Raw genomic sequence first — 115343 nt, forward strand, 5'->3', positions numbered from 1 at the left:
ATGTGAGAAGTATTGATTGTAATACCACGCTCACGCTCTTCAGGAGCATTATCGATTTGTGCGAAATCTTTAACTTCACCACCGTGTACTTTAGTTAATACTGCAGAGATAGCAGCTGTTAAAGTTGTTTTACCGTGATCGACGTGACCGATAGTACCAACGTTAACATGCGGTTTTAAACGTTCAAATTTTGCTTTAGCCATTTTTCAATTACCTTAAAGTTTATTAAAAGCGCAGCCAAGATGACCGAGCTAGACTTTCACTAACTATAAGTGAGTGTCTTACGAGATTCCAAGAGATTCTGTTATTGCCGCAACTACATTCTTAGGAGCTTCACTGTATTGTAAAAATTCCATCGAATAAGAGGCGCGGCCCTGTGTTGCACTGCGTAATGCAGTAGCATAACCAAACATTTCAGACAGTGGTACTATTGCATTCACTATCTTAGAGCCAGCAGGACCTTCGTCCATGCCATCGATCATACCGCGACGACGATTTAAATCGCCAACGACATCACCCATGTTTTCTTCTGGCGTAGTTACTTCTACTTTCATCATAGGTTCTAGAAGTGTCGGCGTAGCTTTTAACGCCCCTTCTCTAAAGCCCATTGAAGCAGCAACTTTAAACGCCATTTCATTAGAGTCAACGTCATGAAAAGAACCGTCATAAAGTGTTACTTTAACATCAAGCATTGGATAACCGGCTAATACACCGCTATCCATTTGCTCAAAACAGCCTTTTTCAATGGCAGGTATATATTCTTTAGGAACAGTACCGCCAACAATTTCGTTAACAAATTCGAAACCACCACCTTCTGGTAAGGGTTCCATTTTCAACCAAACGTGACCAAATTGGCCTTTACCACCTGATTGTCGAATAAATTTACCTTCTACTTCAACCGTAGAACGAATAGTTTCACGATAAGCAACTTGTGGCTTACCGACATTACATTCGACGCCAAACTCACGTTTCATGCGCTCGACAATAATGTCTAAGTGTAGCTCACCCATACCGGAAATGATCGTTTGACCCGTTTCATCATCAGTAGCGACCTTAAACGAAGGATCTTCAGCTGATAATTTACTTAAGGCTAGGGCTAACTTGTCTTGAGAAGCAATGGTTTTTGGCTCAACGGCTATTGAAATTACCGGATCAGGGAATTCCATTTTCTCAAGTGTTATTACGTGATTGGCATCACACAGTGTTTCACCCGTAGTAACATCTTTTAAACCGATGGCTGCTGCAATATCACCAGCACGAACTTCTTTAATTTCTTGACGGTCATTAGCATGCATTTGCACTAGACGACCGAGACGTTCTTTCTTGCCTTTAATCGGATTAAAGACACTATCGCCTGTTTTTACTACTCCGGAATAGACGCGGAAGAAGGTTAACGTACCGACAAAAGGGTCAGTGGCAATTTTAAAGGCTAACGCGGAAAATGGTGCACTATCATCTGCGGCACGCGTTGCAGGTGTTTCATTTTTGTCATCACTAATACCCGTAATAGCAGCAACTTCCGTTGGTGAGGGTAAATAATCAATAACCGCATCTAAAACAGCTTGTACGCCTTTGTTTTTAAAAGCAGAGCCACAAGTACAAAGAATGATTTCATTATTAAGGGTACGTTGTCGAAGTGCTGACTTGATTTCGTCTTCTGTCAAATCGCCATCTTCAAGGTATTTATCCATTAGCTCGTCTGACACTTCAGCCGCTTCCGATATCATATTCTCACGCCATTCATCGGCAAGGTCTTGCATATCGGTAGGTATTGCTGAATAAGTAAAAGTCATCCCGTGATCGTCTTCACTCCAGTTGATCACTTTCATTTTAACAAGGTCTATAACACCTTTAAAATCTTCTTCTGAACCAATAGGTAACTGAATAGGAACTGCATTTGCTTTTAGACGTGCTTTTAGCTGACCAACAACAGAAAGAAAGTCTGCGCCAGTGCGGTCCATTTTGTTAACAAAAACAATGCGTGGAACGGCATACTTTTCCATTTGACGCCAAACAGTTTCTGTTTGCGGTTGAACACCTGAAGAGGCACATAAAACTAATACAGCACCATCGAGGACACGCAAAGAGCGTTCAACTTCAATGGTAAAATCAACGTGACCAGGAGTATCGATAATATTAATACGGTGGTCAACAAATTGACCGTCCATGCCTTTCCAGAAACAAGTTGTCGCGGCTGAGGTAATGGTAATACCACGCTCTTGCTCTTGTTCCATCCAGTCCATGGTTGCAGCGCCATCGTGCACTTCACCAATTCTGTGAGAAAGACCCGTGTAAAACAAAACACGTTCTGTGGTTGTCGTTTTGCCAGCATCTACGTGCGCACAGATACCAATGTTACGGTAGCGCTCAATAGGGGTGATACGTGCCAAAATGAAATCCTCTAATTCTTAGTCACTAATAATTAGTACTATTAAATAAATATTCGCGTAAGCGGTGAGTATTTGTTTAATACTACTGTTTAATACTTTTTGAACTGCGCAAAGCATCAGTCCGTAAAAGTTAGTATGGCTAGCAAGAGAAACTCTTGCTAGCCATGTATTTACCCTAAGCATACGCAAAGGGTAAATCATACATCCATTCAAAACTGCTAGCTTACCAGCGGTAGTGAGCGAACGCTTTGTTAGCATCAGCCATACGGTGAACGTCTTCACGTTTCTTAACCGCTGAACCTTTGCTGTCAGACGCATCTAACATTTCGTTAGCTAGGCGCTGAGCCATTGATTTTTCACCACGTTTACGAGCTGCTTCAACTAACCAACGCATGGCTAGAGCATTACGACGAACTGGACGAACTTCAACTGGTACTTGATAAGTAGAACCACCAACACGACGAGATTTAACTTCGACAGATGGGCGGATATTATCTAAAGCAGTTTCGAAAAGCTCTAAGTGAGTTTTCTCGCTGTTTTTTTCAGTTAAAATGTCTAATGCACCGTAAACAATTTTTTCTGCAGTAGATTTTTTACCATCAACCATAAGGATGTTGATGAATTTTGCTAAAAGTTCATTATGGAACTTAGGATCTGGCAATATTTTACGTTGCCCTACGACGCGTCTTCTTGGCATCTTAATTCTCCGTAGTATTCAGGATTAATCCAAAATATATAAATTTAAAAATTTCTTATTTGGCCTTACTTAACGTTTTTTTCTCTTCCTATCTATAAGGAGTTAGAGAGGAAAACTTAAGATTTAGGTCGTTTAGCACCGTATTTAGAACGGCCTTGTCTTCTGTCGCTTACACCTGAACAATCAAGCGCGCCACGAACGGTGTGATAACGCACACCCGGTAAATCTTTTACACGGCCACCGCGTATTAAAATAACGCTATGCTCTTGTAAATTATGTCCTTCACCACCGATGTATGAAGTTACTTCGAAGCCGTTAGTTAAACGAACACGAGCAACTTTACGAAGTGCTGAGTTAGGTTTTTTCGGTGTAGTTGTATACACACGAGTACATACGCCACGACGTTGTGGACAAGCTTGTAACGCTGGAACGTTACTTTTAGTTACTTGTCTTACACGTGGTTTACGTACTAATTGGTTAATAGTTGCCATTAAATAGCTCCCGATTAGTTAAACTTGTGTAAATTCCAATCAATGAGAAATTTACACCCTTATAAACGTGAAAATCCGCGACCTTAAATGCTATACATAAACAGTACAGGATATAGGGTCGCGGAATTCTATAGGTCAAGCTATGGCCTGTCAAGTAGCACAGGCCATTAACGCTATATTTTTTACTTAATCACTAGCATTTAGTGCGTCAGTTAATGCTTGTGCTGCATCGTCAGCTGAAACAGCGACTTCTTCAACAGCAGGCATTTTTGCTTGTAGTTTACGTTTAGCACGTTCCTGATGGTACGAATAACCTGTACCCGCTGGGATCAAACGACCAACGATAACGTTTTCTTTCAAGCCACGTAACTTATCTTTCTTACCTGCAACAGCAGCTTCAGTAAGTACACGTGTTGTTTCTTGGAAAGATGCCGCTGAAATAAACGATTCAGTTGCTAATGATGCTTTAGTAATACCCATCATTTGCATTTCGTATTCAGCAGGTTGCTTACCAGCAGATTCAAGCTCGCGGTTTGAAATATTAACACGCGCTACTTCTACTTGTTCGCCTTTCAAGAAATCACTATCACCCGCGTCTAAGATTTCACACTTGCGAATCATTTGACGGACGATAACTTCGATGTGCTTGTCGTTAATTTTTACACCTTGTAAACGATATACTTCTTGTACTTCGTTAACAATGTAATTAGCAACAGGTGCAACACCACGTAAACGCAAGATATCATGCGGAGACTCAGGACCATCGGCAATAACTTCACCTTTGATTACTGGCTCACCCTCATAGATATTCAAAAGACGCGTTTTAGGGATCATCTCTTCGTATACTTCACCGCTAGGTTGAGTGATTAATAAGCGCACTTTACCTTTGGTTTCTTTACCGAAAGCAACAACACCTGTTTTCTCAGCAAGAATTGCAGGAAGTTTAGGCTTACGTGCTTCAAATAAATCAGCAACACGTGGAAGACCACCGGTTATATCACGAGTTTTAGAACTTGCTTGTGGTATACGAGCAAGTGCATCACCAATGTTTACATCCGCGCCATCTTCTAGGTTAACAATTGCATTACCCGGTAAGTAGTAAAGTGCTGGGATTTCAGTCCCGGCAATCATAACTTCTTCACCGTTAGCATCAACAAGTTTCAATGCTGGGCGCATTTCTTTACCCGTTGCATTACGTTGACCTGCGTCAGTAACAATAATACTTGAAAGACCAGTCAGATCATCAGTTTGACGAACCATAGTCACGCCATCAGAAAGATCAACGAACTGAACTTTACCTGCTACTTCCGTAATAATAGGGTGAGTATGCGGGTCCCAGTTAGCGATGATTTCACCGGCAACAATTGAACCACCATCTTTCTTAGAAAGCACAGTACCGTAAGGCACTTTATAACGTTCTTTCTCACGACCTAGCTCATCAATTACCGTCATTTCAGATGAACGTGAGGTAATAACAAGATGATCTTCAGAGTTAGTTACAAACTTAGCATTTTGAAGTTTCAAAGTACCTGTGTTTTTAACTTGTACGTTGTTTTCAGCAGAAGCACGCGATGCGGCACCACCGATGTGGAACGTACGCATGGTAAGCTGTGTACCAGGTTCACCGATTGATTGTGCTGCAACAACACCAATAGCTTCACCTTGGTTGATCATATGGCCACGAGCCAAATCACGACCGTAACAATGAGCACAAATACCAAAATCGGTTTTACAGGTAATAATTGAACGTACTTTCATTTGATCAATTGAGTTTTCTTCAATGAAATCACATAAAGCTTCGTCAATTAGCGTGTTACGAGGTAATAAAACTTCGTCAGTACCCGGCTTGATAACATCTTCAGCAACAACACGACCAAGAACACGTTCTCTTAATGGTTCAACAACATCGCCACCTTCGATTAGTGGTGTCATTTGTAGACCGTCGAAAGTACCACAATCATGTTCAGTCACAACCAAATCTTGTGCAACATCAACTAAACGACGAGTTAAGTAACCCGAGTTAGCTGTTTTAAGTGCAGTATCGGCAAGACCTTTACGCGCACCGTGAGTTGAGATGAAGTATTCAGATACGTTCAAACCTTCACGGAAGTTAGCTTTGATTGGCGTTTCGATGATAGAACCATCTGGTTTAGCCATCAAGCCACGCATACCCGCTAACTGACGGATCTGAGCAGCACTACCACGAGCACCCGAGTCAGCCATCATGTAGATAGAGTTAAATGAATCTTGTTCTTCTGGCACGCCGTCACGGTTAATAACAGTTTCTTTTGATAAATTGTCCATCATCGCTTTAGAGATTTTCTCGTTGGCAGATGACCAAATATCAATAACTTTGTTATATTTTTCGCCCTGAGTAACTAAACCTTGCTCGAATTGAGTTTGGATTTCAGCAACTTCTTCTTCCGACTCTTCGATAATAGTGTATTTAGCCGCAGGAATAACCATATCATCAATACCAACAGAACAACCCGCGATCATCGCGTAATGGAAACCTGTGTACATGATTTGGTCAGCAAAAATAACCGTTTCTTTCAAACCTAAGTTACGGTAAGCGTGGTTAATTAATTTCGAAATTGGTTTTTTGCCAAGCGGTTGATCGATTAGATCGTAAGGCATACCTTTTGGACAAACCTGCCACATAATGGCTCGACCTACCGTGGTATCACGTAAAGTCGTTTTAGGAACAGTAAAGTTACCTTCTTCGTCTTTAAAGTATTCTGTGATACGAATTTTTACACGGGCGTGAAGTTCTGCAACACCTGTGCGGTAAGCTTTTTCAGCTTCTTTAGTGTCAGCAAAAACCATGCCTTCACCTAAACCATTAACACGGTCACGTGTTAAGTAGTACAAGCCTAAAACAACATCTTGTGATGGTACAATAATCGGCTCACCGTTTGCTGGTGATAACACGTTATTGGTAGACATCATTAAGGTACGAGCTTCCATTTGCGCTTCGATAGTTAACGGTACGTGTACCGCCATTTGGTCACCATCGAAATCGGCGTTGTATGCCGCACAAACTAGAGGATGCAAGTGAATTGCTTTACCTTCAATTAGAACAGGTTCAAACGCTTGGATACCTAGTCTGTGAAGTGTTGGTGCACGGTTAAGCATAACTGGATGTTCACGAATAACTTCGTCAAGTACATCCCAAACTTCAGCGCCTTCACGTTCAACTAATTTTTTAGCCGCTTTAATCGTAGTCGCTAAACCACGAGCTTCTAATTTACCGTAAATAAATGGTTTGAATAATTCAAGTGCCATTTTTTTCGGTAAACCACACTGGTGTAAACGCAGTGTAGGACCAACAGTAATTACAGAACGACCAGAGTAATCAACACGTTTACCCAATAGATTCTGACGGAAACGACCTTGCTTACCTTTAATCATATCGGCAAGAGATTTAAGAGGACGTTTGTTAGAACCGGTAATTGCGCGACCACGACGACCGTTATCAAGAAGTGCATCAACAGATTCTTGTAACATACGTTTTTCGTTACGTACGATAATATCTGGAGCAACTAAGTCAAGAAGACGTTTTAAACGGTTGTTACGGTTAATAACACGACGGTATAAATCGTTCAAATCAGACGTAGCAAAACGGCCACCATCCAAAGGTACTAACGGACGTAAATCCGGCGGTAAAATGGGTAGTACGTTCATAATCATCCACTCAGGCTTATTACCTGAAGCGGCGAATGCTTCCATTAATTTTAAACGCTTAGTGACTTTTTTACGCTTAGTTTCACTACCAATTTCAGGAAGCTCTTCACGCATTTGCGCTACTTCGCCTTCTAAATCGATTTGTTGTAGTAAAGCTAAAACAGCTTCAGCACCCATTAATGCGTCAAATTCATCACCATGCTCTTCTAAAGCATCAAGATATTCTTCTTCAGTTAGAATTTGGCTTTTTTCTAATGTTGTCATACCAGGTTCAGTAACAACATAAGATTCAAAATAGAGAACACGTTCGATATCACGAAGTGTCATATCAAGTAATAAACCAATACGCGAAGGTAATGATTTTAAGAACCAGATATGTGCAACTGGGCTTGCTAATTCGATATGACCCATACGGTCACGACGAACTTTTGTTAATGTAACTTCAACGCCACATTTTTCACAAATAACACCACGATGCTTTAAACGCTTGTATTTGCCACAAAGACATTCGTAATCTTTTACTGGACCAAAAATACGCGCACAAAATAGACCGTCACGTTCTGGTTTGAACGTACGGTAGTTAATCGTTTCAGGTTTTTTTACTTCACCAAATGACCAAGAACGAATCTGATCTGGTGAGGCTAGTCCGATACGTATACCATCGAACTCTTCTGTTTGATTTTGTTGCTTAAGAAACTTAAGTAAATCTTTCACACTTCTTCTCCTGTCGGAGTTAAACCTTAAAGAGAAAGCAGTTGCCTGCTTTCTCCGTGTACTGACTCATCAATTTGATAGTCAGCATGCAGCTTTGGAAGCTAGTCCTGATCTAATTCGATGTTAATACCTAACGAACGAATTTCTTTCAACAATACGTTGAATGATTCAGGAATGCCTGGCTCCATTCTGTGATCACCGTCTACTAAGTTTTTATACATCTTAGTACGACCGTTAACATCATCAGATTTAACCGTTAACATTTCTTGTAGCGTATAAGCAGCACCGTATGCTTCTAGTGCCCATACTTCCATCTCACCGAAACGTTGACCACCAAATTGCGCTTTACCGCCAAGAGGTTGTTGCGTTACTAATGAGTAAGAGCCAGTAGAACGTGCATGCATTTTGTCATCAACCAAATGGTTAAGTTTTAACATATACATGTAGCCAACCGTTACAGGACGTTCAAATTCACGACCAGTACGACCGTCAGTTAAGATAAACTGACCGCTTTCAGGCATATCAGCAAGTCTAAACATCTCTTTGATTTCTTTCTCTGCTGCACCATCAAATGCTGGAGTAGCAATAGGAAGACCGGCACGTAAGTTATTAGCTAAACGCATCACTTCATCATCAGAGAAGCTCGCGATGTCAACAACTTGACGAGATTCACCAACATTGTAAACTTCTTGAATGAAGTTACGTAGTTTATGAATTTCTTGTTGCGCTTCCAACATACGGTTGATTTTTTCGCCAATACCACGACACGCCATACCTAGATGAGTTTCTAAGATCTGACCAATGTTCATTCGTGATGGTACACCTAACGGGTTAAGTACCACATCAACAGGAACACCATATTGATCGTAAGGCATATCTTCTACTGGAACGACGTTTGAAATAACACCTTTGTTACCATGACGACCGGCCATTTTATCACCCGGTTGGATGTGGCGTTTTATCGCTAAGTAAACTTTGATAATTTTAAGAACACCTGGAGCTAAATCAGCACCTTGCGTGATCTTACGACGTTTAATTTCAAACTTCTTATCGAAATCAGCTTTAATATTGTCGTATTGCTCAGCAATTTGTTCAAGCTCAGATTGTTGACCTTCGTCAGACAAGTTTTGAACTAACCAATTTGCACGAGACATACTATTAATGTCTGATTCGTTTAAGCCAGCAGATAAAAGAAGGTTTTTAGCACGAGCATAAATACCATCTTCTAAGATGCTAAATTCATCGCCTAAATCTTTCTTAACTTCTTTAAGTTGTAATTCTTCAATTTCAACAGCGCGCTTATCTTTTTCTACACCGTCACGGGTGAAGATTTGAACGTCGATGATAGTACCTTTAACTGAATTAGGTACACGTAAAGAGCTGTCTTTAACGTCAGCTGCTTTCTCACCGAAAATAGCACGTAATAGTTTTTCTTCTGGTGTTAATTGTGTTTCACCTTTAGGAGTAACTTTACCCACTAAGATGTCGCCACCATTAACTTCAGCACCGATGTAAACAACACCCGCTTCATCTAATTTAGATAAAGCTGATTCACCAACATTAGGAATATCAGAAGTAATTTCTTCACTACCTAATTTAGTGTCTCGTGCTATACAGGTTAATTCTTGAATATGAACAGTAGTGAAACGATCTTCTGTAGCAACACGTTCAGATAACAACATTGAATCTTCGAAGTTGTAACCATTCCAAGGCATAAACGCTATACGCATGTTTTGACCTAGGGCTAATTCACCCATGTCCGTTGAAGGACCATCAGCTAAAACATCACCACGTGTAACAGGTTCACCCATACGACACTGTGGACGTTGGTTGATACATGTATTTTGGTTTGAACGCGTATATTTAGTTAAGTTATAAATATCAATACCGGCTTCACCAGCATGCATTTCGTCTTCATTAACTTTAACAACAATACGAGAAGCGTCAACATAGCTGACTACACCACCACGTTTTGCAACAGCAGTTACACCTGAATCAACAGCTACAACTTTTTCCATACCTGTACCGACTAACGGCTTATCAACGATAAGAGTTGGTACGGCTTGACGTTGCATGTTTGAACCCATCAGGGCTCTGTTAGCATCATCGTGCTCAAGGAACGGAATTAAACTTGCTGCAACTGAAATAATCTGCTGTGGCGAAACATCCATGTATTGGACTTGTTCTGCCGAGATTAATGTAAATTCGTTTTTGTGACGACATTGTACTAAGCCGTCTACTAACTTACCTTCACTATCAACCGGAGCTGTAGTTTGGGCAATAACGAAGTTACCTTCTTCAATTGCTGATAAATAATCAATATCATCAGTGACTAAACCATCAACTACTTTACGATATGGAGTTTCTAAGAAACCGTAATCGTTAGTACGTGCATAACACGACAGTGAGTTAATCAAACCAATGTTTGGACCTTCCGGCGTTTCGATAGGACATACACGACCATAATGGGTCGGATGTACATCTCGAACTTCAAAACCAGCACGTTCACGCGTCAAACCACCTGGGCCTAATGCGGAGATACGACGTTTATGCGTCACTTCTGATAACGGGTTGTTTTGATCCATAAACTGTGACAATTGTGAAGAACCGAAAAATTCTTTCACAGCCGCAGAGATAGGCTTAGCGTTGATTAGGTCTTGTGGCATGATAGCGTCTAAGTCACCAAGACTTAAACGTTCACGTACAGCACGTTCAACACGTACTAGACCAACACGGAATTGGTTTTCTGCCATTTCGCCAACAGAGCGAATACGACGGTTACCTAAGTGATCGATATCATCAGTCTCGCCTTTACCGTCACGAATGGCGATTAAGGTTCTCATTACTGAAATAATGTCATCGTTAGATAAAATGCCACTTCCAACATCGTCTGAATTGCCAACACGACGGTTGAACTTCATTCGACCAACGGTTGATAAATCATAGCGTTCTGGAGCAAAAAACAAGTTAGTAAATAACGTTTCTGCTGCATCTTTTGTTGGTGGCTCGCCTGGGCGCATCATGCGGTATATTTCAACTAAAGCTTCTAGCTTGTTTGAAGTACCATCAACACGAATAGTGTCAGACATGTATGAACCAACATCGAATTCATTCATATATAAAGTAGAAAGAACTTTATGGCCAGCTTGGCTTAGCTCTGCTAATAACTCTAATGTTATTTCAGCATTGGCTTCAGCAATAACTTCACCAGTAGACTCATCGATGTAAGCTTTAGATAAAACTTTACCTACGATGTACTCAGCTGGGACTTCTAGCTTTTCAAGATTTTCTTTCGACAATGAACGAATATGACGTGCAGTAATGCGACGACCTTGTTCTACTAATACATCACCATTTTTCAAACAAATGTCAAACGTTGCCGTTTCACCGCGTAAGCGCTCAGGGATTAAATCCATGATCAACTTATCGCCTTTGATTGAAAAGTCAGTGGTGTCATAGAACATGTCTAGAATTTCTTCAGTAGAATACTCTAAGGCACGTAAAATGATTGACGCCGGTAATTTACGACGACGGTCAATACGTACAAATAAATTATCTTTAGGATCAAACTCAAAATCTAACCAAGAACCACGGTAAGGAATAACGCGTGCGTTATATAATACTTTACCAGATGAGTGTGTTTTACCTTTATCATGATCGAAAAACACACCTGGAGAACGATGTAATTGCGAAACAATAACACGCTCAGTACCATTAATAACAAACGTACCGTTGTCTGTCATTAATGGGATTTCACCCATGTATACTTCTTGTTCTTTGATATCTTTAACTGTGCCTGCTGGCGCTTCTTTATCGTAAACTACTAAACGTAATTTAACGCGAAGCGGCGCAGAATAGGTTACACCGCGGATTTGACATTCTTTGACATCAAATAACGGTTCGCCAAGTCTGTAGCTCACATATTGTAACTCTGAGCTACCAGAGTAAGCTTTAATTGGGAAAATAGAATGAAACGCAGCCTCTAGGCCTGTTTCACCTGTTGGATCAATATCAATAAACTTACGGAAAGATTCGAGTTGGATTGATAACAAGAATGGATAATCCATTACTTGTATGCTTTTACCAAAGTCCTTGCGAATACGTTTCTTTTCGGAGTAAGAGTAAACCATGGGGTTCCTCAGCTTGCTGGTTATGGCCGATCTGCCTTTAAAATACCAATTGGACTAGACAACTTCAGTATAGCTTCATACTTTGTGTTAGCTAATCCAATTGGTATCAGACAGGATATTGCAATGATACTTAATACATTTAGTACCAATTATGCACTTTTTGGTTTAAAAAAAACCACTTTCTTTAGCGCAAAAAGGCCGGTGACTTTAAAGTCACCAGCCATTGCCTTTTCAGGCAAATAATCTGTTTAAAAACAGATTATTTGATCTCAACAGAAGCGCCAGCTTCTTCAAGAAGAGTCTTAAGAGCTTCAGCTTCAGCTTTGTCAACGCCTTCTTTAACAACGCCAAGAGCTTCAACTAAGTCTTTAGCTTCTTTAAGGCCTAAACCTGTAGCGCCACGAACTGCTTTGATTACTGCAACTTTCTTCTCACCGAAGCTAGTCATAACAACGTTGAATTCGCTTTGCTCTTCAACAGCTTCAGCTGGTCCAGCAGCGGCAACAGCAGCTGATGCAGATACGCCAAATTTTTCTTCCATTGCTTCGATTAAAGCAACAACGTCCATTACTGACATGTCAGCAACTGCGTTTAGGATATCGTCTTTAGAAATAGACATTTTAAATTTCCTGTTTTTTAATAAACAGCCTTTGGCTGTTTGAAATAACTATAAATACAAAAAGTGCGAATTGTGCTCTGCCTATGTTTAAGTAATAGCAGAGGTAAACAATTATTAAGCGGCTTCTTGTTCTTTCTGATCGCGTACTGCAGCAATCGTGCGGACTAATTTGCCTGCAGATGCTTCTTTCATTGCGCTCATTAAACGTGCAATCGCTTCGTCGTAAGTAGGTAGCTTAGCTAACACATTTACGTCTACTGAATTACCTTCAAATGCAGCTGCTTTTAAATCAAAGGCTTCGTTAGATTTAGCGAAGGCTGTGAATAAACGTGCAGCGGCACCTGGGTGATCAGATGAAAAAGCAATTAATGAAGGTCCTTTGAATACGTCAGAAACACATTCAAATTGAGTACCTTTTACTGCACGACGTGCTAATGTGTTACGGACAACTTTCATCCATACACCACTTTCACGTGCTTGCTTACGCAATGCAGTAATTGCTTCCACTCCAACACCACGGGCATCCGCGATTACAACTGAGTGAGCGCCACTAGCAGCTTCTTGAACTTCAGCAACAATTGCCTTTTTGTCATCAAGATTGATAGCCATTGGCTTTAACTCCTGGTTCACCGGTTAAATAAACCGGTATTTACTATCCCTAGTTTATATTCTTTTAAAGAAAGTAAACTAGGCCGTTACGGCGAGGACCAGAATTAGGAAATACTGGGTAATCACCATCTACGTAGGAAAAATTAAGTCTATTAAAGTAAATAATTACCTCATAAACTCCTACGGTCTTTGACGGGGTTGTTTAAACTTCTAAAAGAATAAAACAACACCTACCAAAATTTTTAAGGGCGAAATTATAGTCTATAATTTAACCCTTGTAAAGTGCAAAAAATGTGACTTTACTTAGAAACTGCTGTCAAACTAGCTTGGTTTACCGATACACCGGCGCCCATAGTAGTTGAGATAGAAAGTTTCTTAATGTACTGACCTTTAGCATTTGCTGGTTTAGCTTTCTTTAAAGCTTCCAATAAAAACTCTAGGTTTTCTTGTAATTTAGCATCGTCGAAATCAGCCTTACCAATAGTAGTATGGATGATACCGTTTTTATCATTGCGGTAACGGATCTGGCCCGATTTTGCATTGTTAATAGCGGTTACAACGTCTGGTGTTACAGTACCAACTTTAGGGTTAGGCATTAAACCACGTGGGCCTAAAATCTGACCAAGTTGACCAACAACACGCATAGCATCTGGAGAAGCGATTACAACATCAAAGTTCATCTCGCCTTTTTTAACTAATTCAGCTAAATCTTCCATACCTACGATGTCAGCACCAGCTTCTTTCGCTTTCTCAGCATTTGCGCCCTGTGTAAATACAGCAACACGAACATCACGGCCAGTACCATTTGGTAATACAGCTGCGCCACGTACGTTTTGGTCTGATTTACGAGCATCGATGCCAAGATTTACAGCAACATCTACACTTTCACGGAAGTTTGCAGTAGCAAGTTCTTTTAATAAAGAAATGGCTTCAGCAATATCATAATCTTTTAATACGTCTACTTTTTCACGGATTAGACGAGCGCGTTTCGTTAATTTAGTCATTGATTAGTCCTCTACCACTAAACCCATTGAACGAGCAGAACCCGCAATGGTACGCACTGCAGCTTCCATAGAACCAGCAGTTAAGTCAGCTTCTTTTGTCTTAACAATTTCTTCAAGTTGAGCTGTAGTAACAGTACCCACTTTGTCAGTGTTAGGACGGCCAGAACCGCTTTTGATGCCAGCTGCTTTTTTCAATAAGTAAGAAGCAGGTGGTGTTTTTGTTTCAAATGTAAAAGAACGATCGCTGTATACAGTAATAACTACTGGTACTGGAGCGCCTTTTTCTAAAGATTCTGTTTTTGCGTTGAACGCCTTACAAAATTCCATGATATTCACACCGTGTTGACCTAAAGCAGGACCAACTGGCGGTGACGGGTTTGCTGCACCAGCAGCAACTTGTAGCTTGATTAGAGCTTGGACTTTCTTAGCCATTTTTCAATACCTTTAGTTTGGGTGTTAACGCTAAAATTTAATTCAGCTCCCCGTTGTTCGATTATCCTTACTTTTTCCTAAACGACGAAGTCACTTAAAAAAAATAGGCAGCGGATTATATATTAAAAAAGCCCTTTTACACAAGACTTTAATGAAATTCTTATTTATATGGCTTCAGGGGTAGTTGAACGGATTATATTGATATAACAAAAAAGGCTAGAGATTCACATCTCTAGCCTTTTCGAATTATTATTTATTACTGAGTGGTTAGCCTTTTTCGACTTGTCCGAACTCTAAATCTACTGGTGTTGAACGACCAAAGATTAATACCGATACTTTAATACGGTTTTTATCGTAATCTAATTCTTCAACAACACCGTTAAAGTCAGCAAATGGGCCATCAATAACACGAACCACTTCGCCGGGCTCAAACAATGTTTTAGGACGAGGCTTGTCGGTATCTTCTAGTCTTTGTAAAATACGGTCAGCTTCTTTTTGTGAAATAGGTGCTGGGCGATCACTGGTACCACCGATAAAACCTAAAACACGTGGCACACTTTTAACTAAATGCCAGGCTTCAACATCCATTTCCATTTGTACTAATACATAGCCAGGGAAAAACTTACGTGAACTCTTACGCTTTTGACCAGCACGCATTTCAACGACTTCTTCGGTAGGCACAAGAATTTGACCAAACTTTTCATGCAATCCTTGAATTTCGATATGCTCAACCAATGTTTTTTGCACGCGTCCTTCGTAGCCAGAAAAAGCTTGTACAACATACCAACGTAATTTCGGGTTTGTGTTAATTGCTTTTTCTTCGTTTTGTTCATTCTCTTCAGGAGATAAAATTTCTTCAGTCATGATTACACCTTCAAACCTGTAATAAAGCCAACTACCCAAAATAGTGTAGAATCAAGTCCCCACATCACTAAAGACATAATAAAAGTAGCGAACAATACGATACCTGTAGTTTGTATCGCTTCTTGGCGTGTTGGCCAAACAACTTTACGAATTTCAGTACGTGATTCTTTCGCAAATGCAACGGCGTTGTGACCTTTAACAGTTTGCATGGCGATTACACCAGCAATAACGATACCGACAACGGCACCTATCGCACGGTATAAAACGGATTCATCACCGTAAAAATAATTGGCGAAAACGACTCCGGCTAAAAGTAGGATAACAATTATCCATTTTAGCGAATCAAGAGATCCGTTTGGCTGGCTTTCTGTACTTGCATTCATAATATTGACCTGTAAATATTTGCCTATGGCATGTTAACTTCATCACTGAAGTTACTTCAAAAGTATTAAAAAATACTTTATAAAATATGGCAGGGGTAGAGAGATTCGAACTCCCAACCGTCGGTTTTGGAGACCGCTGTTCTACCAATTGGAACTATACCCCTAGTTTACTTTCCATCTAAGATGAAGAGTTACACTTCTCTGGTGAATCTTAGTTTGTTTGGGAATTTAAAGAGACTCAAGAAGTGAGGCGCCATTATACTAATGATATTACTTTTCTCAAGTGATATTTTCTTTTGTCTGCTGTTTGTTGGCTTCAAGGTTCTTTTTCTTATTATCTAGGTGAAGCACTAGTAAATTTCAGCCGATGCACGTTAATATATTACCCATTAATAAGTAGATATAAGGTCTAACAATGAAAGCAAGTGTAAAATGGATGGGTGAAGAATTATTTATGGGTACTTCGCAAAGTGGTCATACGATTGTTTTGGACGCTAACGCCGGTGCATCTGCCCCTAGCCCGCTAGAGAATGTATTGATTTCATTGGGGGCTTGTTCCTCAGTAGATGTTGTCAGTATTCTTGATAAATCTAGGCAAAACGTAAGTGGTTGTAAAGTGGATATTGAAGCTAAGCGTGTAGACTCAGTGCCAAAACTGTTTTCTGATATTCATCTGCACTTTGTGATAACAGGTCAGGAAGTTTCAGCAAAACATGTCGAGCGCGCCGTTAAGCTTTCTGCTGACAAATACTGCTCAGTGGCATTAATGTTAAATAAAACTGTAAAAATCACCCATGACTTTGAAATAGTAGAAGAGTAAATGCATGATGTGCTGTAATTTACGTTACAGCACAATTTACTACAAATCAGTCATCCAATCTAATTGCTTATTGGCGCGATGCTTTTTCTCCATTAAATCTCTGATCAATGGTGTTAACAGTAATTCCATGGCAAGCCCCATTTTCCCACCCGGCACAACTAAGGTGTTGATCCGTGACATAAAGGCACCGTCAATCATCGATAAATAGTAAGGGAAGTCAACACCCGTCGCTTCGCGAAAGCGTATCACCACAAAACTCTCATCAAGACTTGGTATCGCTTTAGCACTAAAAGGGTTCGAGGTATCTACTGTCGGTACGCGCTGGAAGTTGATATGTGTCTTTGAAAACTGTGGCGTTATGTAAGAGATATAGTCTTCCATACTGCGCACTATGCTTGCTGTTACCGCTTCTCGGCTATGCCCACGTTGATTAGTATCGCGTATTATTTTCTGTATCCACTCTAAGTTAACTATTGGTACCATACCAATTAACAAGTCGACATGTTTTGCTACGTCATTTTTTTCAGTGACCACGCCGCCATGTAACCCTTCATAGAAGAGTAAGTCAGTGCCATCACCGAGTTTTTCCCAGGGTGTAAACGTACCCGGCATTTGGTTGTAGGGAACGGCTTCATCAAATGTGTGTAGGTATCGACGCATCTGGCCTTTACCCGTTTCAGAATAAGTGCTGAAAAGTTTTTCTAAGGCGTCGAAATCGTTAGCTTCATCACCAAAATAACTAATGTTTCTTCTGTCTTCTCTCGCCTTACGCTTTTCGAGGTCCATTTCTTGTCGAGAGTACCGATGAAAACTATCTCCTTCAACCGTAGCTGGAGTGATACCCAATGAACGAAATATATGTGCAAACGACTCTATCGTTGTCGATGTACCTGCTCCTGATGATCCGGTTACAGCAATGATAGGATTACGTGATGACATAATTGATTCTCTTAAGAGTGGGGGTAAATGTTATACGGAGAATTTGAAGGTTGGTCAAGTTTACACTAGGGTTGATTATCATTATTTTTAAAAACAAAAACGGAGCCGAAGCTCCGTTTTTAATTTTAAAGCAAATTTAGCTAGGCTAAATTAAGCTTCTGCTGACTCTTCAACTTCTTCTGCAACAACATCTGATGCAGGACGGTCTACTAATTCAACATAAGCCATAGGCGCTTTATCACCAGTACGGAAACCACATTTTAAAATGCGAGTATATCCACCTGGACGTTCTTGGTAACGTGCACCAAGTTCGTTAAATAAAATACCTACTACTTCTTTATCTTGTGTACGAGCAAACGCTAAACGGCGATTTGCAACACTGTCGGTCTTGGCCAATGTAATCAGTGGCTCTACAACGCGACGTAGTTCTTTAGCTTTAGCTACAGTCGTTTTAATAACGCCGTGCTTAACTAGTGAACTTGCCATATTACGGAACATCGCTTGACGATGACTGCTATTACGGTTTAACTGGCGACCGCTTTGACGATGGCGCATAAGTTAATCCTTCTCTCAAACTATTAAAAAACGATAAACGAATTAGTCGTTATCAGCGATGCTTTCAGGCGGCCAATTTTCAAGGCGCATACCTAAAGATAAACCACGAGACGCCAAAACGTCTTTGATTTCTGTTAAAGACTTCTTACCTAAATTAGGTGTTTTAAGAAGCTCAACTTCTGCACGCTGTACTAAATCGCCAATGTATTGAATTGCTTCTGCTTTTAAGCAGTTTGCTGAACGAACTGTTAATTCAAGATCATCAACTGGACGAAGCAAAATAGGGTCAAATAAAGGTTTCTCTTCTTTTGGCTCTACTTCTTTAATATCACGCAATTCTACAAACGCATCTAGCTGTTCAGCTAAAATTGTTGAAGCACGACGAATAGCTTCTTCTGGATCCAATGTACCATTGGTTTCCATATCAAGTACAAGTTTGTCTAAATCAGTACGCTGTTCTACTCGGGCAGAGTCAACATCGTAGGCAATTCTTACAACTGGACTGAACGAAGCATCAACTAACAAACGTCCGATTGCACGATCTTCATCCTCGGCATCGCGTCTAACTGAAGCAGGAACATAACCACGTCCCATTTCAATTTTGATGCGCATGCTGATAGAACCTTCACCTGTTAAATTACAGATTACATGATTAGGATTTGCGATTGTTACATCTCCGTCATGTTGGATATCAGCTGCCGTTACAGGGCCTTCACCGGATTTAGTTAAAGTAATAACAGCTTCGTTTTTACCTTCTAAACTTATAGCTAATCCCTTAAGGTTCAACAATATTTCGATGATGTCTTCTTGCACACCCTCTTTACTACTGTATTCGTGTAGAACGCCGTCAATCTCAACTTCAGTTACAGCACAACCTGGCATTGAAGATAGAAGAATGCGACGTAAAGCATTACCTAAAGTATGACCAAAACCACGCTCTAATGGCTCTAAAGTTACCTTAGCACGAGTCGCGCTAATGGTTTCAATACCAACCAATCGCGGTCTAAGGAATTCGGTTACAGAACCCTGCATATATTTCCTCTCTTAAGTGCTACTTTACTTAGAGTAAAGTTCAACAATTAACTGTTCATTAATTTCGGCAGACAAGTCAGAACGATCAGGAACACGTTTGAAAACGCCTTCAAGTTTCTTGTTATCTACTTCAACCCAGACTGGCTTCTCACGTTGCTCAGCTAATTCTAAAGCAGCGATGATACGCGCTTGAGTTTTAGATTTCTCACGAATAGAAACTGCATCTTCAGCTTTAACATTGAAAGATGGAATATTAACAACTACGCCGTTTACTACGATAGCTTTATGGCTAACTAGTTGACGAGCTTCAGCACGAGTGCTTGCATAGCCCATACGGTATACTACGTTATCAAGACGAATCTCTAAAAGTTGTAACAAGTTTTCACCTGTATTACCTTTCAAACGAGCCGCTTCTTTGTAGTAATTACGGAATTGCTTTTCTAGTACGCCATAAATACGACGAACTTTTTGTTTTTCACGAAGTTGAATACCGTAATCAGACAAACGACCGCGACGTGCGCCGTGCTGACCTGGTATTGTTTCGATTTTACATTTAGTGTCAATTGCTCTAACACCGCTTTTAAGGAACAAATCTGTTCCTTCGCGACGACTAAGCTTTAACTTAGGACCTAAATATCTAGCCATTTTCTTTCTCCAACTATCCTAAAAAAAGTACGATTAAACGCGACGTTTCTTAGGAGGACGACAACCATTATGAGGAATAGGCGTAACGTCAGTAATGTTGGTGATTTTAAAACCAGCAGCATTTAGGGCACGGATTGCAGACTCACGTCCTGGTCCAGGGCCTTTAACGAAAACTTCAATATTCTTCAAACCAAACTCTTTTGCAGCGGCGCCAGCGCGGTCTGCAGCTACCTGAGCAGCAAATGGGGTAGATTTACGTGAACCACGGAAACCTGAACCACCTGCAGTTGCCCAAGATAAAGCATTACCTTGACGATCTGTAAGAGTTACGATTGTGTTGTTGAAAGAGGCGTGGATATGAGCCATGCCATCAGCAACTTGTTTTTTAACGCGTTTACGCGTACGTACAGGTGTTTTAGCCATTGTCTAGTTCCTCTTACTTCTTAATTGGCTTACGAGGACCTTTACGGGTGCGCGCATTAGTTTTAGTGCGTTGACCACGTAATGGAAGACTGCGACGATGGCGTATGCCACGGTAACAACCTAAATCCATAAGACGTTTAATATTCATTGAAACTTCACGGCGTAAATCACCTTCTACGGTGTATTTATCCACTTCAGCACGTAGCAAATCTATTTTTGCTTCGTCTAATTCACTGATCTTCGTTGATTCTGCGATACCTGCTGCTGCACAAATTGCTTTTGCGCGAGTCGCTCCGATACCGAAAATCGCAGTAATGGCGATTACTGCATGCTTACGATCAGGGATGTTAATGCCAGCGATACGGGCCACTAACACATCTCCTATTTAAGGTTAAAATTATCAGGTTGGAAAGCCCGTTAGGATACCCAACCCGTCTTCTTTTCTGCAAATCGAAGCGGCATTATACAGAAATCTCTGCACAATGCTACTTCTAAAAGATATTGCTGTCAGCTTAGATGAATCTAAGCTTAACCTTGTCTTTGTTTGTGCTTTGGTTCTACACAAAGAATGCGTACTACGCCTTTGCGTTTAACCACTTTACAATTACGACAAATCTTTTTTACGGATGCACGTACTTTCATTTTATACTCCGTTTACCTATTGAGTTAAGTCTAACGACCTAACCTTTTAAGTTAGCTTTCTTAAGCACATTGTCATATTGATGAGACATCATATGCGTTTGTACTTGTGCCATAAAGTCCATAATAACCACTACTATAATTAGTAATGATGTACCACCGAAGTAGAACTGAACGTCCCATGCGATGATCATGAACTGAGGTACCAAACAGATAAAGGTAATATACAACGCACCCGCTAAGGTTAAGCGTGTCATCACTTTATCTATATATTTAGACGTTTGCTCACCAGGACGAATCCCAGGAATAAACGCACCTGATTTTTTTAGGTTATCTGCTGTTTCACGCGGATTGAAAACAAGAGCCGTGTAGAAGAAACAGAAAAATATTATCGCTGCGGCAAGTAACATAACGTACAACGGCTGACCTGGAGAAATAGCAATAGATACTTCTTGTAGAAAGTCAGCAACTGCACCTTCACCTTGTCCAAACCAACTCGCTAGAGTGCCGGGGAACAAGATAATACTTGATGCAAAGATAGGTGGTATAACACCAGCCATATTAACTTTAAGCGGTAAATGCGTGCTTTGCGCGGCGAAAACCTTACGGCCTTGCTGACGCTTAGCGTAGTTAACAACAATACGTCGTTGACCACGTTCTACAAATACTACAAAAAAGGTTACAGCGAATACTATGACACACATCAGCAATAATACTAATAAGTGCAATTCACCTTGACGCGCCATCTCTGCTGTTTGTGCAACAGCTGAAGGCATGCCAGCAACAATACCTGCAAATATTAAGATAGATATACCGTTACCAATACCACGTTCAGTAATTTGTTCACCTAACCACATTAAAAACATGGTACCGGTTACTAAACTTACTACAGCGGCAAAGTAGAAACCAAAACCTGCGTCCATTACTAGACCCGGCATCATTCCTGGTAAACTTCTTGCAATTGCAATTGATTGTACTGTCGCTAGAACTAACGTGCCGTAGCGGGTGTATTGACTGATCTTACGACGTCCAGCTTCACCTTCTTTTTTCAGCTCTGCCATTGCGGGATGAACCACAGTAAGCAATTGCATGATAATTGAAGCTGAGATGTACGGCATAATACCAAGTGCCAATACAGAGGCTCGCTCAAGTGCACCACCAGAGAACATGTTAAACATTTCTACGATGGTGCCCTTTTGTTGTTCAAACAACTGAGCTAATACAGCGGCGTCAATACCAGGGATTGGCACAAATGATCCTAAACGGAACACAATTAGTGCGCCGAGAACAAACCATAATCTTTGCTTGAGCTCAGACATTCCGCCTGCGCCTTTACTACCTTTTGAAGGAGCCATTCCTGGTGTAGCCATGCTGTACTATTCCTCGATTTTTCCGCCAGCAGCTTCAATAGCTGCACGTGCGCCTTTAGTAACACCTAAACCACGAACCGTTATTGGACGGTTAATATCACCAGACAACATAATTTTTGCTGTTTTGATGTTACGTGTAATTAGGTTTGCATCTTTAAGAGCAAAGATATCGACAACATCACCTGTGATGTTGTTTAGTTCATGTAAACGTACTTCAGCGCGAACTAAAGATTTACGTGACGTGAAACCAAACTTAGGTAAACGTTGTTTCAATGGCATTTGACCACCTTCGAAACCTGGACGTACACTACCGCCAGAACGAGACTTCTGACCTTTGTGGCCACGTCCGCCTGTTTTACCAATGCCAGAACCAATACCACGCCCACAGCGCTTCTTAGCTTTCTTTGCACCTGGTGCAGGAGATAAAGTATTTAAATGCATAATTAATCCTCCACCTTAACCATATAAGATACTGTGTTAATCATACCGCGTACAGATGGAGTGTCTTCTAACTCTACTGTATGACGGATACGACGTAATCCAAGACCTCTTAATGTAGCTCTATGCTTCGGTAAACGACCGATAGAACTTTTCATTTGAGTTACTTTTACTGTTTTAGCCATGCTCAATTACCCCAGTATGTCTGCAACGGTTTTGCCACGCTTAGCTGCAACACCTGCCGGCGATTTCATATTCGCAAGAGCTGAAACAGTAGCACGAACTACGTTGATCGGGTTAGTAGAACCGTATGCTTTTGACAATACGTTCTGAACACCTGCAACTTCTAGTACTGCACGCATCGCGCCACCGGCGATGATACCTGTACCTTCAGAGGCTGGTTGCATGTAAACTTTAGAACCAGAATGCTTGCCAATAATGACATGCTGAAGAGTAGTACCCTTCAAATCTACGGTTACTATGTTACGGCGTGCTTTTTCCATTGCTTTCTGGATTGCAGCAGGCACTTCACGTGCTTTACCGTATCCAAAACCAACGCGTCCAGCACCATCACCAACTACTGTAAGTGCAGTGAAACTGAATATGCGACCACCTTTAACCACTTTTGAAACGCGGTTAACGGCAATTAGCTTTTCAGCCATATCACTTTGTTGTGAGTTTTCTTGATTATGATTAGCCATTATCAACTCCTAGAACTGCAGACCAGCTTCACGAGCTGCTTCTGCTAACGCTTTTACGCGACCATGATAACGGAAACCAGAGCGATCAAAAGCAATGCTAGTGATCCCTTTAGCTACTGCACGTTCAGCAATTGCTGTACCGACTGCAGTTGCTGCGGCAACGTTACCTGTTTTATCTAACTGAGCACTGATTTCTTTGTCTAAAGTAGACGCAGATGCGATAACTTCAGAACCCGTTGGAGCGATCAATTGCGCGTAAATATGGCGAGGAGTACGAAATACAACTAAACGATTCGCACCCAACTCGCTAATTTTTGCACGAGCGCGTTTAGCGCGGCGCAAACGAGATGTTTTCTTATCCATAGTATTATCCTACTTCTTCTTAGCTTCTTTACGGCGAACATGCTCGTCACTATAACGTATACCTTTACCTTTATAAGGCTCTGGCTTACGGTAAGAACGAATGTCTGCAGCAACTTGACCAACCAACTGTTTATCAGCACCTTTCAGTATGACTTCAGTTTGACTAGGAGTTTCAACAGTAATCCCATCAGGGATTGCGTGGTTAACTGGGTGTGATAAACCTAAAGATAAGTTTAAAGACTTACCATCAGCTTTTGCACGATAACCAACACCGTTTAATAACAATGTTTTTACATAACCTGTACTTACACCTTCAACCATATTCTGGATTAAAGCACGTGTAGTACCGGCTTGAGCCCAAGCGCCTTTAACATCGGCAACGATATTAGTAATGATGCTATTTTCTTCTTGAGAAATAACAACGTCACTATGGATCGTGCGAGATAATTCGCCCATTGGACCTTTAACTATAATGTCTTGACCTGATAACGTAACAGTAACGCCAGCAGGAACAACGACAGGTGCTTTTGCAACACGAGACATATATTTCTCCTTACGCTACGAAACCGATGATTTCACCGCCGATACCCGCAGAGCGAGCAGCGCGATCAGTCATCAGACCTTTAGAAGTAGATACGATCGCAATACCCATACCTGCAAGAACTTTAGGAAGTTCATCACAGCTTTTGTATATACGAAGACCAGGACGTGAAACACGCTTGATCGTTTCAATTACTTCTTTACCTTCAAAATATTTCAAAGTTACAGATAACTCAGGCTTAACTTCGCCTGATACTGAAAACTCTGATACATAACCTTCTTCTTTAAGCAAGTTTGCGATAGCAACTTTAACTTTAGAAGATGGCATTGTAACTGCAACTTTTGCTGCAGATTGACCGTTGCGAATGCGTGTAAACATATCCGCGATAGGATCAGTCATCATAACAATTTACTCCCGTGAATTACCAACTAGCTTTCTTAAGACCTGGAACTTCACCACGCATCATTGCTTCACGCAATTTGATTCGGCTTAAACCGAATTTACGTAAGAAACCATGAGGACGACCAGTAATGTTACAACGGTTACGTTGACGACTACTTGATGAATCACGAGGTAAACTTTGAAGTTTCAATACAGCATCCCAACGATCTTCTTCAGAAGAATTATCGTTAGAGATGATTGCTTTTAATGCACTACGCTTTTCAGCGTACTGTGCTACTAATTTGGTTCTTTTAGCTTCACGAGCTTTCATTGACGTTTTAGCCATAACTCTACACCTTGTTCTTAAACGGGAAGCTAAAGGCAGACAACAATGCGTGTCCTTCTTCATTATTCTTCGCGCTAGTAGTGATAGTAATATCCATCCCACGAATTTTATCGATTTTATCGTAATCGATTTCAGGGAAGATTATTTGCTCACGTACGCCCATGCTGTAGTTACCACGGCCATCGAATGACTTAGGGTTTAAGCCACGGAAATCGCGGATACGAGGAATAGAGATCGAAATTAAACGCTCTAAAAATTCCCACATACGTTCGCCACGTAGAGTTACTTTTGTACCAATAGGATAACCTTCACGAATCTTAAAGCCCGCAACAGATTTGCGTGCTACAGTCGTAACTGGTTTTTGACCTGAGATTGCAGTAAGATCATTTGTGGCATGGTCTAATACTTTTTTATCAGCAATAGCTTCACCAACACCCATGTTAAGGGTGATCTTTTCAATCCGAGGGACTTGCATGACACTTTTGTATTCGAACTTCTTCTGAAGGTCGTTTACAACAGTATCTTTGTAAAAATCATGCAGTTTCGCCATCGTTTACTCCAATAATTAAACTAGTTCGTTGTTAGATTTGAAGAAACGAACTTTTTTGCCGTCTTCAATTCTAAAGCCTACACGATCTGCTTTACCCGTTTTAGGGTTAACAATCGCTACGTTTGAAACTTGTAAAGAAGCTTCTTTTTCAATAATTCCACCAGGCTGCTGTAACTGAGGTACAGGCTTAGTGTGTTTCTTGATCAAGTTTATGCCTTCTACAAATACTTTGCCGTCATCAACAAGAACTTTAGTGACTTTACCAGTCTTACCCTTGTCTTTGCCAGCTAGTACAATAACTTCATCATCACGACGAATCTTAGATGCCATTATCGTGACTCCTTATAGTACTTCAGGTGCAAGTGAAACGATTTTCATGAACTTTTCATTACGAAGTTCACGCGTCACTGGACCGAAAATACGAGTACCAATTGGTTGTAAGTTAGCATTTAACATTACAGCCGCGTTTTCATCAAAACGGATGGTTGAACCATCTGAACGACGAACACCTTTCTTAGTGCGCACAACTACCGCAGTCAGAACATCACCTTTTTTAACTTTGCCGCGAGGATTTGATTCCTTCACTGCAATTTTAATGATATCACCGATACGCGCGTAGCGACGGTGCGAACCACCAAGAACCTTTATACACTGTACACGTCGAGCGCCGCTGTTATCAGCTACGTTCAGTTGTGATTGCATTTGGATCATTGAGTTTTACTCCGCTATTTATCTAAACAAACTTAGATATAATTTAAGGCCAGAAATTTGACCCGTCACTGCCTTCTACTGCCCCCATAAAAACGTCAGACGAATTCGGAGGGCGCGAGATTATAACACCACCAAAATGAAAGTGATACCTTATTTAGTTAAAAAATAAACAATTGCTAGGCATTCACCCTAGTAAAATATCCTTTAACACCATTGGCATCTCATCATCAAGCTATTAGTTGTCGGCAATATTTTAAGCAAAAAAAAACCCTATCACACTGTGATAGGGTTTTTATTTAACACGTTCGTTAAAACAAATTTACAAAAAGTAAATTATGCTTTAGTAATTACAGCAACTAAAGTCCAGTTTTTAGACTTTGAAATTGGTGCAACTTCACGAATTGTTACTAAATCACCAGCATTACATTGGTTTGTCTCATCATGCACTTTCAACTTAGTTGAACGTGTAAGGTACTTACCGTAAATAGGGTGCTTAACACGACGTTCAATTAATACAGTGATAGACTTATCCATTTTATCACTGACAACACGACCTTGTAGTGTGCGGATTTTAGCTTCGCTCATTACTTACCTGCCTTTTCAGTTATGATAGTCTTTACACGTGCAATATTGCGACGTACCGTTCTTAGCAAATGAGTTTGTGCTAATTGTCCTGTGCTTGCTTGCATGCGATAGTTAAACTGTTCGCGTAATAATGCAAGCATTTCAGTATTTAGCTCTTCAATGCTTTTATCTTTTAATTCACTAGCTTTCATTACATCACCGTTCTAGTTACGAAAGATGTTTTGAACGGAAGTTTAGCCGCTGCTAAAGCAAATGCTTCGCGTGCGATTTCTTCCGATACACCTTCCATTTCATAAAGAACACGGCCAGGTAGAATTTGGCATACCCAATATTCCACTGAACCTTTACCTTTACCCATACGAACCTCAAGAGGCTTTTTAGTAATTGGCTTATCAGGGAATACACGTATCCAGATTTTACCTTGACGCTTTACGTGACGAGTCATTGCTCGACGTGCCGCTTCAATCTGACGCGCAGTCATACGACCACGTTCCATTGATTTTAAACCGAAAGTACCGAAGCTAACTGAGCTACCGACGTGTGCAAGACCACGGTTGCGCATTTTAAATTGCTTACGGAATTTAGTACGTTTTGGTTGTAACATTACTTAGCTCCTACTTAGGCTTGCGGTTGTTTTTTCTTTTAGGTTTAGCCGCTGGTACTTCTGCCTGTAGAGGCATGTTACCAATGATTTCACCTTTAAAGATCCACACTTTGATACCAATAACACCATAAGTTGTGTTACCGCGTGCAATAGCGTAATCGATGTCAGCACGTAAAGTGTGTAGTGGTACACGACCTTCACGATACCATTCAGCACGTGCAATATCTGCACCGCCTAAACGACCACTTACTTGTACTTTAATACCCTTTGCGCCTAGACGCATAGCATTTTGTACAGCACGTTTCATAGCGCGACGAAACATCACACGACGTTCTAATTGACTAGCAATACTGTCAGCAACAAGCTGCGCATCCATTTCTGGCTTACGTACTTCAGCAATGTTGATTTGAGCAGGAACACCAGCAATTTTAGAAACTGCTAAGCGTAGTTTCTCAACATCTTCGCCTTTCTTACCGATAACAACACCCGGACGAGCCGTATGAATTGTTACGCGGATAGATTTAGCTGGACGCTCAATAACTACTTTTGATAATGATGCACGAACAAGCTTCTCTTTCAAATATTCGCGAACCAAATGGTCACCGCGTAAATTTTCAGCGAAGTCTTTGTTACTTGCAAACCACGTAGACGCGAAAGGTTTCGTGATACCTAAGCGAATACCGTTAGGATGAACTTTTTGACCCATACTAATATACTCCTAAGAATCAGACACGATCACAGTAATGTGACTTGTGCGCTTAATTATACGATCCGCGCGGCCTTTTGCACGAGGACGAATACGTTTCATTGTAGGACCATCGTCAACTGTAATAGTTTTTACGATAAGTTCATCAATGTCTGCACCTTCGTTATGTTCAGCGTTAGCAATTGCAGAGTTAAGTACTTTTTTAACTAATTCAGCAGCTGATTTGTTGCTAAAAGTTAAAATTTCAAGTGCTTTCTCTACATGTAAGCCGCGGATTTGATCCACAACTAAACGTGCTTTCTGAGCAGAACCGCGGGCAAATTTATGTATAGCGATAGCTTCCATTCAATTTCCCCTATTTCTTCGCTTTCTTATCAGCGATATGACCGCGATAAGTACGAGTTGGTGCAAATTCTCCTAATTTGTGACCGATCATTTCATCAGTTACAAATACAGGTACGTGTTGACGGCCATTATGGACAGCTATGGTCAATCCGATCATCGTTGGGATGATCATTGAACGACGGGACCAAGTCTTAATTGGCTTTTTATTCCCGCTTTCCAGAGCTTTCTCTACCTTCGTCAGCAAGTGTAGGTCTATAAATGGACCTTTCTTGAGAGAACGTGGCATGGTGAATCCTCTTTATTTACCCTTCATGTTGAACTTAACTTTACCGAAGTAAACCAAGCTCAAACAATCAGAGTATTAATTAAATGTACTATTTAGTACGACGACGCACGATAAATTTATCAGTACGTTTGTTTGAACGAGTCTTGTAACCCTTAGTTGGTACGCCCCAAGGGGATACCGGGTGACGACCGCCAGACGTTTTACCTTCACCACCACCGTGTGGGTGATCAACTGGGTTCATGGCAACACCACGAACAGTTGGGCGAACACCGCGCCATCTTGAAGCACCAGCTTTACCCAAAGAGCGAAGCATGTGTTCAGAATTGCCGATTTCACCTAATGTAGCACGACAGTCAGACTCAATTTTACGCATTTCGCCAGAGCGAAGACGTAAAGTGACATATGCACCGTCTTTAGCAACTAGTTGAGCGTAAGTACCAGCAGCACGTGCTATTTGAGCACCTTTACCTGGTTTAAGTTCGATTGCATGCACAACACTACCTAATGGTGTGTTGCGTAAAGCCATAGTATTACCAGCTTTGATTGGAGCATCAACACCTGACTGGACTGTATCTCCAGCGCTTAAGCCTTTAGGGGCTAGGATGTAACGACGTTCACCATCAGCATATAATACTAGTGCAATATTAGCAGAACGGTTTGGATCATATTCCAAACGTTCAACTTTTGCAGGGATACCATCTTTATTACGTTTAAAATCGATCATGCGGTAATGTTGTTTGTGACCACCACCAATATGACGAACCGTAATACGACCGTTATTATTACGACCACCAGACTTAGACTTAGTGTCTAGTAATGGTGCGTAAGGCTTACCTTTATGCAACTCCGTGTTTACCACTTTAACTACGTGGCGACGACCCGGAGAAGTAGGTTTACATTTAACTATAGCCATTTTCGTAAACTCCTATGATTCCGCGCCGACGAAGTCGATGTCGCTGCCTTCAGCAAGAGTAACGTATGCTTTTTTCCAGTCGCTTCTGCGACCAAAACGAGCACCAGTACGTTTCACTTTACCTTTAACATTTAATGTGCGAACACCGTCTACTGAAACTTCAAAAAGTTTCTCAACAGCAGCTTTGATTTCAGCTTTAGTAGCAGTAGTAACAACTTTGAAAACAACAGTGTTGTTTGCTTCAGATGCCATAGTGCTTTTCTCAGAAATGTTCGGTGCTAAAAGCACTTTTAACAAACGTTCTTCGCTTATCATCCTAACATCTCCTCAAGTTGTTTAACTGCAGTAGCAGTCATCAAAACTTTTTCGAAACCAACCAAGCTAACTGGGTCAATACCGTCTACGTCACGAACGTCAACTTTGTACAAGTTGCGTGCTGATAAGAACAAGTTCTCATCAACTTCTGGAGTGATGATTAATACATCTTTTAACTCCAAGCCGTTTAGTTTAGCTACTAATTCTTTAGTTTTTGGTGTTTCAACAGTAAAGTTTTCTACCACTACTAAGCGATCTTGACGAACAAGCTCAGATAGGATGCTTTTAATCGCACCACGGTACATTTTACGGTTTACTTTCTGGCTGTGGTCTTGAGGTTTAGCAGCGAATGTTACGCCACCAGAACGCCAAATTGGACCACGGCTAGTACCAGCACGAGCACGGCCAGTACCTTTTTGACGCCAAGGTTTTGCACCACCGCCACTTACTTCTGAACGAGTCTTTTGAGCACGAGTACCTTGACGAGCGCCAGCTGCATATGCAACTACTACCTGATGTACTAATGCTTCGTTAAACTCAAGTCCAAAAGTTGCTTCAGAAACTTCAAGAGCACCTGCAGCGTCTTTTAATGATAATTCCATCACGAATCTCCTGGACTAAGCTTTAACAGCTGGTTTGATGATTACGTTACCGTTGATAGCACCCGGAACCGCACCTTTAATAAGGAGCAAGTTACGTTCTGCGTCAACGCGAACCAATTCAAGGTTTTGTGTAGTACAGCGCACAGAACCCATGTGACCAGACATTTTTTTGCCTTTGAAAACGCGACCTGGTGTTTGACACTGACCTAACGAACCGTTTGAACGGTGAGAGACAGAGTTACCATGAGTAGCATCTTGCATAGTAAAGTTCCAGCGTTTAATACCGCCTTGGAAGCCTTTACCTTTAGATGTACCGGTTACGTCTACTAATTTAGTGTCATTAAAAATTGAAACAGTGATTTCACCGCCCAATTCTAAACCTTCGCCTTCATTTTCGTTTAAGCGGAATTCCCACAGGCCACGGCCTGCTTGAACGCCAGCTTTAGCGAAATGCCCAGCTGCTGGTTTTGTAACACGGCTAGCCTTACGGCTACCTGTTGTAACTTGAAGCGCCGAGTAACCGTCAGTTTCTAAAGTTTTCACTTGAGAAATACGGTTGGCTTCAACTTCTAGAACGGTTACAGGTGTTGAAACGCCATCTTCAGTGAAGATACGAGTCATGCCTACTTTACGTCCAACTAGACCAATAGTCATTGTTAAAACCCCTTAACCCAAGCTGATTTGAACGTCAACGCCAGCTGCTAGATCTAAACGCATTAATGCGTCTACAGTCTTTTCAGTTGGCTCTACGATATCAATCATGCGTTTGTGAGTACGAATTTCATACTGATCACGCGCATCTTTGTTAACGTGTGGAGAAGTCAAGATAGTAAAACGCTCTTTACGTGTAGGAAGTGGAATTGGACCACGAACCTGAGCACCAGTGCGCTTTGCAGTATCTACGATTTCAGCTGTTGATTGATCAATCAAACGATGATCGAACGCTTTCAAACGAATGCGAATTCTTTGATTTGACATTAATCAAATCCCCATTTTTAAAGAACAACAAAATACATCCCATCACCTTTTATATGTAAAAGGGGGGTGTATCGCTAATAACATTCAACTCCCTATCGGAGCTGCTGTAAACCTTAACCGTAAAGGCTAAGGTGAAAATCCGCACAAAGCGTGAGCGATGTGCGGATGCGTATTATACATAACTGATAATATTTATCAAGCCTAAATATTTTTTATCACTAAAGCTCAGATGCGGTGGCGATCAGACTAAATTGATCCCGACTCACATTGTTCAGTTCTCAATGATTTTTCAATAAGCAAGGGTCTAAGGAGTTCAGTGGTAATAATTTCTGAAACAATATTTTTAGACTGTTCTTCTTCGATCCAAATGGAAATATTATCATCATCATCAAAAGAGCGGTTCAATTTATAACTCAGGCCTGCTTTTAACGTTACGTCAAATTTAACGAAGGCATTCTTTTCACGAATGCTCATGCCATTTTGGTAAATTTGCGCTTTTACCCATAATTGGTGATTACCTGCTTGATACTGCCTAGGTAAATTCCATTCAATTGGCCTTTTATACAGACACATAAGATGGATATACTCAAATTGCTTACCCCGTTCTTTTTCAAAGTTAACAAATCGAAATTTACCTTCATCAACATCGGCTTTGATTTGATAAGCGCTACATCCAGCCAGTATTAATGATAACGCGGTTATAATTGTAAATTTATTCATCAGTTGTCTCCGTTATTGATTGTTAATATAGGTTATCTGCTTTTTAGTACAAATGGCTATCCCTATTATCAGCTTAGTTTGAACTGTTTATCCGATCCAAAGCCTGTTGGGCTTGTGCTACAGAGCTCATATCTACTGACAAGAAGAAAGCAGGAAGATCTTTTTCTTGGTAAACCGCAACGAACTCACGTTGTTCATTTTCTCTTAAAATAAGTAATGTATAGACTTCATCCGCTTTTAACTTTGCTATACCGGCTAAAAATTCACTTGGCTTGTTATTAATAAAAATGGTGTTGTTTAAAGCCAATATTTTATCTCCCGCCAACAAACCTGCCCGACTTGCCATGCTATTACTACTGACTTGTTTAACTAACAAAGCATAACCTGCTTGATAATCAGTCATCTTACCAATTAGACCATACTTGTTATCGAGCTTTTTCTCGCGGTAAATATCAACAATACCGGTGTTAATACCACTGACCTGATAATAAGAGGCCACTTCTAACAACAATTGATCTAACTCGTACTGAAGTGAAGGCGTTAAGGTCTGACTATTTATTAAGGACTGCGTTGTTAATGGCGGCGATAAAATTGCCGATAAGACAGTTTCAGCACAATCTATTTCACTTAACGTAGCTGTTGACGTAATTTCATAAATCGACTGTTTAGACTCAGTAGATTCCTGTGCTAGCGTTAATTTATATTGCTTAGCCTGTTCAACATTTAGGGTAACATTCAGTAATGGCCGCCCCACCATTGGCTCAATGATATAATCGTCGACTATCGTACCATTGGTTCTGGCTGAATTACGATCTGTAAGATTACCGAACCAACCATTAATCGAACCTGTTCTTGCACGGATTAAGGTTTTAATACCCGCTTCACCCGCTCGGCTACCGCCCGATATTCTTGGGGCAATATCAAGGGTACTCGCCATTTGACTATTAATGGCACGAGTAGGTCGAGGAGAAAATACCGCTTGAAATCGATGAACGCCTGGCGACAGGCTTAACCTTGTTGGAGCTGAATTTCCATAAAGCTCACTCAGTGACTGACCATTGTGGCTAATTATCTTATAGCCTTTTATCCCCGTGAAGTATCGACTTAACGATGCACATTGCTTATCGTCGAATGAATCTACAATGGCAGTACCATTTATTTTATAGTGGCTTTCAGGCAATATTTTTGGCTGGTAATTACCTTTTAATAGCCGTTCTTTATTATCTCGTCGAACGGTAATCTCTATATCCTCGCCAATAGCTAAACGGTTAACATAGTGTTGAAACTTCTGATTGGGTGAAGCTTTTACCGTTAAGTCACTTTTATTGTTTAGATTTACAATCACATCACCACTGGCTAATTTTAAGGTATGGGCGACTGAGAAAGGATGAACGGTTAATACCTTCAACGTGTCATTGTTGGTATCATTACCTTGGTCAAACGTCAGACCAAAACTCCCCATTAATCTAAGCGGCACTATATTACTTGTTGCTACTGAACCCTTAATACTTGATGAGTTCTCAAGCGCTAACTTTCCCATTAAATTATATAAGCGTATCTCAAGATCTCCAGGTAAGGAGACCGAATTTATCATCTGGGATGTTAATGGCTGATGCTTAGCTACTAACACGCTGCGAGTGTCTGGATGACAATTTTGCAGATTTTTTTCTAAGACGAGTAAAGTTCCATCCTCTTTGTTTATCGGTAACAGTTGATAGTTAGCGTCGGCAACCACGGTTATTAATAGCTGGTGGTCAACAGTTTTTTTAATCAATGCCTGCTGTTTATTTACATCAATACCATTGTGGTAACTGAGATAATCGGCTGTCCGCCAAGCCCTTACCTTTAAGCTATGTTGTCCTGGAGCGACAAACACGGTTTGGTAGCTATTATCTAAATAGGCGTTGTTATCAATCGCACTATTGTTATGTGACAACAGCTGGTAGGTTATCGCCTGGTTTTGTTGATTATTAGCGGTCAGCGCTAGCGTTGCACATTCATGAGTTGGTGGCGTTGCGGCGAATAAGGGCTTTGATAAAAGCAGCACTAATAACACACCACTATACTTATTAGTGAATAAGGCCTTAAATACTAAACTCATCGTTACCTCCTTGTTGATACTCGAGCACTTGTTGCATTAATGCGCTCCTGTATTTTAATATCGCTACCTTAACTTTCAAAGATGGTTCGTTAAGCAGCTTGGCTTCCACTGCAGAGATTTCTTGCAATAGATAGTATTGATTTACTTGTAGCTGGCTATATTCAGCGAGTTGTAATTCCATGCTTTGGTTTGTTTTTAATGCCATAACTAACTGTTGTTGTAATTGATAGTTATACCAACTCAAGCCACCTATAAATATAAATGACAGCGACGCAGCCATAGCGAGTAACGGTTTTTTCTCTGTAAATATATTTGTGGATTTACCCTGCCCCCTTGTACGATGAGTTAAAGCGGCTAAACGATGATTAATTTTCTGCCAATTGAATTCATCGGGTGTTTCTAGCGCTATTTCATCCGCCGACTGTTGCAATGCAGTTATTTCTTTACGTACCGAATCAAGGGTTAAATATGAATCAAGCTGACGCGTCTGCTCAGGTAAGTCATCACCATTTGTTTTGCTAATTAACATACTTTTTTACCTCTGCATTCGCCCTCAATTTTTGTAAACATCGACAGACAACTGATTTTGAATAACTTGGTGTTTTTCCAATAACTTCCGCGATTTCGCTATGCTTATATTGCTCTGCTATATATAGCCACATAATCAAACACTCCATTTCGGACAAACGCTCAAACAAGTAAAGTAATAAATTGCGGTTCTCATAGTCGCTTTCCATACTATTTTCCAAAGACACCACTTCGGATAAATGGTCAGTGCCAATTGTTAAGCGTTTAATTTTTTTTAAAAAATTAAACGTATTATTAAAGGCTATTCTTTTTAGCCAAGCAATAAAAGGCACCTGTTGATGAAAAGAAGCTAAATTGTTAAAGGCATCTACAAAGGTATCTTGTAATAGGTCATTAGCATCATGGCGGTTTTTACAAATCTTAAGAATTGCAGTAAAGATAATAGGAGAGAGTAACCGGTAACATTGTTCTAATGCCACCTCATCACCCTGCTTCATACTTTCCAGTAGCTTGTCATTCCATTTCTGCAAAACTGATCCCTTTTTAGCTGTCTTAATAAGTATAACAATTGGGTCGTGTAAAAGGTCGCAATTATGTTAGTTAAGGTATCATTAAAAACAGCTATCGCACCTTATCAAACAAGCTATTAAAGTCTTGGTCGTCGACAACTCGCTATAATTCGATAATTAATGCCATAAACTCACGATAAAACACCGTCAGATCAGCCCAACTTTTTATCACTGTTATTAATTAATTTTCATTTTTTATTTTTGTTTGAACTTACTAATGGTATACTCGCGCGCAAATTTTCAACAATTCCGCTTTTTTAGTAGCGACTTAAATAGAGTAAAGTAATGGCAGATTTATCTAAATATAGAAATATTGGTATCTTCGCTCACGTTGATGCTGGTAAAACCACAACAACTGAACGTATCCTTAAATTAACCGGTCAGATCCATAAAACTGGTGAAGTACATGATGGTGAATCTACCACTGACTTCATGGAACAAGAAGCTGAGCGCGGTATTACCATACAGTCTGCTGCGGTAAGCTGTTTTTGGAACGATCACCGTTTCAATGTCATCGATACTCCTGGTCACGTTGACTTCACTGTTGAAGTTTACCGTTCACTTAAAGTACTTGATGGTGGTATCGGCGTATTCTGTGGTTCTGGTGGTGTTGAACCACAATCAGAAACTAACTGGCGTTACGCGAACGACTCAAAAGTTGCTCGTATTATCATGATCAACAAACTTGACCGTTTAGGCGCTGATTTCTACCGTGTTTGTAAGCAAGTTAAAAACGTTTTAGGTGCTACGCCACTTATTATGACTTTGCCAATTGGCGAAGAAGATGACTTTGTTGGTGTTGTTGACCTTCTTAGCGAAAAAGCTTACATCTGGGATGACACAGGTCTTCCAGAAAACTATGAAATTACTGATATTCCAGCGGATATGGTAGAAAAAGCTGCTGAGTACCGTATACAGTTAATCGAAACAGCTTTAGAAGTTGATGAAGATATGTTGATGGAGTTCTTAGAAGGGGAAATGGTTCCTACTACAGAACAAATCAAAGCGTGTATCCGTGCTGGTACTCGTGATATGACTTTCTTCCCAACTTACGGTGCATCTGCATTTAAAAACAAAGGTATTCAATTAATTCTTGATGCTGTTGTTGATTACTTGCCTTCACCTACGGATGTTACTCCTCAACCACTTACTGATGAAGAAGGCACGCCTAATGGCGAATTCGCAATCGTTTCTGCAGAAGAAACATTCAAAGCGTTAGCATTCAAAATCACTGATGACCGTTTTGGTACATTAACTTTCGTACGTATCTATTCAGGTACATTGAAGAAAGGCGATACCATTCTTAACGCTGCTACAGGTAAAACTGAGCGTGTTGGACGTATGTGTGAAATGCAAGCTGATGACCGTAACGAACTTACTTCAGCACAAGCTGGTGATATCATCGCGATTGTTGGTATGAAGAGCAATGTTCAGACGGGCCACACATTATGTGATCCTAAGCACCCTATCGTTCTAGAAGCTATGGTATTTCCTAAGCCGGTAATTTCAATCTCTGTAACACCTAAAGATAAAGGTTCAACTGAGAAGATGGGTCTAGCTATCGGTAAAATGGTTGCAGAAGATCCTACTTTTAAAGTTGAAACTGATATCGATTCAGGTGAAACGATTTTATCTGGTATGGGTGAGCTTCACTTAGATATCAAAGTAGATATTTTAAAACGTACTTACGGTGTTGAATTAGAAGTTGGTAAGCCACAAGTTGCGTACCGTGAAACAATCACTACCGCAATTGAAGATTCTTACACACATAAGAAACAATCTGGTGGTTCTGGTCAGTTTGGTAAAATTGATTACCGTATTAAGCCTGGCGAACCTGGTACTGGTTTCGTATTCAGCTCTGTTGTTGTTGGTGGTAATGTTCCTAAGGAATTCTTCCCAGCAATCGAGAAAGGCTTCAAAGGCATGATGGATACTGGTGTTCTTGCTGGCTTCCCTGTACTTGACGTTGAAATTGAATTATACGATGGTGGTTTCCACGCGGTTGATTCATCTGCTGTTGCCTTTGAACTTGCTGCTCGTGGTGCTTTCCGTCAGTCAATTCCAAAAGCTGGTGCACAGTTAATCGAACCTATCATGAAAGTTGATGTGTTTACGCCTGATGATCACGTTGGTGATGTTATTGGTGATTTAAACCGTCGTCGTGGCATGATCGCAGGTCAAGACGCAGGTGTTTCTGGTGTTCGTATTAAAGCTGACGTACCTCTTTCAGAAATGTTTGGTTACATCGGAACATTACGTACAATGACATCAGGTCGTGGTCAATTCTCAATGGAATTCTCTCACTACATGCCTTGTCCTAATAACGTAGCAGAAGTTGTTATCGCTGAAGTTAAAGCAGCTAAAGAAGCAAAAGATGCTGCTAGAAAATAGTAAGCATTAAAGTAAGAAAACAAAAAAAGGACGCTTAGGCGTCCTTTTTTATTGTCTTACAAACCAAACATAATTAACGTTTAGTATGACTAAGCTTTATTTTTTAACATCATTTTCTATGTCTGTTACTGCAATAACGGTTGCCCATGGATCACCCGATTCATCGATTTCTTTTGGTAAAGCTGTTTTCGTCGACGTGGCTACCGCTGCATTAATTTCAACCATTTCCGCTGTGGTTAAGTCTCGCCATTGTCCTGGTCGTAAATCACCCAGCTCGACACTCATAATACGCGAACGTTTCAGCTGTAAAACCTCGTAATCTAAATATTCACACATCCGACGAATTTGACGATTTAAGCCTTGCGTTAAGATAATACGAAAAACAAATTTACTTTCTACTTTAACAAGACAGGGTTTAGTGATGGTTCCCAGTATAGGTACACCTTTTGACATCCGTTGGATAAAGCGCTCACTGATGGGTTTATCAACCGTGACAATATATTCTTTGTCATGGGCATTTTCAGCGCGCAAAATTTTATTAACGATATCACCATCACTGGTCAAGAAAATTAGTCCTTCTGAAGGCTTATCTAAACGCCCTATCGGAAAGATCCTTTCTTTGTGACCAATAGCGTCAATAATATTACCTCTAACATGTAACTCGGTCGTACAGGTAATACCCACTGGCTTGTTATAAGCAATGTAAACCCGGTCAGATTTATTAGCCGGCATAGCACCAATTTGCTTACCATCAACAAAAACCACATCACCCGCTTGTACTTTAGTACCTAACTCAGGGGTTGTACCATTGATCGTAACTCGACTTTCTTCAATCAACTTGTCAGCAGCTCGGCGCGAGCAGTAACCTGATTCACTGATAAATTTATTCAGTCTTTTTTCTTGATCGCTCACGAGATATTCCAAAGTTATGCAAAGTAATAAAAGCCATTTTACCTGAACTTTAACAGACAGTGAAAAAGCATTATGGTTATTTAGCCTTATTTGACAGTTTTTAATTAATATTTACTGTAAATATCCCTCTTTGATAACAACAACAGGGTAAGTCTACTTACTTAACTTGCTAAGTGTTTTCACTATGGCGTTATAAAAGCAAAGACTTTAACGTTATTTAGCTTTGTTCCACAGCTTTTGATTAATATTAACTGAAAAGAATTCTCCTGGCTGCCAACAGCGAGGAAGTAGATCTAGTTGTTTACGCTCATGGGAATTTGACACTAACAACTCTAATATTTCATGGAGGCGCTCTTTACTGATAGTAGAGAAATTTTTAGCTGTTTCAGTAAAATATAAATTAGCAGATTTTTTAATGACTATCTCTTGTCCATGACTTATGAAGGCTAAGTTGCGTGTTGCCGTTCGGCAAATAGGATAATCAGCATTTGCAGGATAAAGCTGGCTGACGATGGCATATTCATAGCGGTCGTTAATATCTTGCTCATACGGGACATAGGTAACACCATAACCTTGTGGAAAATGGCCAGTAATTTTTGTCAGTGCATTAACCACTGCTTGACAACAAGCTCCCCGCTCCGCGTTTTGATTAAGAACATAATAAACTTTCGGTAATAATTTGTAGTTATAGCTATCTTTTGTCGACAAGATAATAGAACTGTATATTTGTGGTACTTTAAGAAGGTTGCCAATACCCTTCTTTGGGTTGACGGCACTTTTGAGTAAATGCTTAATGAACAATAATTTTTTATGCTCAACGACATTGTGCTCGTCGCGATCTTTTTTTGAATTACCAATATATATACCCGCGCCAATACCATCAATAAGATACTTAACCGTTTCTCGATAATTTATTTGTAAGAGTACTTTTCGCTCTTCAATAGGTAAGGTTCGATGGGGATCTTTTTGATAATCTGCACCACGCAAAATGACTAGCGACTCGGGGTGGTTATTACCGATATCTTGTAATAGCGCCGCCATGACCAGTGGAATTTTTACTTTCTCTACAAAGGCTTGATATGCCTCGGGGTTATCTTGAGCCAACGTTTGATATTGCTCTGCGTTGATATCCCCCAAAGCACTCTTGATATAGGGCTCAACAATATGTTGATCCATGCATAGTCGGTCAAGTAAACGCAAACATAACACGCTTTTATAAAGCGGTTTATGTTGCTCGTTGGTTAAAGCAATTTTTCGCCCCTGGGTGGGACTCACTAATTGTATGGTACCTAAAAGCTGGCTAGATTTACGATTACTGTCTTCAAAGCAATCACCCTCAGACAACTTGATGATCTCTTTACAGAGTTTATAGAGATGTTGATGACGCTCATTGCGTTCAAAGCGTAATTCCTCGTAATAATTGCGTTGTTCACGTTCGAGTCTTACCCGTAAAGTTTTAGCTTTATCCGTGGCTGTTTGCCGACTAACTTTTTCAATATTTTGCTTGAGTTCATCTAACTTATGCTCAATAAAAGATTGTTTTTCATAGTACTCAATCGCACGCTCAAGAACGGAATCATTTAATTGGCTGTGGCCATAAATTCTGCTTAAAAGACTTTTTACTTGGCTGGTAAAATAGCTGTCGCTATAGGTTTTATTTTCCATGTAAATACAACTTGGTGCCTGTGCTAAGTAGCTACTTTTTTTAATTATCTAAATGCTAGTTAATAATGCGATAACAGACAAGTGTTTATTAGTATCGATTGAGAAAAAGCACAACCTACAAGTTGTGCTTTTTCTCATTTAGCGTATTAATGCCTTAGTGTAGTAATAATGATGATAGCTAGATTATGCTAATTTAACTTAGACCTTTGATTTTAACTTGGTGTTTTTTACCGGCCAGTTGCTGGCAAATACTCACTAAGTCTGAATGTAGGCCACCCGCGGTAACATCACGACCCGCGCCTGGTCCACGAATAATAAGCGGGTTATCTTGATACCAATGGCTCTTAATTAAAAAGATATTATCACCCGGAGTTAAAGAGGCAAAGGGATCATTCTTAGCAAGCGTCGCAAGATAAACCTTAGCGCTCAATTGGCCTTGTTCGTTGACACAGAATTTTGCAATATAACGAATACAGGCTTGCTGTTTAGATGCGCTAGTGAGTTGTTCAGCAAAGTAACTGTCCAAGTCTGCTGACTTTGCTAAAAATTCCGTCGTTGATAACCCTTGTAAGGATTCTGGCACTAAATTTTCGCATTCAATATCATCAAGTGATAATTCAAAACCTGCCATACGCGCTAAGATCAGTAATTTTCGTTGCACATCTCGCCCAGACAGATCTTCTCGTGGATCGGGTTCAGTGATCCCTTGAGATAAGGCATCCATTAATAAGGTTGAAAACGGTACACTGGCATCGTAGGTTTCAAATAGCCAAGAAAGCGTGCCTGAAAAAATTCCTGATATTTCCGTTATCTTATCGCCACTTTTCAATAAATCGTTAATGGCAAAGTTAACCGGTAAACCGGCGCCAACAGTAGTACTTCCTAACCATAAGCTTTTATTTTCAGCCGCGGTTAATACTAAGTCATTATAGCGAGCGGTACTGGCAGAAGCCGCCCATTTATTGGCACCAATAACATGAATACCTTCTTTAAAGAACTCACTGTACAAATCACTAAAATGTTCGCTAGGGGTGATATCGACAACAATTAATTCGTCGTAAGGATGGTTCGTTAACCACGACATCAATAAGGCATTATCACAAGGCGTAGCATCTCTTTCATAGAGCGACATTGCTTGATTAACATCGATACCATCGGTATTAAGCAGTGCTTTTTTAGAAGTGACTAAACCGACTAAATGAACGTTCTCTAACACAGAGACTCGATTGAGTTGCGCGGGTAACAAGTCTAAGAATCGTTGACCTATATTACCAAGCCCTGAAACAACAACACCTATGTGTCGAGCGTCTTTAGTCATATCATAATGAACATTATTAAGTAACTCACCGGTACAACTCTGCTGAAGAATGGCGATAATACTATGCTCACTTAACGAGTTCACCACCTGCAGTACATGAGTATGTTTGAGGGCACGTTTAAAACGCGCTTGGATATTACCTTGATTTACCACACTATGACCAACAATCGCTATAATCGACACCGGTGTGAATGATACTTCGGTATCATGACTCGCCAGCCACTGACTCACTAATTTTTGTTGTGTTTGGTGGATAACCATAAAGCCTTGCTGAACATCACTACATATCGCAGAAAACTCATTACTGGCTTGTTCACCAAACGAACCGGCTAAACTGGTCGATTTTACCAGTAACAAATCGTTAAGCGAGGTAACCGACAGTTCCTGTTTAGCAATTTGACCAAATTTTCCTATCTCTGTACCAGAAATTTCAGGATCAAAGCTACTTGCTACATGAAGGTGTGTGCTGTGGTTAGTGAGCGGCTGTAAGGTTTTTGCATGCAGAACCGGGTTACCTAAGCGGCCCAATTCTTTCGCGACACCATTAGGTAAGCGATGTAATTTACGGGCAAGTGGTACAATACGAGGATCGGCACTATAAATGCCATCAACGTCAGTCCATAGGGTAACATTCAGCGCGCCCGACAGTGAGGCAATAATTGTTGCTGAATAGTCACTACCATTACGACCTAAAGTACAGGTTTCACCTTGAGAATTTTTAGTGATATAGCCAGTAATAACCGCCAACTTTCCTTTTTGTAAGTTCTGCTGAAAATTTTGACTACTTTGCTGATTGTCGACTGCACAGTCTTTATCATTATTGATAACCAGAAAGTCACGCGCATCAATAGCATAACTTGGACAAACTTTTTCACTTAACACCGCCGATAGTAAACGCGCCGACCACAGCTCACCAAATGCCAACATATCTGCATGGTGTTGGCTTGGCTGATCAGATAACCAAGCCGTTAATTGTGTTATATCATCAGACAAAACCTTGATAAGGTCTGCTGCACTGCTAGGGTTCAATAACTCACCAATTAATGTGCTTTGTGATTTCTGTAGTGTTTCAATAGCCAAAAACAGCTCGTCACTTTTTTCAAGTGCGAGTTTATAAATATTGAATAAGTCATCCGTAGTGTTTCCATTTGCCGAAACAACAACTAAATCATTTAATTGACAGTTTTGACGAATAATATCAACCACACGTTCAATACATTGGGTAGTTGCTAAGCTACTGCCACCAAATTTATGTACATGAATAGCATGCTTCGCCAGTTGATTATTCCCTGATGATAATTGTTCTACTGTATTTGACTGTGTCATTTTCACTCATTAATTCTTCTACTAAAAATAGTCTACAACTTTAAATTTGGCTTGCCGATAAAGCTTGTTCTAAGTCATTAATAATATCACTAACATCTTCAATACCGACAGAAATTCGGATTAAAGATTGAGTAATACCCGCTGCAATTTGTGCTTCAATTTCCATACCTGCATGGGTCATCGTTGATGGATGACTGATTAAACTTTCAACGCCACCTAATGACTGTGCCAAGGTAAAGAGTGATAAGTTGTCAAAGAGTACTTTAACCGCTTCAACACCACCTTTTATTTCGAAACTCATCATAGCGCCAAAATCTTTTTGCTGACGCTTAGCAATTTCGTGTCCCGGGTGATTTTTTAAACCAGGAAAGTATACCGCGTTAATTGCTCGATGATTTTCTAAGTATTTTGCAACAGCATTAGCATTTTCTTGATGCTGTTTCATGCGCAGTGGTAAGGTTTTTAAGCCACGTAATGCCAGATAACTGTCGAAAGGTGAACCCGTAATACCAATACAATTTGCCCACCACGCTAGCTCTTCACCCAGTTCTTTTTCTTTTGTTACTAACACCCCACCCACAACATCACTATGACCATTAATATATTTAGTTGTCGAGTGAAAAACAATATCAGCACCTAATAATAGCGGTTGCTGTAACAAGGGAGAAAGAAACGTATTATCTACTGCCACTAAAGCACCAACAGCATGACTGGCTTGAGTAACCTTTTTTATATCAACCAGCCGTAATAATGGGTTACTAGGTGACTCAATCAAAACTAATCTTGGCTTTTGTTCAAGCGCTTGCGCTAACGCTTGATCATCGTTTTGATCAACAACAAGCACATTAAATAAGCCACGTTTTGCTAGGTGGGTAAACAAGCGATAACTTCCACCATAGCAATCATGTGGAATAACAACCGTATCTTTTGTTGTCAGTAACTGACAAATTAAGTGCACCGCTGACATTCCTGTGCTGGTAACAATGCCTACAGCACCCTGCTCTAAATCAGCGATAGCTTGTGCAAACGTGCTTCGAGTGGGGTTGCCTGTTCTGGAATAATCAAATTGGCGCTTATTGTTGAAGCCTTTTAAAGCATAAGTACTCGATAAATGAATGGCAGGAACAACCGCACCGTGATGTTCATCACTATTAATGCCGGCTCTAACAGCTAATGTTGCTGGTTTTTTGCTTGTCATTTTTTGCTCCAATCGGGCAGTAAAATCAAATAGATGTTTGGACGTCTATAACTCTAAACGCTTTACTTTTGTCGGTCAAGAACTTTAGACTTCTAAACTTCTACACATTCGTTATTGACTCAACGCCAACAACCAGTAAAATCTAACTTATAAAAAGTAATTTAGCTAAACAAAGGTAATTAAATGGCAAAGTGGAATGGCGATTATATAAAACCATACGCCGAACATGGTAAAAAAAGTGAGCAAGTTAAAAAAATCACGGTCTCAATCCCGTTGCGGGTACTGAAAGTGTTAACGGATGAACGTACTCGTCGGCAAGTTAACAACTTACGCCATGCAACTAACAGCGAATTGTTATGTGAAGCTTTTCTGCATGCTTTTACCGGACAGCCTCTTCCTGATGATGGCGATTTAACAAAAGACAATACAGAGATGCTACCTAAAAGTGTGCGCGAAGCCTTAATAGCAAAAGGTATTACCGACTTCAGTCAATTTGAAATTGAAGACGAGTAGCTAAGGGTCTTAATACACTTCCTCAAAAAGACGCTCTGGCGTCTTTTTTTATGCCCATACGGTAAGCATCTACAATAGCCAATAACCAACAAGTTAGTAGTGTATAGGTTAATATACTCATTAAGATAGGGTCAACAATAATGGGATTTTTTGACATCTCTGCGATCAGTGCTTGGCTATTGAGCGCAACGTCACCTGATTTAACTTTATTAATAAGTGGCTGATATTGCCTCATCACTTCTTCAATATACAAATATACTGTCACAGAAAAACTTAAAATAAATAACGTAGCCCGTCGATAAGCGTGACACATTAGTTGGCCAATACCCGGGTAAACAAGTGCTGAGAGTAAAACGGCTTTCGTTGAAGTTTTCATTGTTATTCGTCCTACTCAATATTGTTATGCTTTGCCATCGGTGACATTATCTACAGAGGTGCAAGTATTAATGATTTGTCAGGAATATAGATGACGTACAAGAGGTAACTGCTCCTGCGTTACCCTATTTCTTAATTCCTACTTTCTGCGTCCATGTAGTAACTGCACCATGACCTACTATTTGTCATAAATAAAAAAAGGAGAGTCGAGCTCTCCTTTTACAGCGTTATTAATAAATACTACTGATTATGCCATATAGTTTTCAGGTAATTCTAGGGCTGCCACTCCAGACTCAACCGCCGCTTTAGCAACGGCAAGCGCTACTCGACCACACAAACGTGGATCCATCGGCTTAGGGATAATATACTCCTTACCAAAGGTCAAACTTTTCTCACCACTAGCATCTAACACTTCTTGCGAAACAGGTTCCTTTGCTAATTCACGAATTGCATGAACAGCGGCAATTTTCATCTCATCGTTAATCGTTCTAGCGCGAACATCTAAAGCGCCACGAAAAATAAAAGGAAAACATAACACATTATTGACCTGGTTAGGGTAATCAGAGCGACCCGTAGCAATAATAAGATCATCACGAACAGCAAGCGCTAATGAGGGTTTTATTTCAGGATCTGGGTTTGAACAAGCAAAGATAATTGGATTGGGTGCCATTAATTTTACATGCTCAGCAGAAAGTAGATTGGGTCCAGAAACACCAACAAATACATCTGCGCCATCGATAACATCTTCAAGGGTACGTTTATCAGTATTATTAGCAAACATACGCTTATATTCGTTAAGATCATCACGTCGGGTATGAATGACACCTTTAGTATCAAGCATGTAGATTTTTTCGCGCTGAGCGCCACATTTGATTAATAGTTCCATACAAGCAATCGCTGCTGCGCCTGCGCCAAGACAAATAATGTTGGCATCTTTAATACTTTTACCTTGGATTTCCAAGGCATTGATCATTCCAGCAGCAGTAACAATAGCCGTACCATGTTGGTCATCGTGAAATACCGGTATTTTACAACGTTCAATAAGTGCCTTTTCAATAGCAAAACACTCTGGTGCTTTAATATCTTCTAAGTTAATACCACCAAAACTGTCAGCGATGTTGGCGACCGTATTTATAAATTCTTCAACTGTCTTATGTTTAACTTCGATATCAAATGAATTAATACCTGCAAATCGCTTAAATAATAATGCTTTGCCTTCCATTACCGGCTTAGCCGCCATACCACCTAGATTACCTAACCCTAAAATAGCGGTACCATTGGTAATAACAGCGACGGTATTGCCTTTGCCCGTATATTTGTAAACATCATCGGGATTTGCCGCAATTGCGCGAACCGGTTCAGCAACACCTGGGCTATAGGCGAGTGCTAAATCACGGCTAGTTTCAGCGGCCGTGGTTAATTCAACACTTATTTTTCCAGGTGTTGGGAATTGATGGTAATCAAGTGCTTGTTGGCGAAAGTCAGTCATGATTGATCCTATGCGTTAGGTGAATTTATTGTCTTATATATGCCATTTTTCACGTTTTATTTTGTTTATATACAGCATAGTTTTATAGACTCGTTATCAATCAAGATACACCTTTGTCTGTGATCTTTAAAAAGTAACGGGTATATACTATTGTAATCTTACATTTTGTTCCAACGTTATTCTTATATAAAAAAGTGCTAGAAGCTATAACAAACATACCCTTAGCCCTTTTGTATTGCACATCATAAAACTAAATATTCGCTATACAGCTTAATCTATTCACCGTATTTTATGACCACTTTTATAAACTTCTTTGACTTAAAAAATTTAGCCATCGATTTTTCTTTTTTTCAATACACAACAACGAATTTATCGGTGAAGTTATCCAATTAATAATTAATCTTCATCAACGTTGTCACTATCGCTTATAACCTTGATTAATTGCTTTTGAATTTATATTCAATAATGGCCGTTGAAATAATTTATTTTAGGTAAAAAAAAACCACCTCAGGGGTGGTTTTATTCGTCTTATTTTAGAAAAAAATTATTCGCTCTAATTACTCAGCAAACGGGTTTACTAAAATAATGGTTTCATTACGATCTGGACCTGTTGAAATAATATCAACTGGTACACCTGTTAATTCTTCAATACGCTTAATGTAAGCGATCGCATTAGCAGGTAAAGCGTCACGAGAAGTTGCGCCAACTGTAACTTCAGACCAACCTGGCATTTCTTCATAAACAGGTGTAATTCTGTCATAACCTTCAGCAGCTGTAGGCGGTACAGTAATAATTTCGCCAGCTTCAGTGCGGTAACCTGTACATATTTTAAGGGTTTTTAAACCGTCTAAAACATCAAGTTTAGTTAAACAAAATCCTGTTACGCTGTTAACTTGAATGGCACGGTGCATAGCAACCGCGTCAAACCAACCACATCGACGTTCACGTCCAGTAGTCGCGCCAAATTCATGGCCTACAGTACCTAAATGTTCACCGATTTCGTCATCTAATTCTGTAGGGAAAGGACCAGAGCCAACACGTGTTGTGTATGCTTTAGTAATACCTAAAATATAATCTAAATGACGAGGTCCAAAACCACAACCAGTAGCAACGCCACCTGCAGTAGTGTTTGAAGAAGTTACATAAGGATAAGTACCGTGATCAATATCAAGTAAAGTACCTTGAGCACCTTCAAACATAATTGATTCGCCGTTTTTACGGGCTTGATCAAGAATTTCAGCGACATCGGCAACCATTTTAAGAATAACGTCACGAACTGATAAAGCATCAGCAAGCACAGTGTCATAACAAACGGGTGTAACTTTGTAGTAATGCTCTAAAGAGAAATTATGGTAATCAACAATTTCTTTTAATTTAATCGCAAATGACTCAGCACAAACTAAATCGCCAACACGTAAACCACGGCGAGCAACTTTGTCTTCATAAGCTGGACCAATACCACGCCCTGTCGTACCAATAGGCTTATTACCGCGAGCGATTTCTCGCGCAGCATCTAGAGCATTATGATAAGGAAGAATTAACGGACAAGCGTCACTAATAAGTAAACGTTCACGTACAGGAACGCCTTTGGCTTCTAACATTGCGATTTCTGTCATCAAGGCTTTCGGGCATAAAACTACGCCGTTGCCGATTAAACATTTCACATTGTCACGTAATACGCCCGATGGAATTAAATGAAGTACGGTTTTTTCACCGTCTATTACCAAAGTATGACCTGCATTATGGCCTCCTTGATAACGTACGACGTACTTAGCTTTATCTGTGAGTAAATCAACAATCTTACCCTTACCTTCGTCACCCCATTGGGTGCCTAGAACTACGACGTTTTTGCCCATGTTTTCAATTTCGATAAAAAATTAGGCGGGGATTTTATCAAAAATCAAATAGTAGTCCAAGTAATAAATGATGATTTTTAATGCAATTTAAAAATATTCAATTAACTAAAGGGGTTATGAAAAACTTTTATGTCATTCTTTAGTCTAATAACTCAGTAACCATAAAATAAATGTGCCTACGACGAGTAAGCTAATGCCAATATTACGAATAGATAAGCTTGATTGTTGCGCTAACTTTTCCATAGTGTCGCGCCACTTATTTGGAAAAAGTGCAGGAATAAGCCCCTCAATAATCAGTACCAAAGCAAATGCCGTTAATAGTGTCTCTACCATGTTATTACTCCTCAATTGCTTCTATAGGTAACTAGTCGATACGAAAAGTACAGGAATGAGTCCATCAGAAATCAGTACCAAAGCAAATGCCGTTAATAGTGTCTCTACCATGTTATTACTCCTCAATCACCTCTATAGGTAACTAGCAGATACGAAAAAGCCATGACAAGTCATGGCTTTTTTATCAAAAAAGTAGCTTACTTTTTAATTGTAGCGCCTTCTTTTAAGTAGTTAAAGAAATCACTATCGGGTTTAACCACCAAGATATCACTTTTACTACTAAAACTTTTTTCATATGCTTCAAGACTACGGTAAAAACTGAAAAACTCAGGATCTTGTCCATATGAATCAGCATAAACTTTAGCCGCTAACGCATCGCCTTCACCACGCATTTCTTGTGCTTCTTTTTGTGCTGTCGCTAACATAACAGTTACTTTAGAATCTATCGTAGCACGGATAATTTCCGCTTGCTCTTGACCTTTAGAACGATGCTCTTTTGCTACAGCTGTTCGCTCTGCTCGCATACGGTCATAGATAGAAGCACTGACTTCAGCGGGTAAGTTAATCGCTTTAATACGTACATCAATAACTTCAATACCTAAGTCTTCACGACTACTTGAGGCACTTGCTAACGCTTTAGCCATAATGCCGTCACGGTCACCTGAAACAATTTCTTTAATGGTGCGCGTACCAAACTCAGTACGTAAACCATTATTTACTTTTTGTTTCAATAACGCACGAGCATTTTCTACTGAGCCAGAAGTACGTAAGTAGAACGTTGAAAAGTCAACAATACGCCACTTAACAAATGAGTCGACCATTAAATCTTTTTTCTCAGATGTTACAAAGCGATCAGGCGCTTCATCGAGCGTTTGAATACGAGCATCAAGTCTGCGAACGTTGTTAATAAAGGGTATTTTAAAGTGTAAACCCGGTTCATAAACAAGCATTTCACCTGAATTAGCATCACGTTTAATTTTTGTAAACTGAAAAACGATACCACGTTGTCCTTCAAAAACAATGAAAACAGAAGAGACGGTTAATACTGAGAATAATACAATTAGGGCAATAATAAAGTTTTTCATTGCTTAATTTCTCCCTTCGTTAAATCTGTCTGCACGACCTGATAAATCAGGCGCAGTACTTTGGGTATTAATCGATTGCGTCGCTCGCGTTTGGCTCTCAGGTAAAGTACGTTGACCAGAAGACTGATTTTGCATCATTTTATCTAATGGTAAATACATCATGTTATTGCCACCTTCAACATCAACCATAACCTTACTGGTATTGGCATAAACATTTTCCATTGTTGATAAATACATACGCTGGCGAGTAACTTCTGGAGCAGCAAGGTATTCTGGAAGTAATTTATTGAATTTAGCAACTTCACCTTCGGCATCTAATACCGTTTGTTGTTTATAAGCGATGGCCTCTTGTTCCATACGTTTCACTCGGCCACGTGCTCTTGGTTCAATACCACGGGCATAGGCTTCGGCTTCACGTAAAAAACGAACTTCATCTTCTTGTGCTGAAATAGCATCGTCAAAAGCATCTTTGACTTCTTCAGGAGGACGAGCATCTTTAAAGTTGACATCGACAACAATTAAACCAAGATTATACGGGGCAATAATGTCATCTAATTCTTTCCAGACATCTTGACGCACTTTTTCACGGCCACTTGTTAAAATATCATCCATTCTAGAGTCACCAATAACGAAGCGTAAAGCACTGTCTAGTGACTGGCTTAAACTGTCGTCAGCATTAGTAACACTGAAAATATAATCACGGGCATCAACAACACGATACTGTATCTGCATTTCAACACGTACCACGTTCTCATCTTTGGTTAGCATAAAACCAGATGCAGGTAAGTCGCGTGTTGTTTGCATATCAACAGGAATAATACGTTCGGCGAATGTCCATTTCCAGCGTAAACCTGGTTCAACTGTGCCATCGTATTGCCCGAAACGTAATACGATACCTTTTTCAGCTTCTTTAATGGTGTAGAAACCACTAAAAGCATAAACAAGAATACCCACGATTAGCGCAATAGCGATACCAACATTTGATGCGCCTTTCTTGCTGCCATCTTTTGATGATTTTCCGCCAAAAATACCGCCAAACTTATTACCAATATCTTTTAGTAAATCGTCTAAATCTGGTGGGCCTTGATTCTTATCATCTTTCTTTTTCCAGGGGTCTTTATCATTATTCCCCGGTTCATTCCACGCCATGGTCTTCTCCACTAACTATAAATTTAAATAAGTGCTAAAACTACTATTTACCCATTACGGTAATATATCAGTCTGTTTACGTTCAATAAAGCCTTCTATATCAGCTTCACTCTGTTTAATTAATCTATCCCACTCTCTTGCAGGTAATTTAATTTTCAATAAACAATTTCCATCTTCGTCATACCGTTCATCAACAATAGAATTTAATTGATAAAACACACCACGTAGTTTACCTTCGCTAGGAGGTAAGCATAAGTTATGCTTGACTATTTTCTTGCCGAGTCGTTCAGCTAGCGCTTGAAAAAGTAATTCAATCCCTATGCCTTTTTGTGCAGATAACCATACTCGTATAGGTAGACCTGTATCGTCTCTGTCAATGCGTGGTTCAATATCTTCCAAAGCATCTATTTTGTTACAAATTAATAATTGCGGAACATCGCCCGCTTCGATCTCTTTTAAAACCGTTTCAACTTGTTCAATATTTTCAGTTCGCCTATCATCTGAAATATCAATGACATGCAATAATAGTTCAGCTTCACGGGTTTCAGTCAATGTTGCTTTAAAAGCGGCGACTAAATCATGAGGTAAATGACGAATAAAGCCAACGGTGTCAGCTAAAATTGCTCGGCCAACATCCTCAATTTCAATTTTTCGTAATGTGGGATCTAAGGTTGCAAATAATTGATCTGCTGCGTAAACGTCTGCCTGAGTAATAATATTAAACAGCGTCGATTTACCTGCGTTGGTATAACCCACTAAAGAAATTGTCGGTATTTCAGCGCGTGTTCTTGCTCTTCTACCTTGCTGGCGTTGCTTTTCCACACGTTCTAAGCGTTTACGAATATTTACCATACGGTCGCGAAGTAAACGACGATCAGTTTCTAACTGAGTTTCACCAGGACCGCGGAGGCCAATACCACCTTTTTGCCTTTCAAGGTGTGTCCAACCACGGATCAAACGCGTACTCATATGACGTAATTGCGCAAGTTCTACTTGCATCTTACCTTCATGTGTTCGAGCGCGCTGGGCAAAAATATCTAGGATGAGTGTTGTTCGGTCAACAACGCGGCACTCACACAATGCTTCAATATTTTTTTCTTGTGAAGGAGAAAGTGCATGATTAAAAAGTACCACATTGGCTTGATGTAACTTTACCGCCTCGGCAACTTCTTCAGCTTTACCACTACCAACAAAGAATTTAGTATGAGGTGTAGTACGTTTACCTGTAACAATTGCAAGCGCGTTAACGCCCGCAGAGCTAACAAGCATTTCAAATTCTTGTAAGTCTTCGCGCGCATTTTCATCAGGGAAATCGAGGTGAACAAGAATAGCTTGTTCACCTGCTTGATAACGATCAAACAATTGAGTATTACCTATAAACTAAATAGTTAAACCAAAAGAAACTTTTGGACACGTAATATTTGGTGTACAACCAAACTCAACGAAATCATTAATCTTGCTGTTCCTGACTATAATCACCAGTTTGTGGTGCTGGCATCGTAGAAACTGCCCGTGAAGGAACAACAGTAGAAATGGCGTGTTTATAGACCATTTGACTCACTGTATTTTTAAGTAAAATAACAAATTGATCAAAGGACTCTACTTGTCCTTGTAGTTTAATGCCATTAACTAAATATATTGCTACCGGAATGCGATCACGTCGTAAAGCATTCAAAAATGGGTCTTGTAAAGATTGCCCCTTTGCCATTGTTTGGCCCCTTTTTTGTTATTTTTAATAAATGTATGTAAGAGTTTTTTCTCTAGAAAACTAGTTACTTACTATGCAACTGTTTTTATTATACATCAAGGTTTAAAGTTTGCTTACTGAAGACATAATTAGTTTTAAATTATTTTCGTCTTCCATATGCAACCATTGTAAATTTGGCCAATTTCTCAACCAAGTTAACTGTCGTTTAGCCAGTTGTCGCGTCGCACAAATGCCTTTGAAAACCATTTCATCATGGTCGACTTCACCATCTAAATATTCCCACATCTGTCGATAACCAACACAACGAATAGCGGGTAAATTTTCATGCAAATCGTCACGCTGCTTTAACTTAACAACTTCTGATTCAAAATCTTGTTCAATCATCTGTTCAAACCTAAGCGCAATACGAGCATGTAAATCTTTACGCTCTTGCGGTGAGATAGCAAATTGTAAAACATCACCACTGAGTCGTTCACCCTTAACTTTCGTTAAGTCGGTCATACTTTTGCCCGTTAGGCGGTAAACTTCTAATGCCCGCATTAATCGTTGCGGATCATTTTTGTGAATACGTTCGGCAGAAACCGGGTCTACGCTAGCAAGTTGTTGATGGATGTTCTCCCAGCCAAATTGTTCAGCTTCGTCGGCTATGCCTTGGCGAATTTTTACATCGGCCGCCGGCAGAGGCGAAATACCATCAATCAGGCTTTTAAAATACATCATAGTACCGCCAACCAATAAAGGTATGCGGTTATTCGCCCTAATTTTCTCAATTTCTACTAAAGCGTCACGACAAAAATCAGCGGCGGAGTAACTCTCACTGGCATCAATTAGATTAATTAATCGATGCGGATACTTTGCTAATTCTTCTGCTGTTGGTTTTGCAGTACCAATGTCCATATCACGATAAACAAGCGCAGAATCAACACTGATAATATCGCATGGCAAGGCATCATGTAATGCCATTGCTAACGCTGTTTTACCTGATGCAGTAGGCCCCATCAAACAAATGACTGGCGGTAATTTACGGTTTTTACTGTCAATATTGTTTGTTGATAAAGCGTCAGGCATCAATTTAAGTAGCATTCGTTAACATTCTTATTGATGATGTGAGGTCTATCAATACCGAATTCAAGCGTAGCTGCTGCTCAAAGGTAGGATTTAATTGTTGCTGACTCAAACGGAGTAGGCTTTTAGCTTGTTGGTTATCGTAAGAATCAGCGGATAATAAACTTGCAAAGGCTTGTTGCCAATCACTATTTGTTAATTCTTGTCCATCTTCTAAACACAAAAGAGTTAAGAGCTTATTAACACTTAAATTTACATCTTTATTTCTTAACAAGGCCGGAAACTCTCGTACTTGTATGCTGCTCTTAGATAAAACACTCGCGACAATACCTATTTTTTTCAGTGCATCAGTCTGCGCTTCAACAAAAGTGACTTGTGCTTGCGTTAACGATATCTTAATTGGCAATAGTAACGGCTGGCTAACAAAATTATGCTGCCATCTGTTTTTTACTTCGAAGAATTTAACCGCTTGCTCTATTTTGTTTAATGCCAATAAACGTAGTTCATTGTCTAACGTTATCACCGCATATTTTTCATCAATAATCTTGGTTAACACTAAGTGCTCATTTTCATTCACCTCGTGTATTGGCAGAGCGCCACTGTCTTCATCTGACTTTCCACTAGACAAAGGCGTCATCAATGTTTGATAAGCTTGCGCAGCATTTCTGCTCACTTGGTTATTACTGTGCGTATAAGATGAATAATTCTTTTGACTACCTGGCTTGCTACCTTGATAGGGTTCGCTTTGAACATCGGTAACTTTCGTCAATGGCTTAATATAATCACGCGTTAATTGCTGCCCGGTTTCATCTGACTCAAGCTGATTGTCTTGTCTATAATTTACCGCATGGCTTTCAGGCTGAAGTGGTAAAGTAGCCGAGGGTTGATTTTCTGGTTCAGGCAATAAGCCAACATTAGCATTTTCGCTTAACGCGTTATGACAAACCGAATAAATAAAATCATGAATATAACGCCCTTGATGAAACCGTACTTCATGTTTTGCTGGGTGAACATTTACATCAACTTCTCGGACATCAAGCACCAGAAACAGCACAAAAGCTGGGTAAGTATCCGCAGGTAACAGATGACTATAAGCTTGACGAATGGCGTGATTAATTAACTTGTCTCGCATCATACGGCCATTCACATAACTAAAGCATAAATCATTTTGGTTACGGGCAAAGCTTGGTAGCCCTACCCAACCTGATAATTGTAAATCGCCATGCTGGCAGTCAATTTCCAGTGAATGCTCAATAAACTTTTGACCACAAATTTGTGCTACACGTTTTGCGTATAAACTTTTATTATTGACTGATTTAAAATGCTTAATCACTTTCTGATTATGTGACAAAATAAAACTAACGTCAAAGCGCGCCAAAGCGATACGCTTAATGACCTCTTCAATATGAGTGAACTCTGTTTTTTCAGTACGAAGGAATTTTCGTCTCGCGGGGGTATTAAAAAATAAGTCAACAACATCAATGGTCGTGCCATTAGGATGTGCAGCGGGTTGTAAGGCTACCGCCATATCTCGCCCTTCGGCAATGGCTTGCCAAGCTGATTCTTGCTCAGCAGGTTTTGACGTCAACGTTAAACGTGAGACTGAGCTAATACTTGCCAGTGCTTCGCCACGAAACCCTAAACTACAAATACCTTCTAAATCATTTAAATCTTTAATTTTACTGGTCGCATGACGACTTAGCGCTAACGTTAGTTCATCTTTAACAATACCCGAGCCATTATCACTAATACGAATACGTTTAGCGCCACCTTTTTCAATGTCTATTTTAATGGTCGTTGCGCCAGCATCTAAGCTGTTTTCAACTAACTCTTTCACCACTGATGAAGGACGTTCTACGACTTCACCGGCAGCAATTTGGTTAGCTAGGCGTGCTGGAAGGATTTCTATGGTCATAAATTTTGATCTGTTAACTATTTATAATAAATTAATCGGCGCGAGGTATGGTTAAGGTTTGACCTATGCGAACGGTATTTGAGGTTAAACTATTTGCCATTTTTAATTCTCGTACTGAAACACTATAGCGTTGTGCAACCACAGATAAAGATTCACCGCGAGTAATTTTATGTTGTCGTGTTTCAATAGAGGCATAATAACTGCCCATCGGCGGTTGAATCATAAAATGGTCTTTAATACCTTTAAAAATACCTTTAGCGAGCTTGCGCTGATGAGCACTAGAGTTTAAATTTTGCTCTTCTCTATGGTTAGAAATAAAACCTGTTTCAACTAAAATCGAGGGGATATCTGAAGATTTCAACACACCAAAATTACCATGTTGGGGAACTTTCTTGTGCATTTTAGTAATTTTTTTCAGTTGTTTTAGTACGCTATTCGCCATGCTAATACTGACACCCTGCGAATGCTCTTTATTCATATCTGCTAAGGTTTTTGCCAAGTTATCATCGCGGGTATTTTTAATAACACCACCGCCACCACCTAAAAGCTCGGAGTTGTTCGAGCGGTTACGCAGCCATTTGGCCATTTCTGACTCAACCCGTTTGTGCGATACAATCCAAACTGAGGCTCCGTTAGGTTGAGGTGTTCTAAAGGCATCGGCATGGATTGACACTAAAAAATCCACTTGGTTTTTTCTGGCTATTTCACTACGTCGACCGACCGAAACATAATAGTCTCCATCGCGCACCATTACCGCCTTCATCCCTTTTTCATTATTAATATAGGTAGCAAGTTTTTTAGCAATCGCTAACGTAACACGTTTTTCATAGCTGCCTTTACCCCCTATAGAACCAGGATCCTCACCACCGTGGCCAGCATCAATGGCAATAAGAATATCTCGATGATCGTTTTTGGGGGTATGGTCGCCTTGGTTTATTTTTTCTTCATCGAATAAATCAATCACTAAACGGTTACCGTATTGTCCAGCTGGTGCAAGCGGAAAAACAGCCAAAGAGTAATTATCCGCTAATTCTAATACTAAACGTGTTGTGCCTTTAATACGCGATTTACTGGTGCGGATCAGTTTTATGCGTTTATCCTTTTTAAGGATATTCTTAAACGAAACATGATTCTTACTGTTGTTAAAATCTATGACTAAACGCTGAGGATTCTGTAAACTGAAATACTTATAATCAGGCTGTTCACTGAGATCAAAAACAATACGGGTATTTTCCGGGGCTGGCCAGACACGAACGCCATCGATGCTATTACCCTGCGCTTCAAAGAAAACACTAACGGTTAATAACATAGCTAATAATAACGATCGAATATTCATTTACTGCTGCCCTTTCCTTTTGCGTCTATTAGCGCACATTAACTAAGCGCATTTACTACGAGCTCACCCAAAGGGGTCTTTGCTTGTATGTTGATGGTTCTTTGCTCTTCACTATACGCTAAGTCGATACGCAAATCAGGTGCCTTGATCATACCTAGCCCCTTTTCTGGCCACTCAATAAAGCAACAGCAGTTATCTGCAAAATAATCTCGAATGCCCATATATTCTAGTTCTTCAGGATCTGACAAGCGATATAAATCAAAATGATAAACTAACCAGTCATGTAATTCATAAGGTTCAACGAGAGTATAGGTTGGGCTTTTTACGTGGCCAATATGCCCCATACCTTGCACAAAACCTCGAGTTAAGGTGGTTTTTCCCGCACCTAAATCACCGTAAAGATATACAACAATACCTTGTTTTAGTTCTTTTTTTACAATATCAGCTAATTTATTACCCATAGCTATAGTTGCTGATTCATCAGCTAAAAAGTAGTTTTTGTTTGTAAGCATTTCTTTCATCAATTATTTTCTAAAATTTATTATTTATAAGCTGCCGTATAACTGGCAATAGGTCACTTGCTAGCATACCAATTTTTCCATGCTTTTGCGCAATAATGTCAGCAGCCTTACCATGAATATAAACGGCCAAGGCTGTAAGCTTTGCAAAATCAGTTCGCGCTTGCAGTTCCTCCCCTTTTTCTGACGAGATTTTTTGCATTAGCAATGACGCAATAATACCTGATAACACATCACCCATGCCTCCGCTTGCCATGCCTGAATTACCCGTTGTGTTCACCCAAACCTGTTGACCATCACTTATCAAACTCCCTGCACCTTTCAATACGCTCACGCATTGATATTGTTGGGCTATTTTTTTTACGGCGCTAAAACGATCTCGCTCTATTTCTGTCACAGTGCAATTTAACAGCGTTGCAGCTTCACCGGGATGTGGCGTTAAAACCCAATGGTTACTTTTAATTTTATCCGTTAATAAATTTTGTTGGTAAGCTTGCGCCAACAAACTCAAACCATCGGCGTCAATTACACATAATTTTTTTTGAGCCAGCACTAAATCAAATAATGCCTGACTCCACTCATTTTGACCCAAACCAGGGCCAAGCACATAAGCCTTAGCTTTACTTAATGTCATTGATCCCACAAGTTGATCTGCGCAACTAGGCGCTAACATTAATTCTGGGCGGCCATTAAAGACTAATGCTCGATTATTTTTATGACAACAAACACTCACTAATGCAGCACCACTGCGCAATGACGCCTCTGCCGACAAACGTATCGCACCAGCAAAGCCTTCTCCGCCCCCAACAGCCAGTAATAATCCAATATTTCCTTTATGGCTGCTTGCTTTGCGTTTAGGTAAAGCAGCAAAAACTTCGTTGCCAAAAACCGTGATATTGGTCTTCACTTGCTCTGTAAATGCTTGACCTAATGCTAAATCAGCAAAATAGATTTCCCCAACATGGTTAATGGCTTGTCCCGTCACTAAACCGCACTTTAGAGCAATAAAAGTTACAGTACTGTTAGCAATGATTGCCGTATTTTCAACAACACCTGTAGTTGCACATAAACCTGAAGGCACATCAACACTAATCACTTTTGCCAAATGCTGGTTAATAGAAGTAACTAATGTCACTAGAGTTTCTGGTAGGCGTCCTTTAAAACCAATACCAAATAGTGCATCAATAATTAACTTACCTTGAAAATTCGCTACCATTTCAACATTAGCCGTTTTTTGATCAAATATAATCAAGCCATTTTCAACTTTATTAACATTGATGTAAGCTTGGTAAGCACGTAAGGCATCGCCGGATAATTCTTCTGGTTTTGCCGTTAGTAGCACAGAAACCTGAAAACCAGCTTGCACAGCTAAACGTGCAATCACAAACCCATCACCACCGTTATTACCTTTTCCACAAATAACTAACAGCTTTTGGGTAGCTATTTTTTGACCTATATCATTTTCATTTTGAAGATATTTTTGCTTGATATGCTGAAAAACAGCCTGACCTGCATTTTTCATCAATGAATACATTTCAATATTTTCTATAGCAGCAACTTTTGCTTCATTAGCTAACACTTGCTTCGCGGAAAAAGCAGCTTGTGGTAAGCTTGCACTCAACAGTTTTATTTCCATTTCTATCTCCCTTTACCAAATTGTACTGCGATGACATGTTAACTATGACAACACCTAATATTAACTATCAAGAATTAGCTGAAAAAATCAAGCTTTGGGGTCAAGAATTAGGCTTTTCGCAAATAGGTTTCAGTGATATTGACTTATCAAGTCATGAACAAGCCTTAACAACGTGGCTAGAAAATAATTATCACGGTGAAATGGATTACATGCAAAAGCATGGTTTAATGCGAGCACGCGCCCAAGAGCTTGTTGAAGGAACAACGCGGGTGATCAGTGTTCGCATGGATTATTTACCCCCCGGAGCAAAATTTGCCCGTACGCTCAAAAAGAAAGACCATGCTTATATCAGCCGCTATGCCTTGGGGCGAGACTATCATAAATTAATGCGCAAACGCCTCAAACAACTCGGTGATAAAATTAGTGAGTACTGTGAAACCTTCAACTTTCGCCCATTTGTTGACTCAGCACCAATCTTAGAGCGACCTTTAGCAGAAAAAGCAGGGTTAGGCTGGGTCGGTAAACATTCGTTATTAATTAACAAAAGTGCCGGTTCATGGTTTTTCCTTGGTGAACTATTAGTTGATATTCCGTTACCGACTAATGAAAAAACAGCCAATGAATGCGGTAGTTGTGTTTCTTGTATTAAAATTTGCCCAACCCAAGCGATAGTGGCTCCTTATGTTGTAGACGCTCGCCGTTGTATATCCTATTTAACCATCGAGTTGCGTGACGCAATTCCAGAAGAGTTTAGGCCGTTAATTGGCAATAGAATTTATGGCTGTGATGATTGCCAACTCATTTGCCCATGGAATAAATTTGCTAACATCAGTCACGAAGGCGACTTTTCCCCTCGCCAAAATCTTGATAATGTTGAATTATTAACCGTATTTAGCTGGGATGAAGCGACCTTTCTCAATAAAACAGAGGGGTCTCCTATTCGCCGTATTGGTTTTAATAGCTGGCAACGAAATATTTCCGTTGCAATCGGTAATGCGCCATATAGTGCAGAAAATGTTAACGCGTTAAATAATAAGTTAGCAACCGCAGAGCTTATGGTTGCTGAACATATTAATTGGGCATTGCATCAACAAGACAATAAGCGAATCGCTGCAAAACAGCAAAGTGACTTTCCAATAAAAAATCAACGATTAACCGAGCGCTTGATCCGCAGTGTTGAAAAAGGTTTACCTAGAGATGCTTAGCAGGCTCAGTTGATTCAGCTTGCTGCCACTTTATTTTTAACTGTTCTATAGACTCAACACCGCTGTTTTTAATGTTCGCAGACAAAAGTAGAGCAAGCGCTTCATCGCCCAGTTTTTGGTGACTTTCATCAAATTCATTACTTTGTTTAATCACCACCAATATTTTTAACATACGCATCGTTAATTTAATATTATGAGGTGTTAATCTTAGAGCTTGCTGAATAGCCTTAAGCGCGGGCTGTAAACGATTTTTTTCGAAATGTTCAATCGCCATATCGTTCAGTTGTTTGGGTGAAAAATTAATTTCAGCACGCTCAAGACTTTCTTGCTCAATATATTTATTGATCACTTGGCTCGTTAATGAATCACCTGAGACTTGTTTACCGATAATCTCTAACATTGTTAGCGCTTCTTCGCGCATACCCAATTCGTGAAAGACTTTCACTTTATCTAGGTTGTCTTCAATTTGCGGTGACGCAATAAAATTAACATGGTTTTCAACAAGTTTAGTGGCCTTCTCTTTTTGTTCACGAACAATATATAACCGTGCTTGGATCACTAATAACTGCTGTTTAAACTCATTTGCGTCGCTATAATCATTTTGAAGTTGCTTAATATGCTTGTCTGTTTGCTGCAAAACTTTAAAGGATCGTTCGTCAGTAATAGCCGCCGCTAAATCAATGCCTGAACGAATAACATTTAAGAGCAATTCGGGTGAATCATGAATAGAATTTTTCGCTTGCTGGGCGATATTTCGTGTCGCTATATATTGTCCTTCATGGTCATGATTGAGTCGTGCTAAATCCCATGATTTTTTATTACGTTCAATATTTCGTGGCGACAACGCAGTTGCTTTTTTTATCTCATCGTAGGCTCTTTCATATTGCTCATGCTCAATATAATATTGCGCCAGCATATCATGAGCCCCAAATCGAGTAGCGGGCTTATTAATTAACTTTTCAATCAGTTCATTAATTTCGTTTATACGCCCTTGCTTTAACAAAGACTTTACATAGCCTAAATAAACCCAAGCGTAGGTATAGGTTTTCAATAGGCTTTTAAAAAAAGATTCTGCCGTTTCAAATTCTAAAAGACTTAAGTAAGCCTCACCTTTCATCCGCAATATATTGGGGTGATATTGGTGTAAACTTTGATTAACAAGATGGCGGTCAGCAAAATATATAACTTTCGAAAAACTCTTAGTATCAGTCGCTCGATACATATTGAATAATTGCTTTTTAGTTTGCAAGGTATGGATTAAACGTTGTTGCACTGTTTTAGGGGCGAGTGGTTTTACCCAAAAGTCATCGGGCTGTAATTCGACAATTGAATTAACAAGAGACTCATTCGTTTCAGTACTGAGAAAAATAAGAACCGTGGTTTTATTAACATGACCTCTGAATTTTAATTCTTCGAGTAAATGAAAACCGTCTTTATCACTATTTACATTGAATGAGCAAATAACAATATGAAAACGTGTTGTTTCACATAACCTTATACCGTAATAAGCACTTTCTGCACATTTTACGTGATTAATGCCGATATCATACAATCCTCTTTTTAAGGTGTCATGAACTAACCGGTTATCGTCTATTATCAGCACGGTAAGTTGTGAAAAATCGTCTAATTCACTTTGTTCAGTAATTTCCATTTAACTTTTACCTTAATCGTGCTTCTTTTGAATCACTATTCGTCTTTGTTGACAGTTGTTAATTACCGTTATTTTTTCTTTACTTTTATAGCTTGTCCACGCCAAAATCTCATCAATATGGCGGAAACAACCAAGGCAGACATCATCGGCATTTAAACAGCAATTTCTTACACAAGGGCTAGCAACGTCTATTTCTTTTTCAGCTTTAAAACTCATTTAACTAGTATCCCTGTAAACACATTAACCAAGCATTTAAACAGCAGTTTCTAACACAAGGACTAGCAACGTCTATTTCTTTTTCAGTTTTAAAACTCATTTAACTAGTATCCCTGTAAACACATTAACCAAGCATTTAAAAAAATCCCAACACAAGGGCTAGCAACATCCATTTCTTTTTCAGTTTTAAAACTCATTTAACTAGCATCCCTGTAAACACATTAACCAAGCATTTAAAAAAATTCCAACACAAGGACTAGCAACATCCATTTCTTTTTCAGCGTTAAAACTCATTTAACTAATATCCCAGTAGTCATATTATATTGCCTCAGCAAACTCATTTAACAGGCGTTGCTGTTCGCTTAATTGGCTAAATAACGACATAACTTGTTGATGTTCTATGACCGTATTTGACGTAAGACTAAATAATAGCTGTTGGCTAATATCAATAAAGTCGTTAGCGGTTAATATTTTACTGGTTGTAAACATGCTACTCGTTAGACTCATCGCTAATGGGTAATTATGTACCGCTAGTGCCGTTGATAATTTTTTCATCGCGTCATCAATATCAGCAAGGTAGTCATCTAGCATTAACATTGCCAATTCTGCAGAGCCCTGATTTTTTGCATAGTGTTCAAGGTTAAAAGGTTCAGGTTGATTTGTTTTCGCAGCGGGTGTTAAATCTAAGTTCGATAATACGTCATCAAGCTTTTCAGTTGTTTTTAACAGTTCAGCGTCAATATTATTATGCTCTTTAGTCTTATTACTTTGTGCTTTTACTGTATTAATAGCAACCACTTTAGTTGGCTTTGCTTTCAACCAAGGCTGTAAAAGTAGCACCAAAGCATCGACATCATGCAAAGCAGGTAAAATAGAAACAGCCCACTTATCTGCCAATTTTGGTGAGTCTTCAACGGAGAAATTACTTTGATTAAAAGTAAAAATGTCACGGCGTACACTTTTTCCAGCGGACATTTTAATAAAAGGTGATTGTTCAAATTCGGTAAATAACAATAAGTATCTTCCAGAGCTCCACAATTGAGTCATTGTTTTAGGCTGACAGACAATTTTCACCTGTAGTCCTAACCATTGTAAAATACGCAGCAAAGTTAACTGTTTACTTGGATTTTCTACCGCAAAGAGCACTTCAACTTGGGTCGATAAATACTGATGTTTATTAAACACACTGGCGGAAAGTTGATGGTTAGTCGTTTGTTCTGTCGTTAAAAAATCAGCTAAGCTTTGCTGAAGTGTGAGTATTTGCAATGGCGTTTCTGTCTGTTCAAACAAGCCATATCGCTCTAAAGGCGCATTAAGATAAGGTTGCATAACAAAAAGCTTTGGCCGAATATCTATCGATAAACTTGATATCTGTTGCTGTATTTTTTCAACTGATTTTACATAAAGGTCACTGGCCAACATAACGACATCAATGCTTTTATCAATTAACTGCGCGGTACTCAGTTGTTCAATAACTTGTTCCGGATCGGCTAAGGTAGTTATTATGCCATTAGCTGAAGTGATCGCTTTTTCTGTAATACTGCAAATGTTGGCATCACTTGATAACAACAAAATATTGGCTTGCTTTAAATTAATACGCTCTACCGATATCTCTTGTGCTACATCAGCAAAACCTATCGGCAGAGTAAAGCAGAACTGGTAACCCTTTTCTTGTAACTGCACATTTTTATCTGTGACGTTAAGTGAATCAAACAGTAAGCATAAGTAATCAAGGGTATCGTTTGTATTGGTTTTTGCTGACTCAAGGCGCTCGTCTAATAATAAGCACTCGAGGGCCTCGGGTAGCTTTGCGATTGTTTTTTTGCTGGTCACAGAAAAATCAAAACGAACAATTTGCTGGCCTTCATTTTTATCGATAACAAGGGTACTAATATGTAAATTAGCTTTAAATAAATCAGCAAGCAGTAATCGGCATAGGCCACTTAACAGCCGGTGAAATAAGCGTACGTCAACTTTCGCAGCAGTTAACAATTGTGGATCTTGTTGGTAATAAATTTTATTACGCTGTAAATGGGCATCGGCAATAATATTAAGTAATGCCGCGTCAATTTCATTGTGCAAAGCAACATCGCTTAGCGTCATAGGTTTGACCGCAGATAAAAATTCACTGCGAATTTTGTGTTGTTGACAGCAATCAAAAATACGCGCAAGTTGTCGATAAACTTGTACCGAAGTAACACCAGCACCAATAGAAACACTTTGGCTTTGCAACATACTACGCACCACCATATTGGTTAACTTTGCAGTGTTTTCATTGTTTTGTGATTGTCGCTCTAAAATTTGCTTATTATGGGTTAATGCAAGTTGCTGTAGGGACGCTTTTAATTTTTTAATCTCTTCATTTTGTTGATTTATATTGTCATTAGCGGCTTGCTGCTCACTAAGCTGTTGCTGATACTCTTGCTCACTGTGCTCAGGGTTAATCATTGTTTCGAGCGCGGTTTCAAGCTGTTCGGCAATTTCTTTATTTTCCATTGAATTAAAACCGTCTGGGGTCAGTTTTGCATCACTATCCTTTGCTCTTTTTTCAATGAACAGCCTAAATAATTGCACACTCTCTTGGCCATATTTTTTTATTTTGCTTTTACTTTTAAATAACATCGACAATAACAGCACAAATAGTAGTGCGATCACACTAAGCACAGTTGCTTGTAGATCTTGATTGTTAATATTGAGGTTTTGCTTTTCTAAAAAATCATTTATCTCAGTAGGCAGCCAATCGATTAATCGTAATTTTTTATCTGCAGATAAAGGCCCTGGTGGTATAGATTCAAGCACTAACAACTGTAATTTTTGTTGTTGTTGCTCAATAAATTCGACATATAAACGAGATAACCGTAAATGACTGCGCCACTTGGCTACCGAATTCTGTTGTGAAAATAATAATTGCTCTAAAGTATTAAGTTGTAGCGTTAATAACTCACCCTGTTGGCTAACCGTGCTTTCTTCTGGGAGAAAGGTTGTTAATACTTGCTTTAGCTCGGTACTAACATCATCAAAATCTAAAATAGAAGACTGTAAATTCAATTGTTGAAAGGCTAATAGTGCACGGATAATGGTTTGTTGTAATGGTTGTAAGTCACTCAGTTCTGTAATTTGTTTTACATAGGCCTTAGCGCGGGTTGCGGTGACTTTATCTGTGTATTTATCTGAATTGAGTTGCTGTAACAGCAGACTTTTTTGTCGCTGTTTTTCCTTAATCTCAACCGTTAATTGATCATTAATTAACTGCAGTTGAATAATGGTATTTTGCTTAAGTTGAGTGTTTCTCTGATGATTTTCACTAAGTTTATCAATAACACCTGAAAATTCTTTATGGCCAACATACATCAAATCAAGCTGAGCTTTATTATTTTTTACCAGTAAAGATATTTTATTAATTTGCTGTTGGGCGACCTCATAGTCAGCAGATAAATTTTTGGCATCAATACGTTTAGCTAAATTTTCTAAGGCTAGATAAGTGATTAAAATTTGTTGTTGTTGTTGTTGTTTATTCGCTAACGATGGCAGCTCGTTCTCTACTAACGAGGTCACTTGATTATCACGAAGAACTAACAGAGCGGTTAAGGCGCTAAAGAGAATAAATGAAAGTAAAGCAATCCGAAAAAATCGTCCTGATAATTGCTGAAAAAAGTAACGAGTAGCGTCCATATTGATCAATACCTTCAACGGTAAATTTAGTTAAAAATACAGTGTAAGGAATTGTCACTAAGAATCAACGGTTTTTAATAACGATATGAGTAAGCTGTTTTAAAAATAACGCGCCTCATAGCCGACTAAGGTCAAATCAATCAGCGCGTTTACAGGTTCTTTTTATCTTCTCAAACTTAACGTCTTTTGGTTACCCAAGCCCACTCCATTTCACAAACAATAGGCTGTTGATCAGATTCATCAGTAATCTCGACACTGACCATCAAACTGCCTTTATCCGCATTTTCTATTTGTTCTATGTCAGCGAGACTTAATACAGCTACCGCAGACAAATTTCCCTGCATTCGTCTTTGAAAATGAAATGTCATACTTTTCAATAGCGGTACACAAGTGTCGGGAACATTCATCCCAAAAACGATACCCGTCGCCGACTCTGCCAATAATGCCGCAGCAATGGCATGAACACCACCAATATGGTTTTGTACTTTCTTTTTGTTTTCTAACGATAATACCGCTTTGGTATGAGAAACAGAAATCAACTTTATTGATGAAGTACCAGCATACTTTACTGTCGAACAGAAAATTTTAGTCAGTAAAAAAGAGCGCATAAAGCGCGGCATTCTATTAACTTTACTGATTATTTTTCCAAATTTGTTCGCCATAATTTATTTGCCTGCTGTTAATTTTAATTAAGTGTCGCGCAAACTGGTCTGACCTTCAAGTTTTTTTACCCCGTGGCAAACTTATAGTGAGTGTCCAGATAAAAGCGCGTGGCAAACTTATAGTGAGTGTCCAGTTAAAAACGCGCAGATAAAAGCGTGCATAAAAAAAGCGCCCTAAGCGCTTTGATTTATACATTATTGCTGAGCGTTATAGTTTAAAGAAGTGTTCTTGATAAACTTTCATTTCAGCAATTGACTCTAAAATATCATCAAGCGCTAAATGAGCGCCCGTTTTCACCACTTTATCTAACACTTCAGGTTTCCAGCGACGCGCTAATTCTTTAACCGTGCTAACGTCTATATTCCGGTAATGAAAGTAATCTTCAAAATCAGGCATATATTTATTAATAAAGCGTCTGTCCTGCCCAATGCTATTACCACACATCGGTGATTTACCTTTTGGCACATATTGTTCAACAAACTTAATCGTCGCCTCGGTAGCATCGACTAGCGTACTAACACTTTCACGACAACGTGTAGTTAAGCCTGATTGACCATGGTGTTCGATACACCACTGACTCATATTGTCTAACACCTCATCACTTTGGTGAATAGCAAAAACAGGTCCTTCAGCTAAAATATTTAACTGACTGTCAGTCACTATGCTGGCAATCTCTAAAATCACATCTGTATTGGGTTCTAGGCCTGTCATTTCTAAATCTAACCAAATTAAATTTGTCTCGTTACCTGTCATGCCGCTTCCTTAAAATGCCAACTGTTTTACTGATACCAATACCATTAAATTATCACCCACTTGTGCCCCCTAAAGTACGCCAAGGCTAAGTTGCTCTTAATCGCAATAGCTCACGATTATTCAATCAAGCGCCTTATCTTCATTTGTTTTCTTCGCCACAGCAAGGTAACAAACTAAGTGAGACTGATATTACTATTACAAGTATATTAGATGAATGGTGATTTAGTCAGTATAATACGTGACAATGAACTGTGATTAAAACTTTTTGTCGCATTACCCTTTTAAAAGACGAGTGAAACTCCATAATTATCATGATAAAACTCCATGTCTAAGCTAAAAAAACTGACTAAAGGTCAGACAAGGCGCATTAAAGATAATCAAGCTAAAAAACTGCGTAATAAACCAGAGCAAGTGCAATGGCAAGATACTGAGTTGGGAGAGCCTGAAAACGGGACTATTCTCAGTCGCTTTGGCCAGCATGCCGATGTAGAAGCAGAAAATGGTGATTGCATACGTTGTAATATACGCCGCGGCGTTAAATCTTTGGTCTGTGGTGATAAAGTTTTATGGCGCAGAGGCAAAGAAACACAACACAGTATTTCAGGAGTCATTGAAGCGGTTCATGAGCGAACGTCAGTATTAAGTCGTCCAGATGTTTATGACGGCGTAAAACCCATAGCGGCAAATATCACACAAATATTAATTGTCTCTTCGGTGTTACCTGCCTTTAACCCTGATATTATCGACCGGTATTTAGTGGCTGCAGAGCAAACAGGTATCACACCCGTTATCTTACTCAATAAAACTGATTTACTTGATAAAGCCAGTAAAGCTGAAATTGAGCAACATCTCGATATTTATCGTGAGATTGGTTATCAGGTAATTTATGTCAGTAATGAATCTCAACACGGTATAGAAGAGCTTAAGAAACAACTTAGCGAACATACCAGTATCTTTGTAGGTCAATCTGGCGTGGGTAAGTCAACACTTACTAACACCTTGATGCCTGAACTGGGTTTAATGACAAAAATAGTTTCTGAGAACTCTGGTCTAGGTCAACACACAACAACAGTTGCTCGCTTATACCATTTTGAACAAGGTGGTGATTTAATTGATTCACCCGGTATTCGAGAGTTTGGCTTATGGCATTTAACGCCAGCAGAAGTTTATGGTGGCTTTATTGAATTTGAAGATTACTTGGGTGGTTGCCGATTTAGAGATTGTAAACACCAAAATGATCCTGGTTGTGCATTAATAGCCGCCGGTGAAGAAATGAAAATACATCCAAAACGTTTAGCGAGCTTTCAACGAATTTTAGCCAGTTTAGGCGATAATAAATTAACCTCTCGTTTTAACGACTAAATTAATATTAATAATATAAAGGAAATTCAGTGCTTTTAAATAAATTAAAAATCACCCTTCAATACATTATGCCTAAACATTTGATTTCGCGTTTAGCTGGAAAATTTGCCGCTGCAGAATGTGGCCGAGTAACCACGAAAGCCATTGAAGCATTTATCAAGCATTACGGCATTAATATGTCAGAAGCAAAGCTTAAGAATGCCGAAGACTTTACCACCTTCAACGATTTTTTTACCCGCGAACTTGAAGATGGTGCGCGCCCTATTGATAACAATGAAACAACCCTCTGCTATCCCGTTGACGGTGCTATTAGTCAGCAAGGCGATATTGAAGACGGACGTTTAATACAAGCAAAAGGTTTTGATTATTCATTGGAAACCTTGCTGGGTGGTTCATATAACACCGCAAAGCCTTTTCAAGGCGGAAAGTTTTCTTGTATTTATTTAGCACCAAAAGATTATCATCGTATTCATATGCCGATGGCAGCAACATTACGCGAAATGATCTTTGTACCCGGTGATTTATTTTCTGTTAACCCATTAACCGCTAATAACGTGCCTAACTTATTTTCTCGTAACGAACGTGTTGTCGCTATCTTTGATACAAAATCAGGACCTTTAGCTATGGTCCTTGTTGGCGCAACCATAGTTGCCAGTATAGAAACAACTTGGGCAGGTACGATTACTTCACCTAGAGCCAAAGGAATTTTCAGAGAAAGTTACCCGGCTGACGGCGCTGATGCGATCACTTTTGAAAAAGGTGATGAAATGGGACGTTTTAAACTTGGCTCTACGGTAGTGTCAACGTTTGGTCCTGGCATGATCGAGTTTGATGTTGATGCTCATCCAGGTACAGTGACCCGTTTAGGTGAACTCTACGCCAATATTGTTAACGCTGATTAACCATAAAGTCCTTGTTCATTAAAGAGTCAGTAGTGAATTTCCTGAAATACGCTATTGGCTTTTTGCTAGATTTTGGTAAATGTTATGGAGCTTGACGTTCAGTACGACCAGCAATCAGGGCAATAAGTCTTTCTCGATTATCGATAAGTTCACTGCCCCCTGTAATCACGGCGCTCAGCCAAACACCATCGAAAATCACCGGTCAACATTTAATTAATATCACACGAAAAATCGCTACCATTTTTACTAACTACCTCGCTCGTACTACATTAAACCTTGAGCAAATCAAAAATAAATTCAATTTAAAAACCTTTGTTATCATAGTGATATTTTAAAACAAAGCCACTAACAACAAAAGGTGTTGCTCATTTTATCAACACAAGATACGATTGCATTCGTATATAACTTATAATTATTCATAGTATTAAGGATTTTAGATGGCTCGAGATAATACAAATATCAAGCCTACAGAAGCAGAGTTAACTTTGCTTAATGTTCTCTGGAAAGTTGGTCCAGCAACAGTTCGTCAGGTACATGATGTTGTCAGTAAAACGCAAAAGACAGGTTACACCACTGTTTTGAAGATTTTACAAATTATGCATGAAAAAACCTTGGTCATTCGAGACGAAAGTAATCGTGCCCATGTCTATGCACCATCAAATAGTGAAACCTTTACACAATCTTCATTATTAAAAGACCTAGCTTCAAAGGCTTTTGGTGGCTCAACGTCAAAATTAGTGATGCGAGCTTTAGATGAATCAACCAGTAAAGAAGAAATTGCCGACATTCGTCAATTACTTAATGAGCTAGAAAAGTAAAAACTGCTACACTTGTTATAGTACAATCTAAAAAGTGCTATAACATGGAAGGATAATGTCAGATTAATTTAATGAGTAGTCCATTTTTATACAATTTATCGTTAACCCTTATCCATTTTCTTTGGCAAGGGATTTTCGTTGCGCTTGCGCTAAAGTTGGCATTAACCTTTACTTCTTATAAAAAACCACAATGGCGTTATGCGATGGCGTCATTGGCTATGGTAGCTAATTTATTACTGCCTTTTTTCACTTTCTATATTATCTCTCAAGCTGACTTTCCACAATTTGGCCCTTTATTAAATAACAGCATCTTGCTGGGCGATATCATAAATAATGACGCCCAAAATACTGCTGTTTGGTACTCCAATGCGGTTGAATTCTTACCCTATTTATCATTAACATGGGTAACAATAAGCTTTGCCTTAGCGCTAAAGCTGTTCATCGAATTATATAATGTTAATCAACTACCCAAAATAGGCACCTCGCCGGCAAATGCTGAACTTGAAGCCAGATTTCAGCACTTAGTTGAACAAGTAAAATTAACCTGTTCACCTCGACTTTTAATCTCGCTTAAAAATGATGTGCCTATGGCAATAGGTTGGTTAAAGCCGATAGTACTTGTTCCCGTTACTATGTTGACAGGTTTAACACCCGCACAACTTGATATGTTGATATTGCACGAACTGGCACATATTCGTCGACATGACTATCTAGTTAACTTCATTCAGACCTTGGTAGAAATCTTTTTATTCTTCCACCCCGCTGTGCGTTGGGTGTCAAAGCAAATGCGTAATGAGCGTGAATATTGTAGTGATGATATTGCTGTGCAGCATTGTGGTAACCCTGTTGCTTATGCGCACACTCTGGCAGATACCGCTTCAATATGTGACAGCCACCGTCATCATTCTATTCCCGCTATGGCAATGGCGGCATCGGGTGGTGATTTAAAGCAACGCGTTCTGCGTTTAGTTGACCACGACCAACACTGCTCAACAACCACTCACTCAGGAAAATGGTTAGCGTCTATCGTCATTATTTTCTCAATTATTGCTGTGGGCAGTAAAAAATACATCCAAATTCCTAGCTTAGATATAGGCACTGATACCATTCCTTTATACCGCAGCGCCGATGATGACTTCAAAACATACACAGATAGTGGCGATGAAATAGCGTTACCTTCTTTGGCGCAGCAATTATTACACCGAGGCAATGAAAGTAATGCCTTAGAAAACAAACTACCCGCAAAGATGATAGCGCCATTTTTTCCTAAAAAGACCAATAAAAATCCAGTAAATGCTGAGCTCGTAGTCGCACAAGCTTACTTTGAGAACAACGACAGTACTAAAAACACGGGTAATGCCAACAATCCCCAAGAAAAGAATACTGTCGATACCTTAGCGACAGTCGTAAACAATAAATTAGTCGGGCTTAAAAAGGCTAAATCTGAACCTTTAAGTAATTTTACTGAATCTTTGGCTGTTCAAAAAAATCAAGCTGAACAGCCTAGTACTCAAGTAAAGGTAAACAAATCTTTAGCTCAATTGGCATTAAGTCAAACGGTTACTATGGGTAAATCGCCAGCAGAATTAGCCTTTGAGCGCACTGACTCAACCAAAAAAGCTTCATTATTAAAAAACCCATACGCTGCACAAATAGCTGATTTGACTAAGCAGCCATTAGCCATAAATTCGCACTTAGCGCTACCAACAACTCGTCGTTCACAGATGATAGAGCAAGTACTTTCCTCGACAAGTGAATCGACAACTAACTACATGCCAGAACACGCACCCGCGCAATTACTGACATCAACATACCCAAAATACCCTGCCAATGCTAAGCGAAAAGGTATTGAAACAGATGTAGAAGTTACATTCACCATAGATAAAAATGGCTATGTACGTGATATTCAATACGATGGTGAAGGCAGAGTCAGTTATTTTCGTAATACCATTCGTTCATCATTAGAAAAATGGCGTTTCACCCCGGCAAGTTATAATGACCAACCGGTAGAAAGCACCATGTCTAAAATATTTTCTTTCAGTATTGCTAGATAATAAGATTACTCAGCAAGATGCTTTCTTCTCCCATGATGCTTTTGATGTGAATGCATTTTTTCTTTTTGTGCCTCCGTTAATATCATCATAAAACTGTGTTCTTTCTTTGCTTTAATTAAGGCTTTTTGTGCAATAATATCTTGGTATTGACTTTGTAAATCAACAAAAGCTTGTTCATTAAAGTGCTCTTCCATCAGTAACGCTTTACGTTGTTGATGAAAACCTTGCATGCTCTCTTTCAATACTAAACCACTTGTTTTTGCCGTTTTATTTATCACCTTTGCCTGCTCACGTTGTTCATCAGTAAGCGCTAGATACTTCGCCATTCTTTTAAAGTCACTTTTCATGCCACGCTTTGATTTGTGCTGATGGTTACCGGTATGCTTGGCATCATGACGGTCATTGTTAACGCCATCGCCGTTATTAATGGCCAACGCTGCGGTACTTGCTAAGGATAAGGTTAATACTGCACTTGCTAATAAAACTGATAGTTTACTTTTCATAAGATTTACCTCTGGGTTAAATTGATAATAATATCGAATAAGTTAATCAATCAATTACTGAGCGAGCCCGGTGAATCGATTCATTCATCTAAGTGAGGTAACTATAAACCTTGCAACGCAAAGAAACGCAAGGCAGTGTAAAGTTTTTGTAAAGGCAACAACAAAGTCAGTTTTCTAATAACAGTTAAGTTAATATTAAGATACGCCAAATACCGACACTAACAAAAGATAACAAAACCTCATGAGCAAACAGAAAATATTAATCATCGATGACGACAAAGAACTCACTGAGTTATTAACTGAGTATCTCTCGTATGAAGGATTTGAATTAGAAGCCTGTCATGATGGTGTTAGTGGTCTGGCACGTGCTTATGATGAAAAATTCTCACTGATATTACTTGATGTTATGATGCCAAAACTAAATGGCTTTGAAGTATTAAAAGCCTTAGGTGGCCAGCATAAAACGCCAATTTTAATGTTAACAGCTAAAGGTGATAACGACGACAGAATATTAGGCTTAGAGCTAGGCGCCGATGACTATTTAGCGAAACCTTTTCAGCATCGTGAATTACTGGCACGCATTAAAGCTATTTTACGACGTATTAAAATAGTTAAGTCCAATGAAAGTACTATCAGCCATCAGCAAATTAATGAGGTCAGGCTTGAACATAGCACTCGTCAGGCTTTTTGCCATCAACAGTTAGTTGAATTAACCGGTACCGAATTTCAAATATTGGCTTTGCTGATGAATAATGCCAGTCAAATCGTCAGTAAAAATGAAATATCAGAACAAATTTTGAAACGTAAACTGAGTGCTTTTGATCGCAGTATCGACATGCACATCAGTAATATTCGTCGTAAGTTACTCGAGTTTTCTGCAAGTGATAAATTAAAAACCATTCGCGGCGCGGGTTATATCTTCCTCACAGGAGAGAGCACGGGGATAAATGACTAATGCTCAATAAAATTAGACAGTCATTTTCATCGATTGGCTTTAAGATATTTTTATGGTTTTGGCTGTTCGCCTTAAGCTCTATTATAGCAACACGATTTATCTCAGCGCAGTTAGCACAGAACAGTATTGTTTTGCCTGCGCACCATGGTGACCTCAAAAAATTGAACCGTATCGCTAAACATATTGAAAGGAATAATACTTCAGCCGATGGACTTTTGCGATATCGAGGAAAATCACCTAATGAAGCTATTATTATCAGAAATATTGATAGTGGTCAGCTCACCACCGATAGTAGCCGTTTTTTAAAAGACTTGGTTAGCTACCTAGAAAAAAATCGCTTTTCAGCCATCACCTCGATTCAATTTCCGAGATCTCGTATTACCGGCCCTAAAAATATCATTTTAGATAATCAACCCGTCGAACTATATTTAGCCATTAAAGGTCAGTCTCGACATTTTGATTCCTTTATTATGCAACTGCCCAATTGGTTGAAACTTGCCATCCCCATTGCGGTCAGTGCTCTATTAGCCTGGTTATTAGCACGAACATTAATTAAGCCAATATTGGCAATACGACGTGCGGCAACCGATATTGGTAACGGTCAGCTTGATGCCCGTATCGAACATGCCAATAAAAGAAAAGACGAACTGGGTTCACTTGCCACCAGCTTTAATACTATGGCCGACAAGTTATCATTAAATCTAACCGCTAATCAGCGTTTATTAGCCGATGTTTCCCATGAGCTTCGTTCGCCGATGACTCGCTTACAACTTGCGGTTGGCCTAGCTCAGCAAGCGATTAACAAACCCGAGCTGCAAAAAAAGCATCTCGCGCGCTGTGAACTAGAAGTTAGCCGTTTAAATGAAATGATAAGCGATGTGCTTTCTCTTTCTCGATTAGAAAACACCTTTCAAAAAATTAATTTGCAAACCGTTCATCTTGATGAATTATTAGCCGATATCTGTCAAGACTGCCAGTACCTTGCTGACGAAAAACATATCTTAATTACTATGAAGCACTTTTTCTCTTTGGATCTACCCGGAGATCAAAATTTATTAAGCAGTGCTTTTAGTAATGTCATTATTAATGCCATTAAATATAGCCCAAAGCACAGTGAAGTGGTCATTTCTATGGCGAGTGTTATTCTCAATCAACAAGACAGTATCAAGATTATCATTAGCGATAGCGGTAATGGCGTTCCTCAAGGTACCATCGAAAAACTTTTTCAGCCTTTTTATCGTGTCGATGAAGCCCGAGATAGAAACACGGGTGGCACCGGCTTAGGCTTAGCGATAGCGCAGCAAGCAGTATTAGCACATAATGGTGAAATTAGTGCTAAAAACAACGACTCTGGTGGCTTATCTGTAACCATTACTTTGCCAATAAGCACAACACTGACATAAAACTGATGAGCATAAGTGAGTTATCACCGCTAATGTCATGCGACCTTAGGATTAAACAACATGGCTTTAGCGAAAATCAATAGTAATGACTATGGCAAAGAAAGTGAGCTTAGTGCTCGCTTATCAACTGAAATAAAACAGTTTTGGCAACAAGGTTATTTTTCATCTTTTAGTGGCGTCGATAAAATAAGAATAAATTACGCAACCTTTACTGACTCCAAAAACCAAGAAAACCTTGTATTGGTTACCGGACGGTCTGAAAGCTATCTAAAGTATCAAGAGCTCGCCTTTGACTTATATCAGCAAGGTTATAATATATTTATCGTCGACCACCGTGGTCAAGGTTTGTCACAACGTTTGTTGAATGATAGCCAAAAAGGCTATGTAAAAAAATTTGATGACTACGCCGAAGATCTTAAAAAATTTATTGATGAGGTTGTTATAGAAAGTGCCACAAATAATGCCAGTAAAACGCCCGCTAAAAAACCCCATTTATTAGCACATTCGATGGGGGGAGCCATTGCTGTGCGCATGATGCAGTTATACCCACTGTCAGCAAAATCTGCGGTGTTAACCTCGCCAATGATTGCAGTTAACTACGGCAATATCGCTAACTGGCTTGCCAAAGGGATTATTTATTTAGGTGATTTTTTTAACGTTTGCTTAGCTGCTGAAGCTAATTATTTTATTGGACAAACGGCCTTTAACGACACACCTTTTGCTGAAAATGAGCTTAGTCAATCGACTGTTCGCTACCAAGTTTTTGTGGAACTTTATCAGAAAAATAAAGAAATAAAATTGGGCGGCGTCACCACTCATTGGCTCAAAGAAGCCATTATCGCTAAGAAAAATATTTTTGCAGATTTAGCTAAATTGACTACACCTATCTTAGTCATGCAGGCAGGTAACGACACGATCGTTTGTAATAAAGCGCAAAACACTTTCTGCCAGCAATTGCACCAATACCACCAACAGTCTTGCCCTGAAGGCAAACCTTTCACTGTCGACAATGCGCGGCACGAGCTTATGTTTGAGCAAGACCAGTACCGCAGCCCCGCCTTAAAAAAAGCACTGCAGTGGTTTGATACACATTCAACTTAATGTTATTTCTATTGCGGTTCTTGGTCTACATTAACCGTTTTAATGGCTACCACTGAAGTGGGATCATGATGAATAAACACTTCGCAAGGCGAGAATTTCGCTTCAATTTCTTTTTCTATCGCTTCACCAATATCGTGAGCTTCCAGTAAAGACAGTCGGTCATCGAGCTCTAAATGAAATTGAATAAAGCGCTGCGGGCCTGATTGTCGGGTTCTCAAGTCATGAACACCTAAGGTCGAATCATGAGCAATGACAATAGCGGTAATTTCAGTCTGCTCTTCTTCACTCAGTTCATGATCCATTAAGTTGTGCACACTTAAGTAAATAATTTTTAAAGCGCCACTCAATAGCAACACTCCAACAAGACAAGTAAAGATGCCATCTGCATATAGAGAGTAGCCACTGCTTAAAATCAACGCCGCTAATACGCCAAGGTTTAATAATAAATCTGACTGGTAATGCAAGGCATCGGCACTAATGGCAACAGAACGGGTTTTGGCAATCACAAAACGTTGCAACACCACTAATAACAGTGTCATCACGATAGCTATAATCGTCACCACTATGCCTATTTCTGTTTTAACAACCAGTTTGGGGTGAATAATTCGGTCAAAGCCATGAAAGATCAATAACAAGGCAGAACCGGTCACAAAAGCGGCTTGTACTAAACCCGCTAAACTCTCGGCTTTACCGTGACCAAATTTGTGTTTTTCATCGGCGGGTGCCAAAGCATAATGAAGAATAACCACATTCATCAACGAAGCAAATAAATCCAACATCGAATCGGTGGCTGAAGCCAGCATTGAGCTAGCATCTGTTACCACCCAAGCATATAGTTTCAAAAGAAAAAGTAATAAGGCCGTTCCAGTAGCAGCGAAAGCAGCTACTCTTACCCAAAAACTGTAATCATTTTTTTTTGATAAAGCTTCACTCATAGTCATTACTTTTCCATGCTTGCTACTTAAGCGCTAATTTGTACAATATAGTAATTCGTTTGGTATAATACCTTATCATCTTCGAATTTAAGTACATTTTTATGTTAGACGTCGTTTTGTTTCAGCCACAAATTCCACCGAACACCGGTAATATTATCCGCCTCTGTGCGAATACAGGCTTTAGGTTACACCTTATTGAACCCTTTGGCTTTGACCTAGACGATAAAAAGCTTCGCCGAGCAGGTTTAGATTACCATGAGTTTGCAGCCATTAAGCGCCATAAAGATTACCAAGCTTTTATCGAAAGTGAACAACCTGAGCGAGTTTTAGCGGTAACCACTAAAACAACCAATTACTATGGTGATATTGCCTTTAAACCTGGGGACTATTTACTTTTTGGCTCAGAGACCAGTGGTTTGCCAGAAGAAGTAAGACAGCAAATACCCGATGAAGATAAAATTCGTATCCCCATGCTAAAAGACAGCCGGAGTATGAATTTATCGAATGCCACCGCAGTGCTTATTTTTGAAGCTTGGCGACAAATGGGCTTTGAAGGCTCAGTTTAAATTTACAATAGTAAAGATAAACGGAGCCAAACAAAGTGTAAAATTATTCGACAGTACGGTCGCGGGACAGTAAATCAGCAGCGGCTAGCTTTGCTGATTTGCCGCAATAAAGTACCTGATAGACTTGCTCGACTATCGGCATTTCTACACCCATACGTTGTGCTAACATATAAACTTCTTTGGTATTACGATAACCTTCAACAACTTGGCCAATATCAGCCATCGCTTTTTCAACATCAACGCCGCTGCCAAGTGCTAAGCCAAATCGACGGTTGCGTGATTGATTATCAGTACAAGTTAAGACTAAATCACCTAATCCAGCCATCCCCATAAAAGTACTTGCCTCGGCATTAAGTGCACAGCCTAAACGTGTCATTTCAACTAAACCACGGGTAATTAACGCAGTACGAGCATTGGCACCAAAGCCAATACCGTCGGCGATGCCAGCACCGATAGCGATAACATTTTTAACCGCACCACCAAGTTGTACACCAATAAAGTCTTTATTTGCGTAAACCCGAAAGGTTTTGCCACAATGTAATAGATCAGAAATTTCAGTGACAAAATCATCATCAGTTGACGATAATGAAATAGCCGTTGGTAAGCCAGCCGCCATCTCTTTTGCAAAGGTTGGCCCAGAAAGCACGGCCAATGAAATATCATCCCCCAGAATATCACGGGCAACATCTTGCAGTAATCGACCAGTTTTATGATCTAAACCTTTAGTCGCCCAAGCTATTTTAGCCTTTGGTAATAAGTAAGGTTTAATTTGGCTGAGCATTTCACCGAAGGCATGACTCGGTACAACCACTAAAATGTTTTCACTCGCTTGAACAGCACTTTCAAGATCGTTAGTCGTTGTTAGTGAGGGTGGAAACTCACTACCCGGTAAATATTTCTCATTTGAGTGAGACGCTTGCATTTGCGCAATATGTTGAGGATCTCGTCCCCATAATACGGTTTTGTGACCATTTCGAGCGAGACAAATAGCAAGGGCAGAGCCATAAGACCCTGCCCCCAAAACCGTGATTTTTGCCGTTAATTTCGACATATCATCACTTCCATTTTATTGTTACTACTAGCCGATTTTGAAGAAAAACCGTTAATTAGTGAGTTTCACTGCTCGCAGGCATCTGTTCAGTTTGTGCTTGTGCGGCACGTTGTTGAACATATGAAGCAAATAGTGCTTCAAAGTTTACTGGTGCTAAATTAATTTGTGGGAATGAACCACGACTCACTAAATTCGCCACTGACTCACGTGCATACGGAAATAATGTTGTTGGGCAGAATGCACCAATAGTATGAGCAAGTTGTGCTTCAGGTAAATTACCAATAGAAAAGATACCAGCTTGTTGGACTTCAGCTAAAAAGGCCGTTTGCCCTTCAACAGTCGCGGTAACGGTTACTGAAAGAACAACTTCATAAGTATCTTCAGCCAATTTATTTGATTTAGTATCTAAATCTAATTGAATTTCAGGCTTCCAATCTTTTTGGAAAATAGCAGGAGAATTTGGCGTTTCAAAAGAGATATCTTTTGTATAAATACGTTGAATAGCAAATTGTGGTGCGGCTTGTTCAGTAGCGGCTTCTGGCGCATCAGCGTTATTGGTGTTCTCATCAGACATAGTTTTTTCCTATTGTATTTATTATTTTATATAATGATGACTTTTAATCTCTTGCTAAAAGTTCATCTAATTTATTAGCGGCGTGAAGTGCGAATAGTTCATCGCAGCCCCCGACATAATGATCACCAATAAAGATTTGTGGCACGGTTACACCGCCACTACGCTTGATCATGGCATTGCGCAATTCTGCATTATTGTCGATTTTAATTTCATTAAAGCTTACTTGTTTCTCTTCGAGTAAAGCTTTTGCTCGCATACAGTAAAAACAAGTTACTTTAGTATAAATATCAACTGTCATATCAAACCTTTATTAGTTATTAGCTATTATTTTTTAACCAGTGGTAAACCGGCATTAACCCAAGAATTCATACCACCCTTTAACAAACTTACTTTAGTAAAGCCTGCTTTAAGTAATTGATTAGCAACCGGGGTAGCAGTAATTCCTGCGGTACACACAACTATGATGGGTTTATCTTTATAGTTTTCAAGGGTAGCAAAATCATTATTTGATACTTTCTCTTTCACTAAATTTTTCGAATCTATGATACGACTCGCTTTAAATTCTTTTTCGGTACGAATATCAACTACTACACCTTCTTCACGGTTTACTAAAAAAGTAAGTTCCTGTGTAGATATTTGCTTAATAGGAGACATTTGAATACGAATAGTCGTCACAATAATAAGAACGACAATAACTGCCCAAGCAGCGCTTAGTGCTGGATGATTACCAGCAAAAATAATTAATTGATCCATAAAAATAATAAATATTGGTTGAATAAAAAGTTGACGATAGTATACAGAATTACCAAGCAAACCCAAAAAGAACTTTACGTGATAAGCGATTAAATCAATGAAAAGGTTTTTTTTGTTGATACAACCGACCGATAACGAATAAAAGCACACAATTCATTTGAAATGTTTTGTCTAATACCACACAAGCAATTCTTGATTTGCCTTGGTATACTGGTGAATAATTAGCTAATTTCACCGTTATGGAAACTAAAATGCCAAATAAAAAACCTACCGTATTACTGATTTTAGATGGTTGGGGATACCGAGAATCTACAGAATCTAATGCTATTTTTCATGCAAGAACGCCGGTACTCGACGATTTAAATGCTCGCTATCCACATATGTTAATTGGCACCTCAGGCATGGCAGTAGGTTTACCTGACGGACAAATGGGCAACTCAGAAGTGGGCCACGTTAATTTAGGCGCTGGTCGTATTGTTTATCAAGACTTCACTCGTATTACCAAATCGATAAAAGATAAAGAATTTAACAGCAACAAAGCACTTAATGATGCGGTTGACCAAGCCGTTAAAAATGATAAAGCCGTACATATTTTTGGCTTATTATCACCAGGTGGCGTTCATAGCCATGAAGATCATATTTTTTCAATGCTCGAACTCGCTAAAGAAAAAGGTGCCCGTAAAATTTACTTACACGCTTTTCTAGACGGCCGCGATACACCACCACGTAGCGCAGAAGCGTCATTGATTAAAGCACAAGAAAAATTCCAACAGCTAGGCTGTGGCCAGATAGCTTCGGTAATTGGTCGTTATTATGCCATGGACCGTGACCAACGTTGGGATCGTGTCGAATTAGCTTACAACTTAATGGTTAGTGGTGAAGCGCAGTATAAATATTCAAGCGCAACTGAGGCATTAGCCGCCGCTTATGCCCGTGATGAAAATGACGAGTTTGTTGCCGCTTCAGCGATTGTAGACGAGAACAACCAAGCCATAGAAATTGATGATGGTGACTCCTTAATTTTTATGAATTTTAGAGCCGACCGTGCCCGTCAATTTACCCGCTGCTTCACTGAACAAGACTTTTCTGGCTTTAAGCGTAAGAAGTGCCCTGCTATTGCTGACTTTGTCATGCTCACTGAATATGCCGGTGACATAAAAGCCAATATCGCTTTTCCTAAAGTAGCACTTGAGAACGTACTGGGTGAATGGTTAGAGAAAAATAACAAAACGCAATTACGTATTTCAGAAACAGAAAAATATGCGCACGTTACCTTCTTCTTCAGCGGTGGTAAAGAAAGTGAATTTGTTGGCGAACAGCGTATTTTAGTCCCTTCGCCACAAGTTGCCACTTACGATTTACAACCAGAAATGAATTCAGCGTTACTCACTGATAAATTAGTCGCCGCCATTGAAAGCGGTGAACACGACTTTATCGTTTGTAATTATCCAAATGGTGATATGGTGGGTCATACTGGAAAGTTTGATGCTGCCGTAGCCGCTTGTGAAGCGGTTGATAGCAGTATTGGTCGTGTTGTTGCCGCCTTAGAAAAAGCAGGAGGTGAGTGTTTAATTACCGCTGACCATGGCAATGCTGAACAAATGGTTGATAACAATTCAGGGCAAGCACACACCGCGCATACCTGTGAACCTGTGCCGCTAATTTATATTGGCCGACCCGCTCAACCAGCAGAAAATGGCGCATTGAGCGATATTGCGCCAACAATATTACAGCTGATGGATATAGAGCAACCCAAGCAAATGACCGGTCATTCGTTAATGAAGTTTATTTAAGAAAATTATTATTAAAATGAAATTTACCGTGAAAAAAATATCTTTATTTGCATCAATACTCAGCCTTAGCTGCGTATTGATGTCGGTGAACGCCACTGCACAGTCGTCGGATAATGGTGATACAACCAATAAAACCAATCAAGCATTGTCGAAAGTTCAGCAGCAAATAGTTGAGCAAGAAAAATCGATTAAACAAACGAGTAATAAACGCTCATCTTTAGAAAATCAATTAAGAAATGACGATATTTCAATCGCTAAAATAGTAAAGGCGATGATTAAAACCCAAGATGATTTTCAAGATACTCAGCAAACATTAAAAGAACTCGCGCAAGAAAAAATAACCTTAACGCACAAGAAACAACAGCAAGAAAAAGTGTTAGCCCAACAATTAAGAGCCGCCTATACATCGGGACATCACGACTATATTAAATTATTACTTAACCAACAAAGCCCTGCTAGCGTAGAACGTACCGTTACTTATTATAAATATTTGAACGATGCTCGCATCAAAGAAATTGACCAATTTCAGATTGTCTTAAGTGATTTGCTCGCCGTAACAACACAACACCAAGAGCAAGCTAAAAAGTTAAACCTTATAAAACAACAACAAGCCGAACAAAAAATCGTATTTCAAAACACTAAGCAAGAACGAAAAAACACCATTCGCGCATTAAATAAAGAGCTGCTTGGTAGCAAACAGCTGTTAGCTCAATTAGTGGCAGAAGAACAAAATTTAGTGGTGGCATTACAACGAATCGCAGCATTAGCACAGCAAAGTGCAGAGTTAGTTGGCCTAAAAAAATTGAAAAGAAAACTTTCTTGGCCGGTTAAAGGCAAAATTAGCCACAGTTTTGGCTCTCGTAAACAAGGTTACTTAAAATGGAAAGGTATTTTGTTAGCCGCTCCTGTTGGTAAACAAGTTAAAGCCATTCATAACGGTACGGTATTGTTTTCAGATTGGTTAAAAGGTTATGGTTTAGTCACAGTGTTAGATCATGGCGCCGGCTATATGAGCCTATATGGCTATAACCAAGCGTTATTAAAGTCAGTAGGAGACCGAGTAGAAACAGGTGAACCGATAGCACTTGTTGGACAAAGTGGTGGGCAGAGTCAATCTGGATTATATTTCGAAATACGCAGCGATGGCCAAGCAGTAAACCCTAAAGCTTGGTTTAAATAAAGTAAAAATATAGCGCCTACTGAGTCTTATTTTTTCTGCTAATAAAAACAGTCAATCCGCTGTAATTATTTCGAAATACCCAGCGATGGTCAAGCAGTTAACCCTAAAGCTTGGTTTAAATGAAGATAAAAAGTTAACTTCTCCTCGATTTTAACTTTTTCTACTGATAATCTCGGTCAATAATGATGTTTTCCAAATTAAGAGTTCTTTTGCCTTTATTCCCACAACTAATTATTTTATTGACGTTACTAAGTATAACGCCTTTAGCAACCGCTAAAAACGCACAAGTTGCCATTATTATTGACGATATTGGTTACCGAAAAAGTGATGCTGCCGTGCTAACCTTACCCGGCGCAATAACCTTCGCTATTCTCCCCCATACGCCTTATGGTAAAAGGCTGGCTTTAGAAGGCTATCATAAAAATAACGAAATTATTTTGCATATCCCAATGGAAGCAGAAAATGGTAAAAAGCTAGGACCTGGCGCACTAACCGTTAAAATGAATGAAGAGTCAATCCGCCATCAGTTAGCACTTGCTTTCGCTGAGATACCTTTTGCTATTGGCATCAACAACCACATGGGGAGTAAACTAACTAAACTTTATAATCCAATGATGTGGACCATGCGCTTTTTAAAAGAGCGAGATTTAATTTTTGTCGACAGTGTTACTACCAACAAAACCAAAGCAGAACATATCGCCCTTCAGGTAGGTGTTCCAACAACCCACCGACAAATATTTTTAGATAACGAATTAACCACTGACTATATTGATCAGCAATTTATGCAGCTTATAGAGCACGCCCAGCAATATAAATCAGTGGTGGCTATTGCGCACCCTCACCCTGAAACGATCGCAGCACTCAATCGTTTAATACCGTTACTCGCAGCCCTTGATATTGACTTAGTGCCCGTTTCATCCTTAATAGACTCACCCAAAATCCTGCAAGACCTGACTGTCATAACTGAAGACTAAAAATTACTGATTAGAACCAAGATAATCAATGTTATCTTTTTTTAGTAAGGCTAATAAATATTTAACCGGAATCGCGTATGTTATGCCACTAGGATTAGTAATAACCGCTTCCTTTGACTCCTGCACAAAAACCTTATTAATAATACCAATCACTTCTCCTGAATCAACATCATATAAAGCACTGCCACTATTGCCAGGGTAAGCGGTAGCATCAAGTTGATAAACTAAATAAGGATTACGTAACATCTTCAACATTTTAATACTTATTTGCTGAGCATTATCCACCGGGATTATCGTTGGTGTAATACTGGCAATAATACCGCGGTGGGTCACAGGGTATAGGCCTAAAACAGCGCCAATAGGAAAGCCTGTAAATGCAACATAGCTACCCTCTCGACTAAATTCTTTATTTGCAAGTTGCATCGCGGGCAGTGGCGCGCCATGGATTTTTAGTACGGCGATATCGTGCAACTGCGAACTAGCAACAATATCAGCGGTTCGCACTTTCGCCGCTTTCCCAGAGCCAGTAAACACCGCCATCTGTTGAAGAATATTTGCATCAAGTTCTTTGGGTAAAACGTGAAAGTTGGTGACCACATAGCGGCCATTACCGATAACAAAGCCACTGCCGTTCAAACTATTTTGCTGGCGACCCGATGGTGTATGAACACCAATACCCACTACTGACGGTTTTATTTTTTCAACGGTATCTGCTAAATCGGCCAGTACTGAGCTGGTATAAAAAACTATATAAACACTTAATATTATTTTCAAATAACGCATCTTAAACCCTCCATTCATTATAAATTTTATTTATCGTCAATAAGTTTACTGCGTTTTACTCGCAAAAACAGCTATGATTACTCATAATTAAAATAATCATAACAATATGTTATATCCCTGTAGGTAGCTATTTCTTAAGGTCGTTTAACAATATGACAAAAAAAACAGTCGTTCCTATCTTCGCAGGTGGCGGCACAAGACTGCCTGCACACGTTGGCATCTTACATGCGCTACAAGCTTATGACATCGACTTCAATCACTTAGTAGGAGTTTCGGGTGGCAGTATTGTTAGCAGCTTATTTGCAGCTGGCTTAAGCCCTGCTGAAATTAAAGATATCGCGTTAAATACTAATTATAACAAGTTCCGAGAATTTTCATTATTAAAATTAATTCGCAACGGCGGCTTAAGTTCAGGTGACCGTTTTGAACAATGGATGGATGGCCTACTCAGTGGAAAAACATTTGCCGAGCTTGATTATAACTTACATATTGTTGCCACAGATGTCGCTAAAGGTACCCCCGTTATTTTCAACAAAGAGCTCACCCCTGATGTAAAAGTATCGCTGGCGGTAAGATTCTCGATGTCTATTCCCTTAATATTTAGTTTCAAGACTTTTGGCGAACATGTCATGGTTGACGGCAGTATTTTATCTGAAGACGCCCTCCATCGAGACTGGGCAAAAGATGGAACACCGGTACTATGTTTTCGCCTTAAGGGTGAGCATGAAAATAATGAAGTTAATATAAAAGGTTTTTTCCCAATTTATAAGTACGTAACCCTGCTTATTCGTACCTTTATGACCACAATCTCGCGCGAATATATTAATGAAGCCTTCTGGCACAATACTGTAGTAGTTAATATTGGCAATTACTCTGCCGTTGACTTTTCCATGACAACAGAACAAAAACAAAGCTTATTTGATATTGGCTTTAAAACAGCAGAGGAAGTATTACCGATAAAACTGGGAAAAAAATAAAAATTTTAACAGTTAATAGTAATATTTCTCCGGTATTAGGTTATATTAATAGTATGTCTCGTGACGCAATGACTTCTATCACGAAATAACATGAAGACAAATGGATGAGAAAATGAGTCTAAGCAAATTAATATTAAATTCCCCTATCATTGGCGATGTCGCAAAAAAAGTGGCGTCGTTTAAGGTCAATCATGATGCCGGAAATATTGCTGAGCATTTTACCAAGTTTCTCAAGCCACAATACGCTTCTACTGACAGCCTACGCAACGAAGTATTTAAAATTCGTCACAATGTTTACTGTGAAGAATTAGCCTTCGAAAATCAAAAAGATAATGGTATGGAAATGGATGATTTTGATTCTCACTCTATTTTTGCTTTAATTCAGCACAAACCAACCAATAATTACACCAGTTGCGTACGTATAGTTCGCTCAAGCAATGAAGATGAATTGTTACCGATTGAAAAGTTTTGTTATGACGCGATTCAAAACAAAGACTACGATCCTAAAAGATTCAAACGTGAAGAAATTGGTGAGATTTCTCGCTTGGCCGTAAAAGCTGACTTCAGACGTCGTAAATCAGATCGTTTTAAGGGTTCTGCCATTGGTGCCATTAGTGAAAGTTCATATTCTGAATCAGAACTGCGCTGCTTCCCATTTATTGCGATTGGTTTATATATGGTTGCTGGCACTTTAGCTATCGATACAGGTATAAAACATGCCTATGTAATGATGGAGCCACGTTTAGCCCGTAGTATGAAGTTTGTTGGCATTAAATTTGTACAAATTGGTGAGCCCATTGAATATCATGGCTTACGCGCTCCTTATTATATTAATGCTGAAATATTTTTAGAAAACCTAACAAGTGGCTTTAAGAGCTTGTATAAAGAAATACAAAAAGATATCCGTAGCCAGTTTTAATTAACTATGTCGAATATTCACTGTTCATAATATCATCAGAGAAAATACTGATAAAAGTAGCGAAAATAAAATGTACGTCTTTTCTTTTCGCTACTAATACAACAAACCTTCAACTATTCAGACAATTTCCTTTTTTTCTCTATTTGCTCCGCTGATACCACCGTTATTTCGCTCAATATACGTTGGGCTTCTACTCTATTATTATTTGCTAATAACGTTTCTACATAGTTTAAAGCAATATCAGTATCTTTCCCTTTAGACAAGTCATAAGCTTCTTTTGCTTTTGCTAATGCTTCGACTTTATTATCTAACTTTAATAAGACCTGAGCGTAAGTATCAACGACATTCGGTATTGTCGAATTAATAGCATAGGCTTGTTTCGAATATTTCAGGGCCTGTGAATGTTTTTTGTCTTCCATATACAGCCATGATAAATTATTCAATGCCACAATGTTTTTTGGGCTAGCTTTAATAAGTCGTTCATATTCAATAATAGCTTTGTCTTTATGTTCAGCTAAATACATATTTGCTAAACTCAGGCTAACGCGAGGATCAATTTTATTTTCTATGTTTTCCTTATCAGAAAACTGCTCTAACAGCTCAATAGCTTGCGATTTTTGATTATTTCCTTCCAAAGCAAAAGCTAAAAACGTCGCATTATTACTAGTAGGCCTGGCCTTATACTGCTGCTCAAGTTTAGGTATTGCATCAATAAAATTTCTTTCCAGTAAGAAAATCCTACCTTCTATTCCTGCTTTTAAATCTTCATTAACATCAAATTTTTCTAATGATTTAAACAAATCTTTCGCATCCGCTATTCCACCACTATCTAATAAAACCTGCATTTTCACCAAATTAATCATTAGATTGTTAGGATGCTTTTTAGAGGCTTCATCTAATACACCCAATGCTCTGTCAGGAAATTTTTTGCTCGTCCAATAATTTGCTAATAAAAAGGCAGGTTCAATATGATAAGGATTATTCTTAAACCACTTATCTAAAATTGAATAGACATCTTTAGCATCTGGCTGTTTAGCATTAGCCATAAGTACTAACTGCCAATAACGTTTTGGGGTTCTTCCACTTAATTGATAACCATTCAATATCGTACTAGCTTGCCTAAATTGATCTAACTGTATAAGAGCTTCGGCTAATAGCATTCCATGTTTAACATTATCGGCATTACTTTTTTGAGCCTGAGCAATCACCTCTAAGCCTTCTTCATTTTTATGAAACTCAAAGTATAGGCGAAGTACTTCAATATTATTCGGATGTGCTTTAAGTGCCTGCTCTGTCAATAACGTAGCTTGTTTGGTATCTTTTTGATAAGCAGCCAACTTTACAATTTCAGTTAATGCGTACACATTATTAGGCTCTAATGCTAAGCTTTTCTCTAATGCCGCTTTTCCTTCCTCAAATTTATTATTTTTGAATAAGATTCTCGCTTGTAGATTATGTCCCCCTGCTTTATTTGGGTATAACTCCAACCACTTGTCTGCAATTTTAGTAGCTCTAGCCAAGTTTCCAGACTGAATTGAAGCAAAGGCCAGTGCAAGCTCTGCTGAAATCAATTCAGGGTCTTGCTGTAAAGCTAATTCTAATTTTTCAATGCCAGAAGGATCGTTCATCATTAGTTTTAAAATACCGGCTCTTGCAACTTCTTCAGCCGTCATATCCTCTGCACTAGAGGCATAATTAGCCATTTCTTGTGCTTTTTCGTAAGCGCCTACTTCTAATAACCCATAACTTAATGTAGATAAAAACTGTGCGTTTTCTTTATTCTTTGAGTCGTAACCATTTAGTGTTTCGCTAATATCATCAATCAAACCTAACTGTAATTGACTTAACGCAAGCATTCTTTTGACCGGATGCTCTGCGGGTAAATATGAGATCAAATCTTTCAGATGAAGATGGCTTTGCTCATAGTTTTGCAAATAAAAAGCACTTGCCCCGGCAACTAATTTCAAACTAAAAGAATTAAACCCTGAACTTAATGATTGATTAGCAAGAACGTTTGCCGTTTTGTAATCTTTATTTTCAAAACGCGCCATCGCCTTAATATATTGTAAAAAAGGTTGAGTCGGAATTCTTGCTAAAATAACATCGGCAATGGCTTCAGCCTCATCATATTGGCCATTTTTGATGAGTGAATCAGCGATAAAAAATTGCACTTTACCTGAGTTAGGTTGTAATATTTGATATTGCTTAAAGCTATCAACAGCTAAAGCATAGTTATTTTCAACCGTCGCAATCTGACCTTGTAACATAAGAGCATCAGCATTGTTTGGCGTTGTCGTTAAAATTTGCTTCACAAGTGAACTTGCATGATCAATATTTTCTGTTGAGAAGGCTAAATAGGCATTCGCTAACTGGCTGTAGCCATCTGATCCAAATAGAGAAAGAGCTTCATCAACTATTGCCTGGGCAAGCTCATTTTTTCCAGATCTCAATGATGCTAAAGTTTTATAGGCGAGGTATTGAGTATTTGGCATTGATAAAGACTTTTCGTGTATTTCAAGCGCTAAAACATCGTCATCAGATTCTGTCAATATATAGGCACGAGCGAGTAAAGGGAGAACTTTATCAAAGTCATATTTTAACTTATTAGCACGTTCTAACTCCTTCACCGCGTTTTCGGCATCACCATCGTTTAAATATAACCTGCCTAGTAAGAATCGCGCATGTGCATTTTCACCATCAATTTTAAGGGCATTTTTTAATGAAATAATTGCCGCGTTGTTTTGCTTTTCTAAAATTGAGCTCTCTGCTTTGGTAATATAGGTTTGTGCCGACTCATTGTCAGAACATGCAGATAAAACCATAACAACACTTATACATATTATCGACTTTAAAAATTTCATTAAACTTCCTGTATCTTTTTGCTGGATTAAATACTTACATATGATACTAAAGCATTAAGACATCTTTTTATATGAAATATAAATAATCACACTTACGTATAAATATATATGACAAATGCTTTTATCGTGTGTATTGTTATTTGATAAAAAAACTCTCTAAATAAAAGGAATTTATTATGTTTAAAATATTAGGCTTTATTGTATCTGTACTCTTATGTTCACTTCCCGTTTCTGCAAAAATTAAAATTGAGAAACACCAGCTTCCAATCATTAATTACGTAAGTATTCCCGTTCAAACACTTGAAAATAGCTGGCTAGTATCAGCAAAATTAAGAATTCCACGAACAGATAACGCATCAAAGATGCCTGCAGTAGTCATTATGCATAGCTCAAGTGGTATAGATAGTACAGGTGATTTTTACGCAAAATCTCTTAATAACAATGGGATCGTAACCATTGAACTTGATCTTTGGGGCGCTCGCAACTTGGCCGGAGGAACCGACAGACCAGCCAGTCCACAAGAAACCTTACCCGATGCTATTGCTGCATTACATTATTTAGCGTCAAGATCCGACATAGACTCATCTAAAATAGGTATTATTGGGTTTTCTTGGGGTGGAGTTTTATCTATGCTCACCGCTACTGAACAATATATGGGTATGACGGGTAGCTCTCTTAGATATGCTGCCCATGTTGCGCATTACCCTGTTTGTTGGGTATACAATAATGTTCCTGGTTTTGAATTTGAAAAACTCACCGGTGCACCGGTATTGATTCAAACCGGGCAATATGACGATTACGACTTACCTGACACCTGTTCAAACATGGTGAATAATTTGCCTGATATAGATAAAGAGTTAACTGGCCTTAATGTATATAAAAAAGCTTACCACGCATGGGACAGACTTGAACCGACATTAATCGTTGAAGATCCTTTTGCACATTTAGGACAAGGCGGCACAGTTACCTTAAAGCCGAATAAGAAACTTGCAGTTAAATCTCGTCACAAGGCTGTAAAGTTTTTCAAGAAAGCTTTTGATCTTAATGAGTAATAATATTTAAAAATATCAGCAAATAGAATAAATACCCTGTGATGCCGGTAGCTTTCAAAATAAAACGACTGGCATCACAATACTAGTTTTAAAAAGCAATAACTCCCTCTACAAAATTTTATGGAACTGATGCAGGATTAATAAAAACACGAATTTATTGTCATAAAAATACAAATAAAATTGTAATCAAGCTTGCAAATACAGCGCAAGTTCAGCAAATAGTTAAAAAGATTAACCAGTATAATTTATCCAATGACGACTCAAAGTTTTCAATTAGCACGGTAAGCTCAGGAAAAAATTGGGGATATTCAGCGCAAGAACCAAGTTTTGATAATGCCATATTAATGAAACTTTCACGTATTAAAGAACTCGATAACTACGACGACAAGCAAGGTACGATTACCTTAACTCCAGGTGTAACCCAACAAAATCTTTACGAATACTTACAAGAACAAGGTGGAAAGTTCTGGATAGACGCCACAGGGTCGTCTCCGGAGTGCAGTATTACTATCAGTTTTTTTATCAATTGACGATAAGTGTCAGTAAGGCAATATATACAGTAGCCACACTTTTACTCGTCACCTTTAACATAATTAACCACCAATGTTGGATGATAATCACAGTCGCAGTAAATTTTTCAAATCAAATTATAATTCAAATACCAATACTCTTCTCTGTTATTTAATTCGCTTCTGCTATGCTCCATTTAGGTACGTAACTGTATATTCAAAATTTATATAAAATGCATAGGTATTTAAAGTAATGGACACTCTATTCGAAAAACTTAGTAATATAATATCCTCAAACGCTAGCCTTCTAACGACTACAGAGCAAAAAGCGCCTTATTTAAGAGGCACAGAAGGACTAACCCGTAATATTACTGCAGTTATAAAGGTCGCTTTAATTCAAGATGTTGCCGCGATACTTAAACTTGCCAATTATTCAGCTATAGAAAAACAAGACCAGTTTACAGTACATCCAATATGTTCAGGACGAAATTGGGGGTATGGTACCGGTTTACCCCCAACAGATATACTGCCTGTTATTATTATTGATTTATCTCGATTAAAAAAAATACACCTTATACCTGAACTTGATTTGGTTACTATTGAACCGGGAGTGACTCAGCAAGATCTCTATGAGTTCCTACAAGAAAATAATACCAATTATATGGTTCCTACCACAGGGGCAGGGCCAGATTGTGCCATTTTAAGTAATGCTATCGAACGTGGTTACGGTATAACGCCTAATACTCAGCATTTTGATGCTGTTACTTCATTGAAAGGTTATTGGGCATCAGGCGAGTTATTTCAATCAGCCATTAGTGATCTCGATAAAAGTACACACCCTGACGGTAGTCATCGAGACTTAGTGGATAAAACCTATAAATATAGTCCAGGACCATACATCGATGGTTTATTTACACAATCAAGTTTAGGCATTGTTACTGAGATCACTATTAGGTTGGCTAGAAAACGAGAAGCTTTTAAGTCTTTCTTCATCAAAGTATACAATGACGATTTGCTCACTGATATTGTTCCGTTAATACAAAAAACGCTTCGTGATTATGAAGGTATTGTTGGCTCAGTAAACCTAATGGATAAAAGTCGCATATTATCAATGTTTGCTGATAATCCCAATGGAACTGAACAACATCAAGTAATGTCTTCGCAACAAATTAATAACATTGCAAAACAGCAAGACACGCCTTGCTGGACAATCGTTGGCACAATATATGGAACGACTTCAGTTGTGAATGTTGTAGCGAAAGAAATTAAAAATCTTTTTAAAAAAATAGAATGTAAATTTATTTTTTCAGATAGCGCTGTTATTAAGTTAGGTAACTTAGTTATTAATAATATGCCTAATTTTATCTTCAAAATAAGCAATAAATTAGTTGATGTGAAAAAGCAATTAAATTCATTTAATTTAGGTGAAGAAATAATGCTAGGTAAGCCCAATCGAGTTGCTTTAAAACTCGCTTATTGGAGAAATCCCCAACTCCCTAGTTTCAATAAAGATACAAATCATATATTTTCAATTGCTAAAGACAAATGTGGTTTGCTTTGGTATGCACCGCTTATACCCATGATACCTGCAGAGATGGAGCGTTACGTTAGCTTTATTAGAGAAACGTGTCCTAAATATAATATAGAGCCTTTTATAACCTTTACTAATTTACGACATGATTGTCTCGACAGCACTATTCCGATCGTTTTCGACAGCTCTAACCCTCAAGCAGTTAAAGACGCGCATGATTGTTTAAAAGAACTGGTGCTAGAAGGGGTAAAGCAAGGATGGGTCCCCTACCGGTTGAATATTGATCAGCAGCAATGGGTACTCGATAAAGATAAACCGTTTTGGAAAGCCGTACAGTTATTACAAGATAGTTTTGACCCAAATAATATACTTAGCCCCGGTCGATATAATCCAAGATAAAAAATTAAGTGAGCATAAATTGATATAAAAAGTTATAAAGCATTTAATATCAGAAAAGCAAAAGGCCTCCAATTGGAGGCCTTTTAATATATAAACTTAGTTTATATGAATAATTAAGACTGCTTACGACGTGATGCCGCTGCAAAGCCTAATAAACCTAAACCAAAGATTGCAATAGACGTTGGTTCTGTAACAGCGAAGCCATGGGCAGTTCCCGAACCACCAATAGAATATGTATCATATTCGCCATTTGTTTTAGCAAATTCGCCTGACAAACCAAAGCCAATCATATCAACAAAGGTAGTTAAGATAGGAGTATTACGAATATCTCCTGCAAGTAGGAAACCATCAGCAGCAGTACCACCTGTAACGTCCAAACCAAAAGATGAATCAGCTCTGTTCAAACCAGCAACGGCTAAATCGGCTGAACTTGCAACAACACCAAAATCAACTTGTATAAATGACAACTCTAACCATGCGTCACCATTCATTGCATTAGTTTTATTACCAACATCAAGACCTAAATCTAAATCAGGGGTATTATCAAGATAAATATTCATGCTAGCGCCAGCCAAATCAAGACCTGGAGCAGAAACAGTTGCAGATGGAGAACCTTGACTAGTGTAATAAGAAGAGGCTTCAAACGCAGCTTCATCACCACCAACGTTGATAAAATTAGTATATGTATTAAACGCATCAGTATAAGCAGAATTTGGGACATCTATTAAAGATAAACCTAAACCTTCAAATGTAAATGTCATCTCACAGCCATTACACTGAAATGAACCTGTTGCAGAGTTAGTATTCAATTCACCGTAGCCAGTAAGGCTGTAATCAGTAAGACCATTAACATCTGTAGCAGGAAGACCTCCACTAAACATAGTTGATAAGCTAGTAGCATTATTACTACTATCTTCCCACCACTGTACGAAGTCAAACGATGTTGAGAATGTGCCTTTCTTATGATCAGCATCAATATCGGTTAACTCAGTAAATGTAACTCCACCAGGTAGAGAAACTGTCCCTGCATTCGCAAAACTTGCTGTAGCTAGTATTGCTGCTGCTACCATTCCTTTATATAAATTTTTCATATCAATACCTTTATGTTGTTCGTTATATAATTACGTTTTAACTTCTACAGGTTACAATGCAATTCGCCCGCCAACTTTTCAAGTGCCTGTTTATTATACAATTAATTTACAGCCATCAGATTAAAAATATATGATTGTAAAAAAACCTGACATCTTATTTATTAACATTCGTTAATAAAGCTTTGGCTTCTTCAGTTCTATTCATTTTAAGTAAACAATCTGCCATATGCTTTATTATACCTTTATCATCTGGTGCAAGCGCATTTGCCTGTTTATAGTAACCAAGGGCTTTAGAATAGTCTTTTTGTATATAACTCACAAAGCCCAGAGTATCTATAACTTGTGGATTTTGTGGTGCCAATTCAGCTGCTTTATTTACATGTTGAATAGCTAAATCCATATCATTAGTGTTAACCGCAGCATAAGCCAAATTATTATGAATTAAATAATTATTCGGCACCTTCTTAACAAGTAGTAGATATTGCTCTTTTGCTAAAGCAAGATCTGTCGACATATATACTTGTGCCAAATTTGCTCTCACATCAATATTATCTTCTTGTTCAAGAAAATTAGTCAGTGTTGTAATAGTGCCATTAAGATTACGACTACCCGCATAGGCCATAGCTAGCATCAATACATTTTTTTTATTACTTTCTAATTTGACTAACTCTTCTAGGTAAATAATCGCCACATTAAATTTTTGTTGTGCTAAAGCAATTTGCCCACCTAATCGAGTGAATATAATGGGTTGATTATTGTCTTTAATCTTGTAACTGTTGAACTTAGTTTCAGCGAGTGCGATTTGATTGGTAAATAATAAATAATTGACTTCTAGTAATTCTAATACACCAATTGAATTAGAATTATTTAAGCCCTTTTGAATAACTTCTAGTGCTTTTTGATATTTTTTCTGCATTTCAAGTGACAAAGCATATTTAGTAATCGCTTGTATATCAGCACTATTTTTGTCTACAGCCATACTATAAGCTTTTTCAGCTTCAACAATATCTTGAGCGTCTAAATAAATGTCTCCCATCAAAATATAATGGAGGCTACTCTGCTTGTTATCGACTTTGTCTAATAACGCAATCGATTTGTCATACTCTTTAATTGCAGCATAAGATTGTGCCAAAGCAGTTGAAAGTTCAATTGACTCATCTGCGGTCCACTTAGACAAAAGGTATTCTTGTACTTTTAATTCTTTATCTTTTGATAAAGTAATCAAATTACTTAATGCACCACCGTGCTTACTATTAATTTCAATAATTTGTTTCAATAAGGCTAGTGCTTCGAGGTTATTGTTTTGCTTTTGTGCAAGTTGGGATAACCTAAAACGTGACGAAATATTCTTAGGGTATGCGTTTACTACTTCTTTAAGCTTAGACTCTGCTAAATCAAAACGTTGTCGTCTTATGTCAACTTCAGCCAATGCTACTTTTAAATCTGGCTCATTTGGATAACTCTGTATCCAAGTTATCAATAGCTTTTCAGCTTCATCCAATTCATTTTTTGAAATCAAAGATACAGCTAAAATGATTTTTGATTCTATATTCTGTGAATTTAAATCAACTGCCTTTCGTAATTCTTCTAAGCCTTCAGCATTATCTAGGGACAATTTAAGTAGCCCTAATTGAGTAAGTTTATCAATATTGCTTATTTGAGAAATGTCTATATTACGTAAAACTTCCTTTGCTTTTAATAGGTCACCTTTTTTTGCTATGGCTTTACTGGTCGCGGTTAACATTTTTATATCAAAATCTGTAATATCAGTGTCAACTGAATATTCACTGGCGATATCATTTAAATACCCTAATTTAAGACGAGTAATTGCCAATATTTTCTTGCCTATGTGTCCATGTTCTAGTTTTTTATCTAAAGTAACTAAATAACGATATGCTTGCTCAGTGTTGTTTAGTTTAAAGGAACTGATACCACCTATTAGCGTTGCTAATGATCTATCGGGATCAGCATTCATTGATTTTCGCGCATAAGCTTCTGCTGATTCAAAGTCATTATCATAAAATCGAGTAACCGCTTTTAATTCATTCAAAATAGGGTGATTGGCATATAAATTTAAAAGAAAATCAATTTCGCCTTCCGCTTCTTTAAATTCTTCTCCTTTTACTAATGCCGATGCTTTAAAAATTCTCACATGATGTGCTAATGGATGTAAGTTTAAATAGTCGTTATATACTGAAGCAGCGGCTAAATCGTCACCTTTTGATCTTAATAGATGCGCTTTCAATAATATTGCCTCACTGAGGGTATTATCAACTTTTAACAGTTCTTCAACCGCAGCCAGCGCACCATCAGAAGAAGTACTAGACTTCAGCCACAACATACCCAACTTTGAATATAAGTTATCTTCACTTAGTTCACTTGCCTGTGCAATATAAGACTCTGCTTCTTCAATTTTACTGTTTTGGACATACATCATACCAATATATATATTGACTATAATTTGTTGTTGTTCATTCAAATTATTAATCGTTAACAATTCTTTAAGTTTATCTTCTTTATTTAATAATAAATACGTTCGAGATAATTCATGAATAATTGATTTAGCTTCTAGGCCACTAGTTATTGCTTTTTCAAATTCACTTTCAGCAAACAACACGTCTCCTGTTTGTAAATAGGATTTCCCTAATAGCCCCCTAATTTCAGCATTATTTGGATCTAATCTATGTGCATTTTTTAATTCTACAATGGCTGCCTTATATTGATTGTTAACAATTAATTGCTTGGCTGAATCAATATATTCTGCGGAGTTGTTTTTATCACCGCAGGCTACAATACCGATCAAACACATGGATGTTATAATAATTGCTTTTTTTATTTTTAGATTATTTCTCATGCTTGTTCCCTGTTAATAAGTATTTTTTATACACGATATTTCTTTTGTCGAAAGCCTATTTCATTAACGTTAAGAGTCCGCAGCTGTCTACGATTGATTTTTGTGGCTTTAACGTTTTATAACATTCATGTCCAGTAACAAGCACAATCATATCTGCCCATTCGAGTATTTCCTCAATATTGTCAACTCGATCACATTCCCACGCTGGTACATATGGATCATGGTATCGCACCTCAACACCTGCCTGTTCAAAATGTTTTAATATAGGCTGCGCTGGAGTTTCTCTACAATCATCTACATTGGCTTTATAAGCAACACCAAGGATACCTATTTTGGTCCCCCCATTTTCTTTCAGTCGTTCAAGTACTTTTTCTGCCACAACAATTGGCCTTTCGTCATTAACTTTGCGTGCTAACCTAATAAAATCACCTGCTTTAGTATTTTCAACTAAAAACCAAGGGTCAATTGGTATGCAATGGCCGCCAACCCCTGGTCCCGGATTTAATACATTAACTCTAGGATGACGATTAGCTAACTTAATAACTTCATTCACATCTACTTTAAGCTCTTCACACACTTGTGCTAACTCATTAGCAAAAGCAATACCTACATCACGCGAGGTGTTTTCAACTAATTTGACACACTCCGCTGTTGTTAAATCTGTTAAAAACACCTGACCATCAACAAAACTTTGATATATAGCTTTAACTTTTTGCTGAGCATTAGGATTCGACGCACCAATAATTCTATCGTTATGCACTAACTCATATAATGTTTGCCCAGGTATAGCTCTTTCAGGGCAATGAACAACATCAAGTTGTAAGCCTTTAGCTGCTAATCGTTTTTCAACTTCTATACTGGTTTGTGGTGAGATAGTAGATTCAACGATGACTGTTTGCCCGTTCTTAGCGACTTTTGCAATAGCATCAACCGCTGCAAAAACATAAGAGCGGTCACATTGCTTATTTTTATGTGGTGTTGGAACTGCCACTAAATAAGTTTCACAAGAAGGAATAGTCATTGAAGCCACTAAAAAGCCTTGTTCTACAACTTTTTTTACCAGCTCTGGCATGCCGTCTTCATCAAAAGGACACTCTCCTCTATTAATTGAATCAACCTTGTCCTTACTTAAATCAACACCTGTTACAGAATAGCCTGCTTGAGCAAGTAAGCTTGAAATAGGCAAACCCATATATCCCATACCAATAACAGCGAGCGTTTCATTCTTAGCAACTATAGGTTGTTCAATAAATTCAGTATTATCAGCAATCACTATATCAAGAATAGCCTCGGCTACATGACCATCACCAAAAGGATTATCCCAAGAGTAACTGTCACGACTTAACCATTTTGCTGCTGCCTTAACCGCTTTTACAGCATCACGCCCAACAAGCTCACTTGCGCCAACTTCAACCGCTTCTGGGCGTTCAGTATTCTCTCTTAAGGTTAAACTCGGAACGCCTAACAAACATGCCTCTTCTTGAATCCCACCAGAATCAGTTAAAATTAATTTAGCGTGTTTCTGTAATTGAATAAAATCTAAATATCCAACAGGGGCAATTAATTGCAGGTAGCTAGGCACTTCAATATTGAATTCTTTTAATTTTGATTGCGTTCGAGGGTGAATTGGCCAAACAATGGTACCTGTATAATGCTTATGCATTTCATCAAATAAATGAAGTAACTCTAAAAGGTTTGATGCTATATCAACATTAGAAGCGCGATGAGCTGTAACTAAAAAATATTCACCTGCATGCAAATCTAACTCAGATAAAATATTGCTTGTTTTTGCCGAAATATCTAAATGCTGAAATAGGGAGTCAGAAACAGTATTACCTACTGTATATATTTTATCGCTAGCAATACCTTCAGACTTCAAGATTTTTTCTTGATTAGGACCCACTGCAAATAAGTACTCACTAATATGGTCCGTCATTATGCGGTTTGTTTCTTCGGGCATAGTACGGTCATAACTACGTAAACCCGCTTCAATATGGCCTACTTTAATATTTAACTTCGAAGCGGTTAGTGCGCCGGCTAAAACAGTATTAGTATCACCTTGAACTAAAACAACATCAGGCTTTTCTTCTAATAAAATAGGTTCCATTTTTATTAGAATATTACCCGTTTGATTACTGTGTAACCCTGAGCCAACCCCTAAATTATAATCAGGAGCAGGAAGGTGTAATTCGTCAAAAAAAATACTGTCCATTTCTTTTGAATAATGCTGATTAGAATGAATAATAAAAAAAGGTATTTTACGCTTTTGACATTCCCTTATCACAGGAGCCATTTTTATAATTTCTGGACGAGTGCCAACGATAATGCCTATTTTCATTTTGATTTCCTATTCTCAACTATAGAGTATTTATCCATGTACGCTTTAACCATTTCTTTCATGGCGTACTTTTCATTAACCAACTGATAAGCATTGTTAACTTTTATTAATTGGCTTTCTTTATTGTTTTTAACTTCATTTAATTTATTTGTTAGTGCATCACAATTATTAGACTCTACAAACCAAGCCTGATCTTCCGTAATAAATTGAGAAATACCCCCAACGTTTGTACATATAACCGGGGTTTTATTCGCCATGGCCTCTAAAATAGTCATCGGCATCGCTTCATATACTGACGACAATACAAATATATCTGAATCGTTAAGAATAGTAGTTATATCATCCCTAAAACCTAATAGATGTATATGCTTTTGCATTTTCAATGCTTCTATTTGCAGTTGTAGCTCATTAAATAAAGGACCATTCCCAACAATATTCAAACTACAGTTGCCAAAACTTGGTATCGATTTTACTGCCTGAGCAAAAGCATTAATTAACAATTTCTGATTCTTTACTTTGTCTAAACGGCCAACGGTAACAAATACTTTAGGCTCAGCACTTACAAATTCTTTAGCTTGAGGTACGGCAACACCATTAAAGATCAAGGTAAGTTTTGACGACTTCACGTTAATATCGTTTAAAACCCATTGGTATAAATCATACGAAACAACAATATATTCGGTGATGAAATTCACAATGAATTTTCTAAATAGGTTGTGGGGCTTACTTTTACCCGCAGGATCATCGCCCCCTCTACCATGATCACTATGAACACGGATAGGAACGCCTGCCATTTTTGCCACTAAATGATATTCAATGGTGCCGAAGTTATATGTATTTACTACCCGTGGTTTAAGCTTTTTCAATAAAGAATATAACTTAACGTGTGTTTTAATATCGTTACCGGGCTGTTTATCAAGAACAAACACTTTAATTTTTTCGTCTATTTGATCAACCATACTCATGTCATCAGTTAAAGAGACAAGTACATGTTCTACGTCATACTGGGAAGAATGATTGATTAAATTGGCAATTACTTTTTCAAGGCCTCCACAGCCAAAACTATAGACAAGATGTACGATTATATTTGTCATTTTAAAATATCTGCTTTTCTCTTTAATATTTATGCTTTACATTCCAATAAACTAGCAACACAATAAAAAGGTAAGATTAATAAGTGTGACTATATTATCGTAATAGGCATCTAAATTGAATGTAAAAAATAAACAAACTGAGTTAAATACCGTTCAAATAACCATCAATCCACTTTTATCTAAACAAGTTATAGTTTTAAAAGAAAAGTGGCAAGCGCTAGAAGCTAAATCTTCACCTTTATTCTTTTTAAGTTGGAAATGGATTGGGCCTTGGTTAAAAAAACTAGACGCGTCTGAGAAGTTAATACTAGTGCAAGCCACCCAAGACAATCAAGTTGTTGGTTTAGGTGTTTTTGTTGAACAAAAAGTCACACGTTACACTGTACTTAAAAGTACACAATGGTTTTTACATAGAAGTGGAGTTGGTAGTAGTGATCAAATATGGATTGAGAATAATAACTTTTTAACAACCGATGAAAACAAAGAACTAATAATAGAATCTATTTGGCAAACCTTGCTTTTACAACACAGTAAAGTAGATGAATTTATAATCGCAATGTACCACAACACCCCTGAACAATTTAAATTACCTGCATCATCAAAGTACAACACAACAAGCGCATACACTGAAAATGGCTACTATCTTAATCTAAAAAATACAGTCAGCCTTGATAATTATTTGTCTTCTTTATCTAAAAACACTCGAAAACAAATTAAACGAAGCTATAAATTATTATCTGAACTCGGAGCGTATGAGTTTTCGGTAGCAGAAGATCCCGAAAAACAAAATCAAATATTAAAAAAGTGCAAGCAATGGCACATAGATAAATGGCAACGAACAGATACACCAAGTGGTTTTATTAACCCTAGTTTCACCAGTTTTCATCACAACCTAATGAATGAAATACACCCTACAAATAAAACCGTTATTGCTAATTTAAAAGTTAATGGTGAATTACTGGGGTGTTTATACTGCTTTATTGATAACAATTGTGCTTACTTTTATTTAAGTGCCTTTAAACCAATTGAAGACAATCGCATAAAGCTAGGGCTAAGCCTGCATACCTTATTCATTCAGTGGTTAATTGAAAATAGACCCGCTATTTATAAGTATGATTTTTTGGCTGGGGAAGCAAGATATAAAAAGTCATTATCAAGTCACCAAGATAATCACAGCTATATTGTAGTACAAAAAGACTTAATAAAATTTAAAGTTGAAAATTCACTAATACAATTAAAAAACAAGCTAAAAAAACTATTCTCATAGTAAATAATTAGATGCCAGCTGCATTCCTACATCTAATTATTCCTTCATACTTAATAAAAAAAAACTCAATCACGAAAATATTTTTAAGGTAAATTTTTAACCAAAAATGGACCTAAAGTATTAGCAACTGACAAAGGTAATTTTTTCCACATTTTAATCGCCAAATCAAACTTGGCATTACTAGGAGATAAATTAGGTAATTCACCACCTTCAGGCACCCAATGATACCAATAGCATTGCTGTGGTTCGGCGCCCCACTGTTTTTTAAACTTGTAAGTTCCTGCATCAATTGTTGAGCGACCAAAATCAAATTCAGTACAGCCACTTTCAATAGCGTGAGACAATATTTGCCAATAAATATACATATTAACTGAAATTCGGTTCGCATAAGAAAGTGTACTTGCCCAAGGTATTTCCATGCGGTCTTTATAGCGGATTAAAAATCCAGTAGATACGGGTTTTCCTTGCCAATAAACAACAACTAAAGAAGCATTATCACTAAAAGTTGCAAAAATATTTTTAAAAAATGATTTACTGTAAACAGGTGTTCCAAGATCTCTCATGTTTTGACAAAAAACAGAATAAAAATCATCTAATAGCTCGATACCGCCAATTTTATGTTCAACACCTTCACGAATGGGGCGTTTAATTTGAGAGCGTCGTTTAGAACCAATTAATTTCCCTAATGCATCAGCAGATTCAGGTAAAGTAAGTACCATATTAACTTTATCGGTGGATACGGCTATAGCACTATTTTTTCGTTCTGTTTGTTCCCGATACTGAATATGGCTAACGCTGCTTTCACTGCCTTGTTGTTGCAAACGTGCATTTAAGCTATCGGTAATTTCTTGATTATCAGCCAGTACACCGCCATAATTAAAGAAAGGCATTGATACGATGTAATGTCCAAATAATTTACTTTTTAAGTTTACGCTGGGTAATACGCCACAAATTTCATTATGCTCGTTAACGGCATAAAAGTAATAGCACTTATGATTAAACGTTTTTTCTATTAAGCCTTTCCAAGCAGACAAATGATAAATAGAAGCGTTATTATGCTTGCTAACATAATCGTCCCAAAGTTGAGTATTCTCTGCATCAAGAAGGCGAATAGTAATATTCAAGCTGTTAGTTTCAGGCATAATAATCAAAGTTTTCTTCCGTGTTAGTTTCGTTCACCCACAATACTAATGCTATTAATAAGTTGGCGTAAATCTGAAATATTCGGTAAATACGGGTATGGGAGTAATTTTGCCTTTTCTCTACTAATATACCAAGGGTTTCTTTTACTAAATTCATTGGGATACAAATAATCACCTATCATGGTGTTATTTTCAATCAGAACTTCACCAGCATTTTTATGAGCAATAATTACGTTCGCTTTCTCGCGATCTAATAAAAATAAGTTGTCAGTAATTTCAATTCTATTAATCGAATAATTTATAGGACGTTTTTCTAAACCATATGCAATAAGTTGACTATTAGAGCTATTATTTCCCTGTTGTAAAATACTGTTTTTAATTATTAACTCACCGTAATTGGCTACATCGATTAAACGGCTGTCTTTACCGTCTAGGGTTGCAAGCAAGCTGTTGGTTACAATAGTTTTACGTGAACGCGATTTTAAACCGCTCCCTTCTTTCCCCATAGTGAGGATTTTACTTTCAAAAAAACTAAACACACCCACATTCGCATAAATAGCATGCGCATAACCTCTACCTGTAGCTTTTCCACCGAGGCGCTCAAAGGTTGAATATTCTATTTTTAAAAAACCATCATTATAACTCGTCATCACCCCTGACTGGCTATCATGAGCGTATAAATTACGAATCGTTAAATTTTCTCCTTCAAAACGAATACAAGCGCCATTTAAATCTTTCACATAAATATTACGACACTCTATACTTTCAACCAGCACATTATCCCCAGAAAGCACTAAAGCAGCTTTACCGTCTACTGCGGCATCGTCAAAAATAACATTTTTTTCACCAATAATTTCTATATTACTGGCTTTAATATTAAGCCCTTGTGTATAAATACCTGCCTTCAAATAGACCACACTGCCATCTTTAATCGCTGTTTTTGCTTCCTGTAACGACTGAAACTCTTTCCCATCAACAAAAACCTGCTCTGCATTAGAATAATAAGCGATGGTAAAAAACAATAAAAACACAATTTTTTTCATTCGTACACTTCAGTATTTTATAAATAGAGCTTTAGTTCCTAGTAAATAACATTGATTCAATTATTTACTAGGCATGAATAACTAGAACTATATATTAGGCTGTATTTATTCTTTTATCTAACTAAATTAATTAAGTTAGCAATACCTTTTATCGCTTGTTCAATCTCATTTTCAGTATTATATAACCAAAATGATAAGCGTATAGAAGCAGGTACATTATAAAAGCTATGTAGTGGTTGAGCACAATGAAAACCTGAACGTAAACAAATACCATATCGGTCACTTAAGCCACGTGCAATAATATGAGGAGAAACACCCGGTATTGTTAAACTAAATGGCCCTTGCTGCTTATTTTGCCCCCCAATAACATTAACCATTGGTAGATTCTCGTTCAAGCAAACATTTGTAAATTTGGATAACGACTGAAAGTGCGATTCAATGTTGTCCATACCTATCTCTAATAAAAATGACAACGCGGCTTGCAAGCCAACAACACTTTCTATGGCCGGAGTGCCCGCTTCAAATTTCCATGGCGCACTTTTAGCTTCAACACTATGTTCCGTAACACTCTCTACGGTAGAGCCGCCATGTAACCAATAACCCATTTCTTCTAGTAACTCTGCCTTACCAAATAACACTCCAACACCTGAAGGTGCTCCTAATTTATGCCCACTAAACGCCAAAAAATCGCAATTTATTTCCGTTACATCTATTTTAATATGAGGTAGAGACTGTGCGCCATCAATCATCACTTTTGCACCAGCAGCATGAGACATATTAACGAGTTTTTTCAGGTCAAGCATAAAGCCAGTTACGTTTGATGCATGAGTAAGGCTTACTAAGGCGACATCGCCCTTTGATAATTCTTGTTCTAATTCAAGCCAATCGATATCACCATTAACATCGAGACCTAAACGATGAATATCGTGTGACTGCCAAGGTAAATAATTTGAGTGATGCTCACCAATACTTGAAATTATCCGTCCTTTACCAGCAAAAGCTTTCGCGACTAAGTTTAATGCTTCAGTTGTATTTCTTAAAAATACAATTTCATTTGGCTCAGCGCCAATAAAGGCAGCCGTTATATCACGGGTGTTTTCATACAACTCTGTAGCTTCATCACCTAAGAAATGTACTGAACGATGAATATTTGCCGTTCGATTCGTTAGCACGTCGGTAACCGCATTAATAACACACTGTGGCTTTAGTGATGTGGCGGCACTATCTAAATAAATCAATGGTTTTCCGGTGGGTGTTGCTCGTTGTAAAATAGGAAACTGAGCTCTTATTTCTTTAATGTTTGCTAAAATCATCCTATATAACCCTTCTTCATGGTTTTAACAGATAAAAACTTACCGCTTTGCTCTGGCATAATAAATTCATTAATTTTTATAGAAGTAGGTTTAGGTAAATTAAGTAGAAACTGAAGATTTTCGGATAGTTTATCTGTGTCAATGTCATTTAAACACACAACAGATACTTTAAATATTTTGGAGGTTACTTGCTCTAACTTGAAATTAATAACATTAGAAAATTGAAAAAAAACATCTTGAATTTCCACAGGTGTGACAAATTTGCCGGAAGGTAAATCAATACATTCTTGTATTCTACCAAGTATTTTTATTTTTTTCGGTAAGCCACTCTGTTCATCGTATTGTATCACTTCAGCCAAATCGCCAATTTCGTAGCGAATTATAGGCATTGCAAAGTTATTAAGGTCGGTAACTACAACTCTTCCGGGTGTATTTAATGGAACACATACCCCACATTCATCAACAACTTCTAAGCAGACCATTTCAGAATAAACATCGACAACATGAGGGTCTGAGGTTGCGCAACCGATTGAACCAACTTCTCCTGTACCGTAAACATTAGTATATTTCGCTTGAAAGGCATGTGTAATGGTTTTAACCAATTCTTTTCCCGCTAAGCCACCATAAGGTAAAAGCGTTTTAACATAAGGGAAAGTTAATTCACGTTGCTCTGCTCTTTTCGCTAACCATAAAAGAAAATGTGGTAATGCTCGAATAATATGAATTTTATTTTCTATAATATCATCTAAATATATATCCAGTTGTTCGCACATTTTTTTCCATGGCACTGAATTTATCGGCATAAGCACTTCACGCTTAAGCATTATTTGTCGTTCAAAGCGTCCTCTAAAATCTGACAACGTTGCCTTTGCGAACAACCGATTTTTTTTTAGCGCCCAACTAAAAAACTGAACAAGTGGTTCAGGGCCTTGGTCAGTAAAACCACAGACAAGGTTACAAGCACTGGGTGGTATATCGACAGATTTATAACCTAATGCACAGCCTGTTGCTAACTTTAGGTTTAAATGTTCTGCCGCCCTTAAATAATCTCGCTTCTCAAAATCGACCACAACGGTCATTCTTCCAGTAGTTCCCGCAGAAGACAAATATTGCCAGTCGCCCGTATGTTTTCTCACCGTAACTTGATCAGGAAAACCTTGTGCATAAGTACTTTTTTGCGAAATCGGAATAGTTTTGAGTAACTGAAAAACAGTTTGATTGTCTTTCTTATTAATTAAACTCGGCCACAACTCTGTATTTTCACTAGCGTTGTGTAGAATTTTATTTAACTTAAACGCTTCTATATGCAAATGGCTGGTTGTATTAGAAAACTCCTTTAACATTTTTCGATAAAGTGACCAAAATTCTGTTCTTGAACATTTTTCAAAAATTGGAATAAAAAAATAAGTAAGAAAAGCATTTAACATAAAAGCTACATCCATTCGTTTTTATAATATTTAAAGTTATTTACGTCTATTACTTTGGCTAATTATTTTGGCTAGCAATATACTAGTATAAACAAGACTAAACAGAACGCTAAAAAATAACAGGCATAATTAAGCTAGAACATGCTTTCTTTCAAATCAATAGTGGTTATTAATCAGGCGAAACTAACTGACAATTCAATGATCCTTATCAGTTAAATAAGATTTACTTTGGCTAAAATTATTTGTCACAAATTGAAAGTATAAAAAGCACTAAAGTTATTTAATGAAAAGATAAAAGTCGTCATTCTTATATAAACCAATCAGCTAATACTTAATTGAACAAACGCCGAAAACAGCAATTGAAAATATTACTTGATAGATTAAACTGGGAACCACTTAATATCTAAAATGGCCAATCATTTAAAAAGGACGTTAAACAAAATATGTTAGATTTACTTTTATCAATAATATACTGGCGATCTCGAATTAAATTTAAAGAAAATCCGTTAGCAATTATTTATTTTCATCATGTGTTCGAACATAAGAATGAGTATCATCCAGATGATATAACAGCTTTAGAATTCGAGAAAAAAATAAAATTTTTAAAGAAACATTTTAATATTTTAGCGTTATCAGAAGCTATGAAATTGCAAAAAGCTAAACGTTTGCCACCTAAAGCATTAGTTATTAGCTTTGACGATGGTTATCAAGACAACTTTACCGTAGCTGCACCAATATTAAAAAAGCATAATTGCCCTGCTACCTTCTTTATTTCAACCAGCGGTGTTGAGGAAGGTTACTTATGGAACGACAAAGTTGAGCAGTTATTAGTTAGTACGGCGATTAGCGAAATTTCAGCCAATGTAATTGATGAATCAGTAGTCATTAATAATAAAATAGAAAAAATAGCAGCATTTCAACTGCTACTTAGTAAATTAAAGTTTTTGAGTCATGAAAAAAGAACGCAACAATTAAACAAGTTAGCGAGTGAATTAGGTCACGTACAATTCAAACGCACCATGATGACAACAGACCAAATTAAAAAGCTTCATCAAGACGGATTCACAATAGGTGCTCATACACACAATCATACTATTTTAACAACCGAAAAGATTGATGATTGCCAGCAAGAATTATTAACTAACAAAAACAGCTTAGAAGCTATAATTAGCGAAAAAATAGAATTCGTTGCATTTCCAAATGGTTTGTTTAAAAGAGACTTCACCTTTGAACACTGCGACATTGCTAAAAAAATGGGCTTTAAAGCGGCATTCTCTACCAACGACGGTGGTGCATTTACGTCTACAAATATCTATACTGTGCCTCGTTTCATGCCTTATAGAAAACAATTACCCTTATTCGCTTTATCCATCGCAAAAATAGCAGGTGAACATGTCTAAAACATTACTTATGGTAGCATTCGAGTTTCCGCCAAGTAACGGAGCTTCAGTACCTAGAATAGAAAGTTTTTATCGCTATTTAAAACAATGGGGATGGAAAGTCATTGTATTAACAGCTAAACCCCATGCTTATGTTAACAAAGACAATACATACCAAGACAATACTGACGACTTGATTTTTAGAACTACTGCTTTAGACGTGCAGCGACAATTATCGTTTAAAGGAAAGTATCTTGAGTTAATGGCAACACCCGACAGATGGGGCTTAACTTGGATACCATCGGCGATTTCAAAAGGTAAAAAGATAATAGCAGAACACAAACCTGATGTTATTTGGTCTTCTTCACCTATTCCCAGTACGCATTATATAGCTAACAAATTGTCGCAGAAATTTAAAACGCCATGGGTAGCAGATTATCGTGACCCTTTTCACTATATGAATGGTACCGCAGGTAAATGGTTAGACCGTTTTCACAAAAAAATTGATCGAAATACGCTAACAAACGCTCAACATTTAACCTTTGCAACAAGCGCCGTTAGAGATTTATATGAAGATACATATACAGAACTTGTGGCAGGAAAAAACACCGTTATTGAAAATGGTTATGATGAAGCGAATTTTGAAAAACTGAAACTACTAAAAGATAACTCCACCCCCTTTTCAAACGAAAAATTCTCCCTCTATTATAGTGGTGTTTTATACCCAAATGGTCGGGACCCAATCCCCGTTTTTGAAGCTATCGCAGCATTAAAAAAACAAGGTTTTATCGATGCTAGTAATTTTGAAATTATTTTTCAAGGAGCTGGCGAAGGCAACGAATTTAAAGACAGGGTAACCCAGCTCAATTTACATAATATGGTTAAATTTATTCAGCCTGTTCCATTTTTGAATGCGTTAAATAACATGATGAATGCAGACGCTCTTTTACTCATTCAAGACAAGCGCTTTAATAAGCAAATACCTGGCAAAGTATATGAATATTTAAGAACTAATAAACCACTTTTAGTTAAGGCAGATCCTGATGGGGAAACATTTAAGCTAGCAACCAATTTTCAAAATGTTCATGTGGGGATTACAGCTGAAGAAATGCAAAGTTCATTACTAACATTAACACAAAAAGAAAATAGAGTGGTACAAAGAGTCCTTGTAAATTTTAGCCGAGAAGAAAAAGCTAAAGCTTTACAGGACATTTTAGTCCAACACTATATTTAGTCGATTGTCGTAAATAAAACGATTTAAAGAAGGCTCATAATTTATTGATCAATTACAAAATATCGTTATCAAGTACTTGAAGAATCACGCCATCTATTGCTGATAGATTTTCCACACCATAAAGATAGTGAGACTGCTCTATAATACTTGTACCTGGAATCCCGGTATTTAATATATTTAACTCTTTAATATCTTTACTTAAAAGATTACTAAAAGTATCAACTGTATTAACCCCGGTACCAAAGGTAAATGAATCCCCCAAAATGAGAACAGTTGGTTGATTTTCTCTAACCTCGTCTGTCATTCTAAACCCTTGCGCATTAGTGCGTAATCTATAAGCGATACTATTATACTGGTCAACTGTATCTACATTTTTGGGGTGTGGCCCTTCAATACTTGCTACAAGAGTTTTTTCCATTGCGGTGCTCGAATACCCGCACCGTTCCAAAGAATTTTTCGTCGCTTCATACACTAAAATATGGCCTAATCTAGATAAGTGTGAATCACTTGGTAAATTGTAAATCCAATGAGAGGGATGTTTATTGAGCGTATCTGAGGCATCTATAAAGCATATTTGATTCTCTTCAGCAGTACTATGGAAAAACTTCTTTTTATCTGGGTTTAAATTAGAGCTTAGAACTGGAATGTAAAGCACTGAAAACTTAATGTTAGAGGCATCCAAAGTTTTTTTGAGATTAACGAGTGATGTTTTAAACCCACTCCTAGATGAAACCAAACTCTGCCCCTTTTCTACAGCAAAATATTTACTGTATCCCCTATTTACTGCCCAGAAAAAAGCGCTCCCTTTTTCCCATGATTTTTGAAAATGAATATACCCAAAGGATAATTCGGCTAATGCTAGCAGTATTATTATTTTAAACAGCGATTTCATGCTTATTTACTATCAATTTTGATCTTAAATATTTGGTCACGGGGAATTCAATTATATTAGAAAATAGAACACCTGAAACAACAGTAAATAATATAACAATTAATAAACTAATAAAGGACGGGAAAATAATTAACACCCCCATTAAATCCATTATTTTATAGTAAATACCCCCAAAAAATAGGTGTGTAAGATAAATTGAATATGATGATTTTCCTAAGATTAACCAAACTTTGGGGTACTCTATATTTTTACCATTTTCTATAGTAACTATTCCTATTACAACCAAAGCGAAAGCAATCCCATAAAAAAGTCGAGAATTTTTGCCATATCCATTTAAAAGGTTGGCTAATTCAGCCCACCAAGTCATGAGTAACAAGCCAGTACCTATATAAAAAAAATATTTAAGATGCTGAATTGAAACTGTTGAAACTATACGAGCGGCAACCATACCTGCCATAAATTGAAAACAGAATGCAGAAGTAAACAAAGGAATATTAAAGTTTTGTAAACCAGTAAATTGTATTGCTAAAATTAAAAACCAGAAAGCAAATACAGCCCTGCCAATCATTCTATTTAAAATCAATAAAGCAAATAATATATAAAACATCATCTCATACTGTAAAGTCCACGACACACCAATCACAAGCTCTTTTTTATCTATAGGAAAAAGAAGTAACTGCAAAAGCCCACTAGTAATAGTAGGAAAATCAGTACTAGATACAAAAGGAATAAGTGTTAAATGTAAAAAAAACACAATCCAAAATAGAGGGAATATTCTCACCAATCTTTTCAATATATAAGGCTTCAATTGGCTTTTATGACCTATATCCTTCCTATGAATAAAATAAATAATAAAGCCACTTAAAACAAAGAAGAAATCAACACCGCTATGGCCTATTTCAGTAAATCGACCTAGAGGAAAGTAGCCGGAATTTTGTTCAAACAATCTAGATATATGATAAAAAACAACTAACAAGGCAGCTACACCTCTAGCAACTTCAATTCCATTTAGCTTTTGACGAATAGTCATTATTTATCCCTTATATAACAATCAAATTATTGCTTGGATGGCTTGAGAAAGTAATCAATTATCTTAACATTTGATGTTGGTGAGTCATGCCCATCGCTATAATTATATGGCCATTTAGTACCTTTATGTTTACCTAATTTAGATACATCTTTAACGGCAAAAAAAACCTTTACGTAATTATTTTCAACTTCATCTGGTAATTCAAAACGAGTCCAAATGTTAGATCGCCAACCATTGGCACGCCGAATAAGATTTTCGCCTCCTGCACCTGCAACAGTTAGGCCGCCATAGTACAATGGTTCTATTAGTTTTGCATGATAAAAATTATCGTTGGTTATTGGCGCTGTAGACCAACGAACTTCAAAAGTAGAATTATTTTCATTGTTATAGACACTGTGTGATTTATCATGAAAACCTATTTCCCACATATCTTTTTCTTGCCAGTAACCTACCCACAAAGAAGAAATAGATTCTTCATTTTGATTTGATTCTACACTCTCTTGCGTGCTATAAAAAAGAAGCTCATCTATTTTGAAATTTGTCATTTGATTTTGTTGATTTATTATTTCAAAGTAGAAACGGCTTAATTGTTCAAAATAATTTTTATTATATTTGTCCAGAGTTGGATTATTATTTAGCTTTCTAGTTTTTCCTCTTATATGTTGAGGGTATTGATCTAATAAAACATGAATCCAAGCACCAGAGCTAATTCCAAGATAATGATAATAATGCTGGTTTCCTGGACCTTCATATGGACACCCATCACCCGTTCCATACGATGATGTTCCTGTTTTCCAACATAAATACGTACCTATATGAAAATTTGTACTGGCGCTATCTAAACCTCCATCACCTTTTATATAGTCCATTCCTTCGGTTTTCAGATAAAAGCTCATTCTGTCTGTTATAGCACTAGTAACGCCACGCTCTGACAGTGGTTTCCCATCGTACCAAATCCACCAAGTACTCCGGTGATCAGTACTGTCATCCGTTTCCATTACTTTTAGGCTACCTCCTCTACTACTTGACGGGGCTCTATCGTTCATATCAACAATAGCTGTATTTTTTTTACCGTAATCTCCTTTATTAAAAGACCTTACACCCCAACCCCAACTATATTTTTCTCCACCACCCAATGGGCCTTCTTCATCAAGTAACCACCCAGGGTTACCATAGGCAATATTATCTTTCCAAGTCCAACCATCAAATATTTTTTTATTACCCTGATTCCAATTAAGTAGTGAACGATATTTACTAACGAGTGGAATATTGTTCTCATATTGGTGCGGGGTATAAATACCAATGCCTTCACTTTTCGCTGACTTAACTATACTCAATACTTCTATTAGATTATTGCGAGTTGATAATTCAAAGGACGCTCTATTTATAGGAACTACAGATATAATAAAAGTTTCACTTTGCGATGAACCATCGCTAAAAGTGGCTTGAACAGTAATAGAATGTTTAGGAAATATCTTGGCATTTAAAAGAAGGTAATCGGCTAAAAAAACAACACCTGTAGACTCTTCAATTTTAAAGCGGCCGCCAGCAGAGTCTAACATTCGATAAGTAACAGCTCTTGTTGTATCTGCATATACCGTAAGTCCAACTTTTACATCATTTTTATTTATATCTTCCGCTATCTGATTAGGTCTTGAATCTGCATCAATTAAGTTACCTGCAAACAAAATTTCAGCATTAATTTCATTACCAGCTTCACTACAACTTTGTATTGCAAACAAAAGCATTAAAAAGATCAATCTAATATTTTTAATATTTAGTCCTCAAAAGTATAATAGGTTCATTAAAGTTATAATAAATAACAGAATTGTTATAAGCAGTGTAAAACTTCATTCGCACACCAATCCCAAGTGTATTTATGAAAGTTAATGGCTTGTTGTTTTCTATTGTGATTTGTTTGTAGTAACTTAACGAGCTTATCAGTAATCTCACCCTTATTTTCATTGGCAACACAAAAGCCTAAATTGGCTTCACTTGCCATTATTTCAGGTACGCTACCAACATTAGTCGCTACTGCCGGCGTACCACAAGCTAATGCTTCAGTAAGCACATTAGGGCTACCCTCACCTCTACTTGATAAACAAAACACATCGGCGGCATTGTACCAAGTAATCAATTCACTATTAGCAACTGCACCAACAAAAACAACATGGTCTTGTAAGTTGTGTTGTTCAATAAATTGGTTAAGCTCTTTTCTATAATCACCTTCAGGACCTTGAGCGCCTAGAATATAGAACTTAGTGTTTTCTAAACCCTTTGTTGTTATTACTTGCTCTAGCCCTTTAATCACCAAATCAAAACCTTTACGATGAATAAGCGCACCAACACCTAATATAATTTTATCGTTCTTTTTCAAGGAGAGCTTTTCTCGGCATTCGTTTTGATCTAAGTAATAAAACTTATCAGTATCAACACCATTTCTAATAACTACCGTTCGTTCTGCTGTATTTGACAATTCATCGGCTTTACGTGCCATCTCCTCACTAAGAGATATTACTTTACTTGTCTTTTTAAGGTAATGAGCAACAATATGCTTTCTTAAACCAGAGTCTTGTAAGTGAAATGCTTCCATACCACGAAGTGTTAGATGAAAAGGTTTATTAATTTTTTTAGAAAGCCAATATCCACAAGGTAAGTCAGGAAAAGTCCAATGTAAATCAATTAGATCAAAGTCATAACCAATTTCATCAAGTACTCTTTGAACTGCTCGTCGATAAGTTAACACTTCTATTGATTTCAAATGACCTGGAATAGAAAAGTAGCGAGGATGATATACATCAATACCTTCTATAATTTCTAATTCAGGAATACTTTGCAGGTGTGAAAATTTACTTATTTGTTTATGCAGCGGAGAATCTGCGATAGGGTTGATAACCGTAATATCAGCATATTTGCTCATCGCTTTTAAACGATTCAAAACAAATATGCCATGATTAGGTTGATTACAATTTGGAAATAAATAGCTAATCGCTATTATTTTTTTCTTTGCCTTAGCACTCATTAGTCCGTATTCTTCCGTAACCATTCTTCAAGTACAACTAACTGCCATAACGTTTTATGATGATCAAACTTGTCATTATTATGCTCTTCAATAAGTTGTTCTATACGCGCTTTTTTAAAGAACTGATGTAACTTGGTTTCTTCAGACAGCAATAAATTTTCAGCGTAACTTCTTAACTCATTTTGAAACATTAATTTAAGTGGGGTAGGAAAACCCATTTTCTTACGGTAAATAATGTCGTTGGGTAAAATACCTTCCATCATTTTCTTTAACGGATATTTGCCTTCACCTTTTTTAATTTTATGCTTACTTGGGATTGTTGCTGCGAATTCAACTAAACGATAATCTAAAAAGGGCACGCGTAATTCAAGCGAAGCCGCCATACTCATACGGTCAGCTTTAATTAACAAGTCATCTACCAACCAAGTTTTTGTATCAAAATAAAGCATTTTACTTAAAGTATCTTCACCTTTGACTTTGTCAAAAAGGCTTTTAGTATAGTTGCGACTAGACACTTGATTTTCTGTTTCTATCTCTGCTTTAAACTCTGGTTTATACAGCGCTTCTTTTTCATGGTCAGGGTAAGTAGAC

The 115343-nt window shown here is 38.3% G+C and carries 111 protein-coding genes and 1 tRNA gene (1 of these 112 running past the window's edge); 23 read left to right on the forward strand and 89 right to left on the reverse strand.

Translation table 11 applies throughout. The annotated features are described in order from the left end of the window. The 13 genes from H4J70_RS10710 to H4J70_RS10770 all read right to left on the reverse strand — a co-directional run. On the reverse strand, positions 1-203 hold a 203-nt coding region (locus tag H4J70_RS10710), incomplete at its 3' end, for a GTP-binding protein (RefSeq protein WP_259364653.1). Positions 204-281: 78 nt separating this feature from the next. After that, entirely contained in the window at positions 282-2390 is a 2109-nt protein-coding gene (gene fusA / locus H4J70_RS10715; protein ID WP_070375044.1) for an elongation factor G, read from the reverse strand. 223 nt (positions 2391-2613) lie between these two features. After that, the gene (gene rpsG / locus H4J70_RS10720) at positions 2614-3087 is read right to left on the reverse strand and encodes a 30S ribosomal protein S7 (protein ID WP_070375045.1); all 474 of its coding nucleotides are present in this window, start codon (positions 3085-3087) and stop codon (positions 2614-2616) included. Between the two features lie 116 nt (positions 3088-3203). After that, a complete protein-coding gene (gene rpsL, locus H4J70_RS10725) occupies positions 3204-3578 on the reverse strand; it encodes a 30S ribosomal protein S12 (RefSeq protein WP_011045492.1) in 375 nt (124 codons plus the stop codon). Between the two features lie 186 nt (positions 3579-3764). Next, a complete protein-coding gene (rpoC, locus tag H4J70_RS10730; protein WP_070375046.1) occupies positions 3765-7976 on the reverse strand; it encodes a DNA-directed RNA polymerase subunit beta' in 4212 nt (1403 codons plus the stop codon). A 101-nt stretch (positions 7977-8077) separates the two neighbouring features. Then, positions 8078-12106 carry a DNA-directed RNA polymerase subunit beta gene (rpoB, locus tag H4J70_RS10735; RefSeq protein ID WP_070375047.1) on the reverse strand — a complete coding sequence of 1343 codons (4029 nt, stop codon included), beginning with the start codon at positions 12104-12106 and terminating at the stop codon, positions 8078-8080. Positions 12107-12365: 259 nt separating this feature from the next. Continuing rightward, positions 12366-12725 (reverse strand): 50S ribosomal protein L7/L12, encoded by a 360-nt coding sequence (gene rplL, locus H4J70_RS10740; RefSeq protein WP_070375048.1) that lies wholly within the window; start codon positions 12723-12725, stop codon positions 12366-12368. Positions 12726-12839: 114 nt separating this feature from the next. Then, on the reverse strand, positions 12840-13334 hold the full coding sequence (gene rplJ / locus H4J70_RS10745; RefSeq protein WP_182217228.1) for a 50S ribosomal protein L10: 495 nt from the start codon (positions 13332-13334) through the stop codon (positions 12840-12842). A 299-nt stretch (positions 13335-13633) separates the two neighbouring features. Further along, entirely contained in the window at positions 13634-14338 is a 705-nt protein-coding gene (gene rplA, locus H4J70_RS10750; protein ID WP_070375050.1) for a 50S ribosomal protein L1, read from the reverse strand. Positions 14339-14341: 3 nt separating this feature from the next. Then, on the reverse strand, positions 14342-14770 hold the full coding sequence (gene rplK, locus H4J70_RS10755; RefSeq protein ID WP_070375051.1) for a 50S ribosomal protein L11: 429 nt from the start codon (positions 14768-14770) through the stop codon (positions 14342-14344). A 267-nt stretch (positions 14771-15037) separates the two neighbouring features. Next, positions 15038-15634 carry a transcription termination/antitermination protein NusG gene (gene nusG / locus H4J70_RS10760; protein WP_197517671.1) on the reverse strand — a complete coding sequence of 199 codons (597 nt, stop codon included), beginning with the start codon at positions 15632-15634 and terminating at the stop codon, positions 15038-15040. A gap of 2 nt (positions 15635-15636) precedes the next feature. Then, entirely contained in the window at positions 15637-16017 is a 381-nt protein-coding gene (gene secE, locus H4J70_RS10765; RefSeq protein ID WP_182251108.1) for a preprotein translocase subunit SecE, read from the reverse strand. An 87-nt stretch (positions 16018-16104) separates the two neighbouring features. After that, positions 16105-16181, reverse strand: a tRNA-Trp gene (locus H4J70_RS10770). A 251-nt stretch (positions 16182-16432) separates the two neighbouring features. Here H4J70_RS10770 and H4J70_RS10775 point away from each other — a divergent pair. Then, a complete protein-coding gene (locus tag H4J70_RS10775) occupies positions 16433-16837 on the forward strand; it encodes an OsmC family protein (protein ID WP_182221535.1) in 405 nt (134 codons plus the stop codon). 39 nt (positions 16838-16876) lie between these two features. Here the strand turns inward: H4J70_RS10775 and H4J70_RS10780 are convergent, their stop codons facing one another. The 33 genes from H4J70_RS10780 to H4J70_RS10940 all read right to left on the reverse strand — a co-directional run bounded on the left by H4J70_RS10780 (position 16877) and on the right by H4J70_RS10940 (position 35684). Then, on the reverse strand, positions 16877-17776 hold the full coding sequence (locus tag H4J70_RS10780) for a phosphoribulokinase (protein ID WP_070375054.1): 900 nt from the start codon (positions 17774-17776) through the stop codon (positions 16877-16879). Between the two features lie 150 nt (positions 17777-17926). Next, positions 17927-18331, reverse strand: a complete 405-nt coding sequence (rplQ, locus tag H4J70_RS10785; RefSeq protein ID WP_070375055.1) for a 50S ribosomal protein L17 — start codon at positions 18329-18331, stop codon at positions 17927-17929. A gap of 42 nt (positions 18332-18373) precedes the next feature. After that, a complete protein-coding gene (locus H4J70_RS10790; RefSeq protein WP_070375056.1) occupies positions 18374-19363 on the reverse strand; it encodes a DNA-directed RNA polymerase subunit alpha in 990 nt (329 codons plus the stop codon). 24 nt (positions 19364-19387) lie between these two features. Further along, positions 19388-20008 (reverse strand): 30S ribosomal protein S4, encoded by a 621-nt coding sequence (gene rpsD, locus H4J70_RS10795; protein ID WP_070375057.1) that lies wholly within the window; start codon positions 20006-20008, stop codon positions 19388-19390. A gap of 33 nt (positions 20009-20041) precedes the next feature. Further along, on the reverse strand, positions 20042-20431 hold the full coding sequence (rpsK, locus tag H4J70_RS10800; protein ID WP_070375058.1) for a 30S ribosomal protein S11: 390 nt from the start codon (positions 20429-20431) through the stop codon (positions 20042-20044). A 13-nt stretch (positions 20432-20444) separates the two neighbouring features. Continuing rightward, a complete protein-coding gene (rpsM, locus tag H4J70_RS10805; RefSeq protein ID WP_070375059.1) occupies positions 20445-20801 on the reverse strand; it encodes a 30S ribosomal protein S13 in 357 nt (118 codons plus the stop codon). Between the two features lie 158 nt (positions 20802-20959). Continuing rightward, positions 20960-21073 carry a 50S ribosomal protein L36 gene (gene rpmJ, locus H4J70_RS10810; RefSeq protein WP_083277954.1) on the reverse strand — a complete coding sequence of 38 codons (114 nt, stop codon included), beginning with the start codon at positions 21071-21073 and terminating at the stop codon, positions 20960-20962. A gap of 38 nt (positions 21074-21111) precedes the next feature. Continuing rightward, positions 21112-22440, reverse strand: coding sequence for a preprotein translocase subunit SecY (gene secY / locus H4J70_RS10815; protein WP_070375060.1), 1329 nt, complete (start codon positions 22438-22440; stop codon positions 21112-21114). Between the two features lie 6 nt (positions 22441-22446). After that, the gene (gene rplO, locus H4J70_RS10820) at positions 22447-22881 is read right to left on the reverse strand and encodes a 50S ribosomal protein L15 (protein WP_070375061.1); all 435 of its coding nucleotides are present in this window, start codon (positions 22879-22881) and stop codon (positions 22447-22449) included. Positions 22882-22883: 2 nt separating this feature from the next. Then, a complete protein-coding gene (rpmD, locus tag H4J70_RS10825; protein ID WP_070375062.1) occupies positions 22884-23063 on the reverse strand; it encodes a 50S ribosomal protein L30 in 180 nt (59 codons plus the stop codon). Positions 23064-23069: 6 nt separating this feature from the next. Beyond that, the gene (rpsE, locus tag H4J70_RS10830) at positions 23070-23579 is read right to left on the reverse strand and encodes a 30S ribosomal protein S5 (protein ID WP_070375063.1); all 510 of its coding nucleotides are present in this window, start codon (positions 23577-23579) and stop codon (positions 23070-23072) included. A gap of 9 nt (positions 23580-23588) precedes the next feature. Continuing rightward, on the reverse strand, positions 23589-23942 hold the full coding sequence (rplR, locus tag H4J70_RS10835; RefSeq protein ID WP_070375064.1) for a 50S ribosomal protein L18: 354 nt from the start codon (positions 23940-23942) through the stop codon (positions 23589-23591). Between the two features lie 9 nt (positions 23943-23951). Next, entirely contained in the window at positions 23952-24485 is a 534-nt protein-coding gene (gene rplF / locus H4J70_RS10840; protein ID WP_070375065.1) for a 50S ribosomal protein L6, read from the reverse strand. A gap of 10 nt (positions 24486-24495) precedes the next feature. After that, positions 24496-24885 (reverse strand): 30S ribosomal protein S8, encoded by a 390-nt coding sequence (gene rpsH, locus H4J70_RS10845; RefSeq protein ID WP_146799770.1) that lies wholly within the window; start codon positions 24883-24885, stop codon positions 24496-24498. 19 nt (positions 24886-24904) lie between these two features. Continuing rightward, positions 24905-25210, reverse strand: a complete 306-nt coding sequence (rpsN, locus tag H4J70_RS10850; protein ID WP_070375066.1) for a 30S ribosomal protein S14 — start codon at positions 25208-25210, stop codon at positions 24905-24907. Between the two features lie 4 nt (positions 25211-25214). Further along, the gene (rplE, locus tag H4J70_RS10855) at positions 25215-25760 is read right to left on the reverse strand and encodes a 50S ribosomal protein L5 (protein ID WP_070375067.1); all 546 of its coding nucleotides are present in this window, start codon (positions 25758-25760) and stop codon (positions 25215-25217) included. 15 nt (positions 25761-25775) lie between these two features. Next, entirely contained in the window at positions 25776-26090 is a 315-nt protein-coding gene (rplX, locus tag H4J70_RS10860) for a 50S ribosomal protein L24 (RefSeq protein ID WP_070375068.1), read from the reverse strand. Between the two features lie 12 nt (positions 26091-26102). Beyond that, positions 26103-26471, reverse strand: a complete 369-nt coding sequence (gene rplN, locus H4J70_RS10865) for a 50S ribosomal protein L14 (protein ID WP_070375069.1) — start codon at positions 26469-26471, stop codon at positions 26103-26105. 333 nt (positions 26472-26804) lie between these two features. After that, a complete protein-coding gene (gene rpsQ / locus H4J70_RS10870) occupies positions 26805-27056 on the reverse strand; it encodes a 30S ribosomal protein S17 (protein ID WP_070375070.1) in 252 nt (83 codons plus the stop codon). Next, a complete protein-coding gene (gene rpmC, locus H4J70_RS10875) occupies positions 27056-27247 on the reverse strand; it encodes a 50S ribosomal protein L29 (RefSeq protein ID WP_070375071.1) in 192 nt (63 codons plus the stop codon). The genes rpsQ and rpmC overlap by 1 nt, the downstream gene beginning before the upstream one ends. Then, complete coding sequence (gene rplP, locus H4J70_RS10880; protein WP_070375072.1) at positions 27247-27660, reverse strand: 50S ribosomal protein L16; 414 nt, start codon at positions 27658-27660, stop codon at positions 27247-27249. Before rplP ends, rpmC begins: the two co-directional genes overlap by 1 nt. 10 nt (positions 27661-27670) lie before the next feature. Next, complete coding sequence (gene rpsC / locus H4J70_RS10885; RefSeq protein WP_070375073.1) at positions 27671-28366, reverse strand: 30S ribosomal protein S3; 696 nt, start codon at positions 28364-28366, stop codon at positions 27671-27673. Between the two features lie 12 nt (positions 28367-28378). Further along, complete coding sequence (gene rplV / locus H4J70_RS10890; protein ID WP_070375074.1) at positions 28379-28711, reverse strand: 50S ribosomal protein L22; 333 nt, start codon at positions 28709-28711, stop codon at positions 28379-28381. 10 nt (positions 28712-28721) lie between these two features. Beyond that, positions 28722-28997 carry a 30S ribosomal protein S19 gene (gene rpsS / locus H4J70_RS10895; RefSeq protein ID WP_070375075.1) on the reverse strand — a complete coding sequence of 92 codons (276 nt, stop codon included), beginning with the start codon at positions 28995-28997 and terminating at the stop codon, positions 28722-28724. Between the two features lie 88 nt (positions 28998-29085). Next, positions 29086-29910: a 50S ribosomal protein L2 gene (gene rplB / locus H4J70_RS10900; protein WP_070375076.1), complete on the reverse strand. Its 825-nt coding sequence runs from the start codon at positions 29908-29910 to the stop codon at positions 29086-29088. A gap of 12 nt (positions 29911-29922) precedes the next feature. Further along, positions 29923-30225, reverse strand: a complete 303-nt coding sequence (gene rplW, locus H4J70_RS10905; protein ID WP_070375077.1) for a 50S ribosomal protein L23 — start codon at positions 30223-30225, stop codon at positions 29923-29925. Continuing rightward, positions 30222-30827: a 50S ribosomal protein L4 gene (gene rplD, locus H4J70_RS10910; RefSeq protein ID WP_070375078.1), complete on the reverse strand. Its 606-nt coding sequence runs from the start codon at positions 30825-30827 to the stop codon at positions 30222-30224. The genes rplW and rplD overlap by 4 nt, the downstream gene beginning before the upstream one ends. 15 nt (positions 30828-30842) lie before the next feature. Continuing rightward, a complete protein-coding gene (rplC, locus tag H4J70_RS10915; protein ID WP_070375079.1) occupies positions 30843-31481 on the reverse strand; it encodes a 50S ribosomal protein L3 in 639 nt (212 codons plus the stop codon). Positions 31482-31493: 12 nt separating this feature from the next. After that, positions 31494-31805: a 30S ribosomal protein S10 gene (gene rpsJ / locus H4J70_RS10920; RefSeq protein WP_070375080.1), complete on the reverse strand. Its 312-nt coding sequence runs from the start codon at positions 31803-31805 to the stop codon at positions 31494-31496. Between the two features lie 246 nt (positions 31806-32051). Next, positions 32052-32525 (reverse strand): hypothetical protein, encoded by a 474-nt coding sequence (locus H4J70_RS10925; RefSeq protein WP_182251109.1) that lies wholly within the window; start codon positions 32523-32525, stop codon positions 32052-32054. A gap of 73 nt (positions 32526-32598) precedes the next feature. Then, a complete protein-coding gene (locus H4J70_RS10930; RefSeq protein ID WP_182251110.1) occupies positions 32599-34626 on the reverse strand; it encodes a hypothetical protein in 2028 nt (675 codons plus the stop codon). Further along, positions 34610-35155: a hypothetical protein gene (locus tag H4J70_RS10935; RefSeq protein WP_182251111.1), complete on the reverse strand. Its 546-nt coding sequence runs from the start codon at positions 35153-35155 to the stop codon at positions 34610-34612. Before H4J70_RS10935 ends, H4J70_RS10930 begins: the two co-directional genes overlap by 17 nt. Then, positions 35145-35684, reverse strand: a complete 540-nt coding sequence (locus tag H4J70_RS10940; protein WP_182251112.1) for an RNA polymerase sigma factor — start codon at positions 35682-35684, stop codon at positions 35145-35147. The genes H4J70_RS10935 and H4J70_RS10940 overlap by 11 nt, the downstream gene beginning before the upstream one ends. Before the next feature lie 324 nt (positions 35685-36008). Here H4J70_RS10940 and fusA (H4J70_RS10945) point away from each other — a divergent pair, with 324 nt between their 5' ends. Further along, on the forward strand, positions 36009-38114 hold the full coding sequence (fusA, locus tag H4J70_RS10945) for an elongation factor G (protein ID WP_182242108.1): 2106 nt from the start codon (positions 36009-36011) through the stop codon (positions 38112-38114). A 96-nt stretch (positions 38115-38210) separates the two neighbouring features. Here the strand turns inward: fusA (H4J70_RS10945) and rluF are convergent, their stop codons facing one another. From rluF to metB, 4 genes are all read right to left on the reverse strand, one after another. Beyond that, positions 38211-39026 carry a 23S rRNA pseudouridine(2604) synthase RluF gene (gene rluF, locus H4J70_RS10950; RefSeq protein WP_182251113.1) on the reverse strand — a complete coding sequence of 272 codons (816 nt, stop codon included), beginning with the start codon at positions 39024-39026 and terminating at the stop codon, positions 38211-38213. A 213-nt stretch (positions 39027-39239) separates the two neighbouring features. Continuing rightward, positions 39240-40691: a hypothetical protein gene (locus tag H4J70_RS10955; protein ID WP_182251114.1), complete on the reverse strand. Its 1452-nt coding sequence runs from the start codon at positions 40689-40691 to the stop codon at positions 39240-39242. Positions 40692-40884: 193 nt separating this feature from the next. After that, positions 40885-43335: a bifunctional aspartate kinase/homoserine dehydrogenase II gene (gene metL / locus H4J70_RS10960; protein ID WP_182251115.1), complete on the reverse strand. Its 2451-nt coding sequence runs from the start codon at positions 43333-43335 to the stop codon at positions 40885-40887. 40 nt (positions 43336-43375) lie between these two features. Beyond that, on the reverse strand, positions 43376-44533 hold the full coding sequence (metB, locus tag H4J70_RS10965) for a cystathionine gamma-synthase (protein ID WP_182221530.1): 1158 nt from the start codon (positions 44531-44533) through the stop codon (positions 43376-43378). A gap of 183 nt (positions 44534-44716) precedes the next feature. On the opposite strand from metB, the gene metJ reads away from it, so the two are divergent. Beyond that, entirely contained in the window at positions 44717-45046 is a 330-nt protein-coding gene (gene metJ, locus H4J70_RS10970) for a met regulon transcriptional regulator MetJ (protein WP_070375088.1), read from the forward strand. Between the two features lie 22 nt (positions 45047-45068). Here metJ and H4J70_RS10975 read toward each other — a convergent pair whose 3' ends face one another. The 13 genes from H4J70_RS10975 to H4J70_RS11035 form a co-directional block, all read right to left on the reverse strand. Then, positions 45069-45422, reverse strand: coding sequence for a hypothetical protein (locus H4J70_RS10975; RefSeq protein ID WP_182244298.1), 354 nt, complete (start codon positions 45420-45422; stop codon positions 45069-45071). Positions 45423-45668: 246 nt separating this feature from the next. Beyond that, positions 45669-46910 (reverse strand): malic enzyme-like NAD(P)-binding protein, encoded by a 1242-nt coding sequence (locus tag H4J70_RS10980; protein WP_182251116.1) that lies wholly within the window; start codon positions 46908-46910, stop codon positions 45669-45671. Between the two features lie 557 nt (positions 46911-47467). Further along, a complete protein-coding gene (locus H4J70_RS10985; RefSeq protein WP_182251117.1) occupies positions 47468-48766 on the reverse strand; it encodes an adenylosuccinate synthase in 1299 nt (432 codons plus the stop codon). Positions 48767-48910: 144 nt separating this feature from the next. Beyond that, entirely contained in the window at positions 48911-49099 is a 189-nt protein-coding gene (locus H4J70_RS10990; RefSeq protein ID WP_182203168.1) for a DUF2065 domain-containing protein, read from the reverse strand. Positions 49100-49296: 197 nt separating this feature from the next. Beyond that, positions 49297-50184, reverse strand: a complete 888-nt coding sequence (hflC, locus tag H4J70_RS10995) for a protease modulator HflC (RefSeq protein ID WP_182216100.1) — start codon at positions 50182-50184, stop codon at positions 49297-49299. A 3-nt stretch (positions 50185-50187) separates the two neighbouring features. Continuing rightward, positions 50188-51333 (reverse strand): FtsH protease activity modulator HflK, encoded by a 1146-nt coding sequence (hflK, locus tag H4J70_RS11000; protein ID WP_182251118.1) that lies wholly within the window; start codon positions 51331-51333, stop codon positions 50188-50190. Positions 51334-51387: 54 nt separating this feature from the next. Continuing rightward, positions 51388-52695 (reverse strand): ribosome rescue GTPase HflX, encoded by a 1308-nt coding sequence (gene hflX, locus H4J70_RS11005; protein ID WP_182216096.1) that lies wholly within the window; start codon positions 52693-52695, stop codon positions 51388-51390. A gap of 88 nt (positions 52696-52783) precedes the next feature. Then, positions 52784-53041, reverse strand: a complete 258-nt coding sequence (hfq, locus tag H4J70_RS11010; protein ID WP_070375096.1) for an RNA chaperone Hfq — start codon at positions 53039-53041, stop codon at positions 52784-52786. Positions 53042-53143: 102 nt separating this feature from the next. Beyond that, positions 53144-54109, reverse strand: a complete 966-nt coding sequence (miaA, locus tag H4J70_RS11015) for a tRNA (adenosine(37)-N6)-dimethylallyltransferase MiaA (protein WP_182251168.1) — start codon at positions 54107-54109, stop codon at positions 53144-53146. 4 nt (positions 54110-54113) lie between these two features. Continuing rightward, positions 54114-56021, reverse strand: a complete 1908-nt coding sequence (gene mutL, locus H4J70_RS11020) for a DNA mismatch repair endonuclease MutL (protein WP_182251119.1) — start codon at positions 56019-56021, stop codon at positions 54114-54116. Positions 56022-56052: 31 nt separating this feature from the next. Continuing rightward, positions 56053-57357, reverse strand: coding sequence for an N-acetylmuramoyl-L-alanine amidase (locus H4J70_RS11025; RefSeq protein WP_182230691.1), 1305 nt, complete (start codon positions 57355-57357; stop codon positions 56053-56055). Positions 57358-57395: 38 nt separating this feature from the next. Next, complete coding sequence (gene tsaE, locus H4J70_RS11030) at positions 57396-57869, reverse strand: tRNA (adenosine(37)-N6)-threonylcarbamoyltransferase complex ATPase subunit type 1 TsaE (protein WP_404842494.1); 474 nt, start codon at positions 57867-57869, stop codon at positions 57396-57398. Positions 57870-57888: 19 nt separating this feature from the next. Next, positions 57889-59511, reverse strand: coding sequence for an NAD(P)H-hydrate dehydratase (locus H4J70_RS11035; RefSeq protein ID WP_182251120.1), 1623 nt, complete (start codon positions 59509-59511; stop codon positions 57889-57891). Between the two features lie 44 nt (positions 59512-59555). Between H4J70_RS11035 and queG the strand changes: the two genes are divergently transcribed. Further along, on the forward strand, positions 59556-60716 hold the full coding sequence (gene queG, locus H4J70_RS11040) for a tRNA epoxyqueuosine(34) reductase QueG (RefSeq protein WP_182251121.1): 1161 nt from the start codon (positions 59556-59558) through the stop codon (positions 60714-60716). Here the strand turns inward: queG and H4J70_RS11045 are convergent. From H4J70_RS11045 to orn, 5 genes are all read right to left on the reverse strand, one after another. Then, positions 60703-62367, reverse strand: coding sequence for a response regulator (locus H4J70_RS11045; protein ID WP_182242100.1), 1665 nt, complete (start codon positions 62365-62367; stop codon positions 60703-60705). The genes queG and H4J70_RS11045 overlap by 14 nt on opposite strands. Positions 62368-62379: 12 nt before the next feature. Next, the gene (locus H4J70_RS11050; RefSeq protein ID WP_182242099.1) at positions 62380-62583 is read right to left on the reverse strand and encodes a DUF1289 domain-containing protein; all 204 of its coding nucleotides are present in this window, start codon (positions 62581-62583) and stop codon (positions 62380-62382) included. Between the two features lie 318 nt (positions 62584-62901). After that, positions 62902-66255 (reverse strand): hypothetical protein, encoded by a 3354-nt coding sequence (locus H4J70_RS11055; RefSeq protein ID WP_182251122.1) that lies wholly within the window; start codon positions 66253-66255, stop codon positions 62902-62904. 176 nt (positions 66256-66431) lie between these two features. Then, positions 66432-66917, reverse strand: a complete 486-nt coding sequence (locus H4J70_RS11060) for a DUF4442 domain-containing protein (protein ID WP_070375103.1) — start codon at positions 66915-66917, stop codon at positions 66432-66434. 208 nt (positions 66918-67125) lie between these two features. Beyond that, a complete protein-coding gene (gene orn / locus H4J70_RS11065; protein ID WP_182251123.1) occupies positions 67126-67671 on the reverse strand; it encodes an oligoribonuclease in 546 nt (181 codons plus the stop codon). Between the two features lie 324 nt (positions 67672-67995). On the opposite strand from orn, the gene rsgA reads away from it, so the two are divergent. The 4 genes from rsgA (at position 67996) to H4J70_RS11085 (ending at position 72807) form a co-directional block, all read left to right on the forward strand. Next, positions 67996-69033, forward strand: coding sequence for a small ribosomal subunit biogenesis GTPase RsgA (rsgA, locus tag H4J70_RS11070; protein ID WP_182216054.1), 1038 nt, complete (start codon positions 67996-67998; stop codon positions 69031-69033). A gap of 68 nt (positions 69034-69101) precedes the next feature. Further along, complete coding sequence (gene asd / locus H4J70_RS11075) at positions 69102-69935, forward strand: archaetidylserine decarboxylase (protein ID WP_182216110.1); 834 nt, start codon at positions 69102-69104, stop codon at positions 69933-69935. Positions 69936-70372: 437 nt separating this feature from the next. Next, positions 70373-70753: a BlaI/MecI/CopY family transcriptional regulator gene (locus tag H4J70_RS11080; RefSeq protein ID WP_070375106.1), complete on the forward strand. Its 381-nt coding sequence runs from the start codon at positions 70373-70375 to the stop codon at positions 70751-70753. A gap of 71 nt (positions 70754-70824) precedes the next feature. Then, positions 70825-72807, forward strand: a complete 1983-nt coding sequence (locus H4J70_RS11085; RefSeq protein ID WP_182251124.1) for a M56 family metallopeptidase — start codon at positions 70825-70827, stop codon at positions 72805-72807. A gap of 5 nt (positions 72808-72812) precedes the next feature. Here the strand turns inward: H4J70_RS11085 and H4J70_RS11090 are convergent, their stop codons facing one another. Continuing rightward, entirely contained in the window at positions 72813-73310 is a 498-nt protein-coding gene (locus H4J70_RS11090) for a Spy/CpxP family protein refolding chaperone (protein WP_182251125.1), read from the reverse strand. A gap of 241 nt (positions 73311-73551) precedes the next feature. Between H4J70_RS11090 and H4J70_RS11095 the strand changes: the two genes are divergently transcribed. From H4J70_RS11095 to H4J70_RS11105, 3 genes are read left to right on the forward strand one after another with little or no spacing between them, the layout of a single operon-like run. After that, on the forward strand, positions 73552-74265 hold the full coding sequence (locus H4J70_RS11095; protein ID WP_182216048.1) for a response regulator transcription factor: 714 nt from the start codon (positions 73552-73554) through the stop codon (positions 74263-74265). Continuing rightward, entirely contained in the window at positions 74265-75668 is a 1404-nt protein-coding gene (locus H4J70_RS11100) for an ATP-binding protein (RefSeq protein ID WP_182216046.1), read from the forward strand. Before H4J70_RS11095 ends, H4J70_RS11100 begins: the two co-directional genes overlap by 1 nt. 60 nt (positions 75669-75728) lie before the next feature. Next, positions 75729-76769, forward strand: coding sequence for an alpha/beta fold hydrolase (locus tag H4J70_RS11105; RefSeq protein ID WP_182251126.1), 1041 nt, complete (start codon positions 75729-75731; stop codon positions 76767-76769). Positions 76770-76777: 8 nt separating this feature from the next. Here the strand turns inward: H4J70_RS11105 and H4J70_RS11110 are convergent, their stop codons facing one another. Then, entirely contained in the window at positions 76778-77710 is a 933-nt protein-coding gene (locus H4J70_RS11110; RefSeq protein WP_259368044.1) for a cation diffusion facilitator family transporter, read from the reverse strand. Between the two features lie 95 nt (positions 77711-77805). Here H4J70_RS11110 and trmL point away from each other — a divergent pair, with 95 nt between their 5' ends. Further along, positions 77806-78270, forward strand: coding sequence for a tRNA (uridine(34)/cytosine(34)/5-carboxymethylaminomethyluridine(34)-2'-O)-methyltransferase TrmL (gene trmL, locus H4J70_RS11115; protein WP_070375112.1), 465 nt, complete (start codon positions 77806-77808; stop codon positions 78268-78270). Positions 78271-78313: 43 nt separating this feature from the next. Here the strand turns inward: trmL and gpsA are convergent, their stop codons facing one another. From gpsA to H4J70_RS11135, 4 genes are read right to left on the reverse strand one after another with little or no spacing between them, the layout of a single operon-like run. Then, the gene (gene gpsA, locus H4J70_RS11120) at positions 78314-79321 is read right to left on the reverse strand and encodes an NAD(P)H-dependent glycerol-3-phosphate dehydrogenase (protein WP_182216042.1); all 1008 of its coding nucleotides are present in this window, start codon (positions 79319-79321) and stop codon (positions 78314-78316) included. Positions 79322-79376: 55 nt separating this feature from the next. Next, complete coding sequence (gene secB, locus H4J70_RS11125) at positions 79377-79895, reverse strand: protein-export chaperone SecB (protein ID WP_182216040.1); 519 nt, start codon at positions 79893-79895, stop codon at positions 79377-79379. Positions 79896-79938: 43 nt separating this feature from the next. Then, positions 79939-80193, reverse strand: a complete 255-nt coding sequence (gene grxC, locus H4J70_RS11130; RefSeq protein WP_182251127.1) for a glutaredoxin 3 — start codon at positions 80191-80193, stop codon at positions 79939-79941. Between the two features lie 26 nt (positions 80194-80219). Next, positions 80220-80648 carry a rhodanese-like domain-containing protein gene (locus H4J70_RS11135; protein WP_182221512.1) on the reverse strand — a complete coding sequence of 143 codons (429 nt, stop codon included), beginning with the start codon at positions 80646-80648 and terminating at the stop codon, positions 80220-80222. Between the two features lie 251 nt (positions 80649-80899). On the opposite strand from H4J70_RS11135, the gene gpmI reads away from it, so the two are divergent. From gpmI to H4J70_RS11150, 3 genes are all read left to right on the forward strand, one after another. After that, positions 80900-82441 carry a 2,3-bisphosphoglycerate-independent phosphoglycerate mutase gene (gene gpmI, locus H4J70_RS11140; protein WP_182230703.1) on the forward strand — a complete coding sequence of 514 codons (1542 nt, stop codon included), beginning with the start codon at positions 80900-80902 and terminating at the stop codon, positions 82439-82441. 28 nt (positions 82442-82469) lie between these two features. Then, positions 82470-83621 carry a peptidoglycan DD-metalloendopeptidase family protein gene (locus H4J70_RS11145; RefSeq protein ID WP_182230704.1) on the forward strand — a complete coding sequence of 384 codons (1152 nt, stop codon included), beginning with the start codon at positions 82470-82472 and terminating at the stop codon, positions 83619-83621. 209 nt (positions 83622-83830) lie between these two features. Beyond that, positions 83831-84595, forward strand: coding sequence for a divergent polysaccharide deacetylase family protein (locus H4J70_RS11150; protein WP_259364996.1), 765 nt, complete (start codon positions 83831-83833; stop codon positions 84593-84595). 3 nt (positions 84596-84598) lie between these two features. Here H4J70_RS11150 and H4J70_RS11155 read toward each other — a convergent pair whose 3' ends face one another. After that, positions 84599-85378: a serine protease gene (locus tag H4J70_RS11155; RefSeq protein ID WP_182251128.1), complete on the reverse strand. Its 780-nt coding sequence runs from the start codon at positions 85376-85378 to the stop codon at positions 84599-84601. Between the two features lie 152 nt (positions 85379-85530). Between H4J70_RS11155 and H4J70_RS11160 the strand changes: the two genes are divergently transcribed. Both H4J70_RS11160 and H4J70_RS11165 read left to right on the forward strand, forming a co-directional pair. Beyond that, positions 85531-86355 (forward strand): patatin-like phospholipase family protein, encoded by an 825-nt coding sequence (locus tag H4J70_RS11160; protein ID WP_182230706.1) that lies wholly within the window; start codon positions 85531-85533, stop codon positions 86353-86355. A 112-nt stretch (positions 86356-86467) separates the two neighbouring features. After that, positions 86468-87274: a PEP-CTERM/exosortase system-associated acyltransferase gene (locus H4J70_RS11165; RefSeq protein WP_182251129.1), complete on the forward strand. Its 807-nt coding sequence runs from the start codon at positions 86468-86470 to the stop codon at positions 87272-87274. 113 nt (positions 87275-87387) lie between these two features. Here the strand turns inward: H4J70_RS11165 and prsT (H4J70_RS11170) are convergent, their stop codons facing one another. Beyond that, positions 87388-90135, reverse strand: coding sequence for an XrtA/PEP-CTERM system TPR-repeat protein PrsT (prsT, locus tag H4J70_RS11170; protein ID WP_182251130.1), 2748 nt, complete (start codon positions 90133-90135; stop codon positions 87388-87390). A gap of 176 nt (positions 90136-90311) precedes the next feature. Between prsT (H4J70_RS11170) and H4J70_RS11175 the strand changes: the two genes are divergently transcribed. From H4J70_RS11175 to H4J70_RS11185, 3 genes are all read left to right on the forward strand, one after another. Next, the gene (locus tag H4J70_RS11175; RefSeq protein ID WP_182251131.1) at positions 90312-91187 is read left to right on the forward strand and encodes a dienelactone hydrolase family protein; all 876 of its coding nucleotides are present in this window, start codon (positions 90312-90314) and stop codon (positions 91185-91187) included. A gap of 185 nt (positions 91188-91372) precedes the next feature. Then, positions 91373-91717, forward strand: coding sequence for an FAD-binding protein (locus tag H4J70_RS11180; RefSeq protein WP_310740336.1), 345 nt, complete (start codon positions 91373-91375; stop codon positions 91715-91717). Positions 91718-91949: 232 nt separating this feature from the next. Then, positions 91950-93626, forward strand: a complete 1677-nt coding sequence (locus H4J70_RS11185; RefSeq protein ID WP_182230711.1) for an FAD-binding oxidoreductase — start codon at positions 91950-91952, stop codon at positions 93624-93626. 113 nt (positions 93627-93739) lie between these two features. Here H4J70_RS11185 and H4J70_RS11190 read toward each other — a convergent pair whose 3' ends face one another. The 4 genes from H4J70_RS11190 to H4J70_RS11205 all read right to left on the reverse strand — a co-directional run bounded on the left by H4J70_RS11190 (position 93740) and on the right by H4J70_RS11205 (position 101003). Beyond that, positions 93740-94717, reverse strand: a complete 978-nt coding sequence (locus H4J70_RS11190) for a PEP-CTERM sorting domain-containing protein (protein WP_182230712.1) — start codon at positions 94715-94717, stop codon at positions 93740-93742. A gap of 154 nt (positions 94718-94871) precedes the next feature. Next, positions 94872-97571: an XrtA/PEP-CTERM system TPR-repeat protein PrsT gene (gene prsT, locus H4J70_RS11195; protein ID WP_182251132.1), complete on the reverse strand. Its 2700-nt coding sequence runs from the start codon at positions 97569-97571 to the stop codon at positions 94872-94874. Between the two features lie 55 nt (positions 97572-97626). Continuing rightward, positions 97627-99909: a non-hydrolyzing UDP-N-acetylglucosamine 2-epimerase gene (wecB, locus tag H4J70_RS11200; protein ID WP_182251133.1), complete on the reverse strand. Its 2283-nt coding sequence runs from the start codon at positions 99907-99909 to the stop codon at positions 97627-97629. Beyond that, positions 99906-101003 (reverse strand): glycosyltransferase, encoded by a 1098-nt coding sequence (locus H4J70_RS11205; protein WP_182230715.1) that lies wholly within the window; start codon positions 101001-101003, stop codon positions 99906-99908. Before H4J70_RS11205 ends, wecB begins: the two co-directional genes overlap by 4 nt. Positions 101004-101118: 115 nt before the next feature. On the opposite strand from H4J70_RS11205, the gene H4J70_RS11210 reads away from it, so the two are divergent. Next, positions 101119-102270, forward strand: coding sequence for a GNAT family N-acetyltransferase (locus H4J70_RS11210; protein ID WP_182230716.1), 1152 nt, complete (start codon positions 101119-101121; stop codon positions 102268-102270). 83 nt (positions 102271-102353) lie between these two features. On the opposite strand, the gene H4J70_RS11215 is transcribed toward H4J70_RS11210, so the two are convergent. From H4J70_RS11215 to H4J70_RS11230, 4 genes are all read right to left on the reverse strand, one after another. Continuing rightward, the gene (locus H4J70_RS11215) at positions 102354-103412 is read right to left on the reverse strand and encodes a FemAB family XrtA/PEP-CTERM system-associated protein (RefSeq protein ID WP_182251134.1); all 1059 of its coding nucleotides are present in this window, start codon (positions 103410-103412) and stop codon (positions 102354-102356) included. A gap of 23 nt (positions 103413-103435) precedes the next feature. Next, positions 103436-104455: a hypothetical protein gene (locus H4J70_RS11220; RefSeq protein WP_182251135.1), complete on the reverse strand. Its 1020-nt coding sequence runs from the start codon at positions 104453-104455 to the stop codon at positions 103436-103438. Positions 104456-104568: 113 nt separating this feature from the next. Continuing rightward, entirely contained in the window at positions 104569-105768 is a 1200-nt protein-coding gene (locus tag H4J70_RS11225) for an aminotransferase class V-fold PLP-dependent enzyme (protein ID WP_182251136.1), read from the reverse strand. Continuing rightward, entirely contained in the window at positions 105765-107195 is a 1431-nt protein-coding gene (locus H4J70_RS11230) for a hypothetical protein (RefSeq protein ID WP_182251137.1), read from the reverse strand. Before H4J70_RS11230 ends, H4J70_RS11225 begins: the two co-directional genes overlap by 4 nt. 443 nt (positions 107196-107638) lie before the next feature. On the opposite strand from H4J70_RS11230, the gene H4J70_RS11235 reads away from it, so the two are divergent. Together H4J70_RS11235 and H4J70_RS11240 are read left to right on the forward strand one after the other, a co-directional pair. Continuing rightward, a complete protein-coding gene (locus tag H4J70_RS11235; protein WP_182251138.1) occupies positions 107639-108595 on the forward strand; it encodes a polysaccharide deacetylase family protein in 957 nt (318 codons plus the stop codon). After that, entirely contained in the window at positions 108588-109808 is a 1221-nt protein-coding gene (locus tag H4J70_RS11240; RefSeq protein WP_182251139.1) for a glycosyltransferase, read from the forward strand. The genes H4J70_RS11235 and H4J70_RS11240 overlap by 8 nt, the downstream gene beginning before the upstream one ends. A gap of 52 nt (positions 109809-109860) precedes the next feature. On the opposite strand, the gene H4J70_RS11245 is transcribed toward H4J70_RS11240, so the two are convergent. The 5 genes from H4J70_RS11245 to asnB form a co-directional block, all read right to left on the reverse strand. After that, a complete protein-coding gene (locus H4J70_RS11245) occupies positions 109861-110700 on the reverse strand; it encodes a hypothetical protein (protein WP_182251140.1) in 840 nt (279 codons plus the stop codon). Then, positions 110684-111730, reverse strand: coding sequence for an acyltransferase (locus tag H4J70_RS11250; RefSeq protein ID WP_182251141.1), 1047 nt, complete (start codon positions 111728-111730; stop codon positions 110684-110686). The genes H4J70_RS11245 and H4J70_RS11250 overlap by 17 nt, the downstream gene beginning before the upstream one ends. Before the next feature lie 26 nt (positions 111731-111756). Continuing rightward, the gene (locus H4J70_RS11255; protein ID WP_182251142.1) at positions 111757-113478 is read right to left on the reverse strand and encodes a cadherin repeat domain-containing protein; all 1722 of its coding nucleotides are present in this window, start codon (positions 113476-113478) and stop codon (positions 111757-111759) included. 83 nt (positions 113479-113561) lie between these two features. Continuing rightward, positions 113562-114776, reverse strand: a complete 1215-nt coding sequence (locus tag H4J70_RS11260) for a glycosyltransferase (protein WP_259368045.1) — start codon at positions 114774-114776, stop codon at positions 113562-113564. Continuing rightward, positions 114752-115343: the end of an asparagine synthase (glutamine-hydrolyzing) gene (gene asnB / locus H4J70_RS11265; protein ID WP_182251143.1), read on the reverse strand. The gene runs 1325 nt beyond the window's last position; the window shows 592 of its 1917 coding nt (coding positions 1326-1917); the start codon falls outside the window, past its right edge; its stop codon occupies positions 114752-114754. Before asnB ends, H4J70_RS11260 begins: the two co-directional genes overlap by 25 nt.

The sequence above is a fragment of the Colwellia sp. BRX8-9 genome (assembly GCF_014077245.1).
Lineage (GTDB): Bacteria > Pseudomonadota > Gammaproteobacteria > Enterobacterales > Alteromonadaceae > Colwellia_A.

Coding starts and splice junctions, on each gene's coding strand:
- rpsG (WP_070375045.1), bottom strand. CDS start 3,087: ATGCCAAGAAGACGCGTCGTAGGGCAACGTAAAATATTGCCAGATCCT.
- rpsL (WP_011045492.1), bottom strand. CDS start 3,578: ATGGCAACTATTAACCAATTAGTACGTAAACCACGTGTAAGACAAGTA.
- rpoB (WP_070375047.1), bottom strand. CDS start 12,106: ATGGTTTACTCTTACTCCGAAAAGAAACGTATTCGCAAGGACTTTGGT.
- rplL (WP_070375048.1), bottom strand. CDS start 12,725: ATGTCTATTTCTAAAGACGATATCCTAAACGCAGTTGCTGACATGTCA.
- rplJ (WP_182217228.1), bottom strand. CDS start 13,334: ATGGCTATCAATCTTGATGACAAAAAGGCAATTGTTGCTGAAGTTCAA.
- rplA (WP_070375050.1), bottom strand. CDS start 14,338: ATGACTAAATTAACGAAACGCGCTCGTCTAATCCGTGAAAAAGTAGAC.
- rplK (WP_070375051.1), bottom strand. CDS start 14,770: ATGGCTAAGAAAGTCCAAGCTCTAATCAAGCTACAAGTTGCTGCTGGT.
- nusG (WP_197517671.1), bottom strand. CDS start 15,634: ATGACTGAAGAAATTTTATCTCCTGAAGAGAATGAACAAAACGAAGAA.
- secE (WP_182251108.1), bottom strand. CDS start 16,017: ATGAATGCAAGTACAGAAAGCCAGCCAAACGGATCTCTTGATTCGCTA.
- H4J70_RS10775 (WP_182221535.1), top strand. CDS start 16,433: ATGAAAGCAAGTGTAAAATGGATGGGTGAAGAATTATTTATGGGTACT.
- H4J70_RS10780 (WP_070375054.1), bottom strand. CDS start 17,776: ATGTCATCACGTAATCCTATCATTGCTGTAACCGGATCATCAGGAGCA.
- rplQ (WP_070375055.1), bottom strand. CDS start 18,331: ATGCGCCATCGTCAAAGCGGTCGCCAGTTAAACCGTAATAGCAGTCAT.
- H4J70_RS10790 (WP_070375056.1), bottom strand. CDS start 19,363: ATGCAGGGTTCTGTAACCGAATTCCTTAGACCGCGATTGGTTGGTATT.
- rpsD (WP_070375057.1), bottom strand. CDS start 20,008: ATGGCTAGATATTTAGGTCCTAAGTTAAAGCTTAGTCGTCGCGAAGGA.
- rpsK (WP_070375058.1), bottom strand. CDS start 20,431: ATGGCTAAAACACCTGTACGTACGCGTAAACGCGTTAAAAAACAAGTT.
- rpmJ (WP_083277954.1), bottom strand. CDS start 21,073: ATGAAAGTACGTGCATCCGTAAAAAAGATTTGTCGTAATTGTAAAGTG.
- secY (WP_070375060.1), bottom strand. CDS start 22,440: ATGGCTACACCAGGAATGGCTCCTTCAAAAGGTAGTAAAGGCGCAGGC.
- rplO (WP_070375061.1), bottom strand. CDS start 22,881: ATGCATTTAAATACTTTATCTCCTGCACCAGGTGCAAAGAAAGCTAAG.
- rpmD (WP_070375062.1), bottom strand. CDS start 23,063: ATGGCTAAAACAGTAAAAGTAACTCAAATGAAAAGTTCTATCGGTCGT.
- rpsE (WP_070375063.1), bottom strand. CDS start 23,579: ATGGCTAATCATAATCAAGAAAACTCACAACAAAGTGATATGGCTGAA.
- rplR (WP_070375064.1), bottom strand. CDS start 23,942: ATGGATAAGAAAACATCTCGTTTGCGCCGCGCTAAACGCGCTCGTGCA.
- rplF (WP_070375065.1), bottom strand. CDS start 24,485: ATGTCTCGTGTTGCAAAAGCACCTGTCGTTGTTCCTGCTGGCGTTACT.
- rpsH (WP_146799770.1), bottom strand. CDS start 24,885: ATGATGACTGATCCTATCGCGGATATGTTTACACGCATTCGCAACGGT.
- rpsN (WP_070375066.1), bottom strand. CDS start 25,210: ATGGCTAAAACGTCAATGAAAGCTCGTGAAGCTAAAAGAACCAAATTA.
- rplE (WP_070375067.1), bottom strand. CDS start 25,760: ATGGCGAAACTGCATGATTTTTACAAAGATACTGTTGTAAACGACCTT.
- rplX (WP_070375068.1), bottom strand. CDS start 26,090: ATGGCATCTAAGATTCGTCGTGATGATGAAGTTATTGTACTAGCTGGC.
- rplN (WP_070375069.1), bottom strand. CDS start 26,471: ATGATCCAAATGCAATCACAACTGAACGTAGCTGATAACAGCGGCGCT.
- rpsQ (WP_070375070.1), bottom strand. CDS start 27,056: ATGAGCGAAGCTAAAATCCGCACACTACAAGGTCGTGTTGTCAGTGAT.
- rpmC (WP_070375071.1), bottom strand. CDS start 27,247: ATGAAAGCTAGTGAATTAAAAGATAAAAGCATTGAAGAGCTAAATACT.
- rplP (WP_070375072.1), bottom strand. CDS start 27,660: ATGTTACAACCAAAACGTACTAAATTCCGTAAGCAATTTAAAATGCGC.
- rpsC (WP_070375073.1), bottom strand. CDS start 28,366: ATGGGTCAAAAAGTTCATCCTAACGGTATTCGCTTAGGTATCACGAAA.
- rplV (WP_070375074.1), bottom strand. CDS start 28,711: ATGGAAGCTATCGCTATACATAAATTTGCCCGCGGTTCTGCTCAGAAA.
- rpsS (WP_070375075.1), bottom strand. CDS start 28,997: ATGCCACGTTCTCTCAAGAAAGGTCCATTTATAGACCTACACTTGCTG.
- rplB (WP_070375076.1), bottom strand. CDS start 29,910: ATGGCTATAGTTAAATGTAAACCTACTTCTCCGGGTCGTCGCCACGTA.
- rplW (WP_070375077.1), bottom strand. CDS start 30,225: ATGATAAGCGAAGAACGTTTGTTAAAAGTGCTTTTAGCACCGAACATT.
- rplD (WP_070375078.1), bottom strand. CDS start 30,827: ATGGAATTATCATTAAAAGACGCTGCAGGTGCTCTTGAAGTTTCTGAA.
- rplC (WP_070375079.1), bottom strand. CDS start 31,481: ATGACTATTGGTCTAGTTGGACGTAAAGTAGGCATGACTCGTATCTTC.
- rpsJ (WP_070375080.1), bottom strand. CDS start 31,805: ATGTCAAATCAAAGAATTCGCATTCGTTTGAAAGCGTTCGATCATCGT.
- H4J70_RS10925 (WP_182251109.1), bottom strand. CDS start 32,525: ATGAATAAATTTACAATTATAACCGCGTTATCATTAATACTGGCTGGA.
- H4J70_RS10930 (WP_182251110.1), bottom strand. CDS start 34,626: ATGAGTTTAGTATTTAAGGCCTTATTCACTAATAAGTATAGTGGTGTG.
- H4J70_RS10935 (WP_182251111.1), bottom strand. CDS start 35,155: ATGTTAATTAGCAAAACAAATGGTGATGACTTACCTGAGCAGACGCGT.
- fusA (WP_182242108.1), top strand. CDS start 36,009: ATGGCAGATTTATCTAAATATAGAAATATTGGTATCTTCGCTCACGTT.
- H4J70_RS10955 (WP_182251114.1), bottom strand. CDS start 40,691: ATGGAAAATAAAACCTATAGCGACAGCTATTTTACCAGCCAAGTAAAA.
- metL (WP_182251115.1), bottom strand. CDS start 43,335: ATGACACAGTCAAATACAGTAGAACAATTATCATCAGGGAATAATCAA.
- metB (WP_182221530.1), bottom strand. CDS start 44,533: ATGACAAGCAAAAAACCAGCAACATTAGCTGTTAGAGCCGGCATTAAT.
- metJ (WP_070375088.1), top strand. CDS start 44,717: ATGGCAAAGTGGAATGGCGATTATATAAAACCATACGCCGAACATGGT.
- H4J70_RS10975 (WP_182244298.1), bottom strand. CDS start 45,422: ATGAAAACTTCAACGAAAGCCGTTTTACTCTCAGCACTTGTTTACCCG.
- H4J70_RS10980 (WP_182251116.1), bottom strand. CDS start 46,910: ATGACTGACTTTCGCCAACAAGCACTTGATTACCATCAATTCCCAACA.
- H4J70_RS10985 (WP_182251117.1), bottom strand. CDS start 48,766: ATGGGCAAAAACGTCGTAGTTCTAGGCACCCAATGGGGTGACGAAGGT.
- H4J70_RS10990 (WP_182203168.1), bottom strand. CDS start 49,099: ATGGTAGAGACACTATTAACGGCATTTGCTTTGGTACTGATTATTGAG.
- hflC (WP_182216100.1), bottom strand. CDS start 50,184: ATGAAAAACTTTATTATTGCCCTAATTGTATTATTCTCAGTATTAACC.
- hflK (WP_182251118.1), bottom strand. CDS start 51,333: ATGGCGTGGAATGAACCGGGGAATAATGATAAAGACCCCTGGAAAAAG.
- hfq (WP_070375096.1), bottom strand. CDS start 53,041: ATGGCAAAGGGGCAATCTTTACAAGACCCATTTTTGAATGCTTTACGA.
- miaA (WP_182251168.1), bottom strand. CDS start 54,109: ATGCCTGACGCTTTATCAACAAACAATATTGACAGTAAAAACCGTAAA.
- mutL (WP_182251119.1), bottom strand. CDS start 56,021: ATGACCATAGAAATCCTTCCAGCACGCCTAGCTAACCAAATTGCTGCC.
- H4J70_RS11025 (WP_182230691.1), bottom strand. CDS start 57,357: ATGAATATTCGATCGTTATTATTAGCTATGTTATTAACCGTTAGTGTT.
- tsaE (WP_404842494.1), bottom strand. CDS start 57,869: ATGCTTACAAACAAAAACTACTTTTTAGCTGATGAATCAGCAACTATA.
- H4J70_RS11035 (WP_182251120.1), bottom strand. CDS start 59,511: ATGGAAATAAAACTGTTGAGTGCAAGCTTACCACAAGCTGCTTTTTCC.
- queG (WP_182251121.1), top strand. CDS start 59,556: ATGACAACACCTAATATTAACTATCAAGAATTAGCTGAAAAAATCAAG.
- H4J70_RS11045 (WP_182242100.1), bottom strand. CDS start 62,367: ATGGAAATTACTGAACAAAGTGAATTAGACGATTTTTCACAACTTACC.
- H4J70_RS11050 (WP_182242099.1), bottom strand. CDS start 62,583: ATGAGTTTTAAAGCTGAAAAAGAAATAGACGTTGCTAGCCCTTGTGTA.
- H4J70_RS11055 (WP_182251122.1), bottom strand. CDS start 66,255: ATGGACGCTACTCGTTACTTTTTTCAGCAATTATCAGGACGATTTTTT.
- H4J70_RS11060 (WP_070375103.1), bottom strand. CDS start 66,917: ATGGCGAACAAATTTGGAAAAATAATCAGTAAAGTTAATAGAATGCCG.
- orn (WP_182251123.1), bottom strand. CDS start 67,671: ATGACAGGTAACGAGACAAATTTAATTTGGTTAGATTTAGAAATGACA.
- rsgA (WP_182216054.1), top strand. CDS start 67,996: ATGTCTAAGCTAAAAAAACTGACTAAAGGTCAGACAAGGCGCATTAAA.
- asd (WP_182216110.1), top strand. CDS start 69,102: ATGCCTAAACATTTGATTTCGCGTTTAGCTGGAAAATTTGCCGCTGCA.
- H4J70_RS11080 (WP_070375106.1), top strand. CDS start 70,373: ATGGCTCGAGATAATACAAATATCAAGCCTACAGAAGCAGAGTTAACT.
- H4J70_RS11085 (WP_182251124.1), top strand. CDS start 70,825: ATGAGTAGTCCATTTTTATACAATTTATCGTTAACCCTTATCCATTTT.
- H4J70_RS11090 (WP_182251125.1), bottom strand. CDS start 73,310: ATGAAAAGTAAACTATCAGTTTTATTAGCAAGTGCAGTATTAACCTTA.
- H4J70_RS11095 (WP_182216048.1), top strand. CDS start 73,552: ATGAGCAAACAGAAAATATTAATCATCGATGACGACAAAGAACTCACT.
- H4J70_RS11100 (WP_182216046.1), top strand. CDS start 74,265: ATGCTCAATAAAATTAGACAGTCATTTTCATCGATTGGCTTTAAGATA.
- H4J70_RS11105 (WP_182251126.1), top strand. CDS start 75,729: ATGGCTTTAGCGAAAATCAATAGTAATGACTATGGCAAAGAAAGTGAG.
- H4J70_RS11110 (WP_259368044.1), bottom strand. CDS start 77,710: ATGACTATGAGTGAAGCTTTATCAAAAAAAAATGATTACAGTTTTTGG.
- trmL (WP_070375112.1), top strand. CDS start 77,806: ATGTTAGACGTCGTTTTGTTTCAGCCACAAATTCCACCGAACACCGGT.
- gpsA (WP_182216042.1), bottom strand. CDS start 79,321: ATGTCGAAATTAACGGCAAAAATCACGGTTTTGGGGGCAGGGTCTTAT.
- secB (WP_182216040.1), bottom strand. CDS start 79,895: ATGTCTGATGAGAACACCAATAACGCTGATGCGCCAGAAGCCGCTACT.
- grxC (WP_182251127.1), bottom strand. CDS start 80,193: ATGACAGTTGATATTTATACTAAAGTAACTTGTTTTTACTGTATGCGA.
- H4J70_RS11135 (WP_182221512.1), bottom strand. CDS start 80,648: ATGGATCAATTAATTATTTTTGCTGGTAATCATCCAGCACTAAGCGCT.
- gpmI (WP_182230703.1), top strand. CDS start 80,900: ATGCCAAATAAAAAACCTACCGTATTACTGATTTTAGATGGTTGGGGA.
- H4J70_RS11155 (WP_182251128.1), bottom strand. CDS start 85,378: ATGCGTTATTTGAAAATAATATTAAGTGTTTATATAGTTTTTTATACC.
- H4J70_RS11160 (WP_182230706.1), top strand. CDS start 85,531: ATGACAAAAAAAACAGTCGTTCCTATCTTCGCAGGTGGCGGCACAAGA.
- H4J70_RS11165 (WP_182251129.1), top strand. CDS start 86,468: ATGAGTCTAAGCAAATTAATATTAAATTCCCCTATCATTGGCGATGTC.
- prsT (WP_182251130.1), bottom strand. CDS start 90,135: ATGAAATTTTTAAAGTCGATAATATGTATAAGTGTTGTTATGGTTTTA.
- H4J70_RS11175 (WP_182251131.1), top strand. CDS start 90,312: ATGTTTAAAATATTAGGCTTTATTGTATCTGTACTCTTATGTTCACTT.
- H4J70_RS11185 (WP_182230711.1), top strand. CDS start 91,950: ATGGACACTCTATTCGAAAAACTTAGTAATATAATATCCTCAAACGCT.
- H4J70_RS11190 (WP_182230712.1), bottom strand. CDS start 94,717: ATGAAAAATTTATATAAAGGAATGGTAGCAGCAGCAATACTAGCTACA.
- prsT (WP_182251132.1), bottom strand. CDS start 97,571: ATGAGAAATAATCTAAAAATAAAAAAAGCAATTATTATAACATCCATG.
- wecB (WP_182251133.1), bottom strand. CDS start 99,909: ATGAAAATAGGCATTATCGTTGGCACTCGTCCAGAAATTATAAAAATG.
- H4J70_RS11205 (WP_182230715.1), bottom strand. CDS start 101,003: ATGACAAATATAATCGTACATCTTGTCTATAGTTTTGGCTGTGGAGGC.
- H4J70_RS11215 (WP_182251134.1), bottom strand. CDS start 103,412: ATGCCTGAAACTAACAGCTTGAATATTACTATTCGCCTTCTTGATGCA.
- H4J70_RS11220 (WP_182251135.1), bottom strand. CDS start 104,455: ATGAAAAAAATTGTGTTTTTATTGTTTTTTACCATCGCTTATTATTCT.
- H4J70_RS11225 (WP_182251136.1), bottom strand. CDS start 105,768: ATGATTTTAGCAAACATTAAAGAAATAAGAGCTCAGTTTCCTATTTTA.
- H4J70_RS11230 (WP_182251137.1), bottom strand. CDS start 107,195: ATGTTAAATGCTTTTCTTACTTATTTTTTTATTCCAATTTTTGAAAAA.
- H4J70_RS11235 (WP_182251138.1), top strand. CDS start 107,639: ATGTTAGATTTACTTTTATCAATAATATACTGGCGATCTCGAATTAAA.
- H4J70_RS11240 (WP_182251139.1), top strand. CDS start 108,588: ATGTCTAAAACATTACTTATGGTAGCATTCGAGTTTCCGCCAAGTAAC.
- H4J70_RS11245 (WP_182251140.1), bottom strand. CDS start 110,700: ATGAAATCGCTGTTTAAAATAATAATACTGCTAGCATTAGCCGAATTA.
- H4J70_RS11250 (WP_182251141.1), bottom strand. CDS start 111,730: ATGACTATTCGTCAAAAGCTAAATGGAATTGAAGTTGCTAGAGGTGTA.
- H4J70_RS11255 (WP_182251142.1), bottom strand. CDS start 113,478: ATGCTTTTGTTTGCAATACAAAGTTGTAGTGAAGCTGGTAATGAAATT.
- H4J70_RS11260 (WP_259368045.1), bottom strand. CDS start 114,776: ATGGTTACGGAAGAATACGGACTAATGAGTGCTAAGGCAAAGAAAAAA.